Origin of the sequence: Clostridium sp. KNHs205, from assembly GCF_000702945.1 — a bacterium.
Classification (GTDB): Bacteria; Bacillota; Clostridia; order Lachnospirales; family Lachnospiraceae; genus Anaerocolumna.
Window position 1 is genome coordinate 600,001 of sequence record NZ_JNLE01000003.1, and the last position, 115,343, is coordinate 715,343.

Annotated in this window: 97 protein-coding genes, 5 tRNA genes, 1 rRNA gene, 2 pseudogenes, 1 riboswitch and 1 other annotated feature (2 of these 107 only partly in view); of the genes and pseudogenes, 66 read left to right on the forward strand and 39 right to left on the reverse strand. The window is 40.5% G+C overall.

What is annotated here, in order from left to right:
* The 7 genes from BR73_RS0102610 to BR73_RS0102640 all read left to right on the forward strand — a co-directional run.
* A 23S ribosomal RNA gene (locus tag BR73_RS0102610) occupies positions 1 to 2,465 on the forward strand; it begins 445 nt to the left of the window's first position.
* A gap of 92 nt (positions 2,466 to 2,557) precedes the next feature.
* Positions 2,558 to 2,629, forward strand: a tRNA-Asn gene (locus BR73_RS0102615).
* 24 nt (positions 2,630 to 2,653) lie between these two features.
* Positions 2,654 to 2,724, forward strand: a tRNA-Cys gene (locus tag BR73_RS0102620).
* 274 nt (positions 2,725 to 2,998) lie between these two features.
* Entirely contained in the window at positions 2,999 to 3,769 is a 771-nt protein-coding gene (locus BR73_RS0102625; RefSeq protein WP_033164282.1) for a hypothetical protein, read from the forward strand.
* Between the two features lie 443 nt (positions 3,770 to 4,212).
* Positions 4,213 to 5,223 carry an effector binding domain-containing protein gene (locus tag BR73_RS0102630; protein WP_033164283.1) on the forward strand — a complete coding sequence of 337 codons (1,011 nt, stop codon included), beginning with the start codon at positions 4,213 to 4,215 and terminating at the stop codon, positions 5,221 to 5,223.
* A 50-nt stretch (positions 5,224 to 5,273) separates the two neighbouring features.
* Positions 5,274 to 5,882, forward strand: coding sequence for a DUF6273 domain-containing protein (locus BR73_RS0102635; RefSeq protein WP_156034572.1), 609 nt, complete (start codon positions 5,274 to 5,276; stop codon positions 5,880 to 5,882).
* Positions 5,883 to 5,956: 74 nt separating this feature from the next.
* Entirely contained in the window at positions 5,957 to 6,433 is a 477-nt protein-coding gene (locus BR73_RS0102640) for a pyridoxamine 5'-phosphate oxidase family protein (RefSeq protein WP_033164285.1), read from the forward strand.
* A 146-nt stretch (positions 6,434 to 6,579) separates the two neighbouring features.
* Here the strand turns inward: BR73_RS0102640 and BR73_RS0102645 are convergent, their stop codons facing one another.
* Complete coding sequence (locus BR73_RS0102645) at positions 6,580 to 7,554, reverse strand: serine hydrolase domain-containing protein (protein ID WP_033164286.1); 975 nt, start codon at positions 7,552 to 7,554, stop codon at positions 6,580 to 6,582.
* Positions 7,555 to 7,920: 366 nt separating this feature from the next.
* Between BR73_RS0102645 and BR73_RS0102650 the strand changes: the two genes are divergently transcribed.
* The 6 genes from BR73_RS0102650 (at position 7,921) to BR73_RS0102675 (ending at position 12,286) form a co-directional block, all read left to right on the forward strand.
* The gene (locus BR73_RS0102650; RefSeq protein ID WP_033164287.1) at positions 7,921 to 8,139 is read left to right on the forward strand and encodes a hypothetical protein; all 219 of its coding nucleotides are present in this window, start codon (positions 7,921 to 7,923) and stop codon (positions 8,137 to 8,139) included.
* Positions 8,140 to 8,195: 56 nt separating this feature from the next.
* Complete coding sequence (locus BR73_RS0102655; RefSeq protein ID WP_033164288.1) at positions 8,196 to 9,326, forward strand: GTPase; 1,131 nt, start codon at positions 8,196 to 8,198, stop codon at positions 9,324 to 9,326.
* A gap of 223 nt (positions 9,327 to 9,549) precedes the next feature.
* Positions 9,550 to 10,614, forward strand: coding sequence for a helix-turn-helix transcriptional regulator (locus tag BR73_RS0102660; RefSeq protein WP_033164289.1), 1,065 nt, complete (start codon positions 9,550 to 9,552; stop codon positions 10,612 to 10,614).
* 113 nt (positions 10,615 to 10,727) lie between these two features.
* Entirely contained in the window at positions 10,728 to 10,937 is a 210-nt protein-coding gene (locus BR73_RS0102665) for a helix-turn-helix transcriptional regulator (RefSeq protein WP_033164290.1), read from the forward strand.
* The gene (locus BR73_RS0102670) at positions 10,927 to 11,343 is read left to right on the forward strand and encodes a hypothetical protein (protein WP_033164291.1); all 417 of its coding nucleotides are present in this window, start codon (positions 10,927 to 10,929) and stop codon (positions 11,341 to 11,343) included. Before BR73_RS0102665 ends, BR73_RS0102670 begins: the two co-directional genes overlap by 11 nt.
* Positions 11,344 to 11,614: 271 nt before the next feature.
* On the forward strand, positions 11,615 to 12,286 hold the full coding sequence (locus tag BR73_RS0102675) for a DUF1847 domain-containing protein (RefSeq protein WP_033167008.1): 672 nt from the start codon (positions 11,615 to 11,617) through the stop codon (positions 12,284 to 12,286).
* Positions 12,287 to 12,357: 71 nt separating this feature from the next.
* Here BR73_RS0102675 and BR73_RS0102680 read toward each other — a convergent pair whose 3' ends face one another.
* A complete protein-coding gene (locus BR73_RS0102680; RefSeq protein ID WP_033164292.1) occupies positions 12,358 to 12,945 on the reverse strand; it encodes an SOS response-associated peptidase family protein in 588 nt (195 codons plus the stop codon).
* 640 nt (positions 12,946 to 13,585) lie between these two features.
* On the opposite strand from BR73_RS0102680, the gene BR73_RS0102685 reads away from it, so the two are divergent.
* The 3 genes from BR73_RS0102685 to feoB all read left to right on the forward strand — a co-directional run bounded on the left by BR73_RS0102685 (position 13,586) and on the right by feoB (position 17,520).
* Positions 13,586 to 14,827 (forward strand): LysM peptidoglycan-binding domain-containing protein, encoded by a 1,242-nt coding sequence (locus BR73_RS0102685; protein ID WP_033164293.1) that lies wholly within the window; start codon positions 13,586 to 13,588, stop codon positions 14,825 to 14,827.
* Positions 14,828 to 15,148: 321 nt separating this feature from the next.
* Complete coding sequence (locus BR73_RS0102690; RefSeq protein ID WP_033164294.1) at positions 15,149 to 15,373, forward strand: FeoA family protein; 225 nt, start codon at positions 15,149 to 15,151, stop codon at positions 15,371 to 15,373.
* Positions 15,374 to 15,399: 26 nt separating this feature from the next.
* Positions 15,400 to 17,520: a ferrous iron transport protein B gene (gene feoB, locus BR73_RS0102695; protein ID WP_033164295.1), complete on the forward strand. Its 2,121-nt coding sequence runs from the start codon at positions 15,400 to 15,402 to the stop codon at positions 17,518 to 17,520.
* A gap of 459 nt (positions 17,521 to 17,979) precedes the next feature.
* On the opposite strand, the gene BR73_RS0102705 is transcribed toward feoB, so the two are convergent.
* The 3 genes from BR73_RS0102705 to BR73_RS0102715 form a co-directional block, all read right to left on the reverse strand.
* On the reverse strand, positions 17,980 to 18,810 hold the full coding sequence (locus tag BR73_RS0102705; RefSeq protein ID WP_033164297.1) for a TrmH family RNA methyltransferase: 831 nt from the start codon (positions 18,808 to 18,810) through the stop codon (positions 17,980 to 17,982).
* 164 nt (positions 18,811 to 18,974) lie between these two features.
* The gene (locus tag BR73_RS0102710) at positions 18,975 to 20,078 is read right to left on the reverse strand and encodes a WYL domain-containing protein (protein WP_033164298.1); all 1,104 of its coding nucleotides are present in this window, start codon (positions 20,076 to 20,078) and stop codon (positions 18,975 to 18,977) included.
* Positions 20,068 to 21,297 (reverse strand): WYL domain-containing protein, encoded by a 1,230-nt coding sequence (locus BR73_RS0102715; protein WP_033164299.1) that lies wholly within the window; start codon positions 21,295 to 21,297, stop codon positions 20,068 to 20,070. The genes BR73_RS0102710 and BR73_RS0102715 overlap by 11 nt, the downstream gene beginning before the upstream one ends.
* Positions 21,298 to 21,408: 111 nt before the next feature.
* On the opposite strand from BR73_RS0102715, the gene BR73_RS0102720 reads away from it, so the two are divergent.
* The 4 genes from BR73_RS0102720 to BR73_RS0102730 all read left to right on the forward strand — a co-directional run bounded on the left by BR73_RS0102720 (position 21,409) and on the right by BR73_RS0102730 (position 24,820).
* Positions 21,409 to 22,641 carry an RtcB family protein gene (locus tag BR73_RS0102720; protein ID WP_033164300.1) on the forward strand — a complete coding sequence of 411 codons (1,233 nt, stop codon included), beginning with the start codon at positions 21,409 to 21,411 and terminating at the stop codon, positions 22,639 to 22,641.
* Between the two features lie 360 nt (positions 22,642 to 23,001).
* Positions 23,002 to 23,065, forward strand: a tRNA-Ser gene (locus BR73_RS28595).
* Positions 23,066 to 23,128 (forward strand) — tRNA-OTHER (locus tag BR73_RS0102725). It abuts the tRNA gene before it with no gap.
* 582 nt (positions 23,129 to 23,710) lie between these two features.
* Positions 23,711 to 24,820, forward strand: coding sequence for a slipin family protein (locus tag BR73_RS0102730; RefSeq protein ID WP_033164301.1), 1,110 nt, complete (start codon positions 23,711 to 23,713; stop codon positions 24,818 to 24,820).
* A gap of 123 nt (positions 24,821 to 24,943) precedes the next feature.
* Here BR73_RS0102730 and BR73_RS0102735 read toward each other — a convergent pair whose 3' ends face one another.
* Positions 24,944 to 26,899 (reverse strand): AraC family transcriptional regulator, encoded by a 1,956-nt coding sequence (locus BR73_RS0102735; protein WP_033164302.1) that lies wholly within the window; start codon positions 26,897 to 26,899, stop codon positions 24,944 to 24,946.
* A 381-nt stretch (positions 26,900 to 27,280) separates the two neighbouring features.
* On the opposite strand from BR73_RS0102735, the gene BR73_RS0102740 reads away from it, so the two are divergent.
* The 5 genes from BR73_RS0102740 (at position 27,281) to BR73_RS0102760 (ending at position 31,927) form a co-directional block, all read left to right on the forward strand.
* Positions 27,281 to 28,462: a MalY/PatB family protein gene (locus BR73_RS0102740; protein ID WP_033164303.1), complete on the forward strand. Its 1,182-nt coding sequence runs from the start codon at positions 27,281 to 27,283 to the stop codon at positions 28,460 to 28,462.
* A 162-nt stretch (positions 28,463 to 28,624) separates the two neighbouring features.
* On the forward strand, positions 28,625 to 29,458 hold the full coding sequence (locus tag BR73_RS0102745) for a transporter substrate-binding domain-containing protein (RefSeq protein ID WP_033164304.1): 834 nt from the start codon (positions 28,625 to 28,627) through the stop codon (positions 29,456 to 29,458).
* Between the two features lie 19 nt (positions 29,459 to 29,477).
* Positions 29,478 to 30,170, forward strand: coding sequence for an amino acid ABC transporter permease (locus BR73_RS0102750; RefSeq protein WP_033164305.1), 693 nt, complete (start codon positions 29,478 to 29,480; stop codon positions 30,168 to 30,170).
* 92 nt (positions 30,171 to 30,262) lie between these two features.
* A complete protein-coding gene (locus BR73_RS0102755; RefSeq protein ID WP_081848514.1) occupies positions 30,263 to 30,958 on the forward strand; it encodes an amino acid ABC transporter permease in 696 nt (231 codons plus the stop codon).
* A 216-nt stretch (positions 30,959 to 31,174) separates the two neighbouring features.
* Entirely contained in the window at positions 31,175 to 31,927 is a 753-nt protein-coding gene (locus tag BR73_RS0102760; protein ID WP_033164307.1) for an amino acid ABC transporter ATP-binding protein, read from the forward strand.
* Between the two features lie 47 nt (positions 31,928 to 31,974).
* On the opposite strand, the gene BR73_RS0102765 is transcribed toward BR73_RS0102760, so the two are convergent.
* On the reverse strand, positions 31,975 to 32,448 hold the full coding sequence (locus BR73_RS0102765; protein ID WP_033164308.1) for an iron dependent repressor, metal binding and dimerization domain protein: 474 nt from the start codon (positions 32,446 to 32,448) through the stop codon (positions 31,975 to 31,977).
* A gap of 287 nt (positions 32,449 to 32,735) precedes the next feature.
* Between BR73_RS0102765 and BR73_RS28600 the strand changes: the two genes are divergently transcribed.
* From BR73_RS28600 to BR73_RS0102800, 8 genes are all read left to right on the forward strand, one after another.
* Entirely contained in the window at positions 32,736 to 32,900 is a 165-nt protein-coding gene (locus BR73_RS28600; protein WP_156034573.1) for a hypothetical protein, read from the forward strand.
* A gap of 27 nt (positions 32,901 to 32,927) precedes the next feature.
* Positions 32,928 to 33,956 carry an iron ABC transporter permease gene (locus BR73_RS0102770; protein ID WP_033164309.1) on the forward strand — a complete coding sequence of 343 codons (1,029 nt, stop codon included), beginning with the start codon at positions 32,928 to 32,930 and terminating at the stop codon, positions 33,954 to 33,956.
* Positions 33,953 to 34,969 carry an iron ABC transporter permease gene (locus BR73_RS0102775; RefSeq protein WP_033164310.1) on the forward strand — a complete coding sequence of 339 codons (1,017 nt, stop codon included), beginning with the start codon at positions 33,953 to 33,955 and terminating at the stop codon, positions 34,967 to 34,969. Before BR73_RS0102770 ends, BR73_RS0102775 begins: the two co-directional genes overlap by 4 nt.
* 242 nt (positions 34,970 to 35,211) lie before the next feature.
* On the forward strand, positions 35,212 to 36,033 hold the full coding sequence (locus BR73_RS0102780) for an ABC transporter ATP-binding protein (RefSeq protein ID WP_033164311.1): 822 nt from the start codon (positions 35,212 to 35,214) through the stop codon (positions 36,031 to 36,033).
* Positions 36,030 to 37,754, forward strand: a complete 1,725-nt coding sequence (locus BR73_RS0102785; protein ID WP_033164312.1) for an ABC transporter ATP-binding protein — start codon at positions 36,030 to 36,032, stop codon at positions 37,752 to 37,754. Before BR73_RS0102780 ends, BR73_RS0102785 begins: the two co-directional genes overlap by 4 nt.
* 490 nt (positions 37,755 to 38,244) lie before the next feature.
* Positions 38,245 to 39,987: a molecular chaperone DnaK gene (gene dnaK / locus BR73_RS0102790; protein WP_033164313.1), complete on the forward strand. Its 1,743-nt coding sequence runs from the start codon at positions 38,245 to 38,247 to the stop codon at positions 39,985 to 39,987.
* A 305-nt stretch (positions 39,988 to 40,292) separates the two neighbouring features.
* Positions 40,293 to 41,219, forward strand: coding sequence for a cysteine synthase A (cysK, locus tag BR73_RS0102795; RefSeq protein WP_033164314.1), 927 nt, complete (start codon positions 40,293 to 40,295; stop codon positions 41,217 to 41,219).
* A 119-nt stretch (positions 41,220 to 41,338) separates the two neighbouring features.
* Entirely contained in the window at positions 41,339 to 41,905 is a 567-nt protein-coding gene (locus BR73_RS0102800) for a PadR family transcriptional regulator (protein WP_033164315.1), read from the forward strand.
* A 37-nt stretch (positions 41,906 to 41,942) separates the two neighbouring features.
* Here the strand turns inward: BR73_RS0102800 and BR73_RS27045 are convergent, their stop codons facing one another.
* From BR73_RS27045 to BR73_RS0102815, 3 genes are all read right to left on the reverse strand, one after another.
* A complete protein-coding gene (locus tag BR73_RS27045) occupies positions 41,943 to 43,463 on the reverse strand; it encodes a hypothetical protein (RefSeq protein ID WP_051684917.1) in 1,521 nt (506 codons plus the stop codon).
* Positions 43,453 to 45,090, reverse strand: coding sequence for a hypothetical protein (locus BR73_RS0102810; protein WP_033164316.1), 1,638 nt, complete (start codon positions 45,088 to 45,090; stop codon positions 43,453 to 43,455). Before BR73_RS0102810 ends, BR73_RS27045 begins: the two co-directional genes overlap by 11 nt.
* Before the next feature lie 116 nt (positions 45,091 to 45,206).
* Complete coding sequence (locus tag BR73_RS0102815; protein WP_051684918.1) at positions 45,207 to 45,653, reverse strand: MerR family transcriptional regulator; 447 nt, start codon at positions 45,651 to 45,653, stop codon at positions 45,207 to 45,209.
* Between the two features lie 208 nt (positions 45,654 to 45,861).
* Between BR73_RS0102815 and BR73_RS0102820 the strand changes: the two genes are divergently transcribed.
* Complete coding sequence (locus BR73_RS0102820) at positions 45,862 to 46,686, forward strand: acyltransferase domain-containing protein (RefSeq protein ID WP_033164317.1); 825 nt, start codon at positions 45,862 to 45,864, stop codon at positions 46,684 to 46,686.
* A gap of 191 nt (positions 46,687 to 46,877) precedes the next feature.
* Here BR73_RS0102820 and BR73_RS0102825 read toward each other — a convergent pair whose 3' ends face one another.
* From BR73_RS0102825 to BR73_RS0102850, 6 genes are read right to left on the reverse strand one after another with little or no spacing between them, the layout of a single operon-like run.
* On the reverse strand, positions 46,878 to 47,639 hold the full coding sequence (locus BR73_RS0102825; RefSeq protein ID WP_033164318.1) for a hypothetical protein: 762 nt from the start codon (positions 47,637 to 47,639) through the stop codon (positions 46,878 to 46,880).
* A 7-nt stretch (positions 47,640 to 47,646) separates the two neighbouring features.
* Positions 47,647 to 49,188: a hypothetical protein gene (locus tag BR73_RS0102830; protein ID WP_033164319.1), complete on the reverse strand. Its 1,542-nt coding sequence runs from the start codon at positions 49,186 to 49,188 to the stop codon at positions 47,647 to 47,649.
* Positions 49,185 to 49,508 carry a hypothetical protein gene (locus BR73_RS0102835; protein WP_033164320.1) on the reverse strand — a complete coding sequence of 108 codons (324 nt, stop codon included), beginning with the start codon at positions 49,506 to 49,508 and terminating at the stop codon, positions 49,185 to 49,187. The genes BR73_RS0102830 and BR73_RS0102835 overlap by 4 nt, the downstream gene beginning before the upstream one ends.
* Positions 49,508 to 50,149 carry a DUF5081 family protein gene (locus tag BR73_RS0102840; RefSeq protein ID WP_033164321.1) on the reverse strand — a complete coding sequence of 214 codons (642 nt, stop codon included), beginning with the start codon at positions 50,147 to 50,149 and terminating at the stop codon, positions 49,508 to 49,510. Before BR73_RS0102840 ends, BR73_RS0102835 begins: the two co-directional genes overlap by 1 nt.
* 10 nt (positions 50,150 to 50,159) lie before the next feature.
* The gene (locus BR73_RS0102845; RefSeq protein WP_033164322.1) at positions 50,160 to 50,453 is read right to left on the reverse strand and encodes a hypothetical protein; all 294 of its coding nucleotides are present in this window, start codon (positions 50,451 to 50,453) and stop codon (positions 50,160 to 50,162) included.
* A 1-nt stretch (position 50,454) separates the two neighbouring features.
* Positions 50,455 to 50,814, reverse strand: coding sequence for a hypothetical protein (locus BR73_RS0102850; RefSeq protein ID WP_033164323.1), 360 nt, complete (start codon positions 50,812 to 50,814; stop codon positions 50,455 to 50,457).
* Positions 50,815 to 51,016: 202 nt separating this feature from the next.
* Here BR73_RS0102850 and BR73_RS29585 point away from each other — a divergent pair, with 202 nt between their 5' ends.
* Both BR73_RS29585 and BR73_RS0102855 read left to right on the forward strand, forming a co-directional pair.
* Complete coding sequence (locus tag BR73_RS29585) at positions 51,017 to 51,151, forward strand: hypothetical protein (RefSeq protein WP_278248521.1); 135 nt, start codon at positions 51,017 to 51,019, stop codon at positions 51,149 to 51,151.
* A gap of 283 nt (positions 51,152 to 51,434) precedes the next feature.
* Entirely contained in the window at positions 51,435 to 52,568 is a 1,134-nt protein-coding gene (locus tag BR73_RS0102855; RefSeq protein WP_033164324.1) for a zinc-dependent alcohol dehydrogenase, read from the forward strand.
* A 282-nt stretch (positions 52,569 to 52,850) separates the two neighbouring features.
* On the opposite strand, the gene BR73_RS0102865 is transcribed toward BR73_RS0102855, so the two are convergent.
* Together BR73_RS0102865 and BR73_RS0102870 are read right to left on the reverse strand one after the other, a co-directional pair.
* On the reverse strand, positions 52,851 to 53,972 hold the full coding sequence (locus tag BR73_RS0102865; RefSeq protein WP_033164326.1) for a PucR family transcriptional regulator: 1,122 nt from the start codon (positions 53,970 to 53,972) through the stop codon (positions 52,851 to 52,853).
* A 300-nt stretch (positions 53,973 to 54,272) separates the two neighbouring features.
* A complete protein-coding gene (locus tag BR73_RS0102870; RefSeq protein WP_033164327.1) occupies positions 54,273 to 54,551 on the reverse strand; it encodes a hypothetical protein in 279 nt (92 codons plus the stop codon).
* 317 nt (positions 54,552 to 54,868) lie between these two features.
* Here BR73_RS0102870 and BR73_RS0102875 point away from each other — a divergent pair, with 317 nt between their 5' ends.
* The 7 genes from BR73_RS0102875 (at position 54,869) to BR73_RS0102905 (ending at position 64,326) form a co-directional block, all read left to right on the forward strand.
* Positions 54,869 to 55,486, forward strand: coding sequence for a cytidylate kinase-like family protein (locus BR73_RS0102875; protein ID WP_033164328.1), 618 nt, complete (start codon positions 54,869 to 54,871; stop codon positions 55,484 to 55,486).
* Between the two features lie 306 nt (positions 55,487 to 55,792).
* Complete coding sequence (locus BR73_RS0102880; protein WP_033167011.1) at positions 55,793 to 56,515, forward strand: amino acid ABC transporter ATP-binding protein; 723 nt, start codon at positions 55,793 to 55,795, stop codon at positions 56,513 to 56,515.
* Positions 56,516 to 56,631: 116 nt separating this feature from the next.
* The gene (locus tag BR73_RS0102885) at positions 56,632 to 57,327 is read left to right on the forward strand and encodes an amino acid ABC transporter permease (protein WP_033164329.1); all 696 of its coding nucleotides are present in this window, start codon (positions 56,632 to 56,634) and stop codon (positions 57,325 to 57,327) included.
* Positions 57,328 to 57,377: 50 nt separating this feature from the next.
* Positions 57,378 to 58,298, forward strand: coding sequence for a transporter substrate-binding domain-containing protein (locus BR73_RS0102890; RefSeq protein ID WP_242860611.1), 921 nt, complete (start codon positions 57,378 to 57,380; stop codon positions 58,296 to 58,298).
* 331 nt (positions 58,299 to 58,629) lie between these two features.
* Positions 58,630 to 59,760 carry an iron-containing alcohol dehydrogenase gene (locus BR73_RS0102895; RefSeq protein WP_033164330.1) on the forward strand — a complete coding sequence of 377 codons (1,131 nt, stop codon included), beginning with the start codon at positions 58,630 to 58,632 and terminating at the stop codon, positions 59,758 to 59,760.
* Positions 59,761 to 60,076: 316 nt separating this feature from the next.
* Positions 60,077 to 61,426 carry an aspartate aminotransferase family protein gene (locus tag BR73_RS0102900; protein ID WP_033164331.1) on the forward strand — a complete coding sequence of 450 codons (1,350 nt, stop codon included), beginning with the start codon at positions 60,077 to 60,079 and terminating at the stop codon, positions 61,424 to 61,426.
* 128 nt (positions 61,427 to 61,554) lie between these two features.
* Positions 61,555 to 61,816: a binding site (T-box leader), on the forward strand.
* 146 nt (positions 61,817 to 61,962) lie between these two features.
* Complete coding sequence (locus BR73_RS0102905; protein ID WP_033167013.1) at positions 61,963 to 64,326, forward strand: valine--tRNA ligase; 2,364 nt, start codon at positions 61,963 to 61,965, stop codon at positions 64,324 to 64,326.
* A gap of 104 nt (positions 64,327 to 64,430) precedes the next feature.
* Here the strand turns inward: BR73_RS0102905 and BR73_RS0102910 are convergent, their stop codons facing one another.
* Positions 64,431 to 66,815, reverse strand: a complete 2,385-nt coding sequence (locus BR73_RS0102910) for a phosphoketolase family protein (RefSeq protein WP_033164332.1) — start codon at positions 66,813 to 66,815, stop codon at positions 64,431 to 64,433.
* 755 nt (positions 66,816 to 67,570) lie between these two features.
* Between BR73_RS0102910 and BR73_RS0102915 the strand changes: the two genes are divergently transcribed.
* The 7 genes and pseudogenes from BR73_RS0102915 (at position 67,571) to BR73_RS0102945 (ending at position 75,688) form a co-directional block, all read left to right on the forward strand.
* Complete coding sequence (locus BR73_RS0102915; protein ID WP_033164333.1) at positions 67,571 to 68,794, forward strand: ABC transporter substrate-binding protein; 1,224 nt, start codon at positions 67,571 to 67,573, stop codon at positions 68,792 to 68,794.
* A gap of 167 nt (positions 68,795 to 68,961) precedes the next feature.
* On the forward strand, positions 68,962 to 69,888 hold the full coding sequence (locus tag BR73_RS0102920; protein WP_033164334.1) for a branched-chain amino acid ABC transporter permease: 927 nt from the start codon (positions 68,962 to 68,964) through the stop codon (positions 69,886 to 69,888).
* Positions 69,889 to 69,897: 9 nt separating this feature from the next.
* Complete coding sequence (locus BR73_RS0102925) at positions 69,898 to 70,968, forward strand: branched-chain amino acid ABC transporter permease (protein WP_081848515.1); 1,071 nt, start codon at positions 69,898 to 69,900, stop codon at positions 70,966 to 70,968.
* Positions 70,968 to 71,726, forward strand: a pseudogene (locus BR73_RS0102930) (ABC transporter ATP-binding protein); the annotation flags it as partial. The gene BR73_RS0102925 and the pseudogene BR73_RS0102930, both read left to right, overlap by 1 nt.
* Before the next feature lie 304 nt (positions 71,727 to 72,030).
* Complete coding sequence (locus BR73_RS0102935) at positions 72,031 to 72,735, forward strand: ABC transporter ATP-binding protein (protein WP_033164335.1); 705 nt, start codon at positions 72,031 to 72,033, stop codon at positions 72,733 to 72,735.
* Between the two features lie 555 nt (positions 72,736 to 73,290).
* Positions 73,291 to 74,571 carry a group II intron reverse transcriptase/maturase gene (gene ltrA, locus BR73_RS0102940; RefSeq protein ID WP_035297454.1) on the forward strand — a complete coding sequence of 427 codons (1,281 nt, stop codon included), beginning with the start codon at positions 73,291 to 73,293 and terminating at the stop codon, positions 74,569 to 74,571.
* Between the two features lie 247 nt (positions 74,572 to 74,818).
* A complete protein-coding gene (locus tag BR73_RS0102945) occupies positions 74,819 to 75,688 on the forward strand; it encodes a formamidopyrimidine-DNA glycosylase (RefSeq protein ID WP_051684920.1) in 870 nt (289 codons plus the stop codon).
* A gap of 335 nt (positions 75,689 to 76,023) precedes the next feature.
* Here the strand turns inward: BR73_RS0102945 and BR73_RS0102950 are convergent, their stop codons facing one another.
* Positions 76,024 to 76,821 (reverse strand): SDR family oxidoreductase, encoded by a 798-nt coding sequence (locus BR73_RS0102950; RefSeq protein WP_242860612.1) that lies wholly within the window; start codon positions 76,819 to 76,821, stop codon positions 76,024 to 76,026.
* Between the two features lie 481 nt (positions 76,822 to 77,302).
* Here BR73_RS0102950 and BR73_RS0102955 point away from each other — a divergent pair, with 481 nt between their 5' ends.
* From BR73_RS0102955 to BR73_RS0102980, 7 genes are all read left to right on the forward strand, one after another.
* Positions 77,303 to 78,691, forward strand: a complete 1,389-nt coding sequence (locus BR73_RS0102955) for an ABC transporter substrate-binding protein (RefSeq protein ID WP_033164336.1) — start codon at positions 77,303 to 77,305, stop codon at positions 78,689 to 78,691.
* Between the two features lie 140 nt (positions 78,692 to 78,831).
* Positions 78,832 to 79,719, forward strand: coding sequence for a sugar ABC transporter permease (locus BR73_RS0102960; protein ID WP_347463078.1), 888 nt, complete (start codon positions 78,832 to 78,834; stop codon positions 79,717 to 79,719).
* A complete protein-coding gene (locus tag BR73_RS0102965; protein WP_033164337.1) occupies positions 79,719 to 80,582 on the forward strand; it encodes a carbohydrate ABC transporter permease in 864 nt (287 codons plus the stop codon). The genes BR73_RS0102960 and BR73_RS0102965 overlap by 1 nt, the downstream gene beginning before the upstream one ends.
* A gap of 23 nt (positions 80,583 to 80,605) precedes the next feature.
* Complete coding sequence (gtfA, locus tag BR73_RS0102970; RefSeq protein WP_033164338.1) at positions 80,606 to 82,060, forward strand: sucrose phosphorylase; 1,455 nt, start codon at positions 80,606 to 80,608, stop codon at positions 82,058 to 82,060.
* Positions 82,061 to 82,209: 149 nt separating this feature from the next.
* Positions 82,210 to 82,368: a hypothetical protein gene (locus tag BR73_RS28605; protein WP_156034574.1), complete on the forward strand. Its 159-nt coding sequence runs from the start codon at positions 82,210 to 82,212 to the stop codon at positions 82,366 to 82,368.
* A gap of 39 nt (positions 82,369 to 82,407) precedes the next feature.
* On the forward strand, positions 82,408 to 83,385 hold the full coding sequence (locus tag BR73_RS0102975; RefSeq protein ID WP_033167019.1) for a LacI family DNA-binding transcriptional regulator: 978 nt from the start codon (positions 82,408 to 82,410) through the stop codon (positions 83,383 to 83,385).
* On the forward strand, positions 83,385 to 84,053 hold the full coding sequence (locus BR73_RS0102980; protein ID WP_051684921.1) for a PfkB family carbohydrate kinase: 669 nt from the start codon (positions 83,385 to 83,387) through the stop codon (positions 84,051 to 84,053). Before BR73_RS0102975 ends, BR73_RS0102980 begins: the two co-directional genes overlap by 1 nt.
* A gap of 16 nt (positions 84,054 to 84,069) precedes the next feature.
* Here BR73_RS0102980 and BR73_RS0102985 read toward each other — a convergent pair whose 3' ends face one another.
* A complete protein-coding gene (locus BR73_RS0102985) occupies positions 84,070 to 85,689 on the reverse strand; it encodes a tetratricopeptide repeat protein (protein WP_033164339.1) in 1,620 nt (539 codons plus the stop codon).
* A 366-nt stretch (positions 85,690 to 86,055) separates the two neighbouring features.
* Positions 86,056 to 87,141, reverse strand: a complete 1,086-nt coding sequence (locus tag BR73_RS27050) for a diguanylate cyclase (RefSeq protein ID WP_051684922.1) — start codon at positions 87,139 to 87,141, stop codon at positions 86,056 to 86,058.
* A 337-nt stretch (positions 87,142 to 87,478) separates the two neighbouring features.
* Here BR73_RS27050 and BR73_RS0102995 point away from each other — a divergent pair, with 337 nt between their 5' ends.
* Complete coding sequence (locus BR73_RS0102995; RefSeq protein ID WP_033164340.1) at positions 87,479 to 89,173, forward strand: cache domain-containing protein; 1,695 nt, start codon at positions 87,479 to 87,481, stop codon at positions 89,171 to 89,173.
* Positions 89,174 to 89,442: 269 nt separating this feature from the next.
* Here the strand turns inward: BR73_RS0102995 and BR73_RS0103000 are convergent, their stop codons facing one another.
* The gene (locus BR73_RS0103000; protein ID WP_033164341.1) at positions 89,443 to 90,834 is read right to left on the reverse strand and encodes a sodium:alanine symporter family protein; all 1,392 of its coding nucleotides are present in this window, start codon (positions 90,832 to 90,834) and stop codon (positions 89,443 to 89,445) included.
* A 114-nt stretch (positions 90,835 to 90,948) separates the two neighbouring features.
* A riboswitch (glycine riboswitch) is annotated at positions 90,949 to 91,048 on the reverse strand.
* Between the two features lie 471 nt (positions 91,049 to 91,519).
* Between BR73_RS0103000 and BR73_RS0103005 the strand changes: the two genes are divergently transcribed.
* The 4 genes from BR73_RS0103005 (at position 91,520) to BR73_RS0103020 (ending at position 96,766) form a co-directional block, all read left to right on the forward strand.
* On the forward strand, positions 91,520 to 92,461 hold the full coding sequence (locus tag BR73_RS0103005) for a MoxR family ATPase (RefSeq protein WP_033164342.1): 942 nt from the start codon (positions 91,520 to 91,522) through the stop codon (positions 92,459 to 92,461).
* A 45-nt stretch (positions 92,462 to 92,506) separates the two neighbouring features.
* Positions 92,507 to 93,691, forward strand: coding sequence for a DUF58 domain-containing protein (locus tag BR73_RS0103010; protein ID WP_033164343.1), 1,185 nt, complete (start codon positions 92,507 to 92,509; stop codon positions 93,689 to 93,691).
* Complete coding sequence (locus BR73_RS0103015; RefSeq protein ID WP_033164344.1) at positions 93,688 to 96,075, forward strand: transglutaminase-like domain-containing protein; 2,388 nt, start codon at positions 93,688 to 93,690, stop codon at positions 96,073 to 96,075. The genes BR73_RS0103010 and BR73_RS0103015 overlap by 4 nt, the downstream gene beginning before the upstream one ends.
* Before the next feature lie 145 nt (positions 96,076 to 96,220).
* On the forward strand, positions 96,221 to 96,766 hold the full coding sequence (locus BR73_RS0103020) for a ferritin-like domain-containing protein (protein WP_033164345.1): 546 nt from the start codon (positions 96,221 to 96,223) through the stop codon (positions 96,764 to 96,766).
* A 267-nt stretch (positions 96,767 to 97,033) separates the two neighbouring features.
* On the opposite strand, the gene BR73_RS0103025 is transcribed toward BR73_RS0103020, so the two are convergent.
* The 13 genes and pseudogenes from BR73_RS0103025 to BR73_RS0103085 all read right to left on the reverse strand — a co-directional run bounded on the left by BR73_RS0103025 (position 97,034) and on the right by BR73_RS0103085 (position 108,569).
* On the reverse strand, positions 97,034 to 97,297 hold the full coding sequence (locus tag BR73_RS0103025) for a hypothetical protein (protein ID WP_033164346.1): 264 nt from the start codon (positions 97,295 to 97,297) through the stop codon (positions 97,034 to 97,036).
* A 117-nt stretch (positions 97,298 to 97,414) separates the two neighbouring features.
* Positions 97,415 to 98,215 (reverse strand): ABC transporter permease, encoded by an 801-nt coding sequence (locus tag BR73_RS0103030; RefSeq protein ID WP_033164347.1) that lies wholly within the window; start codon positions 98,213 to 98,215, stop codon positions 97,415 to 97,417.
* Between the two features lie 18 nt (positions 98,216 to 98,233).
* The gene (locus BR73_RS0103035; RefSeq protein ID WP_051684923.1) at positions 98,234 to 99,007 is read right to left on the reverse strand and encodes an ABC transporter permease; all 774 of its coding nucleotides are present in this window, start codon (positions 99,005 to 99,007) and stop codon (positions 98,234 to 98,236) included.
* Positions 99,000 to 99,923 (reverse strand): ABC transporter ATP-binding protein, encoded by a 924-nt coding sequence (locus BR73_RS0103040; RefSeq protein ID WP_033164349.1) that lies wholly within the window; start codon positions 99,921 to 99,923, stop codon positions 99,000 to 99,002. The genes BR73_RS0103035 and BR73_RS0103040 overlap by 8 nt, the downstream gene beginning before the upstream one ends.
* A 121-nt stretch (positions 99,924 to 100,044) precedes the next feature.
* Positions 100,045 to 100,968 (reverse strand): HAMP domain-containing sensor histidine kinase, encoded by a 924-nt coding sequence (locus BR73_RS0103045; RefSeq protein ID WP_033164350.1) that lies wholly within the window; start codon positions 100,966 to 100,968, stop codon positions 100,045 to 100,047.
* Between the two features lie 3 nt (positions 100,969 to 100,971).
* On the reverse strand, positions 100,972 to 101,667 hold the full coding sequence (locus BR73_RS0103050; RefSeq protein ID WP_033164351.1) for a response regulator transcription factor: 696 nt from the start codon (positions 101,665 to 101,667) through the stop codon (positions 100,972 to 100,974).
* Positions 101,668 to 101,851: 184 nt separating this feature from the next.
* Entirely contained in the window at positions 101,852 to 104,212 is a 2,361-nt protein-coding gene (locus tag BR73_RS0103055; protein WP_033164352.1) for an ABC transporter permease, read from the reverse strand.
* The gene (locus BR73_RS0103060; protein WP_033164353.1) at positions 104,196 to 104,891 is read right to left on the reverse strand and encodes an ABC transporter ATP-binding protein; all 696 of its coding nucleotides are present in this window, start codon (positions 104,889 to 104,891) and stop codon (positions 104,196 to 104,198) included. Before BR73_RS0103060 ends, BR73_RS0103055 begins: the two co-directional genes overlap by 17 nt.
* A gap of 63 nt (positions 104,892 to 104,954) precedes the next feature.
* On the reverse strand, positions 104,955 to 106,073 hold the full coding sequence (locus BR73_RS0103065) for a HAMP domain-containing sensor histidine kinase (protein ID WP_347463084.1): 1,119 nt from the start codon (positions 106,071 to 106,073) through the stop codon (positions 104,955 to 104,957).
* Between the two features lie 107 nt (positions 106,074 to 106,180).
* Positions 106,181 to 106,882: pseudogene (locus BR73_RS26655) on the reverse strand (response regulator transcription factor).
* Positions 106,872 to 107,057: a helix-turn-helix domain-containing protein gene (locus tag BR73_RS0103075; protein WP_033164355.1), complete on the reverse strand. Its 186-nt coding sequence runs from the start codon at positions 107,055 to 107,057 to the stop codon at positions 106,872 to 106,874. Before BR73_RS0103075 ends, BR73_RS26655 begins: the two are co-directional and overlap by 11 nt.
* Positions 107,058 to 107,355: 298 nt before the next feature.
* Positions 107,356 to 108,090, reverse strand: coding sequence for an Ig-like domain-containing protein (locus tag BR73_RS27055; protein WP_051684924.1), 735 nt, complete (start codon positions 108,088 to 108,090; stop codon positions 107,356 to 107,358).
* A 408-nt stretch (positions 108,091 to 108,498) separates the two neighbouring features.
* Positions 108,499 to 108,569 (reverse strand) — tRNA-Gly (locus BR73_RS0103085).
* Between the two features lie 208 nt (positions 108,570 to 108,777).
* Between BR73_RS0103085 and BR73_RS0103090 the strand changes: the two genes are divergently transcribed.
* Positions 108,778 to 109,353: an ECF transporter S component gene (locus BR73_RS0103090; RefSeq protein ID WP_033167023.1), complete on the forward strand. Its 576-nt coding sequence runs from the start codon at positions 108,778 to 108,780 to the stop codon at positions 109,351 to 109,353.
* Between the two features lie 394 nt (positions 109,354 to 109,747).
* On the opposite strand, the gene BR73_RS0103095 is transcribed toward BR73_RS0103090, so the two are convergent.
* From BR73_RS0103095 to BR73_RS0103105, 3 genes are all read right to left on the reverse strand, one after another.
* Complete coding sequence (locus BR73_RS0103095) at positions 109,748 to 110,983, reverse strand: MFS transporter (RefSeq protein ID WP_033164356.1); 1,236 nt, start codon at positions 110,981 to 110,983, stop codon at positions 109,748 to 109,750.
* Positions 110,984 to 111,247: 264 nt separating this feature from the next.
* Positions 111,248 to 111,730, reverse strand: a complete 483-nt coding sequence (locus BR73_RS0103100; protein ID WP_347463086.1) for a methylated-DNA--[protein]-cysteine S-methyltransferase — start codon at positions 111,728 to 111,730, stop codon at positions 111,248 to 111,250.
* 423 nt (positions 111,731 to 112,153) lie between these two features.
* Positions 112,154 to 112,996 (reverse strand): Cof-type HAD-IIB family hydrolase, encoded by an 843-nt coding sequence (locus tag BR73_RS0103105; RefSeq protein WP_033164357.1) that lies wholly within the window; start codon positions 112,994 to 112,996, stop codon positions 112,154 to 112,156.
* 232 nt (positions 112,997 to 113,228) lie between these two features.
* On the opposite strand from BR73_RS0103105, the gene BR73_RS0103110 reads away from it, so the two are divergent.
* The 3 genes from BR73_RS0103110 to BR73_RS0103120 form a co-directional block, all read left to right on the forward strand.
* Positions 113,229 to 113,744: an STM3941 family protein gene (locus BR73_RS0103110; RefSeq protein WP_033164358.1), complete on the forward strand. Its 516-nt coding sequence runs from the start codon at positions 113,229 to 113,231 to the stop codon at positions 113,742 to 113,744.
* A gap of 105 nt (positions 113,745 to 113,849) precedes the next feature.
* Positions 113,850 to 114,509 carry an HAD family hydrolase gene (locus BR73_RS0103115; protein ID WP_033164359.1) on the forward strand — a complete coding sequence of 220 codons (660 nt, stop codon included), beginning with the start codon at positions 113,850 to 113,852 and terminating at the stop codon, positions 114,507 to 114,509.
* A gap of 122 nt (positions 114,510 to 114,631) precedes the next feature.
* Positions 114,632 to 115,343: the 5' portion of an exodeoxyribonuclease III gene (locus BR73_RS0103120; RefSeq protein WP_033164360.1), read on the forward strand. It continues 47 nt past the right edge of the window; only the first 712 of its 759 coding nucleotides appear in the window; it begins with the start codon at positions 114,632 to 114,634; its stop codon lies beyond the right edge, outside the window.

Consider the following 115,343-nt stretch of genomic DNA (forward strand, 5'->3'; position numbering starts at 1 on the left):
ACCACCCCCCAAGGCTAAATACTACTTAGTGACCGATAGTGCATAGTACTGTGAAGGAAAGGTGAAAAGAACCCCGGGAGGGGAGTGAAAGAGAACCTGAAACCCTGTGTTTACAAGCTGTGGAACACCTATTTACAGGTGAACCGCGTACTTTTTGTAGAACGGTCCGGCGAGTTACGTTTACTGGCAAGGTTAAGAGTTTAAGACTCGGAGCCGAAGGGAAACCAAGTCTGAATAGGGCGAATATCAGTCAGTAAAAGTAGACCCGAAACCGGGTGATCTACCCATGTCCAGGTTGAAGCTGCCGTAAAAGGCGGTGGAGGACCGAACACACATCCGTTGAAAAGGGTGGTGATGAGGTGTGGGTAGGGGAGAAATTCCAATCGAACCCGGAGATAGCTGGTTCTCCTCGAAATAGCTTTAGGGCTAGCCTTGATTTAGTCTGATGGAGGTAGAGCACTGAATATCCTAGGGGGCGTCAAAGCTTACCGAAGATTATCAAACTCCGAATGCCATACAGATGATGATCAGGAGTCAGACTACACGAGATAAGTTGGGTAGTCAAAAGGGAAAAAGCCCAGACCACCAGCTAAGGTCCCAAAGTGCGTGTTAAGTGGAAAAGGATGTGGGATTTCGAAAACAACTAGGATGTTGGCTTAGAAGCAGCCACACATTAAAAGAGTGCGTAATAGCTCACTAGTCGAGAGGTCCTGCGCCGAAAATGTCCGGGGCTAAAACACGACACCGAAGCTGTGGATAGTAGTAATCTAACGATAACTACTGTGGTAGAGGAGCATTCTTAATACCGACGAAGCGGTACCGTAAGGAGCCGTGGAGGGATAAGAAGAGAGAATGCCGGAATGAGTAGCGAGATGAAAGTGAGAATCTTTCAGGCCGAATATCTAAGGTTTCCAGAGTAAAGCTGATCTGCTCTGGGTAAGTCGGGACCTAAGGCGAGGTCGAAAGACGTAGTCGATGGACAACAGGTTGAGATTCCTGTACCTTATAAAAACAGAACTGTGGGGACGCAGAGACAAAGTCAGAGCCGGGTGAGGAATACCCGGTACAAGCGAGGTACCAGTGGAGCAGGAAAATCCGTTCCATAATGGGAAGACGTGATGTGGACCGAAATATAAGTAGGGAAGCTGATGGAGGCACTGCCAAGAAAAGCCGCTATTGTTTTTTATAAGCCCGTACCGTAAACCGACACAGGTGGATGAGGAGAGAATCCTAAGGCCGACGGGAGAAGCATTGTTAAGGAACTCGGCAAAATGACCCCGTAACTTCGGGAGAAGGGGTGCCTGTAGAAATACAGGCCGCAGAGAATTGGCCCAAGCAACTGTTTAGCAAAAACACAGGTCTATGCAAAACCGTAAGGTGAAGTATATGGGCTGACGCCTGCCCGGTGCTGGAAGGTTAAGGGGAGATGTTAGGGGTAACCCGAAGCGTTGAACTTAAGCCCCAGTAAACGGCGGCCGTAACTATAACGGTCCTAAGGTAGCGAAATTCCTTGTCGGGTAAGTTCCGACCCGCACGAAAGGCGTAATGATTTGGGCACTGTCTCGACAATGCACCCGGTGAAATTGAAATACCAGTGAAGATGCTGGTTACCTGCGCCAGGACGGAAAGACCCCATGGAGCTTTACTCTAGCTTGATACTGGGATTCGGTATTGCATGCACAGGATAGGTGGGAGGCTAAGAAGCGGTGACTCCGGTTGCCGCAGAGCCGTTGTTGGGATACCACCCTTGCAGTACTGGGTTTCTAACATGTGCCCGTGATCCGGGCAGTGGACAATGTCAGGTGGGGAGTTTGACTGGGGCGGTCGCCTCCGAAAGGGTATCGGAGGCGCTCAAAGGTCCTCTCAGGATGGACGGAAACCATCCGAAGAGTGCAAAGGCATAAGAGGGCTTGACTGCGACACCGACGGGTGGAGCAGGTACGAAAGTAGGACTTAGTGATCCGGTGGTATAAAGTGGGATTGCCATCGCTCAACGGATAAAAGCTACCCTGGGGATAACAGGCTTATCACTCCCAAGAGTTCACATCGACGGAGTGGTTTGGCACCTCGATGTCGGCTCATCGCATCCTGGGGCTGTATTAGGTCCCAAGGGTTGGGCTGTTCGCCCATTAAAGCGGTACGCGAGCTGGGTTCAGAACGTCGTGAGACAGTTCGGTCCCTATCCGGCGCGGGCGTAGGATATTTGAAAGGAGCTGACCTTAGTACGAGAGGACCGGGTTGGACTGACCTCTGGTGTATCGGTTGCACTGCCAAGTGCATGGCCGAGTAGCCAAGTCGGGACGGGATAAACGCTGAAGGCATCTAAGCGTGAAGCCCCCCTTAAGATAAGATATCCCATGCGAATGCAGTAAGACCCCTGAAAGACGATCAGGTGGATAGGTTAGAGGTGGAAGTGTGGTAACACATGCAGCTGACTAATACTAATAGGTCGAGGGCTTGACCTAAAAATTTACTTTGGATGTTTCAATGTGTAGGATAAAAGTACAACAAATACTATTGACTTTCTTTATCAAAAGTATTACAATAAATCCTATATTCCTCGATAGCTCAATGGTAGAGCACACGGCTGTTAACCGTGGGGTTGTAGGTTCGAGCCCTACTCGGGGAGTTTTTTCTAAATAAATTAATATACGGCGACATAGCCAAGTGGTAAGGCATGGGTCTGCAACACCCTGATCACCAGTTCAAATCTGGTTGTCGCCTTTTAGTAAAGTCTCTAAACTTTAGATTAAAGTTTGGAGACTTTTTTGTTGAGTTCAACATATGCGAATAGGTGTGAGTTAATTGTGGAGATATAGAGGATATAAAGTATTAATTGGTTTATAAAGGCTATTGGAAAATATAGTTTACTGCTATAACTGGATATGCTATTATGGTACTTAATGTTAGTAAAAATTACTAGCTGGAAACATATTATGAATCTTTAGACGATGAAATATATCAGTGTCATTGTAATATTTACGTTGGAGGTCAAAACATGTTAATTCCTAAGATAGTCGTCGGAAAAATGGATCAGGAATTAAATATCAAGTTAATATGTAAATATGTAAATCCTGAATTTAATAAAAAGAATAAGAGCAGACCTTTTGCAGAGCGTACATATTTACTATATCCGGAACTTAAGGGAAAAATCCTGGACAGTATGGATAATGAAGAAATCTATAAGGTTGTTAAACCAAGTGTTGAACGAGTTTTTGTTGAGAAAGAATTAGATATAGACAGAAAAATCATACAGTTACAGGAAGCTTTTGATACTATACAAAAAGAGCTAATATCTAATCTTCTTGACACCTTTGAATTGAAGTGGCCGGAAGAGTATAAATGCTTTTCATGTTATATTGGATGTATATCAAGTTTTCCAAGGAATGTAATAACAAAAGAGTTTTTTGTTTCCTATGAAAAAGATATTGATATGTTAATGATGGCCTCAATTCATGAGATTAATCACTTCATCTTATTTGAAAAATGGAAACAGATGCATGGATATGACCAGGAAAATGAACCGTTATATCCTGACACATTATGGTTTCTTGAAGAAATGGCAGTTGATCCTACTTTAAATATTCCTTGCATTCAGAATGTGGCCCCTTATCCGCAGAAAGCATATGAGCAGTTTTACGAACGTATGATTGATGGTATATCTGCGGAACATCATATAATAAATATGTTTATAAAAAGAACTTCTATTGAGAATTTTTTAAATACGGCATATGGTTTTATCGATAAGAATAAAAGCATATTGCTATAACAAGTTTCAGAAAAGCTGAGCTTCTACATATTTATAATCGGAAACTTTTAGAGAAAATTTATTGAGTTGTATGAAAACATATCGGATAATATAAACAGGTCAGATATTTAAAACGCATCGGATAATAAAAAACATCGGATAATTGAAAAATGCATGGGATAATTGAAAAACGCATCGGATAATAAAAAAACATCCGATATTGAAAACGCATCGGATAATAATAACGTAACGGATAATAAAACTTATCGGGTAAATCGAAAATGTAAGTCCTTGATATTGCGCCGAATTTTTGAGAAAAATTACTTTATTGAACATTTTCATATAGCCGTTTTATAATCCATATTCTACAGAATAAAATGTGAATATTATATATAATCCCTTGACACAGACACCGTGTCGTACTTTATAGTTATATTCAAGTAAAATGAAAGGAGGTTCTATAAGTGGAACTCCAAACAGCAGGTCAAGTATCAAAGAATTACGGAATCTCAGCAAGAATGCTACGTTATTACGAGCAGGTGGGATTAATCCAAAGTCTGCGGAAAGCGGATTATGCTTACCGGGTTTATGATGAAAGTGCTGTCAGTCGTTTACGGCAAATTATTGTCCTTCGTAAGTTGCGGGTTCCCGTAAAGCAAATCATATGCATACTTAACAATTCCGACGCGGTGGAAGCAGTGGAAATTTTCAGGCAGAACATAAGTGAAATAGACAACGAAATTACTGCGTTGTCTACCGTTAAGGGTATATTACTTCGTTTTATTGAGGAAATCAATGAGAAAGCAGATGTTAATTTAAAGCTTCTCGGTGATGAAGCTATATTCGATGTTATAAGTTCTCTTTCTTTTTCTGATAATCAGATAAAAGAAGCGAAGGATAATTTATCAATGGAGGAATTAAACAAGGCGAACGAAGAGTTAATGAAGATGGAAGACAAAGACGTGCGAATTGTCTATCTGCCACCCTTGACTGTAGCCGCCGCTTATGCATCAGGGGAGGGCTGCGAAGGAAAAGCGGCGGATATGATTAGCAGGTTTACAGTAGAAAGCGGTTTGTTAAAGCTTAAACCTGATGCGCGTAGTTTTGGATTTGACTGTCCTCTGGGAGCATCAGAAATTGGGGAGAACTCCTACGCTTATGAAATGTGGGTATCTGTACCCGATGATATGGAGATACCGGCACCATTAGTAAGACGAGAATTTAGTGGTGGATTATATGCCGCACATGTGTTAAGGGCGTGGGATTTCCAGGATTGGCGTCGTCTGAAAGAATGGGTGAAAGAAAGCGATAAATACGATAATGACTGGGGGTCACCTCGGTGGGAATCACCTGAAACTGCTTTTGGACAAGGCTTCGAAGAAACATTAAATTTCTATAATTTTGTTCAGAAGCACAATTCTGAAATGAAGTATTTACAGATTGATTTGCTCTTCCCTATAAAGGAAAAGGAATAAACCAATGTTGGTATTTGCAAGTGGAAGAGGTACAAATGGGGAGGCAATGTATGCAGATAGGTGACAAAATTGCATTTGGAAGGTACCAATGGCGTGTACTTGACATTCAGGACAATACAGCTCTACTTGTAACGGAATATATTATAGAACAACGTGCTTACCATGACGCATATAAGGACATAACGTGGGCTGACTGCTCGCTCCGAAAATATCTTAACGGTGAGTTCTATGACAAGTTCGATGTAACCGATAAGGCAAGAATAATTACGGTGTTAAATAAAAATTCTGATAACCAGTGGTATGGTTCAAAAGGAGGAGTCGATACAAGGGACAATATATTTTTGTTAAGCCTTGAGGAAGTATGCCAATATTTTGGTGATAGCCTTTCAAAGCTCCAAAACCGTGGAAAAAATCAAAGGTATTGGTTTGAAAGAAAAGATGAAAACAACAGTAAGAGATTAGCAAGACTTCAGGATAAGGAATGGTGTTGGTGGTGGTGGCTTCGGTCGCCTGGCCGGGTTAATGTAAAAGCCGTATACATCTTCGGAACAGACGGTAATATAGGTATACAAGGCAACAATATATTGAAAGGCAACATCAGCGATGGAAAATGTACAGGCGGTGTACGTCCCGCATTGTGGATAAAGCTGGAAGTTTAAAGCTTAAGCGGCTACGTAACATGTGATTTAACTGTGGTTACAGTATATATTAATTTATATTAAGGAGAATTAGAATGAGTAAATACGAAAACGCGATGAAACTCTTGGAAGAACGTTGCGGTAATGGTAAAGAAGAAGTTATTGCCCTTGGAACAATATCACTATCTTCAAACACTGCCGGTAATCCCCGTCCTGCTGTACGTATGGTTTGCGCGTATTATGAAGACGGCGTATTTTATATTTCTACGGACACAAGAAAAAATAAAATGCTGCAAATTGAGAAGAACAACGAGGTCTCAGTCTGTGGATTTGATTGGTATGCTTTCCAAGGTACAGCTGAAAATCTTGGCTGGGTCAAGGATGATAAGAATGCGGATATCAGAGCGAAATTTAAAAAAATATTTGACTGGTTTGAGGAAGTTGGAGACGAAGATAATCCCAACTCAATTGTTCTGCGTATCTCTCTCACAGAGGGGACGATTACCGACAATGAGAAAAAATACGGTGAACAGCTGTATGAAATTGATTTTATTAATAAAACGGCGAAATAATCTGTAAAGGAATAACACAAGATTATTGTTGGTTTTCTATCAGCAGCTCATCGTTTTGGAAAACTTATAGAACGTAACTTTATAGAATGGAATTTAAAAGGCTTCCTTAAGAGGGAGCCTTTTTCAATATCATAGATAGTTTATATTTATATTTGTACTAACGTATCAATTATATCAGCGTAGTGGCCCATATTCGATTCCCTGCAGCCATCAAAATTACATAACAACAGAATTAATAACTTATGGTCTGGTATACGAGTCAGCCTTGCGCTAAAACCAGGTGAATCGCCGCCATGAAATATTTTATTACCATGAATATACCATCCCATTGCATAATTAGATATAACAGGCCTAAATAGCTCAGGCATGAATTTCCTGGTTAACAGCTTTTCTGTATAAAGTGCTTCATCCCATTTACATAGATCGGCTGCGGTGGAATAAACTCCTCCTGCGCCTGCAAAAGAGGTAATTATAGCAGTATTTTTTTCCCATTTAGAAACATGAGGTGATTTATAACCTATAGCTGTGTTTGTGTCACTTGGGTCAGGTGCCAGGAAGAATGTGCGCGTCATGTTAAGAGGAGTAAAAATATTTTCGTTCAGGTATTCCGTAAGGCTTTTAGCAGATAACTTTTCAATTAACTTACCTAGTATAATGTAATTAGAATTACAATAATGGAAGGTTTTATGCGGCAGGTTATAATCAGTAAGTGACTTTATAAATGAATATGAATCTTCAGAGGTACCTTCGGGGTTTTCATGCCATTCGGTTTTACACCAGTATTCCGGTATTCCGGAAATCATATTTAGAATATCACGGATAATGATATCTCGTCCATTATAAAAGTCAGGTAAGTAGGTACCGATAGGTTCATTAAGGGATAACTTACCTCTTTGTGCCAGTTGCAGTACACAGAGCGCAGTAAATTGTTTTGTTATGGAGCCAAGGCTGTAAATAGTATTTTCATCTGCTATTTTCTTCTGAACATAATCAGAGTACCCAAAGTTTTGCTGAAATAAAATATGGTCGTCCTCTTTGATTAGTATGTAACCGTTAAAGTCTTGTAATAGTGGGTTTTCTTCATATAAATTGTTTATCTTCTGACATAGATTGTTATCCATATTTCCCGCTCCTTTTTAATTGATTAATTTAGTGTAAACTATACACTAAGTGTAGAGTCAATAATAATTTAAATAAATATTAAAGCGAATTTTGAATCAGATTCTAGAAATAATATTATTATGTTATAAGGTTATGCTTTTGTGAATTCTAAAAAATAGATTTCAAAGGAATACAAATTTATGATGCAGAAGTATATAAGAGAAATCTCAATTTTCACAGAGATAATCCGCACAGATGAATCACACAGATGAATCACAAAGATGATTCAAAGAGATGAATCACAAAAATGTTTTACTATAAGAGAATAACTTCACTTCACTAATTGTAATAATATGCTATAATTAGACATACCGGAGGTAATTAAAATGAAAAATGGATTTTCCAACAAACAAATCGAAATAATAAAAGAAATCGTAGCAGATGAGTTACAGGATAAAAATAAAAAGCAGGAGTCTGTGATAAAGTCCGTTGTATATTTACTAATAAGTATAGTATGCAGCATCGGGGTTTTCCTCATGATGCCTAAACTAATTAATAAAGGTGCAAACAAGATTTATAAGAATAATTTTAGAGTAGTGAAATAGATACAACAAAACTTTAAGGTAAATTCGTATCAGCCACCACAAAGGAAGAGGTATAGATGGATATTAATATTTCAGATGTAGCCAGCCAATGTATTAATGAAATTAATAAGAAAATCAAGAATCTTAAAAATCTGAATATTATTGTAGCCGGCAAAACGGGAGTTGGTAAGAGTACATTAATTAATTATATCTTCAGAGAGCAGCTGGCGGAAACGGGAATAGGAAAACCTGTAACGCAGCATATTCAGAGGATAACAAAAAAGGATGTACCTCTAACAATCTATGATACAAAAGGCTTGGAGCTTGGGCGGGATACGCAGAAACAGATTAAAGCTGAAATCATTGATAAAATTAAAGAAGGTCTTTATGCCAAAGATGAAAATAAATGTATTCATTGTATCTGGTATTGTATTAATACTGTATCTGACAGAATTGAAGAAGATGAAATTGAATGGATCAAGGAGTTCACAGAAGATAATAAAGATACTCAGGTTCCCATTATCATTGTGCTGACTAAATCTTTTTCTAAGGCAAAGGCAAGGGAATTTAAGAATTATATCGACAGTCTTAATTTACACGTATGCGCCATTGTTCCTGTATTGGCATTGGATTATGAAATAGATGAAGACTACACAGCCAGAGCTTATGGAGGAGAGGAGCTTATTGAGATCATGGGGGAGCTGTTGGGGGAGGAATTGATCCCCACTCTTCAGAACGTTCAAAAAGCTGCTATAAAACAAAAAATTAAATATGCCCGAGGTATTGTTGCCACAACTGTAACAGCTACCTTTGCAGAAGGTTTTGCACCGGTACCTTTTGCCGATGCAGCTCTTTTAATACCTACTCAGGTTACTATGATTGCTTCTATAACGGTTGCTTTTGGCCTTAAGGTGGACAAAGGAATCATTACGTCGTTTATTACTTCAATCTTAGGAACTGCAGGTGCCACAATTGCCGGCAGAACCATTGTATCCAATATCTTTAAACTGCTTCCCGGAGTCGGTACGATAGTAGGTGGTATGATTTCCGGAGGTACAGCCGCTGTTATAACCACAGCTTTGGGTGAAGCCTACATCAAACTCATGGAAAAAATGTGCCTTGGTGAAATAAAGTCAGGTGATTTGAGCAGTAAAGAAGCTATAACTGAAATGAAGGATATCTTTAAAAAAGAGTTGAAGAAAAAATAGCGAATAAAAAAATAGTGAATAAAAAATAGTGAAAAAAATAGCGAATAAAAAAATAGTAAATGAAAAAATAGTGAATCCAACATAATATAGCTTTCTGTTATTAACCTCCTGTTAATTTTTTCTCCTTTTATTTAATAACCATTCAATTGCAGAAATACATCCCAATAGTTAAAATGTTGATATAGAGCAAGTTATCTTTATTCTAAGTCAGGAGATGATTAAAATGCCAATTAATACGGTTATCAGGGAAAACAGAAAAGCACACGGTTTAACACAGGAGCAAATCGCAGAATATTTGGGAGTATCAACACCAGCAGTAAACAAGTGGGAAAAAGGCGTTTCTTACCCCGATGTTTCGTTACTGCCTGCTCTGGCACGGCTGCTTAAAATTGATCTCAACACCTTATTATGCTTTGAGGAAGGGCTTACAGATCAGGAAATCGAACATTTTAGCAATAAAATTATTGATACGATTCGCAAGAAGGACTATGAAAGCGGATTCTCTATAGCCATGGAGAAGGTAAGAGAATATCCGAATTGCGATAAACTAATTCACACAACTGCCTTCCTTTTGGAAGGAGCACTTGTTATGTATGGAGCCAATGCCGATAACAAAGAAGCTTATGAAAATCAAATAACTGCTTTGTATGAGCGTGTTGCAGGAAGCAATGAGGAGCAGGTGAGAAACAGTGCTGTTTATATGCTGGTAGCTAGGTATATGGGGCAGGGAGAGTATGAAAAGGCCCAGGAAATGCTGGATTTATTACCTGAAAATGCTGGCCTTGATAAAATGCTGCTTCAGGCCAATTTATCCAACCATCTGGATAAATTAGAGGAAGCGGCAGAAATTCTGGAACGTAAGTTACTTATGGATGTCAATGAAATTCATGGAATCCTAAAGAACCTGACGGACATTGCATTAAAGGTGAAAAACCTTGAAACTGTAGATTATCTGGCGGAGCTTTCTGTAAAGGTCAGTGATATGTTTGACCTGTGGGGTGTTAATGCTTATCTGGTACCACTGGAGGTGGCACTTGCCAAAAAGAATGTGAAAGACAGCCTTTCGCTTATTAAGTCCGTCTTATCTGCTGTCGGTTCTCCCTGGAAAGTCAGCGATTCTGTACTATACACTCATATCCCTGTAAAGGAAGAGACACAGGAAAACTTTAGTAAACAGCTTTTTCAAGCTTTTCTGGTTGAGATGGAAAGCAGCCCTAAATATGAATTTCTTCACGAGACAGCTGAGTTTCAACACTTAATAGAACGAAATAAAGGGAAATGTAACTAACCCAAATATATAATTTTAATTATTAATGGAAAGTATACTTGACATTATGTGCTATTGGAGCTATAATGCATATGTAAAGTATACTTTCCATTTTGCTTTAAAGGAGTGAAAGAGTGAAGAATAGGTTAGAAGAGATAAGAAAGAAACAAGGGATAAAACAGGAAGAACTGGCAGAAGCACTGGAGGTATCCAGGCAGACCATCGGATCCCTGGAAAATGGCCGTTATAATCCATCCATTTTACTGGCTTTTAAAATTGCCCGATATTTTAATATGACCATTGAAGATATGTTTATCTATGAGGAGGAGCCAAATGAAAGGTAATCAAAAAGTTAATATTCTAATGATAGTAGTTAGTATTGGACTTATTCTGGGAGGAGCTTTCGTTATAAATTATGATAACAGAAATATAGCTGGGCTCTGTATCGGACTTGGTTCCGGCCTTGCCAGTGTAAATGTAGCCCATATCTTTATTAAACGAATGTTCAGGAAACATCCGGAGTATAAACGGCAGAGTGAAATTGATGCAAAAGATGAGCGCTCCATTGCAATAACGAACAAAGCCAAAGCAAAGGCGTATGATAAGATGATATACATTATGATTGGGGTTCCATTTGTTATGATTTTCCTGAATTCGCCTTTATGGATGATATTAACGGTTATCGCTTTCTATGTATTTGGTTACGGTTTACATCTTTATTATTTAGTGAAGTATAATAAAATCATGTAATTTTGCCGCAATATGGCGAAAATAGTTGACAAAAGCGCAGGATTTAATATAATCTATATCATATTTACACCCGGAAAAAAGTAATTGCTTAAAGCTGGTGGTGTAGAATAAAATAATATGACTGGCTGACTGTACAAACAGAGGTTAAGATTAAGCTCACAGCTTAGGTTACCTCTGTTTTTTAATACTCATTGATCAGGGGAGTATGGTAAATCTCAGCAGCAGAGCAAAAACTATAGTAAAGGGCATCAAACCCGGAAAAGAGGTTAAAATGAGTAATAATTTTAGTTGTACATCCTGTGGCGTATTTAATTGTGCAAGTCAAAACGGAACATATCCTGGTAAATGTCTGACTACCAGTGAAGAAAATGAGGAAATACTGGAGGAATGTCTGGATATATATAACAAGGAACCGGAGATACATAAAATAGCGGTAGCGGCAGCCCAGGTGGAAGGGCAGTATTATGGACAACTTACCAGAGTTGAGGAAATCATAGTATTTGCCAAGAAAATAAAGGCTAAAAAAATTGGTATTGCCTCCTGCATGGGACTTATCCAGGAGAGTAAGATATTTGAAAAAGTATTAAAAGCAAATGGATTTGAGCCCTACGGAGTCATTTGTAAAGTAGGTGCTAAAGATAAATCAGCACTTGGTGTGAGAGAAGAGGATAAGGTACGTCCCGGACAACATGAGTCTGCCTGTAATCCTATTATGCAGGCAAAGTTATTAAATAGAGAAAATACTGACCTAAATGTTATCTGTGGTCTCTGTGTCGGACATGATTCTATGTTTATCAAGTATTCTGAAGCACCAGTTACCTATCTTGTGGTAAAAGATCGTGTCCTGGCTCATAACCCCGTAGGAGCTCTTTATACAAATGGTTCCTATTATAAAAGGATTCTTCAGGGAGTCAGTTTAAGGGAGGAGGATAAAGAACTTTAGAGTTAACAACCAGGAGCTAAATAACCCTTTAATTTCTGGTAAGAATAGGAATGGAAAGTCCGGCTGTCCTGCTAAAAGGGCAGCCTCAGTTGCTCATATTCCATCTGTTTTTTTAGTCTGCAGGGTTTTTTGAGTAATAATTCTTCGGTTCTGTCAGGAGCTGTTAACCAAGGTATTAGCTCCTCCCGTTCCAGAATTAAGGGCATACGGTCGTGTACTTCAATCATGGACTCATTCGCCGGTGATGTCAGTATGATGAACCGGTCCTTATCCTGAAAGGAGTTATAAAAGCCTGCGATAAATAAAACCTTGGAATCTTCACGGTAAAAGGAAGCTTTTTCTCTGGCAGCATTCCATTCATAAAAGCCGGCAGCAGGTATGATACACCGCCGGTTTATGATGCTGTCCCGGAAGGTTTTTTTGGATAGGGCGGTTTCACTTCTGGCATTGATAATCAGTTCCTTTCCCTGAAAGCCTGGAAATCCCCAGTGCTTTTCCTCCGGGTGCATAGCCTTACCTGAAGCTGTGAGAACCATTGCCGGTTCAGAAGGACGGACATCCCTTTTCCCTGCCTTTTCGTTGAGCTTTTTATCGATTGCTTCTACCAGTCTCTCTATTTCTTTGGCCGTATCATCATCTATATAATATCTTCCGCACATAAGTACCTCCCTTTTAAGAATAGGAAATTATTTAACTTTTCTCTAGCTGTGTCTGAAAACTGCTTGTGCCGGACTGGAAGTTCCACTTTGTAGGAGGCAATTTGCGAAAAACAGCAATTTGCGAAAAACAGCAATTTGCGAAAAACAGTAAGGCGCGATTATGGGGACGTAGTGGTGTTACGTTCCCAAAATTGCAACGCAGAATACCGCAAAGTGGGGACTTCAGAACGGTACAATGAGTTTTCAGTCACACTCTAGTATACCCTCAGGAATCACAATTCAGTTATTTAATTTAATATTTGCTGTTAACAGGCTTTGTAATCTTAAATATAAATTTTAAAGCCTGTAATAGCATTAACCTGGTAAATTCAAGCTTAAGCTTTAAAGTAAAAGTGCTTTTAATTCCATACTGTTATGGTACTACAAGAAATGCTGTATTTCAATAAAGGACAGCATTCTGTCAGCACTTATAAGGTAAATATTGAAATAAAAGCAGCTGTTCGGTTCAAAACACTCAAAGGGCAGCAAAGGTCAGCTGCGTAATTTTCTGAACCATAAGTATGGTTCGTCCTAATTTACTTAATTAGAAACCTCTGTCTATAAATCACATATAATGAAACAAAACCGTTCGAGGGCAGTAATGATTATTCATGTGGTAGAAGCTGGAGAGACTATCCTCTCCATAGCAGATTATTATGGCGTATCTGCTAAGAAATTAAAAATATATAATAACCTGACGGATGAGGACTCACTGGTAATAGGCGAAGCCCTTATTATCCTTATTCCCGAAATTACCTATACCGTGAAAGAAGGAGATACCTTATTACAGATCGCCGATACCTATGGTACGACCGTAATAGAGCTCCTTAGGTATAACCCGGAATTGTCGGTTAGCCAGTCTCTTTATTCAGGAGATGAAATTGTTATCAGCTTTCGCGGGGAAAAAGGACATACAATTGCGACAAATGGTTTTGCATATCCCTTCATTGATAAAAAGACCTTACAAATGACCTTACCTTATCTGACTTATCTTACAGTATATAGTTATACGGTATCTGCTACAGGAGAGTTAAGCAATTTGGCAGATGAAGATATTGTAAAACTTGCAAAAGCATATGGAACAGAACCTTTGATGATGATTATTCCGGCCTCCCATAACAATGAAGAGGCTATGGAGGTGGTCAATTCCATTATATCAGATGTAACAATCGAAGACAGGTTTATCAGTCAAATACTACTTACCCTGGAAACCAAGGGATACAGCGGGGTGAGCTTTCATACACCTTATATCCATCCCAGATACCGTGAAAATTACCGCAGACATGCTACGAAAATGCTCAATAGTATTACTTCTGCAGGTTATAAAGTTATGGATACCTTTGAAAATCCTATTTTCGGATTCGATTACAAATTTATGACAGAGGGTTTATCAGGAATTACATTGATTGTATATGAATTCGGATACTCCGACAGATTGTCCCTTGGAACCCTTTGTACGGAAAACTATCGCAGGATTATAGAGGACTTTACCAAAATGGTGCCCTCTGATATGGTCTCTTTTGGTTTGCCGGTTCAGGGATATATCTATCAATTACCTTTTATCCCCGGTGTCTCCCAAGGCAGGGCTATCAGCTATAGAGCAGCCCTTGAGCTTGCAGCGCAAAATAATGCTCAGATTCTTTATGACCCTCTTACCAATTCCGTGTCTTTTTATTTCTACTCGGGAGATGAATACCTTGTGCGCTTCTGGGATGCAAGAAGCTATGATGTATTTCTAAAACTGGTGCCTGAGTTTAATTTATATGGTATCGGTATCTGGAATATCATGCAATGGTTCCCCCAGCTATGGTTGAGTGCGGCTGTCCAGTATTCCATCATATAGAAACCCCTTCCTTAGAAACTCTCAGATTTCCTGTCATTCCCGAACTTTAAGGTACCATAAACTTAAGAGACAAGCCAGGAAGTTATAAAAATACTTGTGTCGTGCTGGGCAGTCAGAACAATGCATAGACTACACAAATGCGTGCTGGTACTACTCTTTATAAAATTCATTAAATTCATAGACCTAATTTAACTTATACTCCGGTATGTAAGTTTCAGAATTTTTTTATATCCTCATAGAACATTTTTAGACTATTTTCATACAATAAATTAGTTGCATTTAAAAAAGTTAAAACATTCTAAAAAAGTGAGGTTGATTTAAATGAAAAAGCTGACTGATATATCCGTAGGAACACATACCACAGTTTGTGAATTAAAAGCATCTGACCTGCTAAGAGAGAGAATGCTGGCATTAGGACTGACCAAAGGAGCCAGAGTAGAGGTAATCCGTAAAGGACCATCCGGAGACCCTACTGTATACGGCATCAGGGGAGCAATGATAGCTTTAAGAAAAGAAGAGGCTGCCCTTATATCAGTAACGGATTAAATTAAATTTATATAAAGGAGGCTATAATGGGGTTGACCTATCAATCCACACAAAGCAATGCAATGACGGATTTATACCGTATCGACAAAGAAGAAGGGCAGTTTATCATTGCATTGGCAGGGAATCCGAATACCGGAAAGAGTACTGTTTTTAACGCCATAACCGGACTTCATCAGCATACAGGTAACTGGCCGGGTAAGACGGTAGTAAATGCCAGAGGTGAATTCAGACAGGGAGGAAAAGAAAACATATTGGTGGACTTACCGGGCACTTACTCCCTCTTTGCTTCCTCAGTAGAAGAAGAGGTGGCCAGGGACTTTATATGTTTTGGCAATGCCGATGCTGTTATCGTTGTTACTGATGCCACCTGTCTTGAGCGAAGCTTAAATCTTGTATTTCAGGTAATGGAACTGACCACTAAAGTGGTATTGTGCATCAATCTTATTGACGAAGCAAAGAAGAGGCATATTAATATTGATGCAAGAGGAATTGAGAAAGACCTTGGCGTACCAGTTGTGTTATGCGCCGCCAGAAGCGGAATCGGAGTGGATAAATTAAAGGAGACGACAGTCAAGGTTGCAGCGGGAGAAATAGCTCCAAAGCCGGTGCCGGTAAAATACGATGATAAGGTAGAAGAGCTGATCAAGATACTGTTACCGGAGTATAAAGATACGACAGCAGATATATCCGTAAGGTGGATGGCACTTAGAATGCTGGATGGAGATGAAAAACTCTTAAGCGCCATGTCAGCTCATATGGGAGAGCTTGTATTGGAAGATAACCGGCCTCTTTCCGAAATACAAGAGGAGCTGCCGGACAAAGAGACCTTAAGAGACGGAATTTCTGAGGCAATCTACCGCCGTATAGAAGACCTGAAAGCAAAATACATCCAGGAGGACAGTGAAGTAAATGCAAGGGATAAGAAAATTGACAACATTATTACGTCTAAACGGTTTGGATTACCTATTATGTTACTGGCCCTGGCGCTTGTATTCTGGATTACGGTTACAGGTGCCAATATACCCTCCTCACTGCTGGCGGACTTTTTGTTTTATATTGAAGATAGGCTTACAGAGTTATTTACTTATCTGAATGCACCTGCCTGGTTTCATGGGGTATTGATATTGGGGCTTTACCGGACCTTAGCCTGGGTTGTTTCTGTTATGCTTCCGCCTATGGCCATATTCTTTCCGCTCTTTACAATATTGGAGGATTTGGGCTTCCTGCCCAGAGTAGCCTTTAATATGGATCATCTCTTCAAAAAAGCCTGTGCCCATGGTAAACAATGTCTTACCATGATAATGGGTTTTGGCTGTAATGCAGCAGGAATCGTATCCTGCCGTATTATCGAGTCACCAAGAGAGAGAATGATTGCAATCCTTACCAATAATTTCGTACCCTGTAACGGCAGGTTTCCTACCCTTATAGCCATATCCAGTGTCTTTCTGGTGGCACTGGGAGGAAATACCTTTGGTATCATGCCAGCACTTGCGGTAACTGCTATGATTGTTATTGGTATCGTTGTTACCCTTCTTGTTTCCTACCTCTTATCTAAGACGGTGTTAAAAGGTATTCCCTCTACTTTCACCCTTGAACTTCCTCCCTACAGAGTACCAAAGATCGGAAGGGTATTATACACCTCAATGATTGATCGTTCGGTATTCGTACTTAAAAGAGCTGTAATGGTAGCAGCGCCTGCCGGTGCCTTTATCTGGATACTGGCAAATGTTTATGTTGGCGATATTAGTATCCTGGGGCATATGGTGAACTTCTTTGATCCCTTTGGAAGGTTTATCGGACTTGACGGGTATATATTAATGGCATTTCTTCTTGGACTGCCGGCTAACGAAATTGTTCTGCCCATTCTTTTAATGGCCTATTTGTCCACAGGCTCTATGGCTGAGTATGACAGTCTGGAGGCCCTTCGAAATATTTTAGTCGGTCACGGCTGGACTTATCTTACGGCACTGAACACCATGCTGTTTAGCCTCCTCCACTGGCCTTGCGCTACTACTCTGATAACGATTCGAAAAGAGACCGGTAGTATAAAGTGGACCATTGTTTCAGCCTTACTGCCAACCATAATTGCAATCGCAGTATGTTTATGTACGACAGTGGTATATGAGCTCATAGGGAAAATATTCTAAATAAATTCAGAAAGTTAATCCATTAATAGCCTTTGCCCTTTGGTTTATAGTTTCAATAAGTATAAATAAAGCTCCTGGCATTTTCTTCTACCTGAAAAGGTTTCGTTAATTGCCGGGAGCTTTTATCTACTACTTTAATTGGGATATAGAAAGAGCTTTTTCCAGAGTCTTTCCTAACCCATCCAGTGACGTAATCTGCCACCTCTGAGACAGTTTTGCCCACACCGCTGCAACCGGTCAGGATAAATAGAGGCATTGTTTTAAAAGACCATTGATATCCACAAACAGGACAGAAAACTTGCTTTTTATCCACAGATATGGTTTTATTCCACTGGTGATCTCCACATTAAGGGCATATATTCAGCATTGAGTTCCTCCGTTTCAGGGTGTATTTAAAATTAAGCATTGGATGCTGCTAAGTGAGACAGGCAGTACAAGATAATAAGTTTCATTTACACCTTAGGAAAGGGTCAGAGCTCTTTGTCTGGAGGCCTCGTAAAACATAACCGTTGCAGCGCAGCCAACATTAAAGGAAGTGGCATATGAGGACTCTGCCATGGGGATGGTGGTCAGAATATCACAACTGTCCTTAAAAGCTCTGCTTAATCCATCTGTTTCATTTCCAAGCATAAAAAGCACCGGCCCGGACAAATTCAAGTCGTAGATAGGGTATTCTTTATGTGCAGTGGTACCGATGGTCTGGAGGGTAGGATACTGTTTCTTCAGTTTAACCATAAAATCCAGTACCTTCTGAGTCTCAGGAACCCGTATTACCTGCATATTAAAGAAAGAGCCCATTGTTGATACTATAACATCTGGATCGTATAGATCAACGGCATGTCCGGTAAGGATAAGGCATTCAACCCCTAAAGCATCACAGGAACGAATAATGGTTCCGAGATTTCCTTTGTTGGAGGGTCTGTCAAACAAGGCTATCATGGGATTTTTTGACAGGGTTATGGTATTCAGGTCATCTTCTCTCATACCGGCAACTGCCATAATCTCGGAAGTATCTTCTTTTCCGCTTAAATCCTTTAAGAGAATTTCCGGCAGCTCATAATTGATTTCTGTAGAAGTGCTGTTAATTACCCCTTTTGCCCAATCAGACAGGTTTCTTTCATTGGAATAAAGAAAGGATTTGATATTCCATCCTTTTGCTATGGCCTGGTTTATATTACGAACTCCTTCAATAAGAAATTCCTGATATTTATAACGTTTATTACGGTTGCTTCTAAGAACCTCGAATTTCTGGTAGGAAGCATTTTTTGTATAGATTTTTTCAACTTTCATGTTTGGTATACCTCATTTAAAACGTATTTGCTATTTAAATAACCTGCAAGCATATAGAACAATATATCATATATTCCATGAGCATGTATATCGTAATAAATTTTTTTATTAAATTTTTCTTTGCCAGTTAGGAATATCTTAACTGAGATAATAATGAAAGGATATCACAGTTCTTTAAGGTCTTCATAGGTATTCAATCGATATTGGTTTCGAACCCGTTCCTTAATCTGAGCCAGAAAGGTAGACGGACCAAGCACCTTTACCACCGGGCCAAAGCTTAATACCCGTACGAGCAACTCAGTTTCATCCTGGCCGTCGTAATAGATTCGGCATACATAACAATCATGCTCTTCATCATATTCCGTCTGCTTTTCCCAGGAGGCAAACTGTAACATACAACGCTCCAGGCCGTTTCTTTCCTTGGAGATTTCCAAAACAATGGGTTCCTTGCATTTGGTTTCCCGGAAGAATTTATAGAAAGGAAAAGGATTTTGAATATTATTAGCAGAAGTTTCCGTTAAAGCGTCAGCCGAGGCTTCAGGCAAGTTTTTAGCTGAGTTTACAACCGGATTTTTTGCATTGATTTCAACAGAGGCTTCAGCTGAAAGCTCTACGGTAAGGATTCGTGCAAGATTTAATGTCGTTTTTTTAACATGTCCGCCTCTTTGGCAGGCTACACCCAAGAGCCTGAACTTATCATCCCTGGAGGAGTAGTTTAATTTATAGGGTATAACTAATCGCTTGGTTCGGTTCTGTTTGCCGCTTTCATATAGAATAGTTAAGGGGATCTGATTTTCACATGCCTTTAAGATTATCCGGAAGTTGTCAATATACTGCTTTTCCTCATAAGAGTCTCCGTCTGCGGCAGAATCATAAAAATGAAAATCGGATGGAAGAAACAGGGGAGGAACTTCTTTTAATGTGTCTGACAGGAAGGCTGATTCTTCCGGGTTAATAAATAGATGTATTCGCTTATCTGAAAGGAGAGCCTTTAACCAGGCTTTTTCAAGATCAGTCATGGGACGCGTCAGATCCTTGGAGAGAAGCTTGGAATAATATTTGCCGTCAGTTCTCTGTTCCATGAGATTCCACTCTCCGGAGAAGAGCTTGGGCAGCAGATGAAAGGCGCTGTCATAGAAACCATCGATCTGAACCATGGATTCAATTTCAGCCCGGGTAAGTCCTCCCTCAGCCTGTTCCAATATCCTTTTTATTACCGTAAAGTAGCAGCCATAAACTTCTGAGAATAAATGGTTATTAATCTTCATACATTTCCTTCATCCTTTTAATATCTTTGTAAAAACGGTTAATCACTGTCTGATTGGTACCTTCCAGCTGAATAATTCTACCCATAAACGTCTTGATCCAGGGCGACATGTCGTTAGAATCAAAGACTTCCTTGGTGTACAGATAGGTATTTTTCTCAAGGCGTAGCAGTTCTCCTCCCTGACCTTCCCGGATTAAACGTTCCAGGATAAAGCCTTCCGTCTTTTCGTTTACATAGAGCTTCATACAAACGATTTCTTTTCGGTTCTGGCCGCCGAAACTTACGCCAAAAACACGGTCAAGGTTATTTTCAAGGTCTGCCTGATGCTGCCCGGCTGTTTCGCAGAAGTCTTTTAGCAATACTTCTTTCATATGATCCAGCCGGTAATTGAAGAAACGTTTCTCCCTTGTCTTATACAGACAAAGATAACGTCTTCCGGTAGCAGCACTGACAAAAATCTTTACCGGAATTCCATCAAAGGTAGAAACACGGGTGCCCGATTCATTTATATTTACAAACTCAATAGCACACCTGTTTCTGATGGCTGAAAGGAGGTCAAGTAAGATTCCGTCCTCCAGGGTATGAGCAGCATAATAATGCTTAAAGGTAAAGCGGTCATTCTCCAGCTTCTGATTATCCATAATAAAACTCCCGATTTCACCAAAAGCAGCACTTCCCTGAAAGAATTTCACGGCCTCCCCTAAACCGGGAGCACTTTGGAGTAACAGGTTAAAGGTATTATCAGACAGGCTGTAATAGAGAGACTTTTTCTGCTTTTCTGCTCTTATGATGCCAAGCTCAGCATACTCCTTGCATTTATTTCGGACGGTCTGGGTATCAAAGACCTGTCCGCTTCTGGTACAGATAAGGTCGGTGAGGCTGTCAATGGAAAGCCTGGAATTGCTGTCCAGAAGGTCCAGCAGATAGAAGTGGAGCATAATATCGTTTCCAGTAAAGGTCTTTGATTTCCAGGCAGCATAAAGGGGGTTAACAGGAATCCTTGCACAGTCCATGGAGATGAACAGGTTCTTGCCAGTCTTTGTATATTCCCACTTCATATATTCACCCATATAGCTCTCAATCCGGCGTTTTTCATTATCATAAGTACGGGCGGACTTTCTTGTAAAATCACTTCGTGATTTAAAGCCATAAATATAAAAGTCCCTCATATAATCCCTTATTTTATCAAAATTACGTATGAGTTCCTGAAATTCTCCCATAGTATTCTTCACTTTCGCAAACTTTTTTAAATGATTCCGTTGGAAACATATGCTAATATCATAGCATAGCAAGCAAACAGAAACAACGAAAAGAATGAAAGGAGTGATTGTATGTTTGTAATTGCAAATAAAGAAACTGACCACCCCATTAAAATATGGCTTGACGGAGAAAAGAGCATAGATGAAACCTGTTTAAAACAGGCCTACAATCTGTCCCGACTTCCTTTTCTTCACCAGTGGGTGGCATTAATGCCCGATACCCATGCAGGAATGGGAATGCCCATTGGTGGCGTTATTGCTGCAAAAGACGTAATTGTACCCAATGCAGTGGGTGTGGATATTGGCTGCGGAATGGCCTTTGTAGGAACCAATATCCTTGTAGAAGAAATAAAAGATATCAAGACCGGCAGTGGTTCGCTGATACAGGCAATCATCAGTGATATTTTAAGGAATGTCCCTGTTGGCTTCAATCATCATAAACATCCTCAGCCCTGCAATACCCTGGAAAGAGCCTTTGAAGAGCTTGAGAAATATGAGGCGAATGCAGAATTACTGGGACAGTTGGAGGCTGGTTATTTTCAGGTAGGAACTCTTGGCGGCGGTAATCATTTTATTGAATTACAGGAAGATGAAGAAGGATATCTTGGAATCATGATCCATTCCGGAAGCCGCAATTTTGGCAAGCAGGTATGTGATGCCTTTCATCAAACCGCCAGGGAATTAAACAGTAAATGGCAGAGCAGTGTACCGGATGAATACCGATTGGCATTTCTGCCGGTAGAGACGAAAGAAGGAAAGCAGTATATCAACTGGATGAACCTGGCACTGGATTTTGCTGAGGAGAACAGACTTCGTATGATGTTAGCAGTAAAAGCAATCTTAGATAAATGGGTGGGTAAATACACAAACCTTACCTTAGAATACAATATGGAAATCAATTGTCACCATAACTATGCATCTTTGGAGCAGCACTACGGAAAAGAAGTGTGGGTGCACCGTAAGGGTGCCACCAGAGCAAGAGAAGGTGAGTTGGCAGTAATTCCCGGTGCCATGGGTTCCTACAGCTATGTAGTGGAGGGCCTTGGAAATGAGATGAGCTTTCATTCATCATCCCACGGTGCAGGTAGAAGATACTCCAGAAAAGGTGCAATGGAGAATTTTACAGCCGAGGAGGTTATGGTGGACCTGCAGAAGCAGGGAGTAGTATTAGGAAAGCATAACAAAAAGGATGTTGCCGAGGAAAGCCGGTTCGCTTATAAGGATATCGATGAAGTTATGGAGAATCAGAAAGACCTGGTTAAGCCGGTAAAACGACTGAAGACGGTCGGTGTGGTAAAAGGCTGAAATATGGTCTCATGGTATCTGACCAGTGGAATTGCCAGTTGTATAGGGGGTAATGTAAATATTGAAAAAGTAAATACTTAAAAATGTTATTCCAACACCCTGATTTATATACGTGTCAAAGAACACAGATGGGAGTTAGTATAAAATAAAGAACATTCCACATATCCTAATTTATGACATGCAATGGGGTTTGTGTGAATTAACGAGTATTTAATTATTGGTATTTTGGCGGAAGCCATAATATAGATTGTCTGCTTTAGCGCAGGATTTATAATCCTCGCGGCGCAGCGGCAATGCCGTACTGTGTACCGGGCAGACAGGATTTAGACAATGGCGGTGGTTCGATTCCACCCTTCGCAGGAAGTAGCTCAGCGGTAGAGCATTGTCCGAGGGGTAGTGTCGGAGGTTCGATTCCTCCACTCCGGGAGAGTTAGCTCAGAGGTAGAGCATACCATCAAATTCATGGGTTCGAATCCCATACCTTTTAGAGGTTAGCCAAGTGGTTAAGGCACAGACTTAGGGAGTCTGCTTTTAAGGCAAGGTCAACGACCTGTGGTTCAACTCCACTCTTACACCTGCTAAGTGTAACCAGACCCGAAGGCGTGTAAATACCCGGCGTTGCAGATATTTGCAGCGCAGCAGAGCTTAGGCCTGCAGCAGGTGGATACCGTAATAATTAAGCTTATCCCATGTTCACGAATTCTGTGAAAGCCGGATAAGACCCAGGATTACTTAAACCTTGCTCCCCTTAAAGTAATGTGGGTATTTACGCAAATTCAGGAAACGAAAGAATTTTAAAAAAAATTATAAGAAAAGAAAGTTATAAGCAATCATATAAGCAAAGATATAAGAAAAGTATAAGAAAATATATAAAAGAAAAAAGATATTAGAAAATAGTGATGCTGGATTATTCTACAAGAAGCATTAGAAAAATAAAAAGCCCACATAAAATTTATGGATTAGCCACAATAGGGAGGGGGATAAAGAAATATTTTCGCCCAATCCTATAGCTTGTTACATAGAAACGACGTAATAACTTGCCGCTCCTGCGGCAGAAGGTGAGGGATTTATGAAGATAATCATCAAAGAAAATGAAAGGGGATTCCTGTTTAAGAACGGTACCTTTCGCCGTATGCTTAGCCCCGGTATACACAGGATATATCCGGTAGTAGGTGAAACCTGCTTTCAGACAAATGTCTACAGGCAGGTGAATATGAAAGAGGTCGACATACAGGTATTATTAAGAGATAAGACCTTTGCCGACAGCGTAACAAAGATTGAAGTTCCGGATCTAAACATAGCACTTCATTATGAGGACGGCAGATTAATAGAAGCATTAAGGGCAGGTACCTTTTATTTCTGGAACGTGTTCCACCAGCATACCTTCCAGCTAATCGATACAAGTTCGCCGGAGGTAGCTTTGCCCAGAGTAATGATGTCTATTATTCCGGCAAGCTTATATAGCCAGTATGTTGTTTCAGAGGGAGAAACCGGCTTGCTCTTTTACGATGGTAAATTCAAGGAGCAGCTTGAATCCGGGGTCTATTATTTCTGGAATTCCTCTATCAGGATATCCTGCCAGATCGTGGATATGCGTTCTCAGCAAATGGATGTCAACAGCCAGGAGATACTAACGGCTGATAAAGTAACCCTGCGGCTGAACTTTGTCTGTACCTATAGGATTACAGATGCAGTAAAGATAAATAACTCCCTGAAGGATTATAAAACACAGATTTATGTAACCACCCAGCTGGTGCTTCGAGAATATGTGGGTCGTTTGAAATTCGATGAGCTGTTGGAACAGAAGGACAGCATTGCCGGTATCGTGCTTGAGAAGCTTAAGGAGAAGCAGGAGAGCCTTTTTATAGAGTTTAGTGACGCAGGCCTTAAGGATATTATCCTGCCCGGTGAGATAAGAGATATCATGAATACGGTTCTCATTGCTGAAAAGAATGCTCAGGCAAGCGTTATTTTAAGAAGGGAGGAAGTAGCCTCTACCAGAAGCCTGCTAAACACTGCTAAACTCATGGAGGAGAATACTACCCTTTATAAGCTTAAAGAGCTGGAATACTTAGAGAAGATATGTGATAAAGTAGGAAACATCTCTGTTGGCAACGGCAATCTCCTGGGGCAGTTAAGTGAATTACTGTATATTAATCCTGCTTCAGCCAGGTCTTAAGTACAAAGGCCTGCCGCACTCACCTCCCTAAGGGTCTATGACCATATGGAGAGGTGAGTGCGATAGATGATAGAACAGTCATGGAAAAAACGTGAAAAGATAGCAGGCGCTCTTGTGAAAATATTAATTGTTTGCTGCAGTATCAAGAATAGAATCAAGAATTAAATCAATCTGAGCATTCATAGTAAGAATATCATTATACCAAAACATATTACTGGGAGCGACAATAATATGATTTTCCTTCACGGCAGGAAGGGTCTTCCAAACTTCGCTGTTCTCAAAATTATCTAAGGTTCCATTGACAAGAATATAATCACTGTTGTATTCGCTGATTACTTCAAAAGATAGATCAACAGCCCCATCTTCGTAATGGTCTTTTATAGCTTCCTGCAGCTTTTCAGGCACCTTAAACTCCAATTGTTCATAAAGTAATGGAGCACCCCGGCCCAGCCAAAATGCAGACAGAACGCCTTCTTTCCTATTTTGGATACAAAGCACGCTTTTATTGCTAAGACCTTTGTCCTCCAGCGTCTGCTTTGCTTCTTTTACCTTGTCCTCGAAGGACTGAATAAGTTCTTCTGCTTTTTCAGAACGGTTCAATACTTCTCCGAAAAAGCGAAGCCGTTCCTGATAATCCATTGAGAAGTAGTCCATGGCCAAGGTAGGAGCAATCTTTGAAAGAGTTTGATAAACCGATTCATCCTTGGTATTCCATAGAATCAGATCAGGGTCTAGCGCCATGATCTCTTCTTCATTTATGGAAAATGCATCAATAACCGTAATCTCTTTTGCCTGATTTTCAAAAGTTGCATCGTCGTTGAAGGATGTTGCAACAGGTGTTACCCCAAGTGCCAGTAAGTCGCCTTGTACAAAGATAACAACCACTCGCTGGGGGTCAGCAGGAATCTCTACATCTCCGTAATCCATATGTATGGTACGTGTATTTTCCTCCACAGGCATCACAGTGTCCGTTTCTGTTACCTGACCTGCTACCGAAGGTGCAGGCACCGCTCCACTGGTATTTGCAGGTGCGGTGCTGCAGCCGGAAAGCAGCATCAGCGACAAGGCGGCAGCTATGACGGATTTGCTTCTTATTTGTTTAAACATGAAATTTGCTCCTTTTTCCTTGAGTTTGTCGACACTAACTCGACCCTTCTCATTATAGGGAAAAGGAATGAGATTTCCAAGGGTATAATCTATCCTGTCCATTGTCATTTTCTTTCTGTATTCTCCGGGAGAAATTCCTATATGCCGGGCAAACATCCTATTAAAGTGGTGTTCATCGGAAAAGCCGGTGCCACGTGCAATCTCTCGCATGGACAGTTCACTATTTTCCAGCCAGGTTTTACTGGCATTTAAGCGTACTGTCATCAGGTATTCCTGTGGGGATTTGCCTGTCTGACGGGAGAAAATCCTGTAGAGATGGCTGTAGCTCACGTTAAAGGTATCTGCCATATCCTGAATACTGATGCTCTGTACATAGGAGTTGTCTATAAAACGTTTTGCCATAGCCACAATATCCGGATAAAGAATTGGGATATAACCCTGGTCCAGCTCTTCGTATATTTCGCAGACCAACTGATAAAAAGCAGATTTACCGTAAAACAGATTCAGTGGCGTGGGACCTTTCCATTTTTCATACATTTTCCGAAGAAGCTCGGAAAGAAAAACAGGGTTATCCGGTACGAAGCCATATAGCTGACTGAAAGGATTTACAGACTCAAGCAGACGAACATACTCCCTTTTTCGGGTAGGAGGCTCACAGGGTTTGTAGAGTATCATATAATACTCCGTCCATTGGGTCCGTGGAATTATAGTAAGCAGGGTTCCTTTACCGCCGTGGAATAAGCCAAACCGATCAACACTATAGGCAGTATCGTTAAGCGCTATCTCCACTGTGCCCCCGCTGGTATATAAGAAAGCGCCGGCAGGAAGGCGGTAATTAAGAAGGGGTTCCTCCGGTGATATTAAATTATGGCGTATGTCGATAAGAGAAATTACCGTTCGATTCCAGACTTGAATCGCAGCAGTAAGGCTCTCTTGGGAGAAAAGCTTCCTTTTCTCATAAAATTTATCCATAGAAATACCTCTTTCATGACAGGTCTGAACATCTGTTAGATTAAACTAACTTATTTTCAGTATAGCATATTAGTCAAGGCTTCTGCCTGTTGGTATTTGTGTAAATTAACACCAGCCATTATTAATCTAAAAGTTAAAAAATATCTATGCGGTTTTCCAGATGCAAGGATTAAGAAAATTTCAAAATATTGTAATAAAGATGTTGACAGTTAGATATATAACTGTATAATGTAATCATACTAATCATATATGAATAATATACATAAAACAATTGCATAGCAGCTGACTGTAAAAACAGAGGTTATTAATAGGTATAGCGCCTATTTATGCCTCTGTTTTTGTTTACAGACCAATGCCATAAGGCAGAAAGGCGGAAAAAACATGGGTTTTTACGATTTTGACAAAAAGCTCGACAGGGAAAATACCAGTTCCGTGAAATGGAGTTTTATTAAAGAACATACGGGAGTAGAGGATGCAATTCCTTTATGGGTGGCAGATATGGACTTTGAAACCGTTCCGGAAATCATAGAAAAGCTGGCAGAACGGGCACAACATGGGATTTATGGCTATACGGCCAGAACCGAGAATTATTACAGGGAACTGATAAAATGGTATGGAAGAAGACAGGGATTTCATATCAGGAAGGAATGGATTACTCACAGTAGCGGTGTCGTGAATGCAATTTATAATATCATCTACGCCTTAAGTGAAGAAGGAGAAGGAGTTATAATTCAGCCTCCCGTTTACCATCCTTTTGCCAGAGCTATAGCTTTGACAGGAAGAAAGGTCTTAAACAATCCGCTTATTATAAAGAATGGTAGATATGAGATAGACTTTGAAGGCCTGGAAATCATATTGAAAGAGGGGAAAGCCAGACTGCTTCTGCTCTGTAATCCGCATAATCCTGTAGGCAGGGTATTTACCTATGAAGAATTAAAACAGCTCGGTGAGCTTAGTATCAGGTATGGTGTAACCGTTATATCCGATGAGATCCATTCGGATTTTATCTATAAAGATCAAACCTTTGTACCCTTTGCCTCTGTCTCTGAGGAACTGGAACAGAACAGCATCATCTGTACGGCACCCAGTAAGACCTTTAATCTGGCGGGATTATCTACCTCTAATATTATTATACCAAACAAAAATTTAAGAGGGCGTTATGATAACTACTGTGAGTTACGAGGAGTTAAGTCCTTTAATATCTTTGGGGCAATTGCCTCTGAAACGGCGTATCAGTACGGCGAACCCTGGCTTGAGGAACTGCTGGTGTATCTGGAGGAGAACAAGGATTATGCAATATCCTACTTACAGACTTATCTGCCGGAAGTAAAGGTTATAAAGCCGGAAGGAACTTACTTTTTGTGGGTGGATTTCAGTGAGCTTGAATACAGTAAAGAAGAGCTGGAGGAGTTTCTTATCAAAGAAGCAAGGATTTGGCTGAATCAGGGATATATCTTTGGGAAAGAAGGAGAGGGCTTTGCAAGAATTAATCTGGCCTGCCGGAAAGATACCCTGAAAGAAGCTCTTGGAAGACTGCAACAGGCAATAAAAAAAGCGGCATAAGTTATTTCTTAAATAAGGCTTGGAAGAGGGCATAATCCAGAATATTTTATTTTGAAAGAGTGAAAGAAAATATTGAATTGAAAGGCAGCCACAGAAATATTCCTTCACTCCAATGAAAAGTGGCGGTATCGCAGTATAACAGCGATATACAATGGTGCAGATATGATAAATGGAAAGAAACTTTTAGCAGTGGCAGGACTCGTATTCTTAGGAATATTGGCAGCAGCCTGTTCTAAATATAAGGAAACAGAGGAAACCTCTTCTAATAATAACGCGGATGCCAAGACTATAGTGGTAGGAACCGGTTCCTCCTATGAACCTTACTGCTATCTGGATGAGAACGGGAAGCTCACAGGATATGAGATAGCTGTTCTAAATGCAGTGGATGATCTGCTGCCCCAGTATAAGTTTGATATTCAGATATTTGAATTCAAGAATATTGCAGTAGGTATTGATGCCGGACAGATTGATCTTGGAGCCCATCAGTTTGAGGAAAACGATGAAAGAAGGGAGAAATATCTGTTTTCGGAAGAAGCCTATACCATCTATGATAACTATGTGGCAGTAGCCATTGATAGGGAGGATATTAACGGAATTGATGACCTGGCAGGTAAAAAGGTAAAAGCCTCTACGGGCGGTAACAACGTTGCTTATAATTTGGAGAAATACAATGAAGAGCATCCGGAGGCTCCTCTTGATATTATCTATTCCTCTGAGACTACGGAACAGTTAATCAGCAATCTGGAGAACGGCACTTATGACGGAACCGTGCTGTTAGACAGAAATGTTGAAAGATACAATGAGCAATACGGTGAGCGGTTAAAGATAGTAGGGGAGCCTTTTACCAAGTCCAATACCTATTACCTTTATCCAAAGGGAAATGAAGAATTGCAGAAAGCAGTGGACGGAGCCTTAAAGCAATTAAAGGAAGACGGAACTCTGGCAAAGTTGTCCATAGAATATATCGGTAAAGATTATACACCCAAGAACGAATAAAGAGAAAGGAAGTAGGTAAATGGGGCCCTTTTTCTCTCTCGACAGGGTATTTGAATATTTTCCTATAGTACTAAGGGGATTTCCGGTAACCGTAAAAATTGTACTGGTAGCAACAGCAGCCGGACTTATCTTTGGAACTTTGCTGGCCTTTATAAGGATATACAAAGTACCTGTATTAAATCAGCTGGTGCTGCTCTATATATCATTTGTAAGAGGAACGCCTCAGCTGGTGCAGCTGTTTATTATACTCTACGGGCTGCCGCTGCTTGTCTTTAAAGCTACTGGGCTGAATATAAACAGGTGGGATAAATTATTCTTTGTATTGGTTACATATAGTTTAAATGAAGCAGCTTTTTTCTCGGAATATATCAGAGCAGCTATCCTGGCTGTACCCAAGGGGCAGACGGAAGCCGGTTATTCCGTAGGTTTGACAGGGAGTCAGACCTTCTTTCGTATTATACTTCCCCAGGCAGCAAGAATTGCCCTGCCAGGACTTGGAACCAGCTTCATATACCTTTTCCAGGGGACTTCCCTGGCGTATCTCATTGGTATCTTTGATATCATGGGGCAGGTAAATGCCATCGGAGCCCGCACGCATCACTTTATTGAAGGTTATGTCTGTGCAGGTATCATATTTATTATAATAAGCGTCATACTGGAGAAGGTACTTCACAGGGTAAATAAAAGGCTTGCCTACGGAGCACCAGAGTGATAGAAAATTTATGAAAGGATGCCACTTAAGATTCTTTCACTCTTTATCAGTGGCAATATTGCAGGTCTGCCAGGGATATGCAATGGGTATAAATGATGAATATCCAACCGGAAGAAATATATAAAAGCTTTCTCTATGCCCTTCATTATGTACCGGTTACTTTATATGTGACCTTTATTCCGCTGTTACTCTGTATTATTTTTGGTGGAATCATAGCACTCCTGCGGGTTTACCGTATTGCCGTGCTTTCCCCTGTACTTGATTTCTTTGTCAGTGTTATAAAGGGTATCCCCACCATTCTTTTTCTGGTGATAACCGGACTGCTCTTTGCTACCAGGTTCGATGCATTGGCAGAGGCACTGAAGCTTGGTATTCGGGCAAAAGACGTAAATGCTGTGTATTTAGCTATCTTTGTATTAACCTTTACTCATATTCCTGCTCTGTCGGAATCCTTTCGCGGTGCTCTTTTATCGGTTGCGAAAGGGCAGTATGAAGCAGGCTATTCTGTAGGTATGACAAAACCCCAGACGTTCTTTCGGATTATCCTGCCCCAGGCCTTTTATGTAATCCTGCCCGGTCTTACCAATAATACCATCGGGTTATTAAAAGGGTCATCACTGGTGTATATGATTGGAGTAACGGATATTCTGAACAGCGCCTTAAAGCCGGCCAATGCTACCTATGCTTTTCTGGAGTCTTATATAGCGGCTGCAATTATTTACTGGATATTATGTATAGGGATAGAAGGTATTGGCAGGGGGCTGGAGGCTTATTTTGGAAAGTTTTGAAGAGGAGCTGCTTGTGAGAATGTAAAGTAGAGAGGTAAATATAGGAGAAATAAAGTAAGTAAAGTAAGTAAAGTAAGTAAAGAAGGTAGATAGCAAAAACAAGCTAAGCTATTTAAGAATTTGCAGTTAGTTCATAACCGTAATGGATACTCCATTGCAATACATCTGTATTTTAACTGGCTGTACCAGCTAGATGACAGGAGGAGAGAGAATAAGATGATTGAGCTTAAGAATGTGCAAAAGGCTTTTGGCAGAAACCAGGTATTAAGAGGAGTTAACATTAGAGTTGAGCATGGGGATGTGGTGGTAGTCTTAGGCCCCAGCGGATCGGGAAAAACTACGCTGCTAAGATGTATTAACTTTCTTGAGAAGGCAGAGGAAGGCTCTCTTCGTATAAATGAGCAGGAGGTTAATTTTAAGTCTGCTTCCAGAAAGCAGATACTGAATATCAGAAAACAAACAGCCTTTGTGTTTCAAAATTATAACCTGTTCCAGAATAAGACTGCCCTTGAAAATGTCACCGAGGGGTTAATAACCGGGCGTAAGATTTCAAAAAAAGAAGCGGAGGAAAGAGGCAGAGAAGCACTTAAAAAGGTGGGTCTTACGGAGAAAGAGAACTACTACCCCCAACAGCTTTCAGGAGGGCAGCAGCAGAGAGTTGGCATTGCCAGAGCAATTGTACTTAATCCTGAGGTTATTTTATTTGACGAACCCACCTCAGCACTTGATCCTGAACTGGTGGGGGAGACACTTAAGCTGATACGGAAAATTGCAGCAGAAGGAATTACCATGATTGTTGTTACCCATGAGATTGCTTTTGCTTCTGATGTGGCTAACAAGGTGGTATTTATGGATGACGGTACGGTAGTGGAAGAGGGACCTCCAAAGGATATCTTTACGAATCCCAAAGAAGAGCGTACCAGGCAGTTTTTAAAGAGGATACTGCCGGAGAATAATTATTCTATTTGATATTGGTATTTAGTTGTAGAAAGGTGTTGTGTTGTTAAGGTGGTAATTTAGCGTTCATGCTGCTTAGCCTGAAATTGCCTGTAATCAACTAACAACTCTGGTCTGCTCTGAAAGAAGTCCAATAAATCCTGAATTCCGCAAAGTATTTCTTCGTTCAGTGTATGCTCGATCTTTTCCGTCTCGTCCAACAAGCCGTCCTTAATATTCAGAAATCTCAGGAATTCCTCTACCAGATTATGGCGCAGTAAAAGAGCCTTTCCTCTGATTTTACCGGAAGGTTCAAGGGTTATAACTCCATATTTTTCATATTTAATAAAATGCATTTCCGCAAGTTTCTTAACCATACTGGTAACAGAGGGGGGCTGTACATTTAATGCCTGAGCCAGATCACCGGCTCTGGTATATCCGCTATCCTTTGCCAGACGGTATATCATTTCTAAATAATCTTCCGCTGAAGGGGAGAGATCTTCATGCTCATTTCGAAAGTATTCTCGGAAAGTGTAAAATTCTTGGTCTGGCATGATAGTAATATCCTTAGGGCTATTTGTTCATTATATGTTTGAAACAGACCAGTAAGAAGTAAAATGACTGGATAAATTCTTCTAAAGTATAAAAATGCAACTCATTATGATATTCCCGGATATAAATAGGAAGTGTACTGCCATATAACATAGCAATAAGGATATAATCCAAAATGTGATAAAACAACTCCGAACTGGTAACATTAAATTATCTGAAATTATAGTAAACAAGGGAGTATAGATAACTTTATCATTTTTTAAGTTCTGCCATGAACCAGACCTAAAGATTGACAGTAAAAATAAATCATGCTAAGATTACCAACGAGTTAGAAGTATCTAACATAAAACTGGCAACCCGTGTCAGGTATATCTTAGTAATAATAATTGGAATGATATTATCCCGGATTGCTCCTATTGGAAGCGGTTTCAAAGGTGCTTCCGGAGAGTATTAAGAAATAGAAAAAGAAAGGATTGCAACAATGGAACATTCCCACACAAAGCAGCAGCGTAAAGGTTCTGCAAATTTTGCGCTGATTATGCTGGCAGGGTTAGGATTACTGGTATTCATGACGGCGTCGTCGATTTCCTTCGGCGCCGCCAATATGCGTTTAGCCACCGCATGGGAGGCGGTTTTCCGTTTTGACCCTAATATAACCGAACATCAGATAATTCGTACCCTGCGATTCCCAAGAACAGTAGCAGATATCATAGTTGGCTGCAGCCTTGCTATCTGTGGAGCTTTAATGCAAGGTACTACCAGAAATCCGTTAGCCGATTCAGGGCTTATGGGTATCAGCAGTGGCGCTACCTTTGCTATGGCTTTATGTATGGCTTTTCTGCCCAGCAGAACTTACGGACAGGTCATGCTATTTTCCTGCCTGGGAGCAGCTCTGGCTACCAGTATGACATATTTCATCGCATCATTTGGAAGAAGGGGAATGACACCTCAGCGTCTGGTCCTTGCAGGTATCTCCATATCCATGCTCTTCGGTGCTTTTAGCCAGTACATATCAATTCGTTACAAATTGGGACAAGCTCTTGCTTACTGGACTGCGGGAGGTACGGCAGGCGCCAAATGGAGTGAGCTTGCGGTGGTTGCACCATTTTTCGTTGCAGCTGTACTAGCCTCCCTTGCATTGTCGCCCTCTGTTACGGTATTGAGTCTGGGGGAAGATGTGGCAATGGGGCTTGGTCTAAAGACTGGGTTGGTAAAGGGAATATCAACCATAATCGTACTGGTTCTGACAGGACTTTCTGTAATTGTAGTAGGTCCGGTAGGCTTTGTAGGACTGATTACACCTCACATTGTCCGTTATATGGTAGGTGTAGACTACCGTTATATTATACCTGCCTCCGGATTATACGGAGCTTTGCTGACTGTCTTTGCAGACCTTGCCGGAAGGCTTATAAACAAACCTTATGAAACGCCTATCAGCGTTATCTTTGCAGTGGTAGGAGTGCCTTATTTCCTCTTTCTTGCCAGAAAGCAAAGGAGGGAATTTGAATGAGAAAACAACAACGGTTTAGCATAAAGCACGGAATCAACGTCATCCTGATAATGCTTGTTCTGATGCTTATCATAGCAGTTATCAGTATTAACTCCGGTAAGATGAATCTGTCCCCTTTGGAGGTGCTTAATGTAATACTTGGTAAAGGAACTGATAGGGAGAATCTTATCGTATTTGAATTCCGGCTACCAAGAATAATTCTTGCCGTACTTGTAGGAATCGGTATGGGAATTTCAGGTTGTATCATGCAGAGTTTATTACGAAATGATATGGCAAGTCCCGGTACATTAGGTATCAGCTCCGGTTCCGGACTTTTCGTGCTGCTATTTGTAGTGTTTATTGCTTCTAAAGGAAGTTATTCAGCTATAACGCTGCCTTTACTGGCCTTCATCGGCGGTTTGACGGCAGCAGCTTTGATATACCTGCTGTCTTACCGTAAAGGTAAGGACATTTCCCCGACAGGTCTGATTCTGACAGGTGTAGCACTCTCCAGCGGTTACGGTGCTGTGACGACACTTCTTACCCTGAAGTTAGACCAGAACCAGATGGACTTTATTCAGCGTTGGAGTGCGGGAAGTCTGTGGGGAGATGACTGGAAGTATCTTGCCATTCTTGGACCCTGGACTCTGATCCTCTGCATCTATGTGTTCTACAAATCCAGAATGCTCAATACCCTGCATCTTGGCAACCAGACAGCAACGGGACTTGGCCTTGCGGTTAAAGCAGAGTTTCTCGGCTTGTCCATCGCAGCGGTGGCACTTTCTTCGGGAAGTGTTTCTCTGGGCGGTAACTTTTTCTTTGTGGGAATGATAAGCCCCCATATGGCCAGAAAACTGGTAGGACCCAATCATAAGCTTTTGCTGCCGGCGTCCTGCTTCTCAGGAGCTATTATCGTACTTTTGGCAGACACCATAACCCGAACCATAAGTCTGGGTACGGATGTTCCAACAGGTATCGTAATTACGGTGCTAAGTACACCGTATTTCTTATATCTGCTGGCTAAAGCAAACTAAGTTCTGTTCTCATTATCAGATAGTCTTGGTTAGCCTCAGTAATGATTAATGAGACTTTATGCAGCGCCGCTGTAATAGAAGTCTTCAGATAATAGAAGTCTCCAGAATATATTAAAAACAGCTTAATTTAGAACTACTTATATCTGCTTTATGGGTGAGATTCCTGCAAGATAAAATGAACTCTTTTAACAACGGAACAGATAAGCTCCAACTAATGTTTGGATTTCAGGAAAGAGGATTATATGAACAGTATTTCCACAGAAAAATTAGATATAGCCTATGATGATACCCTTATCGTAAAGGCACTGGATATGAATATTCCACACGGAAAGATCACCTCCATTATTGGACCTAACGGCTGCGGTAAATCCACTGTATTAAAAGCAGTAGGACGTATCCTGAAGCCGAAGACCGGCCTGGTATATTTAAGCGGAGATGATATCCGCAAATTATCAACAAAAGAAATCGCTAAAAAGATGGCAATACTGCCCCAGACCCCTACAGCTCCAAGCGGCCTTACCGTAAGTGAACTGGTGGCTTACGGACGATTTCCCCATCAGAAGGGTTTCGGTAAGCTGATGCCTGAGGACAAAAAGATCATTCAGTGGGCCCTTAAGGTAACAAAGCTTACAGAATTTGAACATAGGGAAGTAGATACTCTGTCCGGCGGGCAGCGCCAGAGAGTATGGATTGCCATGGCTCTTGCACAGCAGACGGACTTAATATTGTTAGATGAACCAACTACTTATCTGGATCTGGCTCACCAGATGGAGGTATTAAAGCTGTTGTATGATTTAAACCGCAGACAGGGCTGCACCATTGCAATGGTGCTTCACGATCTGAATCTTGCAGCACGTTTTTCCGATTATATCATTGCGATTCGATCTGGTAAGATCATTAAGCATGGAACACCGGAGGAGGTAATGACGCCAGAAGTATTAAAAGAAGCTTTTTCCATTGATGCTGAGATTGTGCTTGAACCAAGAACCGGCAAACCCGTCTGCCTTACCTATGATCTTTTAAACAAAGAAGAAACAGAGGAATTGGAGGTGGCAGGACTATGAAGACCTCTTTTCGTATTTTGAAAGAGGCCAGAAAGTACTGGCTATATTTAATCATCGCATTTATATCACTGGTAATCTCGACGATTGCCGGATTTTATACACCCTGGGCGCTGAGAGAACTGACCAGCCTTGCTACGGACGGCAGCAGTAATTTTGCCGCAGAGGCCCTTCGTATCGGACTCTTCCTTTTAGCAGCCACAGCGCTGCAGGCAGCGGGAAGCTCTGCATCGGGTTATCTGAACCATTATGCAGCACTTCATTATGTAGCGGACCTGCGTACAAGGCTCTATAGGAAGCTGCAGCATATGAGCCTTCGTTATTTTCACAAAAGCCGCACCGGTGATCTGACCGGAAGAGTGGTAAATGACGCTATGGATGCAGAAATCCTGTTAGCCCATGTTATACCGGATTTTGTGGTAAATATTCTGACCTTTATCGGTGTAGGCGCACTGCTATTTAACATTAACTGGCAGCTGGCATTAATGAGTCTTATAACAATCCCTATACTTTTGGGAATTACTGTCTGGCAGAGCCATCATGTTACACCGGTTTGGAAAGAGAATTCCAGAGTAAGGGGAGAGCTTTCCGGAACGGTGCAGGATAACTTATCGGGTATTAAGGAAATTCAGATCTTCAATCAGCAAAAGCATGAGGAAGAAAAGGTATCCGGGCTTTCACTTAAGCATAGTATGGCATATCTTAAGGCCAGCTTCTTCTTTGAGACTACTTACCCTCTTCTGGCTTTTATAACTGCACTTGGAACTGTTATCGTGGTTGTTTATGGCGGACATCTGCTGGGAAAAGGCGAAATTGCCATCGCTGATATTGTCGGTATTGTTATGTACCTATCTATGTTCTACGGTCCGGTAAAAAGCTTCTCCGGCCTTGTGGAACGTGCCGGTGAAGCCGGAGCCGGATGCCGCAGAGTTTTTGAGGTCATTGATGAAGTTCCTGATGTTAAGGAAAAGAAAAATCCCGCTGTACTTCCCCGGATAAAAGGAGATATTCAATTAAAGGATCTGTCCTTCTCCTACAATGAGGAGATTCCGGTGCTTCAAAAAACCAGTCTGAATATCAGTGCGGGACAGACAGTGGCATTGGTTGGAACCACAGGTGTTGGTAAAAGTACAATTGCTAATCTCATTAATCGATTTTATGATCCCCAGGCTGGAGCAGTCGTTATTGATGGTGTGGATATAAGGGATGTAACACTTTCAAGCCTTCGTGATAATATCTCCATGGTATTGCAGGATACCTTCCTATTCAACGGTACAGTATATGAGAACATTGTTTATGGATGGAAAGAAGCCACCAGAGAGGATGTAATGGCGGCTGCTAAAGCTGCAAATGCTCATGACTTTATCGAGAAAATGGAAGAGGGTTATGACACAGTAATCGGAGAACGTGGTGTACGCTTATCCGGCGGACAGAAGCAGCGTCTCTCCATTGCAAGAGCCATTTTGCGTAATTCGCCTATTCTGATATTGGATGAAGCAACTTCTGCACTTGATACCAAGACAGAGCAGGAAATCCAGGCAGCACTGGATGAGATATCAAAGGAGCGAACAACACTGGTTATAGCTCACAGACTTTCCACGATTCGCCATGCAGACCTTATTGTTGTACTGGAGGGTACAGGTATTGCGGAACTTGGCACCCATGATGAGCTTATGGCTTGCGGAGGGATTTACTGCAGACTTCATGAAGCGCAGTCTTCATAAAAAAGCTTAAGGCTGCTATATAATCTTGATAAAGAAATAATATAGCAGATAGAAGTTAAATAATAATTAGATAAGTATAGCTGATATATGAAGCATAAGTAGACAACAGAAAAGCAATGATAAGAATGAAAATAACGAAATAGTACAGCAATTAAATAAGGTGGTTTTACCCTGGTCAATATGGTAAAGCTACCTTATTTTTTGTATGTTCGATCTTATTTACCATATACCCATATTATTATTATTTTAAATTACTAACCGTTAAAGGAAATCAATCTTTTCATAAATAAAATATTTAATAATTTGTTTATAATCCCATAATTGACAGAAATGCACCATAAAGGGTAATATGACAGTCAGATGCAGATGATTTAAGGAATATAGTAATGCGAACAATTTTACTAGTGTAATTATAATAATGCTTAAACATGAAAATTTAAAAATAAATTACCAATAAAAAGAATAGATTTCAAAACCACGGAGGACATGAATGGGTAAGATAATCGGTATTGATTTAGGTACAACAAACAGCTGTGTAGCAGTTATAGAAGGAGGAAAACCGGTAGTTATAAATAACGGTGAAGGACAGAGAACTACTCCTTCTGTGGTAGCTTTCTCAAAAACCGGAGAAAGACTGGTAGGAGATATGGCGAAACGCCAGGCAGTTACCAACGGAGAAAGGACCATAGCTTCCATTAAGCGTCAGATGGGCACGGATTACAAGGTTAATATTGACGGCAAGAAATACACACCCCAGGAAATTTCTGCCATGATTCTCGGCAAACTGAAAAAAGACGCCGAAAGTTATCTGGGTGAGACCGTTACAGAGGCAGTTATTACAGTTCCGGCTTATTTTAATGATGCACAAAGACAAGCCACCAAAGATGCAGGAAGAATAGCGGGGTTAAATGTACTGCGTATTATCAATGAACCTACGGCTGCAGCATTGGCTTACGGTCTGGATAATGAAGGAGCACAGAAAATCATGGTATATGATCTGGGCGGCGGAACCTTTGACGTATCTGTAATCGAAATAGGCGGAGGTGTTATTGAGGTTCTGTCAACCTCAGGCGACAACCGATTGGGTGGAGACGATTTTGATGAAAGGGTAACCGACTATTTGGTACAGGAGTTTAAAAAAGCGGAGAAGCTTGATCTGTCAAAAGATAAGGTTGCTTTAGGACGTCTGCGGGAAGCGGCGGAAAAGGCGAAGAAAGAGCTGTCAGCAGCCACCAGTACCAATATTAATCTTCCTTTCATTACTACAGATAAATCTGGTCCCAGACATTTGGACATAAACCTGACTCGTGCAAAGTTTGATGAGCTTACCCATGATCTTGTGGAAAGAACTGCAGTACCCGTACAGAATGCTCTAAATGATGCCGGATTAAAACCCGCTGATTTACACAAGGTGCTGTTGGTAGGTGGTTCTACCAGAATTCCTGCGGTACAGAATAAAGTCAGGCAGTTAACGGGAATGGAATCCAGTAAGAACCTAAATCCCGATGAATGCGTGGCCTTAGGCGCCTCCATCCAAGGAGGAAAGCTGGCAGGAGAAGCAGGACTGTCAGAGATTCTTTTGTTAGATGTCACTCCTTTATCCTTATCTATTGAAACCATGGGAGGAGTGGCGACAAGACTTATTGAGAGGAACTCTACCATTCCCACGAAATACAGCCAGGTATTCACCACAGCCGGAAACTTTCAGACTTCGGTGGACATTAAGGTACTTCAGGGAGAGCGGCAGTTTGCCAAAGATAATAAGCTGATTGGTAATTTTAAGCTGAATGGTATAAAGCGTGCCATGCGTGGGGTTCCCCAGATAGAGGTTACTTTTGATATAGATGCCAACGGTATCTTAAAGGTTTCCGCAAGAGATATGGATACCGGCAAGGAGCAGCATATTGTTATTACTGCCAGTACCAACCTCTCTGAAGATGAAATTGAAAGAGCCATACGAGAGGCAGCGCAGTATGAGTCCGGTGATGATGAGAGAAGGCAGGCCGTGAATATCAGAAATGAAGCAGAAAATCTCATCCTTCAGGCAGAGTCTGCCCTTGCTTCCAGAAAAAAGGAACTGGACAAAGGCAAAAAGAAGGAGATTAAAGAAAGCCTTGCAGAATTAAAGAAAACTGTTGGAAAGACAAAACTCGGTACCATTTCCAAAGATGAAGCAGACAGAATTGCGGCAGCAAAAGAACGTTTGGAATATACTGCTGCAGAGATTCTGTAAGTACTGAAATATTTAAATAAAATAATGAAAAAAGCTTAAATACTTTTGTTTTGGTTTACGAATGATGAAAATCATTTCAGATAAACAATAAAAGATTTTAAGCTTTTTTTATTGTAATAAAGCTCTATTTAGCGGTCAAATAATTCTTTGATTAGTCAGCAAATAAATAGTTGACTAATAATGGGTTGTCATAGTAATATACTAATATATATTAGTAGTAATAAATATTAGTTAAAACGATAAGTAGGTAATTATGAATTAAGACTGTGAATTAAGACTGTATCATTTTATTAGGAGGTGTAATTATGAAACTTATTGCAGATAACCTAACCGAACTTGTAGGCAATACACCGCTGCTTCGTCTGAGAAATTTCAGCAGCGGATTGCACACAGAAGTAATTGCAAAGCTTGAGTATTTTAATCCGGCAGGAAGTGTAAAAGACCGTATAGGGCTTGCAATGATTGAAGAAGCTGAAAGACAGGGTGTACTAAAGGAAGGTTCGGTAATAATTGAGCCCACCAGTGGTAATACGGGTATTGCTCTGGCATTTGTAGCGGCTGCAAAGGGATACCGAATTATAATTGTCCTGCCTGAGACTTTCAGTGTGGAAAGGCGTAAGCTGTTAACTGCGCTGGGCGCTGAGCTGATATTGACCCCAGGTGGAGATGGGATGCCCGGTGCGATTCGTAAAGCGGAAGAGCTGGCAGGAAGTATACCTGATTCTTTCATCCCGCAGCAGTTTAAAAATCCTGCTAATCCGGAGATTCATAGAAGGACTACGGCGGAGGAAATATGGAGGGATACAGAAGGTAATATTGATTTCTTTGTAGGAGGAGTTGGAACCGGAGGAACCATTACCGGAGTCGGAGAAGTATTAAAGTTAAGAAATCCGAAGATGAAAGTTATAGCTGTTGAGCCTTTTGATTCTCCTATTCTTTCTGCTGGCAGAGCCTCCTCTCATAAGCTGCAGGGACTGGCCCCAAGCTTTATACCGGAAGTATATAACCCAAAAGTAGCTGATGAAATTATTCAGGTTAAGACGGAGGAAGCCTTCGAAGCTTCCAGAAAATTAGCCAGGAAAGAAGGACTGCTGGTAGGAATATCTTCAGGGGCAGCTGCTTTTGCTGCTTCTATTGTGGCAGGAAGACCTGAGAACACAGATAAACGTATTGTTGTGCTGCTACCAGATACGGGTGAAAGATATCTTTCCACTTCATTATATGAGGAGTAGTATTGATATTAAGATGAGAGAACAAAAGAAAATAAATAATTAAAATAGTATTAAAATAGCAATGTTACATAAAACCAAGAAACAAAAAAGTAAATTCACTTCACTTATAAGGAGCTGTTATGCTGTCTAAATTATCAAAATATGTTATGGGGTTATTGCATAAAAGACCCATGAACCCTTACGAGCTGACAAAACTCTCAGACATGGAGGTAATACAGAGCTGGTTTCCAATGACTTCTGCTTCCCTTTACACTACTATAAAGAATTTGGAGAAAAAGGGGTACATTACCGGTGAAATCCTGCAGGAAAGTAATTATCCCGCTAAAACAAAATATTATCTTACGGAAGAAGGAAGGCAGGTATTAATAGAGGATTTGGCAGAAGGACTGGCCTCTTATGAAGCAGAGGCCAGTAACTTTGGAATCGGAATCTTTCATATATGCTCACTTCCGAAAGGGGAGGCGCTTTTAAGAGCGGAAGAAAGATTGACCTTATTAAGGAAGCTGCATTCTGAGTCCCAGGATTCACTTTCCAGATACCTTGATAAAATTCCGTTTAATATGAAAATGATGCTTTCCTATAAATTGAATCGTATAGAAATGGAGATTACTACGACGGAAAGCCTTATTGAAGAAATAAAAAAAGAGGAAAAATGGGAAGCTTCCTTTACCCAGTTCTTAAAATAAGCAACTACACCTGTTAAAATAAAGTGTAAGAACTAAGTCAGGAGCCAGAAGATTCCTTCATAACTTCCTGATACAAATCTAAGGCATGCCCTGTCTTAAGGGGTTCGCCCTCGATTAAACGGAAGCATCTGTCGCCACCTTCCTCTCTGTCTGCTCTTAAAAAGATATTTTCACTTTGCTTCTTACGATAAAGGCTATGACTGAACTCATAATTATGTGTAACGAAGAGACAGGTAATTCCGCTGTCTCCTATACCGCTAAGGAGTTCCTTTGCCAGATAGGCCGCATCGTAATCGGTAGTAGTTGCAAAAGTCTCATTTAACAGCAGCAGGCTGTCAGGAGTTATCCTATTAACAATGTCGTGAAGCTTTAACAATTCCTGTTCCAATAAACCGTGTTTCAAGCTGGAATCTTCATCCTCTGGAAAATGGGTGAAGATACTCTGATAAATATTGCAGACATACTGGCTGGCAGGGGTAAAATAACCACTTTGTGCCAGGAGCTGTGCAGTACCGAAGCTTCTGAGAAAGGTTGTCTTACCGCCCTGATTTACTCCCGTGATGATATAATTGCTGACACCTTCATAGGAAATACTGTTGGCTACTGCAGAACGGTCCTTTATTACCAGAAACAGGTCATACAGTTCAGAGACCTTTAAGACCTTGGAGCCTTCTGAAAATTCAGGAAAGCAAGTCTTAATTCCACGTTCCTTCAGGAAATTATATAGATTCAGAGCACCGCAATAAAAGCCGAATTGATATTTCAACTGCTCTAACTGGTGCTTCACAGTATAGTTAAAATCACTTACCGTTTTTAGAATCCAGGTAAGACTGGCATCTATGATTTCCCGTACTTCGTTTTCAATGGTAGTAGTCTCGATTTTAATTTCATGGAATTTATCTGACTTAAGAACGAAGGACAACAACCCTTTCTTTTCCTCGGAGGAGCCTTCGTTATCAAGAATACGAAGCAGTGACATGTCGGACATTTTAAGCCCCTTACCAAGATGGGCGCCTACAGAGACAGCATCGGTTTTCTTTAAGATTGATAAGGAATGAAGGAAAGCTTGCACCTCCTTAAGAAAGTTATCCGTGTAATAGCCGGTAAATTCACGGCAGAAGGAAAGAAGTGCTTCCGAAGTAAATTTGTTTTCTCTTCTTAGACTGCCGCTGATATTTTCCAGATAAGCAAGAGCTGCCAACGCTGTTTCAACCTGAGTCAGAATCTTCTTGGGTACCGGAATGATGTAATTATATTTTAATTTTGTAGAATCATCGTAGGTCTGTATCTTATCTAAGGCCTGACAAGCCCATTGGTAGATTTTATAAAATAAATCAAAATGGTTGATTGCGTCCCTTAAAACGGAGTGGCGTTTTGATAGCTCTGATTTCTGAGTGGCAGGCATCATCATCTGTTTACAGCTTATTTTTCGCAACTCCTCATCGCCAGCTGCAATAATATCTAAAAGCAGATTAAGCTTTAAATCCCGCAGGAGAAGTTTGCTGTCTGTCTTAAGTCTCTGGGCGTCATTATCAGTCGCTATAAGTTTAATCTCCATTGGCTATACGCTCCTTTATCTGTGTTCCTGACAGGCAGTATTTTAAGGCGATATCAATTGCTCTGGCACTAAGTGCTGCCTCCCCTGGACGAATTCGATAGGTTCTTTCATAGCCATCTTCTTCTCTGGCAGAGGCTATTAAGCTTATCATATCTGCCTGCAGCTTTGCCAGTTCCGGAACATGAGTTACACAAAGTACGGTACCGGCTTTGGCAAAGATTTTCGGAAGCAGCAGACTGGTCAGATCGAAAGCATCCGCTGCGGTTGTAGATGAAAACATTTCGTTAAGAAGGTAGAGGCAGTTGGTTGGTGCTTTATCAAGTATTTCTTTTAAGTGGTGCAATTCCTCCTGCAATTTACCGTTGTTTACCAGGTGATTTTCCTCCACGGTAAAATGAGTATGGATACCGTTAAAGTGTGGCAGCAGAGCCTTTGTGGCAATTACCGGCATACCAAGCATTGCAAGATACGCGGTCTGTCCGACACTTCTTGCATATGTTGTCTTACCGCCCTGATTTACTCCCGTTATAAAAGCACCTTTATTACTCTCCGCCAGTAGCAAGTCATTCACAGCAACCTCCCTGTGTTTTCCGGCTGCCAGAGCAAGACCGATATCGCATATTCCTTCCAGGTGAAGGCTCCTGGTTTCCGTGAATTCCGGATAAGCCAACAAGAAGCCTTTCTCCCGCAATTTGGAAGCAAGCATATGTCCGGATAGATAGACTTCAGATTCTTTGTAAAGCCTTTGCAGGATATCATTTGTCAGAGGTCTGTCAGAAGCGGTGAATTCCAGGCATTCTTTGCGAAGCTTTGGATACTCTTTCTCCACCAGTGATATGAGTTTACTTTCAAAAGGATTTAACCCAGGCTGGTTAAAAAGACGGATGGAATTACGGCTGTGCTCCTGAATACGGAACACCTTCTCAAGGTTGCTACCGAAATCTTCAGTAACTCCTGTATTCTCATGAAAATATACTTTAACAGTATTTCCTGCCATAGTTAGGGTAAAATGGATACTTTCCAGCTTTTCCTTTAAACGGGTGGCTTCCATATAGAAATCGTTATAACCGTCTCTGTTCAGGAAAGCGGTAAGATGAGAGAGCAGGGAAAGGAAAGCCCGGGATTTAACCTGTTCCTTTAAAACATCATATAACCTGCGGGCAGACTCATAATGCAGTAAGGCAGCATCAATATAATACTTGCTTTTTTGAAGCTGGGAATCTGAATTGTGCCGGTATTCAAGTAACCGCTCTGCTTCTGTAAAGTCGTTTCGAAAAGCAGTTAGACCCTGTAAGACCAGCAGATTATCAAGGTCTTTATAGATTTCCTGCCGATAAGTGATCTCAGAGAGAGTTTCCGGAAAACTAAAGTAATAATTCTTTAGTTCTTCTGTAAGATGTTCATCCTTATCAGGAAGAAATACCGCTTCCAGATTCAGATCCTGGAAAAAGCAGGGCAGATTTCTGCCGGCTTCTGCTACTTCTTCTGACACAACCATTCTGGCACCTACAAAGTAAGTCTTCTTTTCAAGCTTTTGCTTTGCACGGTAATATACTTGATTTTCGGACTGTTTTTTTGCTGAATATTCCTGTTCCCGATTCTCGTAAAATAAACTAAAATACGTCATAGCTTCACCTCCTGAAATAAGTGTAAACTATGACGCATGTGTAGGGTCAATCTTAATTTTACAAGCAGCAGACTTTTTTAGGACGGTGGACACAGGTGCGTTTATCAGGGATTATTTCATAACCATAGAATATCTGAGAAATCCTGTTCCAGCTTGTCGTTTTCAAGGCAATAGATCCTTGAAAGATTGTAAGCCTCTTCTTTTGCACCCGGCTTTTCAGGCTCAGCAGCAAGGTGTGACAGCATGTTGGTGATGTTTTCGTTATTATAGGCAAGAATCTGGATACAGCGGTCATTCTCTGCCTTCTTTTCCTGGAGCTTTTTCATAACGGCCTCTTTTGAATAGCAGTCTGCTTTTAAATCCTTGATATCAGCCAGGGAAAAACCCAGTTTTTTAAAACTGATTATAGTATTCAGCTCTTTCAGCTGCTCGGAATCATAATAGCGGTAGCCGTTAGACGAATCAACCTCAGCCGGTGCCAGAAGGCCAAGCCGGTCATAGAGATGAAGTGCACGTACTGAAATATCACTAAAGTCTGCAAATTCCTTAATTTTTAACAACATATGGAACCCCCTGTAAAACCACTCTTCCAGCTGGAATATTTCGTAAGTATATTCATATAGTAATACATTCAGGAGAGCTTTTCAATACCTTATAATATCATAGAATGAGGTATAAAACACTGTTCTGCCTTCTGCTTTAATACTGTTGAAAGTGTGATATGGTACATGTTATACTGAAACCATATTATTGGGGAATAGGAGATTCTATATGACTTTAAAGGAACTTTGCATTGGTATCGGCATGCCAGAGGAAGTAACGGAGACCGTTCTAAGGATTTATAAAGAACAGGATTATTCTGCATTAAAGGCAGTGACTGATAAGTTATACAACCGTAGGGACTGGGAGACAGCCCTTGAGGAAATAAAGAAAGCTTTAGGTAAAGATGATAAAGGTTTAAAAATGCTGACGTTGCAGCTGGTAACCGGACTTAATACCTATAAGCTCTATGAAGAGAAAGGAATCAGTCAGAATATATTCTTTGATACCTTTCAATGCTTTTCCAGATTCGTTGGGGAGCATATGGTCAGCTATCATACATATGGTTTTGACAGGGAATGGTGGACGCCCAGACAGATATCCATGGAGGAGTTCCGCTTGGGAGAACTGGAATTTGAAATGGAGAACTGGAAAGGTGAACGGGTAATCAGTGTACACATACCTTCTGATGCCAGGATAACCAGGGATAACTGTCTGAATTCTTATGAACAGGCACAGGAATTCTTTGCCAAGTACTATCCAGAAATGAAGTACCGTTATTTTATCTGCGATTCCTGGATGCTTTCACCGGGATTAAGGGAGGTATTACCTCCGGATTCCAGAATTCTTCAGTTCCAGGCGGATTATACCCTTGAGGAGTGGAATAAGGAAGATACCTCTTATATGGAATGGGTGTTTAAGAATTTAGATTTACCTTTTGATGAATTGCCGGAAGAGACATCTTTACAGAGAAATATTAAGAGGTTTATAAAAGAAGGGGGCTTTCTGGGAAGCGCTTTTGGATATATGGAAAAACCAGTATTCTGTAGAGTTTAATAATTTTATGAGCAACCCGCAGGACCGTACTCAAAATAGGTTTCTGCGGGTATAATGAATTTTTGTGGTATATTTTTCTCTGAATTAGAGAGGCTGCGCCTATAATAATAGAGTACCCCCTTTGTTTGTTCACTTCCGTTTGCTCACTGGCTCACCCTGTTATTCCAAGCATTATTCTGCTGCTGCAATTATTAACGATTATATAATACTTTTTCCAATACATTATAATTGTCAGGAACTATACCTGCACCATTGAAGGATACGATTGTACCGTCTTCAAACTCTGCACCTAGATGCCACCAGCTTGCCATCCCGGATTCACTATCATCGGAATACATATAATCCCATTTCCAAATTTCTGCTACTTCCAGAGCCTTAATTATATCATTTTTTTGCTCTTCCTTTAATTCAGTTTCTTTATCAGCTTTTCGTATGTCACTATATAGATTAGCTGTATTGTAGGAATCATAGATAATTCCTTTTTCAAAATCTATTACAAAAGAGGTTCCTCCGGTATCTTGCTGGTCGGAAACAGTCAAATATTTTATACTTGCCGTATCTGGAAATTCCCCTGTAAATTTTTCTGCATTTATCAAATAGGAGAAGTCATATTTTTCTTCCGTCTTTTCTTTTAACATCTGTTCTTGTAGTCTTTTTAAATCAATGGTTATATAGGATAAATTTTTTAAATTTTGTTTTACCTGCAGGAAATAATCTTCTGTCAATTGAAAATATGATACTAATTCCTCCAGATCATAGTTTTCGACATCTTCTTCTGTAAGTTGAAATGTCTCAAGTATGAAAGCTTTTGTTGCTAAAGGTTTCTTATCTGCTTCTTCCTGTGAACTTTGTATACTTTCCACTTTTTCATCTCCTTTCATTTTTTCTGTTGCACAACCGGTCAGAAGTAGGCCAATAATAGCTGAGAACATAATAATTTTTTTAGTATACACGATTTTTTCACCTCCCCTTTGATTCTATCAATTGCTCATTCATAAGCTGCATGGCAGTTGGGAAATAAGCTTCTAATTCCCGTATCGATTCTTCATTTGATGTCATATACCTTGAAAATACTTCTGCCCATAATTCCTTTGCCTGGCTTCCGGTATATTTATTATTCGCATTCAGATTATTCCAATATGTAGTGTCATCTTTTTTGCTGTTATCGTGATGATAAGTACCGTTTAGTTTGTTGTCAGTGAATCCCCCGTATACATCCGAAATCCCACAATAAATAGTTGCATTTGTATCAGGCATAGAAAATTTACTTTTATACTCCTGGGTTACGGCGTCATATATCTCATGCTGCACCAACTTTTTATCATATCCTGAAAAGTTGTAGGTCATTATACTTTTTACGATTTCATCTACATTTATCCCCAACCCTTCATATCCTTTGTCTTCTATGTAGTCTAATACACTATTCTTTATATTGGATTTGACATCTTTTTCAGCTGCCTGAAGGACTGTGGTACCATCAGCATTCACTGTTGTGTATTTATAATTTTTAGTTATAAACAAAAATTTATCATCGTCTAATGATAAATCATCGATAGCATGGCCTACTTCATGAAAGAAAGTAACATAAGCACCTCTAGGATCATATTTTCCTTCATTATTTTTATTATAAGGGTTATTTTGATAAAAACGAACATATAATTGTTTGCTTTTTCCACTATAATGCTGTGCCATTTCTTTTCCGCTGCTGTTATTTTCATGATAATTGTAATCACCTATTTTCAGATCCTTGGCATATTTAAAAAACAAAGAACGATAAGGTTCCTGAGCAGTATAAGCAATAAATTTTATATTACGGATATCTTCCTGATATTTACTGCTTTTATCCTTTGCCAGGCCAGAAAGTAAATTGTTCATGTTTTTAGCATCCTTTGGTTTCATATACTCATAATATTCAATTACCAGCCCTATATCTTCCTTAAAATTCTTTATGTCATATGCCGCATCATTTCTCATATAGGGGGTAACATCACCGTCATAATACCGGCTGACTGCATCAATCAGACCAGCTTTTAAATCATCGGACACCTCATCTTTATCAAGTTTTTCTGCTTTTTTTAAAAAGTCTGCTTTTAGATAAGGGTCAATAATTATGGTTGCCATTGCTGTCTTTAATTTATACTCCGTGCCACCCATGGTGCAGGTAATATCATTTGGATTTAAGGCATAAACATCCGTCAACGTTTTCATGACTCCATAGTTAAAGATATCGTCTATAAGATTTTCTGCGTCAAGATGAATGTTCTTGCAGAAATCACCAAGTTTTTCCCTGGACTCTTCCAAGGCTTCGATTTTAGGCTCAAGAATGCTGATGTACAGAGGCGAAATACCGTCTAGTGGGCTGGTAGAAATCTTTCTTACTGCCTCAACTGCCAGTTTATAAGCACTGGAAGCAGCAGTAGTTATTTCTTTCGCCTCATAGGATTTCCAGGCATTTTCATGAAAAAGCCATTCATCATAGTCAGATATGAAATCTTTATTCATTTGATACCTCCTTTTCCGTTGTTAAAGAAATTTTTACCTATAAAACTATCCATCATAAAAGTAATCTCTTTAACCATAGTGGTATAATCTGACAACTGCCCATAGCATAACTGCAGTATGTCAAGATGCTGGTTTAAGACGGTAAAATAATCATTTAAACCAGAAGATGCTCTACCACTATAATTATATTGCATGATACTTTTCATTTTTTCAGACTCTGTAATAATTTCCTTCACACAAGAAGCACACTTGTTAAATTCAAGTGCAATTTCCTCCATAGACGTTTCACGAACAGATATTTTTGCTGTAGATATTGGCATTAAACCACCTCCAGTCTTTTATGAAGCATATCAACTAAAGTAGTTCTGTCTCTTTCAAGCAATATATTATTATAGCAATCATAACAGTATTTTTTACCGGCAGACTCAAAAAATAATTCCTTCGTATTGTATCCCGTCATATCTTTCTCTTTAGAGGATCGAATCTCCGTACTTAAGGTAAAGCTGGTTTTAGCGTTGATTTCATATTTTTGCAGTAAGCTTTCAGGACTGATGTAGGAATCTTTATGACTGGTACTGCCTTTCCCATCTAGCAGCAGAAATTCGGGGAAGGCTTTGGTTACGGTTTCTAAATTTTTTTTGATGTTTATAACAGAAAAGAAATAATTTTCATTTGGATCTGTTCTTAGAAGAATGCCAAGTGTATCATTCACAAATCCAATTGTCATATTAAGTATTCTAACATATTTCTTTGCTTCCTTAAATTGTTTTATTCTATTTATTACCAAAACTCCTTGGATGGTTAACGTTTTATAGTCTTTCAAGAGACCGTTTTCGATTAAAGCATCTTTGATTACGTCCGCTGCTATTCCAGTCATTTTTTTATTCGAGAATGGCTCAATAGAATTAATATCTTCACCGTCTATAACGGTGTTTAATACATAGAGTTCATAATAATTCATTGTTGGCCTCCTATAATGCTTTTACCGCATTGGAATTAGTGGTAAAATTATTCACATTCTTCAATAGTTCCTGCTCCTTCTGATTCATCTCATACAATATTTCTTTTATCTTTTTCTTATATTCAACTGTTAAATTCAACATGGTTTCACATTTGTCACGGGTGTTCCCCTGCCAGTCCTTAGCTTCTAATTTCTTTATTAAACCTGCCTCCAGACTATTGAGTTCCTTGAATTTGTCCTCAATCCTATTTATACAAGCCTGATAATCGGCAGGTCCATTTTTCAGTATCTTTATTTCAGACATACTACAGCACCTCCCTATCTTCTTCCCATTCTCTTGTATAGATTTTACTGCTCCACTCTGCTTTCTTACTGCTGCATTGTGAGATTACCTGTTCAAGATCTTGTGTAAAATTATTAATACTTGTAACTATTTGCTGGCAATGATTGAAATAATCCGTCTGTTTTATTTCATAACGCCGGATATAATCACCGGATAACCCGCCTATATAATTGACTTTCTTATTTAAGCTATTCTTATAAGTATTTATATCTGACAGGTTATTTGTTATCTTTCTTCGAATGTCTGTTAGCGAATTTTCCATACTTTTATAGGCTTCCATTTTGGCTGCCGCATAATGATTATATTTTGTTACCCAAGGCATACCCTTCCCTCCCCTGTAATTTATTAAATAGAAGTACTTGCAGATTTCCAGGAGCTTCAGATAAAGCCACTGAACATGTTAGGTTCTGCTATAATAGCGGTTATCAATAATTTCGCTTCTCTCTTAGTGAAACCTTACCAATAAATTAGATCTCATTACTTTTAATATGACAGAAAAATTTTGTTTTCCAGTGCATTATTACATGTTACCTAATCCGGTACAGGATGGAAGTATTCCATCCGTTGCAAAGGAACATATAAATGAGATAGATTATGAAGGTCTTAAGTTAAATTTATTAAAGTACCGGGAAGAAACGGTTGAAGATGAAAAAAGTTAAGATAACAGATTTTTAGTGGATAATGAACATAACAAGTACAAGGAAAAATGAATTAAAATATAGCGAGTACAGGAAGATTGAGAAGTATTTAAAGGAAATGATGTCTGCCAAGGAATATTTATATAAATAATCCGCAGAAACTGTTCATAGACTTCTGCTGTTTTTTATTAAAAGTAAATCTGAATAATATACAATGTCATGGTAACCCTAATAAAATGAAAACAAATCAGGAGTGGTAGAAGAACAATTTATATACAGAGTTAAATGAAAGGAAGGTATAAAGTTGAAGGCATTAACGTATAACGGCATCAGGGATGTACAGTTAAAACAGGTAGAGGATCCTAAATTAGTAAAGTCAGACGACATTATCGTTAAGATTACTTCTACAGCAATATGTGGCTCGGATCTGCATCTGATACATGGTATGATACCCAAAATGCCCACAGGATTTATTCTGGGCCATGAGGCAATGGGAATCGTAGAGGAAGCAGGAAACGATATAAAGCAGCTGAAAAAAGGAGACAGGGTTATAGTACCCTTTCCCATAGCCTGTGGCCATTGCTGGTATTGTGAGCATGATTTATGGAGCCAATGTGACAATTCCAATGAACATGGAGAAACCGGCGCACTGTTTGGCTATAGTGAACTTTTTGGAGGTTATGACGGAGGGCAGGCTGAGTACCTTCGAGTACCTTACGGAAATGTGGGGCCTAAAAAAGTTCCGGAAGAACTTACCGATGAACAGGTATTGTTTCTGACAGATATTCTGCCGACTTCTTATTGGGGAACCCTTGTCATTGGTGGTGTAAATCCCGGAGATACTGTAGTTGTACTAGGCTGCGGACCAGTGGGATTGCTATCTCAGAAATGGGCAGCCTACGCCGGTGCCAAACGGATAATAGCAGTTGATAATGTAAAGTACCGATTAGAGCATGCTAAGAAATTCAATCAGGTGGAAGTCATAAATTTTGATGATTACGATAATACCGGTGAATATATCAAAGAAATAACCCATGGCGGCGCAGATGTAGTAATCGACTGTGTCGGAATGGACGGAAAGAAATCAGTAGTAGAGACAGTTGAGTCAATCTTAAAATTGCAGGGAGGCTCGAAATCCGCCATCGAAATGTCCGCACAGGCTGTTCGAAAAGGGGGTACAGTCTCAATCCTGGGTGTATACGGTGCAAAGTATAATATGTTCCCATTTGGGGACTTCTTCTCACGAAATATTACGCTGAAAATGGGGCAGTGTCCTGCTCACAGTTATGTGGATCCTATCTTGAAGCTCATTCAAAAAGGAGAATTTGATCCTACGGATATCATAACCCATCGGATACCTCTTGATAAAGGCAGTTATGGTTACGAGATCTTTGATAAGAAAGAAGATGAATGTATCAAGGTTATATTAAAACCATAGAGTAACGGAATGAATGCCGGAAAACCTGAAACCAGAGTTTGCCGGTATTTTTTCATTGTTTACTTCATCATGGGTACCATTTGTGAATACCAATTTGTACTGAGAAATCGTGGTGCAATTTTACGGTTGAAGGTATTGTTTATTATTCTGCCTTTCCTTCAGTTTCAAGCTACACAGCAGTTGCATGGGGAGGTTTTACTTATCCATTTCAGGTATTACTGGACTATAGGATTTCTTTATCTGAAAGAAGTAAGTACTTAAACCCATAGTTTAACCTGGCAGTTAACCGATGGAAAAATACTCTCTGATAAAAAAAGCCATCAGCAGGTCGAATTTAACTTTGGAATCATTAAGCTCCGTTCCTAACAGCTCTTTGATTTTCTTAATCCGGTAAATAACCGTGTTCCGATGAGTATGTAGCTTTGAAGCAGTCTCTAACAGATTGCAGTCTGACAGCAGAAATACCTGTAGAGTGTTCATATAATCTGAGTCATGGACCGTATCAAACTGTTCCAGCTTCCCTAAGTTCTTCTCGTAGATGGATTTTAACATTTCTGGATCGGAAGAACTAAAAAGTATCTGAAAAAAGCCCAGCTCATCAAAATTTACAGAGGTAATGTTCCAGAAGGCTGCCGCAGCCAATGAAAAGCGGGCACGTTTATAGCAGCTGCCAATATCCGTAAGGGAGGAGATAATATTACTGATACCTAAAGTTATACTGCCGCAGAATAAGAGTATATCGGTGATTTCCTGGAGAGAAGGGGGAGTTTTGGAGATAAGATAAATCAATATCTGCCGGTTTTCATGTTCAAAGAGATGGTATTTTAATTTCAGGCGGTTCAGGGAAAAGGTAACCCGGGTGGTATTCTTTAGATTCTGTATTACGATGATTCTATAATCACCCAGTGTAGGAAAGCCATACTGATTTAAGGTAAGAAGTATATTTTCATGGACGGGAGTCTGGTACAAGGCACCTTGAAAGGCAGCATTCAGCTGATCTGTACTGCGTGTGTTATGTAAGAGAAGACTGCAGTAATCCTGCATGATATCGATAAGATGAACCTTCCAGGGCATGGTAAAGAGAGGAAATTTATTAAGGAAGCACAGGTCAACAATCTCAGGGGTGAGATCCGGCAGATTAAGGTATTTTCCTTCATTAATAATGATTCCGCTGCAATTGCAGGTTATAAGAGAGCAGATAAAATCATAAAGCTTAACTCCGCTCTGAATAAAGAGCCCCGTGGTTATTACTAGCTCACCACCTTTAAGAAAGGCTGTGTTCTGTATATCCTCTGCCAGGTATACCCAGGAAACCGGATTGGTCAGGCCAGCTTCTCCGCTATGGAGGGTAATGAAGTATTTATCTTTAGCACTTTCATATAAATCGGTTATCTGTGTTCCCATAGACTTTCCCCTTTAAGCTTTTATTCAAAGTACAGTTTATAATAAGAATTTTAATGAATTAAGTACAGTTTATAATGAGAATTTTAATGAATTGATTTTATAATTATTATTCACATTAATGCCTCTGTCAACTTTATTTTTATTAAAGGCAGTTAGGCAGACGGTGTATACATTAGATGATTAATAGAATATAGGATGTTAGGATAGAGGATTTGTATGTAACCTGGAAATAACCGCATAGAAGATAAAACCCAGGTGCGAAACTGTTTGACATATGGTTATCTCTTACGTTGCTAGAGTTTACAGATTCTCAGTTAAACAATCTATTATCTTCTTCCATCTGCTTAAGCCGTTATACTTTAACAGATACTTTAGTAAAATGGAATCAATTTCCCAGCTCTCGAATTGTAATATATCTTTTAAAAAGACAGCTTCAGTTTTTAGCTGTTCTTTTAAGGAGGGACTTTCTAATTTTTTATATTCCTCAATTAGTTCAATTAAAGTAAAAGTCCCTCCTCCGTTTAAGTCATGCATATAATGTTCAACAAAGTATCTAAAAGTATTATAATGGTCACTCATTATATTAACCTCATGAATAGATTGGTAAAGAAATTAACAATTATTAATTATACATATTACTTTATTATTAATAAAAGCACCAGCATATTTATTAAGACTGAGTGTGAAAAAATCCGAACTGGTAACCTTTATGAAATGGCAAATAGAAGGTAAACAAACTGAAATGGCAGGTAGAAGAATTCTTTGTACTTAAAGTACAATTACCTCCAAAAAGTTTGGAATAAACAGCCATTGTAGAGCGTTATAGTGAGGCGTAGAATGAATATACAGCAAAAGAACTCCATAAAGAGAACTTTTAAAAGAAAGAAGTGTTCCATATGAGCGAAAAATTTGTTATAACCATTGCGAGGCAATTCGGAAGTCTCGGAAGACCCATTGCCCGTTTAGTCAGTGAGAAGTTGGGAATTGAATACTATGACAGGGATATCGTTGAGATGACCTCAAAGAATCTGAATCTGCCGGTTTCAACTGTCAGTGATGTGGAGGAAAGTGCGAAATCAGCTTTCTTTAATATGAATTATCCTCTGGGTATGGGAACAACCAATATACAGGATTCCATCTTTGCCGTACAAAGAAAGATAATCATCGATCTTGCTGAACGGGAGTCCTGTATTATCGTAGGCAGATGTGCTGACCATATCTTAAAGGATCATAAGAACATAATTAATGTATTTATTTATGCCCCATATGAAGCAAGGCTGGCCAATTGCGTTGAGAGGCTGGATATGAAACCTGATGAAGCCAGGAAAATGATTGCCTCTGTAGATAAGGCCAGAGAATCCTATCACAAATATTATTGCGGTTATTCTATGGCGGATAAGGATTATAAACATGTAATGCTGGATTCCAGCCTGCTGGGAGTGGAAGGCACCTGTGATATTTTAACGGATATCATACAGAAGAAATTCAATTTGGTTAACAGTAAGAATAGCTAAAGTACATAGATATTATGAAGAGTCAAGTGATTAAGCGTAATAAACAAATTGTAACATTAAAAGAATAATCAGAAATTAATGAACAACAGAAATTTAGGAACAAGCAGAAATTTATGATAAGCAAAAATTTATAATCAATCAATCCGTATTTTACGAATAAATGTTTAAGGGTAAATATATGCCATATATAATTTTATACTTTAAACATACAACGAAATAAGACTATCTGACTTAGGCAATGGAGCTTTTGTATACAAAAGCTCCATTGCCTCTTTCTGTTTAAGAGAGGAAGATGATGTTATGGAAATGCTTGAAATAAAGAAACTATCCAAATGCTTTGTTGATTTGGAGGTACTAAGGGATGTCAATGTATCGGTGAGCAAGGGAGAAGTAGTGGTTATTATCGGTCCCTCCGGCTCTGGCAAGAGCACCTTGCTGCGGTGTATCAATCTGCTGGAACAACCCACTGGGGGAGAAATCCTGTATCTGGGAGAGAATATTACCTGTCTTGGAAAGAAAGTTACCGGTTATCGCAAACAGGTGGGAATGGTATTTCAGAGGTTTAATCTCTTTCCGTTAAAAACAGCACTGGAAAATGTTATGTATGCTCCCATGAAACTAAATAAAGTACCGGTAAAAGAGGCAAAGGAGCAGGCCATGGAGCTTCTAAGAAAAGTCGGATTGGAAAGTAAAGCTGATACCTATCCGGCAGCACTCTCAGGAGGCCAGCAGCAAAGAGTAGCCATTGCAAGGGCACTAGCCATGAAACCGGAGATTCTTCTTTTTGATGAACCCACCTCTGCTTTAGATCCGGAACTGGTAGGTGATGTCCTGGAGGTTATGAAACAACTGGCAGGGGAAGGAATGACCATGATAGTGGTAACTCATGAAATGGGCTTTGCAAGAGATGTGGCAGACAGGGTAATTTTTATGGACGGCGGTTATGTGATAGAAGAAGGAGCACCAAGTGATATCTTTTCCCATCCAAAGAATGAGAGAACTAGATCCTTTTTAGCCAGAGTGCTATAAGAGGCAAGAGTGAATATTATCTATATCACTCTGAAAGAACCATAAAAGAGCACAGGGATGCTCCTGGTAAGCTTCTTACAACAGATTTCCCGCCAACCGGCGGAAGGGAGGTAAAAATGGAATTGCATTTTAAGCAGGCCTTTGAGACCTTGGGGCCAAGCCTCTGGGGAGGAATAGGAATTGTACTTTATATAACACTGGCAGGGTTTTCCTGTGCTTTGGCTGTGGCACTGTTAGTTGCTATCGGAAGAATTTCCAGGAATAAGATACTAAGCCGAACCCTTGGAGTAATCATTGAACTGGTAAGGGGAACACCTCTGCTGGTTCAGTTCTTCTATATTTATTATGTTGTACCGACGCTGTTAAACGGTGTTATGGGCATGTTCGGGAAAGACACCAACATCCAGCTGGCAGCTGCCACCTGCGGTATTATAGGTTTTGCCATTAATTACGGCTGCTATATGTCAGAGGTTATACGTTCTGCCATTCTGGCCATTGATTCCGGTCAGAGGGAGGCTGGCCTTGCTCTTGGTTTTAGCGAGAATAAAGTATTGTTTTATTTTATTATACCGCCGGCCCTTAGAAATTCTGTGCCGGTATTCGGAAATTACTTAGTAATGCTCATTAAGGATACCTCCCTGTTAGCTATGATAACGGTACAGGAGCTTCTCCTTCGCACCAAGACTTATGCTTCTCAGACCTTTCTTACGGTAGAAGCGTACACCATTCTGGCTTTCGTTTACCTGATATTGAGTATTCCGCTCTCACAACTTAGCAGAGTAGTGGAACGCCGGCTTAAAAGAGTCCGTTAGTTTTGGTAACTCCATAAATATAGAAAATATGCTGAAAGAAAGAGGGAAAGATGATGAAAAAATTGAATCTGAGAAAAGGTTTCACACTGTTGTTAACACTTTTATTGACTTTTACCGTACTCACAGGCTGCAGTAAGAAGGACAATAATACCCAGACCGCTGCAGAAGATACGGCAGCCAGTGGAGAAGACACGGCTTCCACCGGTGAATCTGATATGTTAAAGAAGATCAAGGAGAAAGGCTACATTTTAATTGGCTCCTCCAACGATGCTCCCTTCTCCTATACTGATGTGGAGACGGGAAAATTAGAGGGTATCGATATTGAAATTCTTCGTGAGATCTGCAAACGGCTTGGAATCCCGGATATACAGATGAAAGTAGTTGATTTTGCCAACCTGTTGGTAGAGCTTAACAACAATAATATCGATATGGTGGTAGATGCCATGTATGTGAAAGATGAAAGACTTAAGGTAGCAGCCTTTACAGATAAGTGGTATCAGGAAGGTGAAGCAGTGGTAATTCCTGTTGATTCTGCTATCGCTGGCAAAGATGATCTGAAGGATAAAAAAGTGGGAGCACAGCCCGGAACCACTTTTTATGAAACTGCCCAAAAATGGCTAGATGAAGGAAGAATAGCAGGACTGGAAGCTTATGATAACCAGGCTACCCTGATGACTGCTGTAAACATGGGCAAGGTGGATGCTGTGGTAACAGATGGTATTGTGGCAGGTTATACCCTTTCTGCCGACAGTTCCTTAAAATTAAAGCTCTTAGCTCCTTACGAAGCAGAAGCCAGCGGACAGATTGGTGCAGCTTTACGTTTTGAAGATAAAGCCTTTTTAGATGAGGTGAATAAGTGCCTGAATGAGATGAAGGAAGATGGCACTCTGCTAACCATATTAAAAGATTATGGATTAACAGAAGATTATTATGTAGATGTGCAGAATGGTAAAACAGAAAATACGAAATAAGAACCAGAAGAGCGACTGCTTCTGATACCTGATTCTGTAACCTGGTTCTGAAAACTGCTTCTGCTTACGAGAACAAATAAAAAAGAATATCACGCTGATAATTTAAATAAGTTGCTTTAAAGGTTTTGGGATTTTACCTCTTCAAGGAATAAAAGTGAATGATTTTATGACAATTTTATATCTTTAAGAGGAATAAAGCTCCTTCCGGCTTATTGACTAATTATGGTACTGCCACAAGCTTACTTATGGCAGGAGGGTAAGCGTGAAAGAAAATATCTTTCACGCACCCTGATTATGTACGCGTGTTAAAGTACACAGATGGGAGTTAAATATGGAATTTCAATATCATCTGCCAGTCAATCTGGTATTCGGTCGTGGAAAATCGGATTTAATAGGAGAGAAGGCAGCAGCATTTGGTAAAAGAGCACTTATCGTAACCGGCGGAAGAAGCACCAAGGAATCCGGTTTACTTGGGAAGACAGAAGAGCTATTAAGAAAAAGCGGAGTAGACTTTTCTTTATTTGATAAAGTAACCCCGAATCCTCTGACTACTACGGTTTATGAAGGCGCAGAACATGCGATTTCTGAGGGGTGTGACATGGTGCTTGCCCTTGGTGGCGGCAGCAGCCTGGATGCAGCAAAAGGAATTGCCTTTCAAACCGTAAACGGTGGGGATATAAATGAGTACATTTATGGAAGAAAGGTCAGTAATAAGGCACTTCCAATCCTTGCAGTTCCCACTACCTGCGGTACAGGCAGCGAGGGCAACGGCTTTGCCGTTATGACGAACCCGGATACGCTGGATAAGAAATCCTTGCGCTGCAGTGCCATTGTTCCTGCCTGTTCCATTATCGATCCTTTACTTATGAAGACCATGCCAAAGAAAACGCTGGTTTCTGTGGGTTTTGATGCGCTCTGCCATAATATGGATGCCTATATCTCTGCTATTTCACAACCCTTAACGGACATTATGGCCTTAGAAGGAGCAAGACTTGCTGCAGGCAGTCTTACAAAACTCTATGCGGATACAGAAGATCTGAAAAGCTGGGAGCACTTATGCCTTGCCAGTACCCTTGGAGGAATGGTTATAGGGACAGCGGGGGTAACAGCTCTTCACGGAATGGAACACCCGGTAAGCGGACTCAAAAATATTGTGCATGGCAAGGGCTTAGCGGCACTTGCCCCGTATGTTTATGAAGCCTCTATTAAGGGGGCACCGGATAAATTCCTTCTGTTATCCAGGATACTTGGCGGCAGGGATGAAAAGGACTTCGTGCCTGCTATAAAGCAGCTCTTATCAGAGCTGCAGCTTACTGAAACCCTTGGGGATATGGGAGTGGAGGAAAAGAATCTGGATTGGCTTACTGAAAACTGTCTGAAGGTATCTGCTCCAAGTATCGCTAACCATCCCGTAGTCTTTACACCGGAGAAAATAAGAGAGATATTCAGAAAAGCATTATAAATAAAAAGTTAAGTAAGAGGTTTAAGGGGTTAGGGGTTAAGAGGTTATATCGAGTGTTAATATATAAGTTGAACTAAAGTTTTAACCTCTCCCAGATATAGAACCCTTTTAAAATACCTTTTTTATATTGGATAGGAAACGAGGGTTTAGAGAAAAGAGAAAGCCAGGATTTATAGATAATTGAAAAAATCTATCCAGTATAATCTAAATAGGGTACCTACATGTAATATGAATAAAAATAACGGAAAAAACGGGGAATTACGCAAACAACCCTGTTTGTTTACCATGCGCAAAAAACGCAGAAAGGGAGGAATATATGTTAAAAGATGCTTTACCTAAAATAAATACCCTGCTGCCCGGTCCCAAGGCCAGTGCCATACTGGAGAGAAGAAGTGAGGCAGTGCCCGGTGCCATCAAATCGGTGTATCCCTGTGTTATCAGCAGAGGGGAAGGGGCTATGTTAGAGGATGTGGACGGAAATATATTCCTTGACTGGGTAGGCGGAGTTGGAGTATTAAATATTGGATACAGCCATCCGGAGCTGATAGAGGCTGTAAAAGAACAGTCGGAAAAATACTTTCATGCAATGATGAATATTGTAACTCATGAGGGTTATATTAAACTTGCCGAGAAAATGAACGAAATCGTTCCTGTCAGGTCTGCCAAAAGAAAGACCATGTTTGCTAATTCTGGTGCAGAAGCAATTGAGAATGCAGTGAAAGTAGCAAAGTCCTATACGGGAAGACCGAATGTCATAGTATTTTCAGGAGCTTTTCACGGCAGGACCTTGCTTGCTTCCACCATGACGGCAAAGAAAGCCTATGCATCAGGCCTTGGACCTTTTCCGGATGGTATATACCGGGCGGAGTTCCCTTATCTGTACCGTGGACCGGAAGGATATAATGAGGAAGGTGCTATAGCTTATTATATTGAGAAATTGATAAGGGTATTTGAAGAGGCTTCACCTGCTGAACATATAGCTGCCATTGTAGTGGAACCCGTTCAGGGGGAAGGCGGATTTGTTCCGGCACCTATAGAATGGGTTAAGGCTGTGAGAAGAATCTGTGACGAGAAGGGGATTCTTCTGGTAGCAGATGAGGTTCAGACTGGTTTTGCCAGGTCAGGAAAAATGTTCGTGTCAAATTATTGGGATGAGGCAGGAGCTGCACCTGATATCATTGCCACTGCCAAGTCCATAGCAGGAGGGGTGCCGCTAAGTGCCATAACTGCTTCCGCTGAGATTTTTAATGGAGTAAAGAATGGCATAATCGGGGGAACATATGGCGGCAATGCCCTTGCCTGTGCTTCGGCTTTAAAGGTAATTGAAATTATAGAAAGAGACAATCTGTGTGCCCGTTCTTTGGAAATTGCTGCGAAAGTGAAAGGAGCCTTTCATTTGTGGCAGGAAGAGTTTGAAGAAATTGGGGATGTAAGAGGTATCGGATGTATGACCGGTATAGAATTTGTGACGGATAAAAAGAGTAAATCACCCAATGCAAGGCTGGTATCGGATATAGTTATTTATTGTGCAGAGCATGGGCTTATTGTGGAAAGCGCAGGAACCTATTCCAATGTCATTCGTTTCCTGTGTCCCCTGGTAGTGACAGATGAACAGCTGGATTGCGGGCTTGAAATTCTTTATAATGCTGTGAAGGACTGCCGGTAGAGAGTGTTTATTTATATCTGAAATAACAGGAGTAATTTATTTTCCTACAGAGCAAAAGAAATATGAGTTATATAGAATAACCCTTGACATTTTTTTCTGTTATGCATAAAATAATAATAACAACACAGACAAAAGCGTTGACGAGGAGGAGTACATGTTATTCCGGATGAACAGAGAGAAGATGGCTGGTGAAAATCTTCGTGATGGGAACATGGAAGTAGCCTTTGAGCTTTGGATCGAACAAAAATATTATTTTTAAGTAGACTCCAACGGAAATTTCCACCGTTATCAGGGAAAGCGATATCGGAACCTTTATTCGTTCCCGTATTGTATGAGAGCAGAATTCTATTCTGAAATTAGGTGGTACCACGGACACGTTTCGCCCTAAGCAATTATTTATTTGCTTAGGGCGTTTTTTGTCTGTTTTGTAACACCAGCATAGCTGTCAGGTCAGCACGAAGCTTTGTAAAGGAAGGTTTCTGGTGCCTGAAAATAAAAGGATATTTCAGCTGTGCATCATAACAGGAGGATTCAGAATGGATAAGAAGTATGATTTTAAGACGGCAGAAAAGGAAATGCAGGAGTTTTGGAAGAAAGAAAGTATTTATAGCTTTGGAAAAGGAAGAGAGAAGAAGGTATTCTCAATTGATACACCACCGCCTACGGTTAGCGGAAGCCTCCATATCGGTCATGTATTTTCCTACACCCAGGCGGAAATGATTGCCCGCTATAAGCGGATGCAGGGATATGATGTATTCTATCCCTTCGGCTTTGACGATAACGGCCTGCCCACAGAACGGCTGGTAGAAAAGGTTCAAAAAATCAAACCCGGTGAGTTAAGCAGAACGGAGTATAACAAAAGATGTATGGATACGGTAAAGGGATACGAAGAAGAGTTTAAAGCTATGTGGAAGAGCCTTGGCTTTAGTGTTGACTGGTCTTTGGAATACCAGACAATCTCACAGCGGACCCAGAGAATCTCTCAGCGCTCCTTTCTTAATCTGGTAAAAGCAAAGAAGGCTTACCTTAAGGAATCACCGGTACACTGGTGTACGGAATGCCAAACCTCCATAGCCCAGGCAGAGCTGGAGACGAAGGACACCGAATCCGCCTTTCATTACCTGACCTTTGAAACAGAGAGTTCACCCCTTATCATAGCTACCACAAGACCGGAGCTGCTCTATGGCTGTGTATCGATTTTCGTAAACCCGGAGGATGAACGTTATAGGCAGCTTATCGGGCAGAAGGCAAAGGTACCTTTGTATGATTTCTGGATTCCTGTTCTTGCAGATGAACAGGCGGAGAAAGAAAAGGGCACAGGAGCGGTTATGTGTGCGACCTTTGGTGACAGTACAGATGTAGAATGGTATCAGAAGCATAAGCTGCCCTTTAAGAAAGTTATAACGGAGAACGGAAGGATATCTTCAGAGGTACCCTTTATCGGTAATCTTAGCATAAAGAAGGCCAGAGCTGAGATTGTAAGGCTGTTAGAAGAGAAAGGTCTGATTAGTAAGAGAGAGGATATTACCCATGCTGTTGCTGTTCACGAAAGGTGCGGTACAGAAATAGAAATCCTTCCTTCTGCCCAATGGTATATAGATATTATGACGGAGAAGGAACGTTTTCTTAAGGCAGCCGATGAAATTAACTGGTATCCGGAACATATGAAGAACCGCTACCGGATCTGGGTAGAGAATCTGAAATGGGATTGGTGTATTTCAAGACAGAGGAATTTCGGTGTACCTTTTCCACTGTGGTATTGCAAAGAGTGCGGAAGTCCTTTACTGGCAGAGGAGGAGCAGCTGCCAGTTAACCCGCTGGAGGATAAACCCCGCAAGCCTTGCAGCTGCGGCTGTAAGGAATATTATGCAGAGACGGCTGTATTTGATACCTGGGCAACCTCCTCCGTAACACCTCTGATTAATGCAGGCTATGGAGAGGAGGAAGACCGAACTGCAGAACTGCTTCCCATGGGCATGAGAAGCCAGGCTCATGAAATCATCCGTACCTGGGCTTTTTACACTATTGTAAAGAGCTTATACCATACGGGACAGATTCCCTGGAAGGACATTATGATAAGCGGTTTCGTACTGGCAGGGCGAGGGGAGAAAATTAGTAAATCCAAGAATAATGCAGTTCTTTCTCCGGTACAGCTTATTGAAACTCATTCTGCCGATGCTATAAGATATTGGGCGGCCGGTGCCAAGCTTGGGACGGATACCTTCTTTGAGGAAGAGGAACTAAAGGTATCAAAGCGCTTTCTGACGAAATTATATAACGCGGCGAAATTTGCCTTTATGCATCTTGAGGATTATGTAGACACTGCAAAGACTGAACTTCTGCCTGCGGATAAATGGATCCTGCAAAGAGTAAGTGAAACAACAGCAAATGCAGAAACGCTCCTTGACCAGTACGAAATCGGTCAGGCAAGGCATCTGATTGATGAGTTATTCTGGAAGGATTTCTGTGATTATTATATAGAAATCGTAAAAGAACGCCTGTACCAGCCTGAAAAGCATGGCTGGGAAGAACGGAGTTCCGGACAGTATGCACTGTATCACAGCCTGTATGGTATCCTTAAGCTCTATGCTATCTATACACCCCATATGACGGAGTATATCTACCAGCAGTTTTACCGTAAGGAGGGGGAGGCAGTATCCATACACCAGACCTTGTGGAAGACTGACAAAAGTGATGGTGCAATCGCAGAATTTGGTCAGCGTCTCCAAGGGGTAATCGGAGAGGTTCGGAAGAAAAAAGCAGAACAGCAGTTATCCATGAAAGAGGAAATGGAAGAGCTGGTTATAACCTGTCCGGCCTATCTGGTAAAGTACTTTCAGCAGTCGGAAAAGGATATCAGAGCCTGCACAAGTGCAAAGAAGATAATTATCAGAAACTAACTAAGATTTTAATGAGATAATCTAAAGTGAAATGGAATCTTACAAATAGGCAAGAAGCTGCCCCCACATAGGTTAAGGGCAGCTCCTTGTTCCTCTGTATATTCTTAAAAAGGCCATTCCCAGTTCAGGATTTCATCCTTATCAATACCGTAGGTATATGCATACTCAAGATTCTCAATAATAGTGTTCTTCATCTTCTCGCGAACATGAGCACCTTTAGAGCCCAGAGTAGGAATATTATCAATGGCATCGATAACCAGGTTGAAACGGTCGATCTTATTCTGGATAGCAAGTTCCAGAGGAGTGTTTATATTACCTTTCTCATGGTATCCGTGAACCTGGATTCTATGAGGATTGCATCTCTTAAAGCACAGCTTGTAGATTAAGGAGGGGTATCCGTGGAAATTCAGGATAACCGGCTTGTCTTTTGTGAATAAAGAATTGAATTCCTCGTCTGTGAGTCCGTGAGGGTGTTCAGAGGAAGACATAAGTTTCATCAGGTCCACAACATTGATAAATCTGATTTTGATATCCGGGAATTCTTCACGGAGGATGGCAGTTGCAGCCAAGGCTTCCTTGGTAGGAATATCACCGCAGCAGGCCATTACAAGGTCCGGTTCCTCGGTATTATTATCATTGCTTGCCCAATCCCAGATGCCGATACCTTTGGTGCAGTGCTTTACGGCATCATCAATGCTTAAATACTGCATATGCTTCTGTTTATCAGCTACGATAACATTTACATATCCGGTACTTCTTAAGCAGTGATCCATGGTAGATAATAAGCAGTTAACATCCGGCGGAAGATAGATTCGAACGACTTCCGGGCTTTTGTTGGTAACTACGTCTAAGAAACCTGGATCCTGGTGGGAGAAGCCGTTATGATCCTGACGCCAAACTGTTGAGGATAACAGGATGTTCTCAGAAGCAATGGGAGAACGCCATAATATTTCATGTTTGCAGATGTCCAGCCATTTCGCATGCTGATTGAACATGGAATCAATTACATGGGAGAAAGCTTCGTAGGTATGGAAGAAGCCGTGGCGACCGGTCAGGAGATATCCTTCCAGCCAGCCTACCAGTGTATGTTCACTTAACATCTCCATGACTTTACCGTCAACGGTCATTTCGCTGCCGTCCGTGATATCCTCGTCATAATAGTCTGCCATCCAGGCCTTTTTGCTGACGTCATAAACGGCAGTAAGCCTGTTGGAGGAGGTCTCATCGGGACCGAACATACGGAAGTTTTCAGGGTTGTTGCGGAAGATATCTCTTAACAGCTCACCCAGTGGTTTGGTGTTCTCATACTCGGAACAGCCGGGTTTTTCAACCTTAACGCTGTAATTCTTAAAGTCAGGCATACGAAGGTCTTTTCTTAACAGACCGCCGTTGGTAATTGGATTGGCACTCATTCTGCGGTTTCCTTTGGGTGCCAGCTCTTTTAAGTCAGCAATCAGCTTACCTTCTTCATCAAATAAATCTTCCGGATGATAGCTCTTAAGCCAGTCCTCCAGCATTTTTAAATGCTCGGGATTCTCATGGATTCCGGATAAGGGAACCTGATGAGCGCGCCAGAAGCCTTCTACCTTTTGTCCGTCAACCACCTTAGGGCCGGTCCAGCCTTTAGGGGATCTTAAGATGATCATAGGCCATCTGGGTCTGGTTATTTTACCGGTGGTTCGAGCTTCCGTCTGAATAGCCTTGATTTCCAGAATAGCGTTTTCCATCGCTTCTGCCATGGCATTGTGCATAAGAGCAGGATCATCACCCTCAACAAAGTAAGGCTTGTAACCATAGCCTTTGAACAGGCACTCCAGCTCTTCATGGCTGATTCTTGCAAGTAAAGTAGGGTTGGCAATCTTATAACCATTTAAATGAAGAATAGGAAGCACGGCACCGTCTCTTGCAGGGTTCACAAATTTATTGGAATGCCAGGAGGTAGCCAGAGGTCCGGTTTCCGCTTCTCCATCACCGACCACGGCAGCAACGATCAGGTCGGGATTGTCAAAAGCCGCACCGTAAGCATGGGAAAGGCTGTAGCCAAGCTCACCGCCTTCATGTATGGAGCCGGGGGTTTCCGGAGTACAATGGCTTCCAATACCACCGGGGAAAGAGAATTGTTTAAAGAATTTCTTTAAGCCCTCTTCATCTTCACTCTTATCAGGGTAAACTTCGGAATACCCGCCTTCCAGATAGCCGGGTGCAAGAACGCCGGGAGCACCGTGGCCGGGTCCGGCGATGAAAATCATATTTAAATCATATTTATTAATCAGCCGGTTAAGGTGGACATAGGAAAAAGATAATCCGGGACTGGTTCCCCAGTGACCTAACAGTCTGCTCTTTACATGTTCTGCTTTCAGAGGCTGCTTTAATAAGGGATTATCTTTGAGATAAATCATACCGGCTGCAAGATAATTGCAGGCGCTCCAATAAGCATTTATTTTCTTCAGCTCATTGTCGGTTAAATAGGTTTTGGTTTTTTCCGTCATGTTACTCTCCTTTGTGTTATTTTTTTAACAAGCCTGAATACGAGATATACTAGCACATATTTTGAAAATAGGCAAGGTGTTTTGTTAAATTATATTTAAATTAGTTCACTATTAATTAAACTAAAGTGAGAAAATAGTTCATTTAATCCCATTTTAACCGTTATTTTGCAGTTTTTTAGCAAACTAATTGATATAGGCTATTCAGTCTGTTTATCTTCAATTCACTGTTTGAAATGCATAGTTGTTCTATCTGCATTTATAGTATTAAATAGATACGTTTTATGGTATTGGCATTTTTAATTAAATTATACAGGAAGATAATGGTTCCTTATTATATATGCTGAAAATAATGTTAAATACTGTAATTAAAGTCATATAGTTTCATAAGAAAATTATATTAATCCTATAGTATTTATAAATTATTCATACTTTTGAAAAAAGGTATTGAAATTTTTCCCGGTAGATATTATAATCCCTTTATAACAAAGGTGTGCACAAATTTATTGTGTATGCCTTTTTTTGTATTGTTAATATTGCAGTATAAAATACATAGATTACAGCGTGATAATTGTTTAAATTGACCTTGAATATGAAAATGACAGTACACTTAATTGTTATTTCACTATCGTAACAGCGCCATCAGCGCTAGAGTCTGGCAAGCCAGACTCTTTGTTCTTTCCAAGAAATAAGAATTTTGGACGGATTTTATTCTTTCAAAGTTTTTATCATAAAAATTTCTATAGGAGGAAATTTACATGAAGAAAAGGTTATTAGCAGTCATCATGGCTGTTATCATGGTAGCTGCACTTTTATCCGGCTGCGGCACCAAATCAGATTCAACAAGCAGCAACGGGTCTGATTCAGGCAGTGATACACCTGCAGCAACAGAAGCTCCTGATTCATCGGAAGCATCAGGAACGATCAAAATCGGAACCATCTCTCCCAACACAGGAAACTTAGCTGCCTATGGTGAAGCCGTAGTAAACGGCATGAAGCTTGCTGCGGAGGAAATCAACGCAGCCGGTGGTGTTCTCGGACAGCAATTGGAACTGGTATCGCTGGATGATAAAGGTGATTCCACAGAAGGTGCCAATGCTTTTAACAAGCTGGCTGACGATTCCGGGATCAGTGCCGTTATCGGTTCTGTAACCAGTGGTGTAACTACCGGTCTTGCACCTTTGGCAAATGAAGCAAAGATTGTTTTATTAACACCTACAGCGACTGCTGACACGGTAACAGAAGATGACGATTATGTGTTCAGAGCTTGCTTTAAGGATTCCTACCAGGGAAAAATGGCAGCAAAATTCGCTGCAGAAAAATTAGGAGTTAAGAAAGTAGCAGTACTTTACGCTTCCGGTGATGCATATTCCGCAGGTCTTCGTGAAGCCTTCATTGCAGCAGCAAAAGAATTCGGTCTTGAAGTGGTAGCGGAAGAAAGTTCCTCCTCCGTAGATGATACCGAATATTCCTCTCAGCTGACCAACATTGCTAACAGCGGTGCAGAATATCTGTTTGCTCCTTACTACTACAGCTCCGTTGGACCTTACATCGTACCTCAGGCAAGAGCAGCTGGTTTTAGCGGTGTTATCATGGGTGCTGACGGCTTCGACGGAACCATCGGAACCATGGTAGATGATAAGAGCCTGTACAACAACTGCTTCTTTACAAATCACTACTCACCTGATGATACAGCAGATTCCGTTCAGAACTTTGTTAAAGCTTACAGCGACAAATTCGGTGCAGAAAGCCTTAATGCACTTGCAGCTTTGGCATATGACTCCGTTTATATGTTAAAACAGTCTATTGAAAAGGCTGGATCAGCAGACAGAACAGCAATCCGTGATGCTATGAGCGGAATGAGCTTCTCCGGCGTTACCGGAAGCTTTACCCTTGATGTCAGCGGAACACCTGAGAAGTCAGTTGCTATTATTGAATTCAAAGACGGAGCAGCTGTATGGAATAGTACACTTGGTAACTAATCAGCTGAATAATCAATCACCCTGCGGCTTACCGGATGGTAAGCCGTTTTGGGCTTTCGGAGTATAAGTCTTTTGCCTTTCTAAACGTAAAAATAATTCTTTTCTTTTTGCGCTTAGAAAAGAAAAAACTTAATCATAAGTGATTTACTGTAAAGGAGAATACCGTTATGTCAACGGAAGTCGTCATTTTTATTCAACAGGTTATTAATGGATTAAAAATAGGCAGCGTGTATGCATTGGTAGCCCTGGGGTATACCATGGTATATGGCATTATCCGGCTGATTAATTTTGCACATGGGGATTTTATTATGGTAGGCAGCTATACCATGCTGTATTCCATACCGCTGATGGTAGCACTTGGAATGCCTGCCTGGATGGCTGTTATTCTGGCTGTGGCAGTCTGCGGTCTGGTTGGGGTTACTGTAGAAAAAGTAGCATATAAACCTGTACGTAAAAAAGGAAATAACATGTCAGCCCTGATTACGGCCATTGCTATGAGCTTATTCCTGGAGAACTTAGCGCAAACAATCTTTGGTGCGGCACCAAAGCCTATCGGAACAATATTTTCAATTCCGGATTTAAAATTTGATACCATTAAATTTAACGGAAACACCATACTTACCATTACTCTTGGTATTACGGTCATGATTCTGTTACAGCTCTTCGTACAGAAGACCAAAATGGGGAAAGCCATGAGAGCGGTATCGGAGGACGGCCAGGCAGCTATCTTAATGGGTGTTAACAGAAACAGGACCATTACCATAACCTTTGCCATCGGCTCAAGTCTTGCGGCAATAGCCTCCTTAATGTATTGTGCTTCTTATCCCCAGGCAACCCCTACACTGGGAGCCATGCTCGGCCTGAAGGCCTTTGTAGCGGCAGTTCTTGGAGGAATCGGTATCATACCGGGAGCCATGCTTGGCGGTATAGTGGTAGGTCTGGTAGAGAGCCTTACAAAAGCCTATATAGGACAGTTAACAGGAGGAGTTATTACCTCTGCCTTCTCAGATGCCATTGTGTTCGGTATTCTGATAGTAGTATTACTTGTTAAACCTTCCGGTATTCTCGGAAAAAATTTAGGCGAGAAAGTGTAGGTGGAGGGTATGAAAAAAGATCGGATTCGAGCAACTCTAATCAATTTCATAAGCATCTTAGTTCTTTTTGGGATATTGGTTGCATTGTGTTCTACGGGCACATTATCCAATTACATAAAGGGAATTCTGATGGTATGCTGTATTTCAATCATTATGACCTGCTCTCTTAACATAACAGTGGGTTACCTGGGACAGATAGCACTTGGCGACTGCGGGTTTATGGCAATCGGTGCATATACGGGAGCTTTGATCACCAAAGCCATGGAGGCAAGCAATATACTGGTAGGTATTGGTGTTCCGAATACTTTGCGGTTTCTGATTGCAACGTTAGCCGGTGGTATTATTGCAGCTGTTTTTGGTGTTCTGGTAGGTATCCCGGCACTGCGCCTTCGAGGAGATTATCTTGCAATCATCACTCTTGGTTTTGGTGAGATTATCCGTGTTGTTATCCAGAACCTTAAATTTGCCGGCGGTAAAGGTTTCTCAAAGGGGCAGGCAGGTCAGGCACTGATAGGCATAAACCGTATAGCTGATATTTATGTGGTGTTCTGGATTATGGTAATATCCGTTGCCTTGCTTTATACTTTCATCCGCTCCAAATACGGGCGTGCAATAACAGCCATCAGGGATGATGATATAGCCGCCAGTGCCTCCGGTATCAATACAACTTTTTATAAGGTATTGGCATTTACGGTTTCTGCATTTTTCGCAGGAGTAGCGGGAAGTATATTTGCCCATTACATCGGTTCTTTAAATGCGGCTGCTTTTGGATGGTTAAAGTCCACAGAATATGTAATCATGGTAGTCTTCGGCGGAATGGGTTCTATTACCGGTTCCATTATAGCGGCAATTGTCCTTACTGCATTACCCGAAGCATTACGGGAATTCTCCGAGTACCGTATGCTGGCATATTCCGTAGCCTTGATCCTGGTAATGATATTTAAACCTACGGGGTTACTTGGTACTTATGAGTTCTCTTTGTTTAAGCTTATCAAAACGGGAAGAGGTAAGAGAGCAAAAGAGAAGCCTCTGCTTACAGATACTGCAGCGACAAAAGTTGAAGAAAAGGAGGAATCATAATGGGCACTCCTGTACTTGAAGCGAAACATCTGGGCATCGCCTTTGGTGGTCTAAAAGCTGTAGATGATTTTAATATCAGTATCAACGAAGGCGAACTGGTAGGCCTTATCGGACCTAATGGTGCCGGTAAAACTACTGTATTCAATCTGCTGACCGGGGTATACAAACCCACAGAGGGAGCCTTCTTCCTGTGCGGAAAGAAGATGAACGGAAAAAAGATACATCAGGTGGTTCAGGCAGGAATTGCCCGCACCTTTCAGAATATCAGACTCTTTAAGACCATGACGGTTCTTGATAATGTTAAAGTGGCTTTTGGCATGAAGTTCAAATACCGCCTGGGCAGTGCCTTGTTCCGCTATACCACCTTTTGGAAAGAGGAAAAGGATATAGAAGAAAAAGCAATAGATCTGCTTAAAATCTTCGGTCTTGAGGATAAGGCGAATTATATTGCAAGTAATCTTCCTTATGGACAGCAGAGAAAGCTTGAAATTGCCAGAGCTCTAGCTACAGGCATGAAGCTGCTGCTCTTGGATGAACCGGCGGCGGGAATGAATCCGACTGAGACTGCTGAGCTGTTAGCCTGCATCAATGTTATCCGAGAACGATTTGGTATTGCAATTCTATTAATTGAACACGATATGAGTTTGGTTATGAAGATTTGTGAAAGAATCGTTGTAATAGATTATGGCATAACCATTGCTGAGGGACTGCCGGCAGAAATCGCTGCCAATCCCAAGGTTATCATGGCATATCTTGGCGCAGATGACGAAGAGGATGAATTTTTAGATGAAGATGCTGACGGTAAATCAGCCTCAGAGAAAGACGAAGTAAAAGAGACAGAGAAAAACGCAGTAAATGAGACAGAGAACAACACAGTAATCGAGTCAGAGAAAGACGCAGTAATTGAACCAGAGAAAGACACAGTAATTGAGTCGGGGGAAGAGCCGGTCAACATTTCAGAAAATGAGTCAGTAAAGGCATCAGAAAATGAATCCATTTATAGCACAGAGACAGGCCTAAACAATAATCTAGTAAATGAGCAGGGGAAGGAGTAGGTAAAGGATGTTAAAAGTTGAGAATCTTGACGTATCTTATGGTGCCATCCATGCCTTGCATAATATCAGCCTGACGGTAAATGACGGAGAGGTGGTATCATTAATTGGAGCAAATGGTGCCGGAAAGACTACCACTCTTCATGCCATAACCGGTCTTATTGAGAGCTCATCCGGCAGTGTGGAATATGACGGTAAAGACTTACGTAAGACAAGAGCCAGTGACATCATAACTCTTGGAATGGCACACGTGCCGGAAGGGCGCCATGTGTTTACAAGAATGACAGTGCAGGAGAACCTTGAAATGGGAGCCTTCATTCTTAAGGATAACTCCATGGTTAAGAAGAACATGGATATGGTGTATAATTATTTTCCAAGATTAAAGGAACGGCGCAAACAGCTTGCCGGTACTCTCTCCGGCGGTGAACAGCAGATGCTCGCAACCGGCCGTGCCTTGATGAGCAATCCCAGAATTGTACTGATGGATGAGCCGTCCATGGGATTATCCCCCCTTTTAGTAAAGGAAATCTTTAAGATTATCCGCACCCTTCACAATAATGGGATAACAGTTCTATTAGTAGAACAGAATGCGAAGATGGCATTGGCAATTTCTGACAGGGCATACGTCCTTGAGACAGGTTCCATTACCATGAGCGGCAAGGCATCTGATTTATTAAAAGATGAAAATGTGAAGAAAGCATATCTTGGAGCATAGTAGAATTGTCCAGCCTATTTAATATGAATTGATGAGAGCAGATACTTTATGTCAAAAATATAAGGTGTCTGCTCTTTTTGTTTGCCCGCCATGGGCGGGCTCTAATGGGTGAAAGTCCCAAGTGCGCCTAGGCAACGTGGAAGCACATAGCTGAACAACAAGGGTGTCCACCGTGAGGTGGAATCTGAAGGAAGTTGTAGGCAAACTCTTGGTCCGACGGACAGAAATCACATATAAGGCTCTGAAATACGGATAAGTTTGCAAAAGAAGATGAAGTCCAAAAGTTGCTGGAAGTAGGAGTAAATGTGGCGGATAGATGAGAGGAAAGAGCTCGCACCTTAATCGGGGAGGTCTCACAGCGGTATCATTTGCCGAGTAACAACGAACTGTGAGAAGTCAGCATAGTCCGTAGTAGCGAGGAAGTTTCTGTAATGGAAACGGAGCAAAGGGACGAACAATCAATCAGTTGAAGTAGGTTCCGACTTGTAGTAAACACAACATCTGTCGATGACGTCAAAGATGGTGGAAACGAACGGGACAGAAAGGAAACAACGCATGGACACAAATAGTCTAATGGAGCAGATATTAGCCAAAGATAATCTCAATAAGGCGTATCTGCAAGTCATACGAAACAAAGGAGCAGAGGGTGTGGACGGAATGGAGTACACAGAACTTGGTGAATACCTTTTGAAGAATGGCGAAACAATTAAAGAACAATTGCGGACACGAAAGTATAAACCGCAACCAGTAAGGCGTGTAGAGATACCAAAACCAGAAGGAGGAGTCAGGAAACTGGGAGTACCAACAGTAACGGACAGATTTGTTCAACAAGCAGTAGCACAGGTACTCACTCCGATATTCGAGGAACAGTTTCATGACCACAGCTACGGATTCAGACCGAGTCGTTGTGCCCAGCAGGCGGTGCTTACAGCGCTGGAAATGATGAACGATGGGCACAGTTGGATAGTGGACATTGACCTGGAAAAGTTCTTTGACACAGTAAATCATGACAAGCTGATGACAATAATAGGAAGAACAATCAAAGATGGAGATGTTATCTCGATAGTTCGAAAGTTCTTAGTTAGCGGAGTGATTATAGATGATGAATACGAGGATTCTATTGTAGGAACACCTCAAGGTGGAAATATTTCACCACTTTTAGCAAACATCATGTTAAATGAACTGGATAAGGAAATGGAATCAAGAGGATTGGATTTTGTCAGATATGCAGACGACTGTATTATTATGGTCGGAAGCGAACTGGCAGCTAGCAGAGTAATGAAAAGCATTTCAAAGTTCATAGAAGAGAAGCTTGGATTGAAGGTAAATGTTAGCAAGAGCAAGGTGGATAAACCAAAAGGAATAAAGTATCTGGGATTTGGATTTTACTATGACACATTTGCCAAACAGTATAAAGCTAAACCACACGCTAGTTCAGTTGCAAAGTTCAAGGCAAAAATGAAGAAATTTACTTGCCGAAGTTGGGGAGTTAACAATAAGCACAAAATAGAGAAGCTAAATCAGTTGATTCGAGGTTGGATAAATTACTTCAAAATCGGTAGTATGAAGAAACTATGCAAGAATTTTGATGGAACTATTAGATATAGGCTTCGCATGTGCATATGGAAACACTGGAAAACACCAAAGAATAGAGCAAAGAATCTAATAAAACTGGGAATACCTAAATGGGCGGCAAGACGAACCTCTTATGCAAAGGGATTTGCAAGAGTATGTCGAAGTTCAGATATAAGCCAAGCAATAAATAATGAGAGATTAGCCCAGTTTGGACTAATCTCAATGTTGGACTATTACATCGAAAGGTGTGTTACTTGTTAAGTTGATTGAACCGCCGTGTACCGAACGGTACGCACGGTGGTGTGAGAGGTCGAAATTTCTCTGTTAAGAGAAATTTCTCCTACTCGATTGCAATACTTTTATGCTGTTACAGGTTTTACTATACTGAAACTCTTATATATGGTAATATTTAGTTATAGATGTTAAAGGATAGAAATTTATGGGCGGAGAATTATTACTTCACGAATTTTGCAATAAATTAAAGATACTATGAAAGGCAGGAGAAGAAATGTTAGAAATACCGGAAAGCACTACCCTTGCAAGACAGCTGAACGAAACAGTACAAGGAAAAGTTATTAAGTATGTTGAAGCCAACAAATCTCCTCATAAATTTGCCTGGTATTTTGGCGATCCAGGGGAGTATGATACTTTGCTTGGCGGAAAAAAGCTCGGTTTGGCTATTGCCAGAGGCGGAATGGTCGAGGTGCAGGCAGAGGATTGCAGGCTTTTGTTCGGTGATGGAGCTGCACTGAAGTATTTTGAGGATGCGGATAAAGCACCGAATAAAAATCAACTTTATATTGAATTCACAGATAGGACAGCCCTTATAGCTACGATACAAATGTATGGCGGGCTGTGGGCTTATAAAGAAGGGCAGAATGATAATCCCTATTATATTGGTTCCTGTGAGAAGCCATCACCTCTCAGCGACGAATTCACCTATGAGTATTTCAGAGCACTTTATACGGAAGCTTTGGAGAAGAAGTCAGTGAAAGCATTTCTTGCCACAGAGCAGAGAATCCCGGGGATAGGAAACGGTGTAATACAGGATCTGCTATATCAGGCAGGAATCCATCCCAAGAGTAAAATGAATACGCTTACAGAAACTGATATAGAGAAGCTCTATCATACAACCAGGAAAGTACTGACGGAGATGATTGAGGGCGGCGGACGTGATACAGAGAAAGACCTGTTTGGAAATCCAGGCGGCTATATAACTTATATGAGTAAGAACTCCTATGGAGAACCCTGCATAAAATGCGGATATCAGATACGTAAGGAGAACTTCCTTGGGGGTACTATATACTTTTGCGAACATTGTCAGAAGGACAACCTTATTAAAAACAATATGAAAAAACAATATGAAAAAGCAATATGAAAAAGCAATATGAGAAAGCAATATGAAAAAGCAATATGGTAAGCAATATGAGAAAGCAATATGAAAAAACAATATGAGAAAGCAATATGAAAAAGCAATATAGTAAGCAATATGAAAAAAACATTATGATAATAGCATGATAAACTTCAGATTGTCTGAATTGTTGCTTTGTCAAGTTGCAATTTCTTCAGGGGTTGTAGAAATTAGCTGGAGCTAGCTATTCTAAATAAAATAATTATTTTCGAGAAGTGAGTATAGAGTAAAAGGAGTTGCCAAAAATCAGGCAGCTCCTTTATTATGTTAACAGATAGGTTTTAGTATTAATTCCTAAGAACTTAAATTGCCGGCATAACCTTACCGCCGGACACCGGTATATAAGCACCTGTAGTAAAGGCAGCAAGATCAGAAGCAAGAAAGCATACCATGTTGGCGATATCCTGGTCCGTTCCTCTGTGTCCCAGAGGAACAGTCTTATCATATTCCGGCTGCACCTCCTGGCTCTTAGCCCGGTCATTGTCGCTGATTGTCCATCCGGGGGCAACTTGATTAATGGTTACATTATAGGGACCGACTTCTTTGGCAAGACAACGAACGACGCCATCCAATCCGCGCTTACCGGCAACATAAGCAGATTGATAGGGATCAGCCAAAGCGGCGCATTCGGTATTGATAACTACGATTCTGCCGTATTTCTGGTCAATCATATGAGGCACAAAGGCCTTGTTCATATATACGTTATGCATAACGCAGCTTTCAAACTGCGTGTAATAATCAGATACATCCTGTTCCAGAACACTTTTCCACTGATATTGTATAACGGCATTGTTAACGATTATATCCGGTTTGCCAAATTCTTCATATACTTTATCCCTCATGGCATAAATACTCTGTTCCTTGGTTATATCAGCCTGAAAGATTCCGGCTTCCCGTCCCATAGATCTGACCTGTGCAGCCAGTTCCTCTGCTTTTACCTGATTGCTATGATAATGTATGGCAACGTCAGCACCGCATTCTGCAAGAGATAATACGATTCTGCGGCCTAGTTGTCCGGTACCTCCGGTTACAATTGCTCTTTTATTCTCCAGATTAATCTTCATGTAGTTCTTGTATGATGTATTTATTAACAAATACATCAATACTCTCCTTTCTCCTTTACGATTTGCTTCTTTAATAGGTATTGATCTGGTTAACAGCCAGGGAGATCCAATTGCAAGCCTGTTCTCTCCATGGAAAGGTCAGCAGTATTTGGCATAGTTTATAACATAGTATGATAAATATAACTCTCATGTCAAGAGCGTTATCCCTATTGCATGTGAATGTATTTATCTTTCCATGGGAAACTTATAATAACCGATTATCATACAAATAAAGTAAAGGATAGTTATTTCAGTACAGAAATCACTATCTATTTTTGCGAATAGAATAATATTTGAAAAATATTGTACAAATTAGATGCAATAAATTATAATTATTTGCATAAATAGATGAATAATAATATAACAACCGGTTGACATATATTTATGAGAATGCTATAATTCACTTACAACAAAGCGCGAAGTTGTCAGACAGGATAAGGGAAGCAAAGATTACGAAATCAGTATTGGAGGAGAAATTATGAAGGTTAAGAGGATTGTTGCTGTTATGACAGCAACAATAATGATGGCCGGTATACTAACCGGCTGCGGCAGTAATAACGATTCAGTCACCACAGGAAACAAGAACAACAATTCCGGTAATCAAGCTCAAGAGACGGAGCCTGCAACTACAGCACCGGCTACAGAGGCAGGAGAGGTAAAAGACTTATCAGGAACCAAGATATCTTTTTTAAACAGTAAGGGTGAAATTCAGACTGCACTGGAAGAAATGGCTGCTGCCTTTGAAGAAGAAACGGGAGTTGTTGTTGAAATAATTGCCTGTGGTGCCGGAGAATCACCTTACACCAAGATAACCAGTATGTATAATTCCGGAACAGCGCCCACCATGGCCATGCTGGATACTACCGATATTGTTGCATTAGCGAAAGAGCATGCACTGGACTTATCCGAGGAGTTATGGGTAAGCCAGTGTGAGAATCAGCTGACCAGGATTGATGATAAAGTGTACAGTTTTCCTTTCTGTGTGGAGGGAAGAGGCTTGATCTATAATAAGAAAGCCATAGAAGACACTCTTGGAACAGGCTTTGACCCCGGTTCGGTCAACTCTTATGATGCCTTGAAGAAGCTTCTTGAAGAACTGCGTGCAGGCGGTATGGAGAACCCGGTGGTAATCTCCAAGGAGGATTGGTCTCTTGGTGCACATCAGCTTGGATTTATTTATGATACCTATAACGGCACTACAAAGGGCAGCCAGGAACTGATCGGAAAATTAAAGGATGGCAGCTTAAAGGTAGAGGATTATGAAAGATACAATCAATTTATTGATACCATGAATTTACTGTTGGACTACAATATCAATGGAAAAGATCCTCTGGGAGCACTTTATGAGCAAGATCCAATTTTTCTGGCTGACGGGGAAGCTGCAATTTGGGCAAACGGCTCCTGGGCATGGCCCAACATAACGGAGGCAGGTGCATCCTCAGAAGACCAATACGGTTTTATCCCTTTTGTATTAGGCAATGATACCACGGATTTTGCAAATAATGCCATTCAGGCGTCCGCAAGCAAGCAGGTAATGATAGACTCGACCAAAGCTACGGAAAATGAGGTTGCAGCAGCAAAAGAGTTCATAAACTGGCTGGTATTTAATGAACAGGGACAGAAGATGCTGGTGGAAACGGCAGCTATAATACCTGCCTGCACCAATAATACTTATGAAGCCCTCGATCCTCTGGGTAAAGATATTCAGACCAGATTGGCGAAAGAAGAGACCTACTCTTCTTCCTACATTGCCCCTTCCGACCACTGGAGCGTCCTGGGCACCGCAATGCAGAAATATATTGCCGGAAAGAGCAGCAAGGAAGAACTGGCTGCATCTATTGATAATTACTGGACATCACAGAAATAAAGCACTAACAGCAGAAGCATAATTTTGGCTGAAAGGGGGCTGGTGCTTTGGCAGCAGCCTCCTAATAGCCTGATAACATGCCAATTTTATTTGTTTACCGGTAAGCAAGCGGGATTCCGGAGAAAGAAAGGACTGTAATAATGGGAACCATGGGAAGAAAACCATTAGAAAAATTGAAAAATCTATGTATATTTGCTTTGCCGGGATGTCTGGTGTTTACCGCAGTGGTAATTGTTCCATTTATATATGGATTCTATCTCACGCTAACAGATTGGGACGGAGTCAGCAAACATAAGAACTTGATAGGTTTTTCAAATTATTTCGAGGTATTTAAAGATGTGAACTTCTGGTCTTCTATGGCACTTACACTAAAATATGTGCTGGCTTCACTGATATTGGTAAATGTGATAGCGTTTCTTCTGGCTTATGCTCTGACAAATGGCATGAAAGGCCAGAATTTCTTCCGTACGGGTTTTTTTACTCCGAATCTTATCGGAGGAGTGGTTTTGGGTTTTATCTGGCAGTTTATATTTTCCAGGGTAATAGTCAGTTTTGGACAAAAGACAGGTGCAGAGCTTTTCTCCGCTTCTTTTTTATCTGATCCCGGCAAAGCCTTCTGGGCTATGGTCATTGTAACTGTTTGGCAATTATCCGGCTATATGATGCTGATCTATATTGCCGGTTTCACAGGTTTGTCCTCCGATGTTTTGGAGGCAGCCAGTATAGATGGAGCTACAGGGGTACAGAAATTAAAGAGCATTATCCTGCCCTTAATGGTACCTTCCTTTGTAATCTGTGTGTTCCTTACTCTGTCCCGTGCTTTTATGGTATACGATGTCAATCTTACTCTGACTGGCGGAGAACCTTATGGTTCAACCAGACTGGTGGCAATGCATGTATACGAAAAGGCCTTCACTTCCAGAAATTATGGTGTAGGGCAGGCAGAAGCCCTGATTCTATTCCTTGTAGTTGCCATTATCAGTGGAGTCCAGATTTATATCGGGAAAAAGAAGGAGGTTGAGGCATAATGGACACAGTTTCTAACATTGGCGGAACCAGGCGTAAGGTGTTAAAGATAACGGGGTTTTTGACCGTAATGATATGTTTTCTTCTGTATATGATACCTTTTGCACTGATTTTTTTGAACTCTTTTAAAAGGAAAAGAGATATTATAACCGGTCCTTTTTCCTTTGTCACAAAAATGGGTTATACCACGGATAACTACTCAGAAGCTTTTGAAAAAATGAACTTTATGAAGGTCTTTGGCAACTCCCTTTTTATAACGGGGTTAAGTACCCTTTTGGTTATATTGCTTTCCTCCATGGTAGGATATTATTTTACCCGGGCGAAAAATCTGTTTTCCAAGATATTTTTTTCCTTGATGGCAGCTTCTATGATAATTCCTTTTCAGGCCATAATGATTCCGCTGGTATCTATTTACGGTTCATATCTGAATGTTCTGAATAACAGGCTTACACTGGTATTTATGCATACCGGTTTTGCTATGAGCATGTCGGTATTTATCTATCAGGGCTTTATCAAGAGCAGTATTCCCATCTCCCTGGAGGAGGCGGCTTATCTGGATGGCTGTACCAAGCTGCAGACCTTCCTCCGGGTAGTGTTTCCACTGCTTAAACCTACGACTTCAACCCTGGTAATACTTAATGTACTGGCTTTTTGGAATGATTATTTGCTGCCGTCACTGGTACTGGGAAGAAAGCAGTTGTTTACCCTGCCTTTGTCTACCTATGCCTTTTACGGCACCTACTCGGCTAATTTCGGAGTAATAATGGCAGCACTGGTATTAACCGTAGCACCCGTCCTTATCCTTCATCTGTTCCTGCAAAAGCAGATTATAAGTGGAGTCATTGCCGGAGCGGTTAAATTATAAGATAGGACGAAAGAGAGGATAAAATGAAAAAAATTGAAAATAAATGTATGCTTATTACGTATTCAGATTCCCTGGGGAAGGACTTAAAGGAGCTTAAGGAGGTTTTGGATCTATATTTTTCCAAAGCGGTTGGGGGAGTACATATCCTGCCTTTTTTCCCTTCTTCCGGTGACAGGGGCTTCGCACCCATGGATTATCATAAGGTAGATTCGGCCTTTGGAGACTGGACAGATATCGAGAAGCTTTCACAAAGATATTATCTGATGTTTGATTATATGATCAACCACATTTCTGCCCAAAGTGAATACTACAAAGATTTTTTGAAAAAGAAGGAAGCTTCCCCGTATTGGGAGATGTTTATCCGGTATAAGGATTTCTGGGAGCAGGGAGAACCCACCCCTGAACAGATTGATAAGATATATAAGAGAAAGCCCAGAGCTCCTTATGTGGATGCGGTATTTGAAGATGGAACCACTGAAAAGGTATGGTGTACCTTTGACTCGGAACAGATTGACATTAACTGTAAGACAGAAGTTTCCAAGAAATTTATACGCGATAACCTGACGACCCTGTGCAACCACGGTGCGGCTGTTATTCGTCTGGATGCCTTTGCTTATGCAACCAAGAAAGCAGATACATCCTGCTTTTTTGTGGAACCGGAGGTTTGGGAGTTCCTTAAGGAATGTGAGGAGATAATACGTCCCTATCAGGCAGAGATACTGCCGGAAATCCATGAGCATTATACCATGCAATTAAAAATTGCAAGAGAGGGCTATTATGTATATGACTTTGCCCTGCCATTCCTGATGATAAATGCCCTTTATTACGGTAAATCCGAGTATCTTAAGCATTGGCTTGCTATTTGCCCCAGGAGACAATTTACCACTCTTGATACCCATGACGGAATCGGTGTGGTTGATGTGAAAGATCTGCTTCCGGAAGAAGAAATTGAGAATACCAAAGAGGATATCTTCCGTTGGGGTGCCAATGTGAAGAAAATCTATAATACAGCGGCTTACAACAATCTGGATATCTATCAGATTAACTGCTCTTATTATTCTGCCCTGGGCAATGACGATGATGCTTATTTACTGGCAAGAGCCGTACAGATTTTTGCGCCGGGAATTCCACAGATTTATTATGTCGGACTTTTGGCCGGAAAAAATGATCTGAAATTATTGGAGGAGACCAAAGAAGGAAGAAATATAAACCGGCATTATTATACATTGGAGGAGGTTGCGCAGGAAGTGGAAAGACCGGTGGTAAAAAACTTGATTAAACTGATGGAATTCCGTAACAGCCATCTTTCTTTTGAAGGAGATATAGAGCTGCCGGACTGCGGGAACAATGAACTTCATATTATTCGAAGGTATAATGAGCACACGGCGGAGCTGATTGCAGATTTTGAAGCAAGATGCTTTACCATTATGTATTCTCATAATGGAATTATGAAAGAACTTGGTATGGATTATGATTAAAATCGTTAATTGTTCAAAGAAGTATCTCTATCTGCCCATTGAAAGGTAAAGTGAAGAAAAATGCCTGGAGATATTTTCTGTGGAAGAGGACGGCAGGGAAATAAAGATAATGGAGTTTATGATACCTCAGGAAATGGAGGAAAAAGAAGTTGACAGATTTTACATTTTTATTGGATGATGTTATCTTTGAAGTAACGGCAAATCATGATATAATTTTAGGTATATTTGAATTAACGGTACCTGTGACATCCATTTCCGCAAAACCGGAACAATTTAAAGAGTACCGGGTATATCAGCTTGAAGGGTAACGGCAGGTTGCTTTAAGATAATGAATGGAGGATATGGAATTGGCAACATTAAAGGATGTGGCAAAGGAAACCGGACTGACCGTAAGTACGATCTCAAGGGTTCTGAATAACAGAGGTTATATTAGCGAGGAAACCAGGCAGAATGTATATGATGCCATGAAAAGGCTGAACTATCAGCCCAATGAAGTAGCACGTTCCCTGTCCAAGAAATCGACGAATACCATAGGTGTTATAGTACCTCATATCAGACACCCTTATTTTGCTGAATTAATAAGTAATCTGGAGAACCAGGCATATTTGCATAAATATAAGATTCTATTGTTTAATTCCAAGGAGAAGGATGAGAAAGAAAGAGAATATCTGGAGATGTGCACCAGCAACCGTGTGTCAGGCGTTATCCTTTGCAGTGGTACGGTAGCGGTAGGGGAATTCAGCAGGCTGAATATTCCGCTGGTAACCATTGAGCGCTATCTGGAGAATGGAACAGCCTCCATTGAATGTGATAATCTGCAGGGAGGAAGGCTGGCTGCTAAACATCTGATTGAATCCGGGTGTAAACATCTGATTCATTTCAGTGGTGTCAGTGAGAGGTCTATGCCTGCAGATGCCAGAGGCGAAGGCTTTCGGGAGGTGTGCAGCTTCTCTGGTATTGATTTTAAAGAGGTCACGACCAGTGAATTACAGTATAATAATCTGGAATACCATGATTTTATTGAAAATATCCTCAAGGAGAACCCTGATACTGACGGGATCTTTGCCAGTAGTGATCTGATTGCTGCCCAGGTCATACAAGTCTGTGCAAAAATGAAAATCTCCATACCGGAACATTTAAAAATCGTAGGTTTTGATGATGTTTACCTTGCTTCTCTGACCACCCCCCGGATAACCACAATCCATCAGCCTGTCAGGGAGATGGCACAGATGGCAATTGAGCTGGTAATTGCGGCAGGGGAAGGTAAGCTGGTACCAAACAGAACAATGCTGCCAGTTTCTTTGATAAAAAGGGAGACGACCTGATGCCATTCTATCGAAACCCTGGAGCAGATATGATGCTTACGGAGAAAGAAATAGATGAAACCCTGCTTGCCGATACCAGAATCTTTCATTTTGGAACACTCTCCATGACCCATGAACCGGTAAGAAGAGCAACAAAACGGGCAGTTAAAGTGGCAAAAGCACAGGGAGCGTTGATTTCCTTTGATCCCAATCTCAGGGAACCTTTATGGGATTCTTTAAAGACAGCCAGAGAACAGGTAAGCTTTGGATTAGAACACTGTGATATCTTAAAAATCTCCGACAATGAAATTATATGGTTTACCGGGGAGGAAGACTTGGCCGCAGGGATTAAAAAGCTCCAAAAAGCTTATCCGCTTCCACTGATACTCTTATCTATGGGAGGAAAGGGAAGCCGTACTTATTGTGGAACAGAATATGCAGAAGTGCCGGCTTTTCTTCAAGAAAAACCTTTGGATACCACCGGAGCCGGTGATACCTTTTTAGGCTGCTGCCTTCATTATGTATTGGAAAATGGAATGCAGCAGCTCAACAAAGAAAGACTTAAGGAGATGCTGATAACTGCTAATGGGGCAGCATCCATCATTACGGGCAGGAAGGGTGCTTTACGGGTAATGCCGACTATTTCTGAATTGGAGGAATTCTTAAAATCAAAAAGATATGGCTGTTAGGGCGGTAACTCTATTATCAGGATTGACTTATTATGCCTATCAATTCCTTGCTTTCTTCAAAGCCGGGATTTAAAAGCAGTGATTTCTCCGCATACATCAGAGCTTTTGAAAACTCCTGCAGATTGTAATAACAGAAAGCGATTTCATAATAAAGGGCGTCCTCTTCACCATAGAATTCGATGGAGGATTCAAAAAGTGTTATTGCATCCTCGTCACAACCAAAATAACTTAATAACGAACCCAGGCAATAGAATAGATTCCCGTCATCACCAATGGGGAAATAATTTTCCCAAACGTGATATATGGCAGTAATCAGTTCCTCCCTGGGGAAATCTTCTTCTTTCTCAATTCGTTCCAGAAAGGTCTGATAGAATTCCAGGAAGGTTCTTGCATCCCAGTGGGTAAATCTTAAAAAGGTCAGTAATTCTTTTGAGGTAAGGGATTTATTCTTTGGTACCAGTGCCTTTTTCAATACATAGAAGTCATCCGGGCCGATACTTTCTATAATCTCCTGAAAGACCAGGGTAGTTTCAAGAAAATTGTGGGTGCGTTTACTCAGCAGAAATAAGGACGTGGTTACACTTTCATGTTCATAAATGCTGTGAATTGCACTTCCGCCAAGGCTGTCAAAATATAATTCCATAGCGTGAAAATTAACCGTCAGGGAGATGGAACCATGTTTTGATAAAAAAGGATGGTAGTTTTTCTCCATAGATAATAAATTACGATATCCTTTATCTGAGGAGATTAGTACGAGGTCGTCCTGAAACAGCCTTCTTAACCGGCTGATACATTGAAAAGCAACAATAGGAAGGGAAAAGGCACTATCCTCCAGGCAGTCTTTATAGTATAGAAGTATTTCATTTACATTGCCTGTGTCATAATATCCGCTGCCAGAGACCAATTTATCAGTATAGGAATAATCCAAGCCCGCCAGAATGGAGTTATCTTTTGCATCAACCGGTTCTTCTCTTTCAGTGATTGTAACCAGACCTTCATATAGTTCACCTTTCGAGACATAAAATGTATCCTGGGGGAGACTGTCAAAAGTATAATTGGCAAATAAGATAAGGGGATTTTTAACCTGTCCGGGTCTAAGAACCTTGCCGCTGTACCTTAAATGCAGTTCTTCATCTTCTGCCATATTAAAAGTTGCAGCATCTAATACCCCCTCTTCGAAAAAGGGTTTTAAATAGCTGTGCTTCAGCCAGTATTCAACGTTTCTTTCCGCCAGATCCGTAATAAGGTACTTGAATGACAGTCCCTTTAGAGAGGAATTTTCAAGCATGTGAAGAAAATGCTTCAGAAAAGAGTAAGTAAAACGTCCTACTCCTGCTGCCAGCTCCATAATATAAATTGTTGTATTTCTATCAAAAGCTTCACTGGAAGCAATATCCCGGCAGTATCCGAATGCAGTTTTTGCATATAAACTGGCTATATAGGGATTGGTGGTTATATATTGCGGTACGATTCCTTTTCTCCAGGCTTCCGGTCCCTGGCTGGCATAGAAGTCTTTTTGCAGTTTCCATACCATGGATTGGGACAGGGGTTTTTCTGCTTCTAATATCTTACCTGTATTTGCTGTACTTTGGGTATTTAGTCTTTTTATATGATAGTTCTTATTGAGTTTGTTCAAGGCAATTCTCCTGTACTATTTTATAAGGCTCGTTCGTCTTCAGGTTACTTCAGACAACAGAGGCAGCCGGTAATTCCGTTGATCAGACACAGCCGGTAATCATCGAACACAGCCGGTAATCATCAAAATAGCCAGAAATCATCAGACACAGCCGGTAATCATCGAACACAGCCGGTAATCATCAGACACAGCCGGTAATCATCAGACACAGCCGGTAATCATCAGACACAGCCGGTAATCATCAGACACAGCCGGTAATCATCGAACACAGCCGGTAATCATCAGACACAGCCGGTAATCATCAAACGCAGCTGGTAATCATCAGACACAGCCAGAACAAAATAAGAAAGGCTGCGGCTTAATGGCTTATAAGGTTTCGTTATTTAATTTTGCTACTAATTCTGTACGTGATTTTACTTCTGTTTTGATAAAAAGTGAAGAGATATGCTTCTTTACTGTAGATAATCCAATATAAAGGGCATCCGCTATTTCGGTATTTGACATACCCTTTAAAAGAAGTAATGCAATTTCCTTTTCTCGATAGGTTAATGAATACTTCTGCGTTAGTTTTTGTGGCCGGGTATCGTTTCTTTCTAACTTGTTTTCCACTTTGATCATTTCTTTGGCATTTTCGATAAACTGCTCCGGCGTAATCAGCTTGTCCTTTAATATATGATAACCAACGCCTACTTCAATTTTAACAGGAATATCATTGGAGGAGAAATCCAGACCGTTAATCCGTTCATAAATATAATTGCATATTCGCCCTACCTGGTTCTCGTTAATTCCATACATAAGAAGAATAAACCGGACTCCGCGGTAAGTGGATATCCAGTCTTTTTCGCGGCGGGGTAGTCCCTTTAGCGCCTTAGACACCTCTTTGATAACCTGATTACCAACTAAATATCCATGGGTGTTATTGATGTAATCCATATCCTTTATTTTTATGATAAAAAGGGAAACATTGACGTTTTCCCTATAGGAAATGGCGATGTCATGAGGAAGTCTTTCAAAGATAAACTGGTCATTGTATAAGCTCGTCAGGGCATTCTTAACGATCGATAGATTTTGCTTACGGATTAATTTAATAATGTCATCGAATTTTTGATCATTCTCAAGGTAATCAGAGGAGACATTCTGCATTAATTCCAGTACTACATTATAATTTCGCAATGGTACTGCCGTCATAATATAAATGTTTGTTTCATTGTATTCTATCTTTGTATATATTTTATTCTGATTGTAGGCCCTCATTGAGATGCAGTTTTCACAGACTTTATTGTTCTGCCAGAAATCATAGCAGTTATCGTTTACCTTTAAAAGATTACCGGAATCTTTCATTATTTTGTATACTTTTTTTTCGATTGGATTAACCAAACGAATACTCTCATACAAATTTTCTATGAAATTAAAATCCAAAATCATTTTTTCAATCGAATTAAGATTTTCCATATTACTCCCATCCATGCGCTTTAGCACACGTACAATTCAGATAGTATCCTATCCCAGCAGAGCCTTGTCACACATACAACTCAGGGGGGTATATTACAAGGTTTTCTATATTCTATGCTCCATTGCAGGCAGAATCTGATAACGGATATGACACTGCCATAAATCTAGGTGCCAATTATACTCTTTTCAATAGTTCATTTATTGCTATTTTGTAAAACAAATTACAGTATATGGTAACAAAAGTATACTTTTGACCCATAACGTTTTATCTGACGCTATTATATCATATTGGTATAGAAATCAACAACCAATAACAGTTTGGAAAGGAATTGATTTTATGAAAATTAAATGGAAGATAACAGGTGTTTCAATATTTATTATTCTGATACTGACCATATCGATCATATCCGTTACTTTTTTTGAAATAAAACATCTGGTGAATGCAGAGAATAAGTCTGAAATCAAAAATTACTCTAATATGGGACTGCAGCTTATCAATGCAGAATATCCGGGAGACTGGTCAGTTCAGGACGGTGCCTTGTATAAGGGGGACACGTTGTTAAATGAAAATTATGAGGTCATTGACGAGTTTACAGCTGATACTAATATTCTTGCAACATTGTTCGCAAACGATACAAGAATATCAACTAATGTAAAAGTTGGAAGCGGGGAGAGACAGATCAATACCAAAGCTTCTGATGAGGTAATTGAACAAGTACTGGATAAAGGTGAGGTTTACACAGGTTCTGCAGATATACAGGGAAAATCAGCCGAAACCTATTACATACCCTTAAAAGACAATAGTGGTGCAGTAATTGGTATCTGGTTTGTAGGTGTTTACACGGATGTTGTAAATGAGCGTATTTTAGAAGCAATGTTACTGATAGGTATGTTATCAGCTGGTATGCTGGTTATAGGAATTGTCATCTCCTTTTTACTGGGAGCTACCATTGCAAGAGGTATTACAAAAGTTAAGGACAAGCTCAGATTAATGGAAAGCGGAAATTTTAATTTTGAGTTTCAGGATAAATTACTGAGAAGAAAAGATGAAGTGGGAGAAATCGCAAATTCCTCCAGGAACCTGCAATTGAAAATGGCAGAAATCATAACTGGTATCCAGAAGGAATCCGAGCAGGTTAAGCTCAAGGTGAATCATTCTGTTGAAGCGATGGAAACCGTAAATATCAACATTGAAGAAATCTCTGCTACCACAGAGGAATTATCAGCCGGTATGCAGCAAACCTCAGCAGCAACGGAGGAAATGAATGCCTCCACCTATGAAATTGAAACTGAAGTTACTTATATGAAAGAAAAAACTGCAAATGGTGAAAGACTTGCAGAAGAAATCAAAGCAAGAGCAGAAAAACTAAAGGAAGAAACGGGAGTTTCTTATAAGAATACCTCGGATATCTATCATTTAACCAATCAACAATTAAGAACGTCAATACAAAAGACGGAGGCAATAGAAGAGATCAAAGAACTTACACAGACAATCATACAGATAACAGCCCAAACTAATCTGCTGGCATTAAATGCATCAATTGAAGCAGCAAGAGCAGGTGAAGCAGGAAGAGGCTTTACCGTTGTGGCTGATCAGATTCGTATTTTGGCGGATAATTCTAAACAGGCGGTATCAAGAATAAACGATATTTCCTATAATGTATCCGATGCAGTAAAAAGTGTAGTTCAGGATTCCGAAAAACTCTTATCCTTTGTGGATAACCAGGTGCTGAAAGACTATGAGATGTTAGTGAATACAAGCAACCAATATGTGAATGATTCTGATAGTGTAAGAGATATCGTTACTGAAATTAATGAAATTGCAGAGAAGCTTCACGTGGCCATGCAGCAGATTCGTACAGCAATCGATGAGATAACGACAGCAGCAGGCGAAGGAGCAGAAGGTACAACGGATATAGCGGAAAAAATTAATAGCGTTGCCTTTAAGGTAAACGATGTATTAAAGCAGGTACAGGAAAACAAAGAAAGCGCAGAGCAGCTGGATAACCTGGTGGATTTCTTTAAACTGTAATAATATGATGGGGAGTTTTTGGGACAGATTAGATAACTATTAGTGAAATAAGTTAAAACTGTATTTGTGAATCTTGTTATTGTATAAGGGTTATAACATTTATCATATGATGCCGGAAGTATCCCATGTCTTCAGAGTTTGTATTAGGAGAAAGACATGGAGGTACTTCCGGTTTTTCATTTTTTATCGGAGTTAACCAGCTGTTTTGCTTCCTCAAAACCCACGGCCTTTTCTTTATTTATCATGGTCCTTAAACCTTTCCTGAAAGGTTACTCCTTTTTGGATAGACCGGAAATACCTGCTTCCCAGTCCTTTGTTATACTGGCAACGACTTTTCCCAGGAGGACCAGAGCCAGGATATTTGGAATAACCATCAGTCCGTTGAATAGATCCGCCAGATTCCATACCAGATTAACCTTAAGGGTGCAGCCTATTCCTACAAAAACAGAAACCAGGATTGCATAGATGGAGACCGCCTTCTTTCCAAAGAGATACTTCACATTGGAAAGACCGAAAAAGTACCAGCCCATAATGGTGGCAAAAGCAAAGAAAAATACACAGATAGCAATAATTACATATCCAAAATGGCCAAAGACCTGGGCAAAGGCAGATTGTGTCAATTCAATCCCGGTAAGAAAGGTTCCCTCTGCATCTTTGGTACCTAATACGCCGGAGGTTAAGATTGCCAGCACCGTTAAGGGCAATAGAACGATGGTATCTACAAATACTCCTATCATAGCAACAAGTCCCTGTTCGCAGGGGTTTTTTACACGGGCCAGAGCATGTGCATGGGGTGTTGATCCCATACCTGCCTCATGTGTAAATAAACCTCGGGCAATGCCGTAGCGGATAGACTGCTGTACACTCACACCCAGGACACCACCCAAAACAGCCTGTGGATTAAAAGCGCCGACAAATATATCATAAAAAGCTGGAATTATGTTACGGAAATTTACGACCATAACAATGATTGAAGACAGTGTAAAGAAGACAGCCATAAAAGGAACAACTTTCTCTGCAACAGCTACGATACGTTTGACACCACCCAGAAAAACCAGCAGGGAAATAAGTGCCAGTACAACACCAATGATCTCGGAAGGAATTCCGAAAGCTGCCTCCATTGCGCCACCGACAGAATTGGCCTGCACCATGTTTCCCATAAATCCAAGTGCTATAATAATCAGTATTGAAAAGACTGCGGCAGCGGCTTTACCAACAGGCCCTTTGACGGCAGCGCGGATATAATAGACAGGGCCTCCCACAAGTTCTCCGTTTACCGTTGTTTTGTAGTGCTGGGCAAGGGTAGCTTCTGCATAAATGGTTGCCATACCTAAAATCGCGCTGACCCACATCCAGAATACCGCGCCGGGGCCTCCCGAAACCATGGCGGTTGCCACACCTGCAAGGTTACCCGTTCCGATCTGGGCGGAAACGGAGGTAAGCAGAGACTGGAATGAGGTCATGCCTTCCTTATCGCTGGCCTTTTTACCGCGCAAGGTGATAGAACCAAAGGTTAATTTTAAGCTTTGTTTAAATCTGCGAAACTGAATTCCCCTTGTCAGGATCGTAAAATAAACACCAACTCCGCAAAGCACAACGATTAAAAATACATCCCACAGTACCTTGTTTATACTGCTGACTAAATCAGATAACCATACCATAATAAATACTCCTCCTAATTTCACATAACTGCAGGCGTCGGATGCAAACAAAAAAGTCAAACCACACTTATGGTTTGACTCCGGATATGAGAAAAAGGCATGATAGTCCCAGTATACAGGTTCTCTGTCCTTTTGCCTGAGAGATTAGTACGAAATCATTATTCGTACCTTACACCTTCGGCACTCGCATTTGAGATTCTCCAGAGTTACATCCGTTCATAGTCTTCACCCGGAACTCCGAGCGCCTGAGAGTGTTACTCCTTCGGCAGGCGAAAGCCATTTTCCTACAAACTTCACATGTCAGTATTATTTTTATACTTTATTATATCACTTTGTTAAAGTGAAGTCAATGAAAGCAATAGTCATTGCAGATCATGTATCATGGAACCGGAATTTTTTAAAGCATACCCTTTCTGTTAAAGTATAAGGTGTGAAAATAATTGACAATTTTTAGGCAAGTGATATGATAATATTAGGATTATCAGTGCTGATTCATTGACTAGCACTATTTGGAGATATTTTATTTTATATTATTCTTAAAATTCCATAAAGATTCATTAGGAGGTTCCGGAAACAACTGGACTGAAGGGTGGGGCAGATTATAACAAATAGTAATTAGCAGCTGCGAAGCCATAAGGTGATTTGATACTACCGGTTTTGCAGCCAGCTAAAAGTGGGAGGTTATATGCAAAACCAAGAAGTAATAGTGGATATAGTTAAGAATATCGAAAAAGTTATAATAGGAAAAAGAGAAGCAATTGATTTAGCGGTAATAACCTTGTTATCGGAAGGACATCTTTTGATAGAGGATGTACCTGGCGTCGGAAAAACTACTCTTGCCAATGCCATTTCAAAATCCATTGACTGCGGCTTTAACCGGATTCAGTTCACACCGGATACAATGCCCGGCGATATAACCGGTGTGTCAGTTTATAATATGCAGACGGGACAGTTTGAATTTACACCCGGCGCTATCATGAATCATATTATATTGGCCGATGAAGTTAACCGCACATCCCCAAAGACCCAGGCCAGCTTATTGGAAGCCATGGAGGAAAGACAGATCAGTGTGGATGGAAAGACCTATCCGCTACCCAGGCCTTTTATGGTTATAGCTACGCAGAATCCCATTGATTATCTGGGAACCTATAATCTTCCGGAAGCACAGCTGGATCGCTTTCTGATGAAATTGTCCATTGGTTATCCGAGTATGGCGGATGAAAAGCGGATGGCAGATTATTACATCAGACAGAGCCCCATAAAGTTACTGGAAGCTGTAACTGACGGAAAGACCATATCTGCTATGCAGGAGGAAGTGAAGACCGTAAAAATACACCAGGATTTGATTTCCTACATAATTGAAATAATAGACGGAACAAGAAAGGATACCAATATCACATTAGGTGCCAGTCCCAGGGCTATCCTGGCTCTGATCCGGGCATCCCAGGCAGCGGCTTATTATAATCACAGGGATTATTGTATTCCGGATGATATCCATAAAGTAATTCAGCCTGTAATAAGGCACAGACTGATACTTTCCCCCGAATCCAGATTAAATAAGCTTACAGCAGAGATGGTGCTGGATAAGATAATAGCCAGATTCCGTGTACCCATACTTCCTGTATGATGCTCATAGGTATCCGATGACGCAACCAGTACAGGAAGGAGTTATATGTTTATTAATCGTATTATAATGCTGATTTTAATCATAGCATCGGCCATTTTCGCCAGCCATTATGGCGGAAATGTTTCGTATGCTCTTTTTTATATGAGCTTATCCATACCGGTAGTTTCTATTCTTTATACCTTTTATGTATATATCCGTTTCCGAATCTATCAGGAAATCGGCCAGCGGTTGGTAGTAAAAGGTGATTTTATTCCCTATTCCTTTACCCTGGCCAATGAAGATTATATTACCTTTCGAAGTATTAAGGTTAACTTCTTCCATGACAGATCCAGTATAGCCAATATAGATGATATCAGTGAATACTGTCTTTTACCCGGACAGTTGGAGAAAATGGAAACCAATCTCCGTTGCAGATATCGGGGTGAATACTTTGTGGGTGCCAGTACGGTGGATATTATTGATTTTTTCTACTTGTTTAAGATTACCTATCCTATTTCCTCCAAACTAAAAGTTACCGTGCTTCCAAGGATTGTAAATATACCAAGGCTTAGTATAGCACCGGAGCTTAAGGATGTTAAGAACACATCCTGTTTAAGAAACGTTTCTTTTGATGCCATGGATCTGGAGACAAGAAAATACATATCAGGTGACAGTAAAAAGCAGATCCATTGGAAAGTAAGTGCCAGGCACAATCAGTTATTCGTCCGGAAGTTTATCAGCAATCCCAAAGCAGAAACTGCTATCCTGATGGATCTGAGAACGGTCAGGGAAGACAGCCTCACTGCCATGATTATAGAAGACCAAATCATTGAAGGTGCGCTTGCTGTTGCAAACTACTGTAAAGATAATAATACAAGAGTAAAGGTATATTATGAACAGGGAGGTATAAAAAATATCTTCATTGGGGGGAAAATGGATTTTGATCTCTTTTACCAGCTTACTGCTCAAATGCACTTTCATTCGACCATTCCTGTAGAAAGCATATTAAAGGAAAGTCTGAACTTTACGGAGAATACGGGATTTTATATTGTTATTACCCATGAGATTACCTTAGAACTATACATAATGATGCTGGGGCTGTCGGAGAATGGCAATGACCTGTCTTTGCTGCTAGTTCGTGATACAGTCGGAGAGGATGAAAAGGAAATGATCAAAAGCCTGAGACTTTCCGGAATAATTGTAAAACAGGTGACGCGGGAGGATGAAATCGGGGAGGTATTAAAGGCATGAATACGGAGAAGCAGTTAATTAGAAGATTAGCGGTTGCGGAAAGTTTTCTGCTTACCCTGGCTATGGGGGCATATTTTGAGAATCTGTTTGTCCTGAGGATCCATATTGTAGTTCTTATGTGTCTTACATTGATCTTCCTGGGTATGATATATTTTATTGACCAGTATAAAAAGAATCTTCTTACCCTTTTTGTACTGACAGGAATCCTCCTGGCTTTTATTATTATCACCTTAGCATTAAAAGTCAATTTTATCAAGGAAATCAGGAATCTGTATCAATGGTGCCTTATCTATAACGGAGATGAGAAATTGTATGAGCGAAGTTACGGTGTGATAGTAATGGCAGGAATTATTTTCCTGTGTGGTGTGGTTACGTATTTTCTGCATCGCCTAAAAATGGTAAAGAATATAGCTGCGGCCGTATTGGCAGTACTACTTATCATCTCGGCTGTGAATAAAGTCAATATACCTAAAATTACAGTAGGAGTAATTATATTTTATTCTCTGTCAACCCTCGCTGAGTATTGCGGCAAACTATATTATAAGAGCAGTAATACAGTGAATAATAGTATTGCTACTGTTTATCTGGCGCCGGCCTGTATCATCATAGCTTTGTTATCCATAACGCTGCCGTCTGGGAATGAACCCATTAAGTGGAAAGGATTTAAGGAATTTATTGAAAAAGCGCAGGAACAGGGGGCTCGTTTAATCACCCAGCTGGAATTCCTTTTTGACCGTAATGGCAATGAATTTTCGGTCAGTTTTTCCGGGTACTCGGAAGAACCTACAGAGCTTGGGGGAGAAGTTAATGTAAAGAATGAAACGGCCCTGAAGGTTAATACGCAGAATAAAAGTACTGCGGCAGGATATCTGATCGGTTCCATAAATGATACTTATACGGGGCGGAGCTGGGAGAGAAGCAAAAGGACAAGAGAGCTTGAGAAAGAAGATTATTATTATGACTTTTATGAATTACTGACTGCCTTTGGCAGGGAAGAAGGCAACGATTTAAATAATATTGTAAAAAACAGAAGCTATGATATCGAATATTATGATATCAGTACCAGATCTCTTTTCTATCCCATAAAAACCTACAATATTAAGTTCTACCGGAAGCTTAAATTTAATGAAACACCCCAGGGAGCCTTTTTATCAGATAAAGCAAAAGGAATCGGGTTTAAGTACAGTGTAAAGTATTATGAACTAAATCTAAATAATACATTTCTGCAGAAGATGTTCAGGGAGGGAGCTGAGGATAACAGTTTCGTATCATCGGAGGTATTAAGCAGAACCGCAAGGAAACTATTTCATTATGATTTGTTACCAACAGATATTGACATGGAGGGATTAAAACAGGACCTTAACCGCCGATCTGCTGAAATAAAGACTTGGTATACTGCCCTGCCGGATTCCCTTCCGGAACGGGTCAGAATATTGGCGGATCAGTTAACCAAAGGCTGTGAGAATGATTACGATAAATTAAAAGCTATAGAAGCTTATCTGAATCAGCTTTCCTATACTACCAGAATCGGAAGGACTCCGGGCGGAGAAGATTTTGTGGATTATTTTCTGTTTCATCAGAAAAAGGGCTATTGCACCTATTTTGCTTCTGCTTTCGGAGTGCTGGGCAGATGTGTCGGCATACCCACACGTTACGTAGAAGGCTTTATGGTGGATTATGAAAACATAGATTCTTCCGGTGCCTATAATGTAGGCAGCAGCTGTGCGCATTCCTGGGTTGAGGCTTACATAGAAGGAATCGGGTGGATTCCTTTTGAACCAACGCCTGCATTCTATGGAGCCAGGTATACCCAGTGGAAGGAGGAACCAAAAACTTCCGGGTACAGTAATTTTGGAGAATCAGGTATGTTGCAGCCTTCAATGCCGCCTGCCTATCAGGAGTTGATTAATAGCGGAGAGAATTTTCAAGGTTATCAGAGACAACGGAAAAATTATGTGCTACCTTTTATTTGGGCAGTGACAGGTATTTTGATCCTATTCATTGGAATTACTTTTATTTATTACAACATACTAAAGGGTAAATACAGGAAGAAATTTGAGAATGCTTCAGATAATGGAAAGCTCTTTTTCATTATGGCTGAAATTTTGCATTACCTTGAAAAAGAGGGCTTTCGCATGACCGATGAAGATACGCTGCTTACCTTTGCTGAAAGAATTGGCAACAAAATAAAATTTAACCAGACAGATTTCCTTAAAGTGGCCGTTATATTTATGGGTGTCAGATATGGTGAATATGAGGTAAAAACACAAGATCTTAAGGAAGTTATAGAGTTTTCAAAGTATTTCAGATATTACCTGGAAGAAAGACTGGGAAAAAGAAGGATGCTTTTGGATAGATTTTTGTATCTTCATTTTTATCAGTGAATAAAACATGAAGTAATTGGAATAGACCTATTTATTTAAGTTATTTGGTCACTAAAACGATATAAGTTATCCATAATGCGGGTTTTATCACAGACCTATCAAATTCATCATATAATATTGAAAGTATATTTTTGGAGTTCACACAATGTATTATAGCGACTACAGCAATTACCATCCTTATTATTATGGTCAGATAAATCCGTATATGCCAGCAGAGAATACAATCGGAACAGCACAAGAAACACAATCAGATGATATATTCATATATCCACAAAATCTGCAGAATGCACTTGACTTAATACAAGAGGCTCTATCTGGTGAAACAGAGGATAGAATGTTCTATGCATGGCTGCTACAGGAAGCACCCTCTGAAGAAGAGCGTGATATAATAGCTGGGATTCGTGATAATGAAATTGGACACTACACGTTATTTAGTCAGCTCTTCTATGAATTAACCGGTATGATGTCCCAGCAGACGCAGGGTGAGCAGTTTATCGAACCGGAAAGTTATTGTGAGGGTTTGGGTCGAGCCTTACTGGGAGAGCAGAATGCTGTCCAAAAATATCGCAAAATTCTCTACGCAATGCAGGACCGTGTTCATATTAACATGATGACAGAAATTATAACGGATGAGATCAGACATGGAATCCTTTACAGCTATCTTTACGCTAGAAACTCTTGCACAGCATAAGATAGAAGTATTTATATATTTCTGTATTATGGAGATAGAAACTCAGCCTATAGATAATTAATGTTGATTTTAGGTTATGCAGAAACAGAATATTTTAAATAAGGCAGGGGGGAATTTCCGTGCTTTATTTAATTAATTCATAAATGGATGAAATACCTCTTTGTCGCTACAGTAAATATACCTAGGAGTAGTCTGTATTGACTAACACATAAAAACCCCGCCAACCTTTATGGGGTTGAAGGGGTTTAGTATAATTTTGTGATATAATTAGAAAACACGTGGAAGTATCACAAGAAATAATATCCCTGCAAGATATAGACCGTTTACACTAAGCGCAATTTTAGTATCTGTATTTCTTAAATGCTTTTTAATAAACAGAAATAGGGTATAGCAAAAACTAAGCGCAATAAAAATGAAATATCCAATGAGCAGAGCGGTTGCGTTGGGGATGTCTGGTTCCCAGAAGAATACAACCGTCAGCGGTACAAAAATGGTAATCAAAGCAAGCTTGCTTAATATTTTATCTTTCATAGAGTGTGTCACCTCTTTCAATTAACTCTAGCTCGATCCAACCAGAACCCCATCACCATCTGAAACAATATAAATTCCCGCAGATATTCTTTGTGGATATTGAAATTATAGGCCTTTTTACCTCGACCGGAGGAACATACTGACCGCTTTATGCTTTTTATGTGCAGAAGCTGGTTTTGGTGATTTTGTCAGCAGTACAATCACAGTTGTGAGCAAAAGCATGACCGTCAAGGATAGCAGGCATAAAACAAGATTCCCAGACTCGGAAGTGTTCATGAAGGTTCCCGTATCGAACCCCATAATCGTTAGTCCAGACAGGATAGGGTATAGGCTGCGTATCGTGACATCTTTGATGAACATGGCACTATATCCAAAGAGAAAGGCTACGATAACACCTCCTATAAATAGCCCGGGTTTCCTGCTGGTAAATGCCAAAATCGGTAGAATGGTGATATAGGTGAAAAGTGATATTCCGAGCATTTGCAAAAGCCCGGTAAATAAAATTCCTGCATTAAGTCCGGAAAGACCCGACAGCAATCCGACAACCAATGTTATAGCATAGCTGTAAAAGCCAAACAGTACGCTTAAAATTCCCATAGCCAGCAGCTTTCCGGACAGCAGGCGCTGAAAGCTTATGGGAACAGGAAAAATGTTTTTCAGTGTGCTATCTGTGTATTCACGGTTGATCAGATAGCCGCCTATCAATGTAAATATAACTGGCATAAAAATTGTTGCGCTATTCCAAATGGTACTTTTAAAAAGAGACGAAAATCCATAATTCTGAGTTGTGACCTCCGGTGTAGCGACTGCCTGTGTGAATACAGACAAAATGGCAGGAAACGTCATGCCAATGAGGCCAATGAGCAAAATATGAAATCTCTTTAGTTTCAAAAACTCCGTTTTTATAATACGAATCAAAAAAGAGCCCTCCTTTCCTTAGACTTCTCTGCGCCGATAGAGGCGAATCATCAAATATATACAAACGGCTGCTTCCAATAAAAGCATGCCAAAGCATACGGGTGCCGATACAAAGTATTGGCTGAACCGATTGTAAAATTCAGTCTGTATTTCACCAGTGGGCGTGTAAAATTGGTATAACCACCGAAAGATCATAGGAACAGGCATCAGGGTTCCTGCATTTATTCCTATAGGCTGCATCATAATCGCATTACTGAAATGCATCACATAATTACACAGGGTGTAAAAGAACACGATAATCACCGAGAGAATATAGCTTTTATTAAACCATACAACCAGCACAACACAGGGAAGCGCAGCAGCCCACATGAGTACCCCTGATGAGGCTGTGAGCAGGAATTCAAAAGTAAAATCAGTCAGCGGGATGTTTTGAGAAACTGCGGTTGCCGTGCTTACTGCAAAGCCCATTAACTGAAATGCAACTGAGAAAATTAGCAAAACCATTAACTTTACAAGGACCAATTGATTTTTAGATACCGGTATGCAAAGCAGATTCTTTAAGGTGTCATTGTCCTGCTCGACAAAAAACAGATTAGCTGCCAAGATAATCAGCAAGGGCATTAATAGCAAAAAGGCATTATCCTCTCTTACACCGGACTGGATACTTGCAAAGTTGGAATCAGACAACAATGCTGCATTAAAAAGAGGAAAAATGAAAGCTGCCAGTATTCCAAAGAAAAATATTTTCTTTCTTTTAAATTTTCTAAATTCATTTAGAAGCAGATTACGCAATGCCCTCACCTCCGGTTATACGCTTGAAGTAATCCTCCAAGGTATCTTCACAGGTGTGAGCTTCGGATACCTCCAATCCGTTTTCAATAAAAGCACGGTTAAGGGCAGCCACAGAAAAATTGTTATCATATAAGCGCAGACTATGATCATCATCCACTGTGAAATTATTAGCTCTAAAATTTCTCTCTATGATTCTGGCAGCCTGTGCTGTGTCAGAAACAATAAAATGGATGTACTTCCCATTCTTTTCTTCCAGTTCTGCAAGGCTTTCTTCTTCCAACAGCACGCCGTGATCAATAATGCCGACATCATCTACTAAAAGTGCTATTTCTGAAAGGATATGGCTGGAAATAAGAATCGTTTTCCCCCGAGCGTCGCATAAATTCCGGATAAAGGATCGCACTTCTGCAATCCCTATGGGGTCAAGCCCGTTGATCGGCTCATCCAAAATCAGCAGCTCCGGATCGTGCATAATAGCAAGGGCAATCGCTAAACGTTGCTTCATGCCGAGAGAGTATTGAGAAAACAGTTTCTTATCCCCATAAGCAAGTCCAACAACTTCTAATGCATCTTTGATAGCGGTACGTTTGGATACACCTCTGAGCTGTGCAAAAATTTTCAGGTTCTCTGTACCGGTCAAGTTCGGGTAAAATCCCGGTGCTTCGATTAAGCTTCCGATACGGGGCAGAATTCTCTTTTCGTTTCCCTGAATGTTTTTGCTAAAAATCTGAACTTCTCCGGAAGTAGGCCGTGTCAGGTTTAAGAGCATTTTCATAGCTGTGGTTTTCCCAGCACCATTTCTGCCGAGTAAACCATAGATACGTCCTTTTTTTACATGGATATTCAAATTTGCAACACTTTTCTGCTCACCATATTGTTTGGTGAGATTTTTGGTTTCAATGATAAAATCACTCAAATGAAGAACCTCCTTCTCTTACTGAAATCATTCTACCCTGTCAATCTTGCATTAACCTTGCCGTTGCCTTGCATTAACCTTGCAATTAAAAACGAATCCCTGCTGATAGACAGGGATTCGTTCAAGCCTCTAAAGGAAAGGAAACAGTGAAAATTGTATATTGGTCTGGCTCGCTTTGTACCGTGATTTGTCCGTCCATTTTCTCCACCATCTGCCGGACAATGGCAAGGCCTAATCCGCTTCCCTTATCCGAACGTCCTTTATCACATTTATACAATCTTTCAAAGATATGCTGTAGATCGAATTTTTCAATTCCAATCCCGTTATCCGTTATGTAGATTTCTATTGCATTTTCCTGTTGAACCATTTCAATTTTTATTTGTGTCGCCTGACTATGACTCATGACATTTTGGACTAAATTATTGATGATGCGGGAATACCCATCCGAATCCACTCTTGCAAGCAACGGTTTTTCTGGAAGCTCAATTTCATAATTCAGATTTTTTTCCTCAAAAACAGGAACCCAGTCTTTGAGGATATTACGTGTTAGCTCCGCAAGCTCTGTCGGTTCTATGGATAAAGAAAATTCACTGGAGTTGAGCTTAAACCAGTCAAATAGAACATCAATATAGTCTTTTAGATTATGGGCTTTTTTTCTGGCAATTACAAGGTAATCCTCACGGGTTTTTCCGGTAACAACTCCTCTGTGAACAGCATCCAAGTAACCCAACAGGGTTGTAAGAGGTGTTCTCACATCATGGGAAAGGCTGGTCATTAACTGACGGTTGGTTTCGTCTGCCGCCCGCAGTAGTGAGAGCTGTTCTTCATAGGCATATACAATCTCATTCATTTTGAAGGAAAGCTCTGCGGTCAACTGATTGTCTGTCGTAAGGATTTTTCGGTTGCCGTTTCCTGACTGAATATCATCCAGAACCTCGTTCATATACGTAAGCTGCCGTTTCACACCGATTAGTTTTGAAAAACACACAAAACCGAAAAAGAGGGTGAGGAAAAATAACAGGCCTAAAACCATATCCCAAAGCATAATCTATACCTCCTTGTTAAAGCGATAGCCAATACCTTTTATCGTTTGGATATACAGCGGCGCCCCAAGACTGGGTTCAATCTTTTTCCGGAGTCGGCTGATGATGGCCATAATGTTGCTGTCATCATAAACATAGGGCTCACCCCAAACTTCTTCATAAATTTGCTGTTTGGTTAAAATTCTTCCCTGGTTTTTAGCGCAAAAGACCAAAAGATCAAATTCTTTCGGCGGCAGTTCGTAGGTACCATTTTGTGTGGTCACGCTCCGATTGTCAAAATCTATTGTCAGCCCTTTGTAGGTAAGGGGCTGCGTGTAATTGCCTGCCGAATGAAAGCGTGTATATCTGCGTATCAAAGAAATAATCCTGGCAATCAGTTCCTCCATATCGAAGGGTTTTGTTAAATAGTCATCTGCACCACTACGCAGCCCCTGTACTTTTGACATGCTGTCATTTTTAGAAGTGAGCATCAGAATGGGTATGCTGCTTTTCATCCTTATTTGTTCCATAGTCTGAAAACCATCCATTCCCGGCATCATCACATCCAGAAGAATTAGCTGGTAATTGTTTTTTTTAAGCAACGCAAGTCCGTCTGTACCGGAATAGCAGCAATCAGAGTTTATCTGCTCTTTCAATATGCTTTGTTTAATTAAAGAGCATAGTTCTTTGTCATCATCAATGACTAAAATATTGTAAGCCAAGTTACTCCTCCTTCCATTTATTAATTGCTTTTTTCTCTCAATACTAAATATAAATCATGCGGTTGCAAATATCCATGTATTTGTTAGATAACACGTCACTTTAGATAGATTATTGCAGTTTTAGCTAACAATTCCGCACGGGAAATGGCCCCGTATGAATGGGGCCATGAAGCAACATGAAATATCACTGTGCACTTATGGTATCTACAATGGACATCTGGCGGATTCGCTTAACCGGCCCTCTTACAGCGAAGACAACGGATAAGAGGACGATTGCTATTATAATGGTAATTTCTGAAAATGGTATATTCCATTGTTCACCCCAGTGAGAGGTAACCAGACTTGCATACAAAAGCTTATTCAGCATTAATCCGACAATGCTTCCACAGATACTCCCCACGATTGCGTAGGTTGAAGCCTCTGCAATAATCATTTTTATTAGCTGGCGATTACTCAGGCCGATGGCACGGAATGCGCCATACTGCTTCATACGGGAGGAAACGCTCATAGCAAGGCTATTTACAATGTTGAATATGGTAATTAGAGCAATCAAAGTCATAAAACCATAGATAAACAATCCAAAGGAGTAATACGAACCTATTACACTGCGATTGCCGGAGCGTTTATCGGAAAAGGTGACCCCCATACCAACTGATCTATGAATTTCATCAACATCAGCATCCGTTGCGTTCTTAGCGAGCTGCAAATCAATAATTGTATAATCCGTTTCGCCGGTCAGCTGCCGGAAGGTTTTTTCAGAACAGATCACTGTCCCGACATCAGGGGCGTTGTTGAAAGGACTGGAAGAAAGAGAGCCGGCAATTGTTATATCCGCAGTGTTCCCTCTTATGTGCAGGGTTACTGTATCTCCAATATTTATTGTATTTTGCTGCTCAAAGACAATCAGTCCGGTACTGTTCTCCGATTGGACGGCATCCAAAGATCCCTCCAGCAAATAATCCTTTGCCCATGCAAATTGGTTTTCCTCATAAGAAATCAAATCTACCTTTTTTTCTTCCCCGTTTACTGTAACCGGTACATTATAAGCGAACATTCGTCCGTATGCCCGCTTAACTACTGGATTTTCCTTAAATTCTTCTAACAGGGTACTATGAATCGAACGGGTACTATCCGGGCTGGCAATGGTTAAATCCGGTGTCCACGGTTTTAAGGGAGTAAGCGAATGATGCATAAAATCAATCGTGACCGAAAACGCCAGAAAAAGAATGATACTTAGTGAAAAGGAACCTACCATCAAAACAAAATTTTTCGTGCTGGCTTTAGCATGATGGAAACCAAGGGCAGTATCAATCTTAAAAAGCGCAGTATTTGCGGCTTTGTGCACAGGCTGCAAAGAATTCGCATTTCCGGATACAGCTGCCAACGGTGAGACCTTGGCAGCTCTTTTCGCGGGAGAACGAGCTGCCAGCAGAACCGTCAGGATGCCTACACAAATACCGGCCACAATGCTTGGTAAGCTTATACCGAAAGCTGGCATCCCGGAAAAAAATTCCGGACTGAGAAAACGAAGTAAGGCGCACAAGATCCAAATGACAACAGCTCCCGATGAAATACCCAATGGAATTGCAGATTTACACCAGCCAAGAGCTTCTTTTCGGACAAATCTCATTACCTGCTTGGGTGTCGCACCGATACAACGCATCATTCCAAAAAATTCCGTGCGCTGTGCGACATTGCTGTTCAGACTGCTTGCAATCATCATAATGCCTGCAAGCAATACCAATAAAAACAAAACAGCAGCTGAGCTGTAGATCTGCAGCATGAAGGAATCTCCGCTTTGACCAAGTAAGCCCAGCAGCTTCGTATTTTCCGAAACCTGTTTGTCTGAAAGTCCAAGCTGGGACTTCATATCAATAATCGTATTGCGTATATTGCTATGAGCGGAAAACTGTACATAAAAGACGCTGTTATACTCGGCCGGTTCACCATTCCTGACGCCGGGATATATGGAACGAAATGCCTTTGTCGTCAGGCAAGCCGCATAGGAATCTTCCTCCATTGTTTTTGACGCATTCTTCATAAAGCCGGAGATCGTAAATCTATAACTTGCTTCACCAGGTGCATTGACTGAAAAGGAATCTCCGATTTGCAATCCAAGCATCGTTTTTGCATTTTCTGATATTATGGCCTCACTATCCTCTTGGGGAAATGTTCCATCCTGGATTTCATCCGTTAGCATTTCTGTTACAAAGCTTTCATCCATTCCAAAAATAGCCACGTTTTTTCCTGATACAGTATAGCCTTGCTCTCCCCTGAAGTTGAGGGCACCATACCAAGAGGATGCAGTTACTTCCGGCCGCGCAGAAATTAGGTTTGCTTGCTCTTCGTTTATGTTTCGGACCATTACATGCCAATTACCGTCCTCAATACGGGCCTGCATAATTTGGCTGCGTATAAACATATCTGCCATACCAAAAATAGCTGTTACTAAAAACACCGCTAAAACAATGCAGAATACAGACATTCTGTTCTGCCTTTTATGTACTTTAGCTGAGATGGGAACAAGGTCAAGATAACTTTTCATTCTCTTTCCCTCCCAGATCCGTCAAAACACCATCTGAAACACGCAGTACACGGTCTACTGAATGGGTCAGATTGTTGTTATGTGTAATCATTAGAATTGTTTGTTGGTAGTGGCGTGATGCCTTAACCAATAAATCAATAACGTCCTGACTGTTTTTGCTGTCCAGATTTCCGGTGGGTTCATCAGCAAGAATCAATTTAGGCCTTGTAATCAATGCCCGTCCGATTGCAACACGCTGCTGTTGTCCGCCGGATAATTGGCTAGGCAAGTGATGACGGCGCTCTTTCAATCCTAATACCTCTAAAATCTCATCCACGGCTGATTGATCCGGCTTGCGGTAATCCAGAAGAATCGGAAACATAATATTTTGCTCCACAGTCAATTCTGCAACAAGCTGAAAAGACTGAAACACAAAGCCGATATTGCGCCGCCTGAAAATGGTGCGCTGTTCCTCTTTCATGGAAAATAAATCTTTTCCGTCCATATAGATATTTCCGGCTGTAGGGGTATCCAAGGCTCCAATACAATTGAGCAGCGTACTTTTACCGGAACCTGATTCACCCACTACTGCCGCAAATTCTCCCTGTCTTAATGTAAAAGAAACATTTTTTAAGGCATTTACCTGATTCTCCCCTATTCCGTAGGTTTTTGATAAATGCTGTACTTTTAAAATTTCCATATTTTTAGTACCTCCTTTCTGAAGAGAATAACAGGTACACCTTACAATCAGGTGAATAACAGCTTACAGTTCCGTAAGGAAAGAAAGCGTAAAGACTGTCCCCTCATGCAAGGCACTTTGAAGGGAGAGGATACCGCCTTGCCCCTCAACAATCGCTTTTGCTAATGACAGTCCTAGACCTATTCCCTGCGTATTAAGAGATTTTTTGCTGCGGTAAAAACGTTTGAAAACATGATGTAAATCTTCCGGAGATATGCCTGAACCATTATCGGATATTGATATGCGGAGCATGGCAGGGGTCCGGTCCCATGAAATATGGATTTTTCCTCCCGAAGTGGTATGATCCAAAGCGTTTTTAACGATATTTCCAATCGCTTCGCTTGTCCATTGCTTATCACAAAGGATGGTTTCCTCCAAGGATTCGTCTATAATGATTTCTTTTCCCTCGCTGGCTGCCCGTGTTGTCAATTCACTGACAGCTTGACCAATTAATTCCGATATACGACAGCTTTCTTTTTCAAAAGCAATACTACCAGCATCCAATCGGGTAATTTTCAACATAACTTGAATCAGCTGTTCCATACGCTTTAGCGCTAGTTCTGTCTTTTGGGAATACTCTGTAACAGTTTTGACATTATCCGGTTCATCGGAAATAATTTCATGATACATGCAAAGAGCAGCAAACGGAGTTTTCAGCTGATGTGATATATCAGAAATTGTATTTTTCAATAACTCTTTTGCTTTCTGATTGGCTTCGTTTTTCGATTGTAGTATGGTAGCAAGCTGGTCTACAGAAGCAAAGAGATGATAGATTGTTCCTTCATTCATTTGTGGCATATGGCAGGAAAAATCACCCTCTGTAAAATTGGAGATTATTTTTGCAGCATGCAGATAAAGCTGCTCTCTTTTCCATAAGAATAGGAATACTCCAACCAAAAGGAACGTGGATAGAAACACTCCTAAAGGCAACAGGTAATATACTGAGGTCCGTTGAAACTCAGCTACAAAAGGAAGAAATTTTATAATGGTATGTTCTGTTACACCAATATTTGCAAGCAGAGTCGTTCCCTCTTTGCTGCTTGTTGTACTCGTAATGGCTTTTACGATAACATCTTTTGAAACCCCCTGTTCCAAAAGAGAGGCAACAATGGCATTGTCGTGTGATAGAAATATACCCTGCATGGCTTTTTCCTGCACGGTATTCAACCCTATGCCAGAAAGAAAAATCAGAAAAACAAAAGTAAAAAGAAATACGCTGAAGTGTCTAATTTGTTTATCACGAAAAAGGTTCATTCAGATACCTCGTTCCACTGATAGCCGAATCCCCGAATCGTTACTAAATGCTCTGGATGGGAAGGATCAGCTTCAATTTTTTCGCGAAGTCGCCGCACGTAAACAGAAAGTGTATTATCGTCTACAAAATCTCCGGTACTGTCCCACAATTCATTCAATATGCTATTGCGAGTAGTCACCCGGTTAGCATTCCTTACGAGTTAGCAAATAAGACGGTATTCTGCGCTTGTTAAATCCAGCCCTTTTCCTTTTAACAGCACCCGGCTTCCTAAAAGGTCAATCAATATATCACCACATTCCATTACGGTATGGTTGCTTTGATTGGAAAGTCCTGTTCGGCGCAATAAGGCACGAATCCGGGAGCACAGCTCGCCTAACTTAAAAGGTTTTGTTACATAATCATCACCGCCGCTGTCCAGCCCGCGAATGACATTCACCTCTTCATCTGAAGCGGTTAAAAATAAAATAGGGATCTGACATCCTTGTTTCCTTACTTTTTCACAAATTTCAAAGCCTGTTCCATCTGGTAATGTCACATCAAGGATTAGCAAATCGAAGGTATTAATCTTGGGTAGGCGGTTTAAGGCGTCTTCTATGGTACGGACAATTTCTACATCAAATCCATTGCGCTTTAATGAATAGTTCAGTCCATCCACTAAACTGATGTCATCTTCTATAAGTAAAATTTTACTTTCCATCGTTTATCCTCCTTTTTCTGGCATCCGCTGGCTTTTCAGCATCCTTTGGAATTGCCCATGAACGGCCAAAGCGAATAACACCATGAATTCGATTTTCCTCACATAGCTTCTGAATTCTTCTATTAGAGATTCCACATTTTTCAGAAGCCTGCTCTACGGATATATAATCAAGCATTTGTATTCCTCCACAAGGTATGTTGATAAAAGTATATACGTATAAACGAATAAAATCAACGCTTCGTTCGGTAGACATATATTCATGATTAAGTCATTGGCAGTTCGTTCTTAATCCAAAATATATACTGTAAAATTGGGTGAGGAGGTGAATGAACAGTGGAGGAATAAAATAATTGGTCAGGCTATCAACTATCAACATCAGTTGGGGTGTTGGAGTTAAAACAAAACAGCAATTGCAGCTGGCACAAAGAAATACGAAAAACCCCGGGTGTATAACACCCGGGGAAATTTTCGTCTTATTTTAATAAACCAATTACCTTTAAGTCAGCTATATTAAAAAAGTATGCATCACTATATTTCATATGAATAATCGTATCATTATATTTGCACTCATAAATTGTATCAGGTGTCATGCTCCGGGGTGCATCTTTTAGCAGATATCTGGATTCACCAGCTAAAGTCAATCCCTCGGATGACCATATCATATCGTATCCGTATTTAGAAGATAAATCCGCTATTGTTATCCATTCACTGTCGGATTTTGGAATGGTATACTCGTATTGATAGTAGTCCATACCATCTATATCTCTATCTGTAGGACTGATTGATGGAGTTACCGTAATTACTTCGGAGTCATCAAATGAATCAGCAGAAGTCCACTTATCAATAGCATTACGTTCTGATAGTGCATTTTCTAAGTCTGTATCTGTCATATAATCTGGATCTTTATTGGGTACTACAGTAACTTTACAGCTGTATTTTTTTCCACTGACTTTTGCTGTTATCGTCGCTTTTCCTTTGCTTATAGTAGTAACTTTACCTGTTTTTGATACAGTAGCTACTCGCTTGTTACTGCTTGTCCATGTGGCCTTTTTTGAAGTCCCCTTAATATCTAAATATAGATAATCCCCTTTAATAACGGTGGCTGTTTTCTGGCTTATCTTAATAGTTGCAGCATTTACTGCCTGCGCAGGTCCGGCCAGAGAAAATATAAGTGCCAGGATTAACAACAAAGATAAATACTTTTTCATTCTTCTTCTCCTATGTATAATATTATGGGATTATTATGGAGTAAATTTCCTGTATTGTCAAATTAATATACCCAGATGCATGGTAGCTGGGTAATCAGCTTATTGATTAAACGCTTTCATCAAAACGAAAGGTGTTATCGAATGATATATACTCATAGATGTCGTACTATATTTGAGGGTTTGGTAAAGGTATTAATAAAGGGATATTCGAGATAGTATCTCATGATTTTTATAGAGGTTATCATGAGGAATGAATGTTCTCCTCAAAACTGAAAGGTAATGGAAATTCGTGTTGCATAGTTTAGAAATAATGCAACATGATAAGTAAAATCGTCAATTAAAAAAACAAAACACGCTTCATGCCTTGAGTTATCAGCACTTAGCGTGTTTTCTAGTTTGATACCGGACAGCGGATAACGGGAATCGAACCCGCAACACAAGCTTGGGAAGCTCGAATTTTGCCATTAAACTATATCCGCACATAAAACTGTTTACTACCTAATTATAAAACCATTAACTGGAAAATTCAACCCAAAAATAAAATTTTGAAAACTCTCTAAAAATTTCCCTTGACATTACTTGTTAAATTTAATACAATACAGGTGATTACAGGTGACAAGACAGCTAACTTAACAGTCCGGGAGGGTGTTAAGCTTGCACTCAAAATTTAAAACTGGGGGAAATCAGATGAACAGTAAGAATTCTATTCAAAAAATGACAATCGCAGCATTACTGTCAGCAATAGGCATCGTAATTCCGATGTTTGCACCAAAATTTATTTTAGAACCTGCTTCCTATACCTTGGCAAGCCACGTTCCCGTATTTATAGCAATGTTTATATCACCTTATGTGGCGATATCCGTTGCATTAATCTCAGCTATGGGCTTTTTATTAGCAGGTTTTCCGATTGTTGTAGTTTTAAGAGCTCTGTCACATGTTGTTTTTGTAGCCATCGGCTCGTTTATGCTTAAGAAGAATCCTAAATTATTAAGTACTGTAAAAGGTTCTGCTGTTTTTGGTCTTTTAATGGCCCTTATCCATGCAGTCAGCGAAGTTGCAGTAGTTACACTGTTCTATTGGGGGAATAATGTGTCCAGTACCTACTATGATAAAGGCTACCTTTTCTCAGTTATTTTATTAGTAGGAGCAGGTACAATTATTCACAGTATGATAGACTTCACCATAGCCTATGTAGTATGGAAACCACTTCAGAAGGTCGTTAATATTCCGGTAAGTGTTAGCGGAAGAAAAGCAAGATATTAATTATAACTGTCAAAATACAGGTTACCAGACCAGATTGCAATAAAGTATTATATATAAATAAATCGAAAGAGACTGTTACACAGATAATGAACCGCTCCCGTCATGAGAAAAAGTAAAGATTTATATTTTTTCTGATAGAAGAGTATGCGCCACCCTAAATAGACAAATGAAATAATAAAGATTGTCTATTCAGAGTGGCGTATAACGTAGTAGCTGGGTGGTATGGGGTTCCGGCCCCATGCCACCCAGAGATGTATTTAAGATATCAGAACTTACTTTTGACTACTCACTATCATCTGCTTGTGTAACAGTCTCTTTCGTTCATAAATTAAATTATCAGTCAGAGTATTACATCTATTTTATTAAATTTATGAAAGCTCCGTCCTTTTCTCTTTTAATCCTTGGAGGAAACTTCTCCATCATTATCCCTTATACTAAAGCATATCAATAAAAATCCTATAGCAGTAACTATAGTTCCGACAATCAACATGGCAGAAACACCATAAGCATCCAGTAACCTGCCACCTGTCAGATTAGCCAGGGTTCCGGCAACGGCTATATTTGCGACGCCAAGCATGGACTGCCCCTTTACCCTGTTCTCTTTCTCAATCAGATCATTCACATAATAAATAGAAGCTGGTGTAAACAATGCAAAAGCAATCAGCTGAAAACACATAGAAAAGTATACCATGGCAACATTAGGAGCCAGCAGAGTTATAAAACATTTTACAACAAAGAAAAAGGCAGATATCTTAATCAGCTTCGTTCCTTTGATTTTTCTCACAATGTAAATAAACAATGCCATAGTGGGAAGCTCTAAAGCAGCAGAGATAGAAAGGGAAATACCCATGTCAGCGCTAGCGCCGCCTACATTCTCGATAATATTAATCAGGTAAGTATTTATAAGCACATGGGAGTAAAAGATCATGGCAACTCCGCATAGCATTACCAGAAATAATTTATGATTTAAAAAGAAGTTCAGGATATTAGAGGCTTCCTTAACCTCTCCCTGGTCAGCATCCTGCGTATACCCCATTAACTCCTTCTGCTCCGGTGTAAATTCCGGCAGTTTTTCACGAAAGAGAAAGGTTGAGAGAATAACAAATATGTAACAGATTAAGAATACCGGTAATATGATGTCAGCACCGAACCTGTCTACCAGGGAACCAAGTAAAAAGGACATAACCGCAAAAGTAATGGAACCCATGCCTCTTGCCAGACCGTAATTCATAGGTACGCCCTGATTCATGTATTCCATGGCCAGGGAATTAAACAGCGGATTAACCGTATACTCTACGGCATTTATCAATATGTAGATTACCGTAATAAGCAGGAAGGAATCAGGAAGAAAATATAATAGAAGTCCCAACCCAAATACTGTAAACATCAATACCAATAACATGTGCCTTAAGGTTACTTTTTTTGATTTATCTGCAAATGAAGCAACTAAGGGCTGCAGGAGCAGGGATAGAATCGCTGCAAAGGAGAGGATGAAACCTATCTGAGTGTTCTCAAAATTCTTGGCTTGCAGATAAACTGCGGCAAAGCTGTTTATAGCACATTGGCTGATCCAGTAGCTGGACTGGATGAACCCAAACTTAAGTGTAAGCCTTCTGGCAATGGATTCCATGTTTACCTCGTTATAATGTAATTTAATTGTGAGCTTAACAAAGCGCTCTGAAGCTGCCTTTGCATATTACCCGTTATAAAAAAGTGTTTGATACACTCCGGTAACGAACAAAGGCAGGTACAGAACGCTGCAGGGGGGGTGTTTGAAACTCATTGGATTGCACGGAATGCCCTGCTGGTATAAGCAGTTTGTAAACACACCCTGAGAATTTATCGGATATAATCCGTTTTTTATTTAATTAATCTTCTAATATATAGTCTGTTCTTATAAAACTAAAGCACCTTCAAGGCGCAGAAGTTTTTCCTTTAACGGCAGTCCACCACCATAACCCACCAGTTTTCCGTTTGCTCCGATTACACGGTGACAGGGGATAATTACGGAAATGGGATTTTTATTATTTGCCATACCTACTGCTCTGCTGGCTTTGGGGTTCCCGGCGCGGGTTGCCAGCTCCTTATAACTTATGGTTTCACCGTAAGGAATGGTTTGAAGTGCTTCCCAAACCTTTTCCTGAAAAGGTGTACCTTTGGGGGACAGAGGAAGATCAAAGCTTGTCCGCTTACCCTCCAGATAGGATTTAATCTGGCTGTGGGCTTCTCTTAGCAGTGGTGTTTCAACACCAGCAGTTTCATATTCTGAGGAGTCTCCTGCAAAATAAAGGTGTGAAATGGCTCCATCTGTTTCTGCAAGATAGAGTTTTCCGATAATCGTATCAAAAATGATGGAATTCTTCATAGTAACAACCATTCCTTTCTCACTAGCTCTCCTTATACGTTGCCTCTGCTTGTAAAGGCAGTACTGCTACAATTTGGGTATAAATCAAGCCTTTTACTAAAGATTCACATTAGTAGCCCCTTATAGGTAGCATCAGCTTACAAATGTGATACTTCCACAATCAGGGTGTGATTTATGCTTTTACTGAAGTTGCACATAGTGTCCACTTGTATGTTGCATATACTTACAAATGTGATACTTCACTTTCAAGGTGTGAATATGCTTTTCAAATATATACATTAGCTGTATGTCACACCTGCTTACTAAGGCTGCACTGCTGCAAATCAGTGTGAATAATGCTTCTTAATAATAACACTGCAAAAACAACTACACCCCTACATATCACAGGCAACCTGTGATACTGACCCAAATAAAATAGCTGAATGTCCTTATACACTAACGCTTATTATCTTTCTCAAAGTTCTCTGAAAGCCATCTTGCAACACCATCTTCTGTATTGCATTTAATTACATGATTAGCCGCTGCCTTTACTTCTTCCTTTGCATTGCCTACGGCACAGGCTGTATCACTGGCTTTGAACATAGGAAGATCATTTAGGTTATCGCCAAAGCAGACTACCCGGTCATAACCCAGGGACTGGCGTAAAGACATGGCTGCATTGTATTTCGTTCCATGAAGGCTGAATACTTCAAGGAACCACATACCCTCTTTATTGTAATTATCCTGATAGAAGGCAGTAGCAACACCAGGTAAATTCCGGTATATTTCATATGCCGGCAGCAGCGCCTCATATTTATCAAGCATCGCATAATAAATACTGTGATCACCCGCCGCAGTTAAGAGATTCTCCACCTGGGTAAATACCTTATTGAATTTAACTTTTCTTTCGGTGTAATACTCTGTCATGCCGTTATTGGTAAGCTCTTCATAATAGGTTTCCAGGCGATTATCCTTAATCCGGTATAAAAAGCCTGTAAGACCATATTGTCTGGCGGTATTTAAGATTACCTCAGCTGTTTCCCGGGAAAGATAAAATGTATTTAAATATTCCTTTTGCTGTATATTATACTGGATAACACCATTCATAAGAATAACAGGCACGGATAGGTTAAGAGGCGCCAGAATATGTGTTACCGTAGCCGCTGTTCTGGCAGTGGCAATGGTAAATTCTATACCCTTTTCAATCAAACCGTTTATAGTCTCTATGGTATAGGGAGAAAGCTCAGCATTACTATTTAACAGGGTACCGTCTAAATCTGAAATATATAAGGTTTTCATTCGATTCTTCTTTCCGGCAGGCCTTATCTTTCAAAGCCGCTCAGTTGTATACAGTGATAATCTGAGTAACTGTATTTAAGTATACTAAAGCCAATTTAAAACGTCAAATTAAAAAAATTACAACTTGGTTTATCTTGAATTATTCGCCAGGTTTACTTGCATTTTCAAGGTTTTCCATATAAAATGAAAGAAAGAATGGAAGCTAAGTGGTAAGAAAGCAGATGGGAGTAACGTGGAAAAGATTATTATTGAGGAAAAACAGACAAAAGCCGTGCGGCGCTGTATGCAGTCTTTTGCCTTGCTTTTCCTGTCGGTAACCCTATGGGTGGCAGGATTTCGTGAAAGGTATATACTGCTGAGTTTTGCAGGAGTTATAGCTACAATTATATTCGGAATCAGATGTATCATAAATCTTTTAAAAGCTTCCCAGAAGAAATCTCTGATTACCATAACCTTTGACGGTATTATTGACAGCTCCTCCAAAGGCTCCGTCGGATTACTTTCCTATCAGGATATTGAACAGTTTTGTATTGTGGCAGAAGATAATGCCATTGGAATAATACCAAGGGATGAAGAGGCCTTTATCGGCAAGCTGTCCCCTCTGAAGCAGCAGACGGCTTTGGTTAATAAAAATAATGAGAAGCCGGTATTTCTGCTTTTTGTAGGCAACGCCAAAGATATGTCCCTGGAAGACATTTATACACTTTTGAAGAAGCGTCTGAAGGATTACCGCAGTTTGTATGACTAAAGGGCTTACCGCACAACTTAAGCATGCAGCTTGGAGTAAATAAAATTTCTAAATGGATTTTATTCTCTGATTTATGTGTGCCAAAGCAGGAGGATAGGAGCAACGATGAATAAGAAATATATATTATTTGACTTAGACGGCACAATAACTGACCCGGAGGAAGGAATAACCAAATCTCTTCAACATGCATTATCCTATATTGGTATTAAAGTAGAAGACCGCAGCATATTAAAAAGGCATATCGGACCTCCGTTAGCAGGAGGGCTGAGAGAATACTTTGGTCTTGATGACAGTCAGATTGAGGAAGTAATAGGTTATTATAGAGAATACTTTGCAGACAAGGGTATTTTCATGAATTATAAATATGAAGGCATAGAGGAATTTCTGGATAGCCTTGTTAAAGCCGGAAAGACCCTTATCGTTGCAACCTCCAAGCCGGAGATATTTGCAGAGAGAATATTAAAGCACTTTAATCTGGAGCAGTATTTTACTGATATCTGCGGTTCAAATCTTGATGAGACCAGATCGAAGAAAGGTGAAGTAATAGCATATGCCCTTGAAGAGAATGGAATTAAGGAGAAGGACCAGGTAGTCATGATTGGGGACAGGCTTCATGATATCTTAGGAGCCAAAGAAAATGGTATTGCCTCCATTGGTGTGCTCTATGGCTTTGGCAGCAGGGATGAGCTTCTGGAAGCAGGAGCAGACAAAATTGCCGCAGATCTCAATGAATTAAAAGATATATTACTGGCGTGTGACCATTAACTAATGAAGAATTTCTTCCTACTGTAAAATGAAGTTCTCGTGAACACGAATTCGGACAACAGCTTTCACACCCCCGTTACCTGTAAACTTAAAATACAATTTAGATAAGGAGATAGATTATTATGAGATTTATTTCATGGAATGTAAATGGTTTAAGAGCCTGCCTTGGAAAAGGTTTCGAGGAGTTCTTTAAAGAACAGGAGGCAGATTTTTTCTGTATTCAGGAAACCAAGATGCAGAAGGAACAGTGGGAGCATAACTTTGAAGGTTATTATGAATACTGGAACAGTGCGGAGAAGAAAGGTTATTCCGGAACCGCAATCTTTACAAAGAAGGAGCCCCTGTCAGTTACCTATGATTTAGGAATTGAACAGCATGATAAGGAAGGCAGAGTCATAACTCTTGAGTATGATAACTTTTATCTGGTTAATGTATATACGCCGAATTCCAAGAGAGAACTTGCAAGACTGGACTATCGTATGGAATGGGAGGATGATTTCAGAGCGCACTTAAAAAAGCTGGACGAGAAGAAGCCTGTAATCCTGTGCGGAGACTTAAATGTTGCCCATAAGGAAATCGATCTTAAAAATCCCAAGACCAATACCAGGAATGCAGGCTTTACAATAGAAGAGAGAGAGAAGATGACAGTGCTGTTAGACAATGGCTTTGTAGATTCTTTCCGTTACCTTTATCCTGATGCAACAGACAGATATACCTGGTGGTCTTATATGTTCCGTGCCAGAGAGAAGAATGCAGGCTGGCGTATAGACTACTTTGTAGTATCAGAGTCCTTAAAAGAGAAGATTAAAGACAGTATCATTCATCAGGATACCC

What these genes read in the sequence shown, in the direction of transcription:
- BR73_RS0102625 (WP_033164282.1), top strand. Translation starts at nt 2,999, where the DNA reads ATGTTAATTCCTAAGATAGTCGTCGGAAAAATGGATCAGGAATTAAAT.
- BR73_RS0102635 (WP_156034572.1), top strand. Translation starts at nt 5,274, where the DNA reads ATGCAGATAGGTGACAAAATTGCATTTGGAAGGTACCAATGGCGTGTA.
- BR73_RS0102640 (WP_033164285.1), top strand. Translation starts at nt 5,957, where the DNA reads ATGAGTAAATACGAAAACGCGATGAAACTCTTGGAAGAACGTTGCGGT.
- BR73_RS0102645 (WP_033164286.1), bottom strand. Translation starts at nt 7,554, where the DNA reads ATGGATAACAATCTATGTCAGAAGATAAACAATTTATATGAAGAAAAC.
- BR73_RS0102650 (WP_033164287.1), top strand. Translation starts at nt 7,921, where the DNA reads ATGAAAAATGGATTTTCCAACAAACAAATCGAAATAATAAAAGAAATC.
- BR73_RS0102655 (WP_033164288.1), top strand. Translation starts at nt 8,196, where the DNA reads ATGGATATTAATATTTCAGATGTAGCCAGCCAATGTATTAATGAAATT.
- BR73_RS0102660 (WP_033164289.1), top strand. Translation starts at nt 9,550, where the DNA reads ATGCCAATTAATACGGTTATCAGGGAAAACAGAAAAGCACACGGTTTA.
- BR73_RS0102670 (WP_033164291.1), top strand. Translation starts at nt 10,927, where the DNA reads ATGAAAGGTAATCAAAAAGTTAATATTCTAATGATAGTAGTTAGTATT.
- BR73_RS0102675 (WP_033167008.1), top strand. Translation starts at nt 11,615, where the DNA reads ATGAGTAATAATTTTAGTTGTACATCCTGTGGCGTATTTAATTGTGCA.
- BR73_RS0102680 (WP_033164292.1), bottom strand. Translation starts at nt 12,945, where the DNA reads ATGTGCGGAAGATATTATATAGATGATGATACGGCCAAAGAAATAGAG.
- BR73_RS0102685 (WP_033164293.1), top strand. Translation starts at nt 13,586, where the DNA reads ATGATTATTCATGTGGTAGAAGCTGGAGAGACTATCCTCTCCATAGCA.
- BR73_RS0102690 (WP_033164294.1), top strand. Translation starts at nt 15,149, where the DNA reads ATGAAAAAGCTGACTGATATATCCGTAGGAACACATACCACAGTTTGT.
- feoB (WP_033164295.1), top strand. Translation starts at nt 15,400, where the DNA reads ATGGGGTTGACCTATCAATCCACACAAAGCAATGCAATGACGGATTTA.
- BR73_RS0102705 (WP_033164297.1), bottom strand. Translation starts at nt 18,810, where the DNA reads ATGAAAGTTGAAAAAATCTATACAAAAAATGCTTCCTACCAGAAATTC.
- BR73_RS0102710 (WP_033164298.1), bottom strand. Translation starts at nt 20,078, where the DNA reads ATGAAGATTAATAACCATTTATTCTCAGAAGTTTATGGCTGCTACTTT.
- BR73_RS0102715 (WP_033164299.1), bottom strand. Translation starts at nt 21,297, where the DNA reads ATGGGAGAATTTCAGGAACTCATACGTAATTTTGATAAAATAAGGGAT.
- BR73_RS0102720 (WP_033164300.1), top strand. Translation starts at nt 21,409, where the DNA reads ATGTTTGTAATTGCAAATAAAGAAACTGACCACCCCATTAAAATATGG.
- BR73_RS0102730 (WP_033164301.1), top strand. Translation starts at nt 23,711, where the DNA reads ATGAAGATAATCATCAAAGAAAATGAAAGGGGATTCCTGTTTAAGAAC.
- BR73_RS0102735 (WP_033164302.1), bottom strand. Translation starts at nt 26,899, where the DNA reads ATGGATAAATTTTATGAGAAAAGGAAGCTTTTCTCCCAAGAGAGCCTT.
- BR73_RS0102740 (WP_033164303.1), top strand. Translation starts at nt 27,281, where the DNA reads ATGGGTTTTTACGATTTTGACAAAAAGCTCGACAGGGAAAATACCAGT.
- BR73_RS0102745 (WP_033164304.1), top strand. Translation starts at nt 28,625, where the DNA reads ATGATAAATGGAAAGAAACTTTTAGCAGTGGCAGGACTCGTATTCTTA.
- BR73_RS0102750 (WP_033164305.1), top strand. Translation starts at nt 29,478, where the DNA reads ATGGGGCCCTTTTTCTCTCTCGACAGGGTATTTGAATATTTTCCTATA.
- BR73_RS0102755 (WP_081848514.1), top strand. Translation starts at nt 30,263, where the DNA reads ATGATGAATATCCAACCGGAAGAAATATATAAAAGCTTTCTCTATGCC.
- BR73_RS0102760 (WP_033164307.1), top strand. Translation starts at nt 31,175, where the DNA reads ATGATTGAGCTTAAGAATGTGCAAAAGGCTTTTGGCAGAAACCAGGTA.
- BR73_RS0102765 (WP_033164308.1), bottom strand. Translation starts at nt 32,448, where the DNA reads ATGCCAGACCAAGAATTTTACACTTTCCGAGAATACTTTCGAAATGAG.
- BR73_RS0102770 (WP_033164309.1), top strand. Translation starts at nt 32,928, where the DNA reads ATGGAACATTCCCACACAAAGCAGCAGCGTAAAGGTTCTGCAAATTTT.
- BR73_RS0102775 (WP_033164310.1), top strand. Translation starts at nt 33,953, where the DNA reads ATGAGAAAACAACAACGGTTTAGCATAAAGCACGGAATCAACGTCATC.
- BR73_RS0102780 (WP_033164311.1), top strand. Translation starts at nt 35,212, where the DNA reads ATGAACAGTATTTCCACAGAAAAATTAGATATAGCCTATGATGATACC.
- BR73_RS0102785 (WP_033164312.1), top strand. Translation starts at nt 36,030, where the DNA reads ATGAAGACCTCTTTTCGTATTTTGAAAGAGGCCAGAAAGTACTGGCTA.
- dnaK (WP_033164313.1), top strand. Translation starts at nt 38,245, where the DNA reads ATGGGTAAGATAATCGGTATTGATTTAGGTACAACAAACAGCTGTGTA.
- cysK (WP_033164314.1), top strand. Translation starts at nt 40,293, where the DNA reads ATGAAACTTATTGCAGATAACCTAACCGAACTTGTAGGCAATACACCG.
- BR73_RS0102800 (WP_033164315.1), top strand. Translation starts at nt 41,339, where the DNA reads ATGCTGTCTAAATTATCAAAATATGTTATGGGGTTATTGCATAAAAGA.
- BR73_RS27045 (WP_051684917.1), bottom strand. Translation starts at nt 43,463, where the DNA reads ATGGAGATTAAACTTATAGCGACTGATAATGACGCCCAGAGACTTAAG.
- BR73_RS0102810 (WP_033164316.1), bottom strand. Translation starts at nt 45,090, where the DNA reads ATGACGTATTTTAGTTTATTTTACGAGAATCGGGAACAGGAATATTCA.
- BR73_RS0102815 (WP_051684918.1), bottom strand. Translation starts at nt 45,653, where the DNA reads ATGTTGTTAAAAATTAAGGAATTTGCAGACTTTAGTGATATTTCAGTA.
- BR73_RS0102820 (WP_033164317.1), top strand. Translation starts at nt 45,862, where the DNA reads ATGACTTTAAAGGAACTTTGCATTGGTATCGGCATGCCAGAGGAAGTA.
- BR73_RS0102830 (WP_033164319.1), bottom strand. Translation starts at nt 49,188, where the DNA reads ATGAATAAAGATTTCATATCTGACTATGATGAATGGCTTTTTCATGAA.
- BR73_RS0102835 (WP_033164320.1), bottom strand. Translation starts at nt 49,508, where the DNA reads ATGCCAATATCTACAGCAAAAATATCTGTTCGTGAAACGTCTATGGAG.
- BR73_RS0102840 (WP_033164321.1), bottom strand. Translation starts at nt 50,149, where the DNA reads ATGAATTATTATGAACTCTATGTATTAAACACCGTTATAGACGGTGAA.
- BR73_RS0102845 (WP_033164322.1), bottom strand. Translation starts at nt 50,453, where the DNA reads ATGTCTGAAATAAAGATACTGAAAAATGGACCTGCCGATTATCAGGCT.
- BR73_RS0102850 (WP_033164323.1), bottom strand. Translation starts at nt 50,814, where the DNA reads ATGCCTTGGGTAACAAAATATAATCATTATGCGGCAGCCAAAATGGAA.
- BR73_RS29585 (WP_278248521.1), top strand. Translation starts at nt 51,017, where the DNA reads ATGTTACCTAATCCGGTACAGGATGGAAGTATTCCATCCGTTGCAAAG.
- BR73_RS0102865 (WP_033164326.1), bottom strand. Translation starts at nt 53,972, where the DNA reads ATGGGAACACAGATAACCGATTTATATGAAAGTGCTAAAGATAAATAC.
- BR73_RS0102870 (WP_033164327.1), bottom strand. Translation starts at nt 54,551, where the DNA reads ATGAGTGACCATTATAATACTTTTAGATACTTTGTTGAACATTATATG.
- BR73_RS0102875 (WP_033164328.1), top strand. Translation starts at nt 54,869, where the DNA reads ATGAGCGAAAAATTTGTTATAACCATTGCGAGGCAATTCGGAAGTCTC.
- BR73_RS0102880 (WP_033167011.1), top strand. Translation starts at nt 55,793, where the DNA reads ATGCTTGAAATAAAGAAACTATCCAAATGCTTTGTTGATTTGGAGGTA.
- BR73_RS0102885 (WP_033164329.1), top strand. Translation starts at nt 56,632, where the DNA reads ATGGAATTGCATTTTAAGCAGGCCTTTGAGACCTTGGGGCCAAGCCTC.
- BR73_RS0102890 (WP_242860611.1), top strand. Translation starts at nt 57,378, where the DNA reads ATGATGAAAAAATTGAATCTGAGAAAAGGTTTCACACTGTTGTTAACA.
- BR73_RS0102895 (WP_033164330.1), top strand. Translation starts at nt 58,630, where the DNA reads ATGGAATTTCAATATCATCTGCCAGTCAATCTGGTATTCGGTCGTGGA.
- BR73_RS0102900 (WP_033164331.1), top strand. Translation starts at nt 60,077, where the DNA reads ATGTTAAAAGATGCTTTACCTAAAATAAATACCCTGCTGCCCGGTCCC.
- BR73_RS0102905 (WP_033167013.1), top strand. Translation starts at nt 61,963, where the DNA reads ATGGATAAGAAGTATGATTTTAAGACGGCAGAAAAGGAAATGCAGGAG.
- BR73_RS0102910 (WP_033164332.1), bottom strand. Translation starts at nt 66,815, where the DNA reads ATGACGGAAAAAACCAAAACCTATTTAACCGACAATGAGCTGAAGAAA.
- BR73_RS0102915 (WP_033164333.1), top strand. Translation starts at nt 67,571, where the DNA reads ATGAAGAAAAGGTTATTAGCAGTCATCATGGCTGTTATCATGGTAGCT.
- BR73_RS0102920 (WP_033164334.1), top strand. Translation starts at nt 68,962, where the DNA reads ATGTCAACGGAAGTCGTCATTTTTATTCAACAGGTTATTAATGGATTA.
- BR73_RS0102925 (WP_081848515.1), top strand. Translation starts at nt 69,898, where the DNA reads ATGAAAAAAGATCGGATTCGAGCAACTCTAATCAATTTCATAAGCATC.
- BR73_RS0102935 (WP_033164335.1), top strand. Translation starts at nt 72,031, where the DNA reads ATGTTAAAAGTTGAGAATCTTGACGTATCTTATGGTGCCATCCATGCC.
- ltrA (WP_035297454.1), top strand. Translation starts at nt 73,291, where the DNA reads ATGGACACAAATAGTCTAATGGAGCAGATATTAGCCAAAGATAATCTC.
- BR73_RS0102945 (WP_051684920.1), top strand. Translation starts at nt 74,819, where the DNA reads ATGTTAGAAATACCGGAAAGCACTACCCTTGCAAGACAGCTGAACGAA.
- BR73_RS0102950 (WP_242860612.1), bottom strand. Translation starts at nt 76,821, where the DNA reads ATGTATTTGTTAATAAATACATCATACAAGAACTACATGAAGATTAAT.
- BR73_RS0102955 (WP_033164336.1), top strand. Translation starts at nt 77,303, where the DNA reads ATGAAGGTTAAGAGGATTGTTGCTGTTATGACAGCAACAATAATGATG.
- BR73_RS0102960 (WP_347463078.1), top strand. Translation starts at nt 78,832, where the DNA reads ATGGGAACCATGGGAAGAAAACCATTAGAAAAATTGAAAAATCTATGT.
- BR73_RS0102965 (WP_033164337.1), top strand. Translation starts at nt 79,719, where the DNA reads ATGGACACAGTTTCTAACATTGGCGGAACCAGGCGTAAGGTGTTAAAG.
- gtfA (WP_033164338.1), top strand. Translation starts at nt 80,606, where the DNA reads ATGAAAAAAATTGAAAATAAATGTATGCTTATTACGTATTCAGATTCC.
- BR73_RS0102980 (WP_051684921.1), top strand. Translation starts at nt 83,385, where the DNA reads ATGCCATTCTATCGAAACCCTGGAGCAGATATGATGCTTACGGAGAAA.
- BR73_RS27050 (WP_051684922.1), bottom strand. Translation starts at nt 87,141, where the DNA reads ATGGAAAATCTTAATTCGATTGAAAAAATGATTTTGGATTTTAATTTC.
- BR73_RS0102995 (WP_033164340.1), top strand. Translation starts at nt 87,479, where the DNA reads ATGAAAATTAAATGGAAGATAACAGGTGTTTCAATATTTATTATTCTG.
- BR73_RS0103000 (WP_033164341.1), bottom strand. Translation starts at nt 90,834, where the DNA reads ATGGTATGGTTATCTGATTTAGTCAGCAGTATAAACAAGGTACTGTGG.
- BR73_RS0103005 (WP_033164342.1), top strand. Translation starts at nt 91,520, where the DNA reads ATGCAAAACCAAGAAGTAATAGTGGATATAGTTAAGAATATCGAAAAA.
- BR73_RS0103010 (WP_033164343.1), top strand. Translation starts at nt 92,507, where the DNA reads ATGTTTATTAATCGTATTATAATGCTGATTTTAATCATAGCATCGGCC.
- BR73_RS0103015 (WP_033164344.1), top strand. Translation starts at nt 93,688, where the DNA reads ATGAATACGGAGAAGCAGTTAATTAGAAGATTAGCGGTTGCGGAAAGT.
- BR73_RS0103020 (WP_033164345.1), top strand. Translation starts at nt 96,221, where the DNA reads ATGTATTATAGCGACTACAGCAATTACCATCCTTATTATTATGGTCAG.
- BR73_RS0103025 (WP_033164346.1), bottom strand. Translation starts at nt 97,297, where the DNA reads ATGAAAGATAAAATATTAAGCAAGCTTGCTTTGATTACCATTTTTGTA.
- BR73_RS0103045 (WP_033164350.1), bottom strand. Translation starts at nt 100,968, where the DNA reads ATGCTTTGGGATATGGTTTTAGGCCTGTTATTTTTCCTCACCCTCTTT.
- BR73_RS0103055 (WP_033164352.1), bottom strand. Translation starts at nt 104,212, where the DNA reads ATGAAAAGTTATCTTGACCTTGTTCCCATCTCAGCTAAAGTACATAAA.
- BR73_RS0103060 (WP_033164353.1), bottom strand. Translation starts at nt 104,891, where the DNA reads ATGGAAATTTTAAAAGTACAGCATTTATCAAAAACCTACGGAATAGGG.
- BR73_RS0103065 (WP_347463084.1), bottom strand. Translation starts at nt 106,073, where the DNA reads ATGCAGGGTATATTTCTATCACACGACAATGCCATTGTTGCCTCTCTT.
- BR73_RS0103075 (WP_033164355.1), bottom strand. Translation starts at nt 107,057, where the DNA reads ATGCTTGATTATATATCCGTAGAGCAGGCTTCTGAAAAATGTGGAATC.
- BR73_RS27055 (WP_051684924.1), bottom strand. Translation starts at nt 108,090, where the DNA reads ATGAAAAAGTATTTATCTTTGTTGTTAATCCTGGCACTTATATTTTCT.
- BR73_RS0103090 (WP_033167023.1), top strand. Translation starts at nt 108,778, where the DNA reads ATGAACAGTAAGAATTCTATTCAAAAAATGACAATCGCAGCATTACTG.
- BR73_RS0103095 (WP_033164356.1), bottom strand. Translation starts at nt 110,983, where the DNA reads ATGGAATCCATTGCCAGAAGGCTTACACTTAAGTTTGGGTTCATCCAG.
- BR73_RS0103100 (WP_347463086.1), bottom strand. Translation starts at nt 111,730, where the DNA reads ATGGTTGTTACTATGAAGAATTCCATCATTTTTGATACGATTATCGGA.
- BR73_RS0103105 (WP_033164357.1), bottom strand. Translation starts at nt 112,996, where the DNA reads ATGAAAACCTTATATATTTCAGATTTAGACGGTACCCTGTTAAATAGT.
- BR73_RS0103115 (WP_033164359.1), top strand. Translation starts at nt 113,850, where the DNA reads ATGAATAAGAAATATATATTATTTGACTTAGACGGCACAATAACTGAC.